This window comes from Streptomyces typhae (assembly GCF_009755605.1).
Classification (GTDB): Bacteria; Actinomycetota; Actinomycetes; order Streptomycetales; family Streptomycetaceae; genus Streptomyces; species Streptomyces typhae.
This window is the reverse complement of record NZ_WPNZ01000011.1, coordinates 1-82082: the sequence shown is the minus strand read 5'-3', so window position 1 is coordinate 82082 and position 82082 is coordinate 1. Positions and strand designations below refer to the sequence as shown.

At 72.3% G+C, this 82082-nt stretch carries 64 protein-coding genes; 39 read left to right on the top strand and 25 right to left on the bottom strand.

Annotated features, from left to right (window positions below):
* Positions 1–310: 310 nt before the first annotated feature.
* From GPA10_RS20800 to GPA10_RS20790, 3 genes are all read right to left on the bottom strand, one after another.
* A complete protein-coding gene (locus GPA10_RS20800) occupies positions 311–1255 on the bottom strand; it encodes a DUF3048 domain-containing protein (protein ID WP_058851414.1) in 945 nt (314 codons plus the stop codon).
* 64 nt (positions 1256–1319) lie between these two features.
* Positions 1320–1595: a twin-arginine translocation signal domain-containing protein gene (locus GPA10_RS20795; protein ID WP_343041158.1), complete on the bottom strand. Its 276-nt coding sequence runs from the start codon at positions 1593–1595 to the stop codon at positions 1320–1322.
* A 123-nt stretch (positions 1596–1718) separates the two neighbouring features.
* Complete coding sequence (locus GPA10_RS20790; protein WP_157166820.1) at positions 1719–2792, bottom strand: ATP-dependent DNA ligase; 1074 nt, start codon at positions 2790–2792, stop codon at positions 1719–1721.
* A gap of 73 nt (positions 2793–2865) precedes the next feature.
* Between GPA10_RS20790 and ligD the strand changes: the two genes are divergently transcribed.
* Complete coding sequence (gene ligD, locus GPA10_RS20785; protein ID WP_157166819.1) at positions 2866–3882, top strand: non-homologous end-joining DNA ligase; 1017 nt, start codon at positions 2866–2868, stop codon at positions 3880–3882.
* Between the two features lie 69 nt (positions 3883–3951).
* Here the strand turns inward: ligD and GPA10_RS20780 are convergent, their stop codons facing one another.
* Both GPA10_RS20780 and GPA10_RS20775 read right to left on the bottom strand, forming a co-directional pair.
* Complete coding sequence (locus GPA10_RS20780) at positions 3952–6168, bottom strand: OmpL47-type beta-barrel domain-containing protein (RefSeq protein WP_246259507.1); 2217 nt, start codon at positions 6166–6168, stop codon at positions 3952–3954.
* 8 nt (positions 6169–6176) lie between these two features.
* Positions 6177–8714, bottom strand: a complete 2538-nt coding sequence (locus GPA10_RS20775) for a ThuA domain-containing protein (protein WP_425505793.1) — start codon at positions 8712–8714, stop codon at positions 6177–6179.
* 244 nt (positions 8715–8958) lie between these two features.
* On the opposite strand from GPA10_RS20775, the gene GPA10_RS20770 reads away from it, so the two are divergent.
* On the top strand, positions 8959–10062 hold the full coding sequence (locus tag GPA10_RS20770; protein ID WP_246259505.1) for a multicopper oxidase domain-containing protein: 1104 nt from the start codon (positions 8959–8961) through the stop codon (positions 10060–10062).
* 136 nt (positions 10063–10198) lie between these two features.
* Here GPA10_RS20770 and lplAB read toward each other — a convergent pair whose 3' ends face one another.
* Positions 10199–11263: a lipoate-protein ligase LplAB gene (gene lplAB / locus GPA10_RS20765; protein WP_157166818.1), complete on the bottom strand. Its 1065-nt coding sequence runs from the start codon at positions 11261–11263 to the stop codon at positions 10199–10201.
* Positions 11264–11379: 116 nt separating this feature from the next.
* Between lplAB and GPA10_RS20760 the strand changes: the two genes are divergently transcribed.
* Positions 11380–12423: a LacI family DNA-binding transcriptional regulator gene (locus GPA10_RS20760; RefSeq protein WP_343041157.1), complete on the top strand. Its 1044-nt coding sequence runs from the start codon at positions 11380–11382 to the stop codon at positions 12421–12423.
* Positions 12424–13414: 991 nt separating this feature from the next.
* Positions 13415–14593 (top strand): acyltransferase family protein, encoded by a 1179-nt coding sequence (locus tag GPA10_RS20755; protein ID WP_157166817.1) that lies wholly within the window; start codon positions 13415–13417, stop codon positions 14591–14593.
* A 45-nt stretch (positions 14594–14638) separates the two neighbouring features.
* Here the strand turns inward: GPA10_RS20755 and GPA10_RS20750 are convergent, their stop codons facing one another.
* Entirely contained in the window at positions 14639–15862 is a 1224-nt protein-coding gene (locus GPA10_RS20750; RefSeq protein ID WP_343041156.1) for a glycoside hydrolase family 64 protein, read from the bottom strand.
* Positions 15863–16173: 311 nt separating this feature from the next.
* Here GPA10_RS20750 and GPA10_RS20745 point away from each other — a divergent pair, with 311 nt between their 5' ends.
* Both GPA10_RS20745 and GPA10_RS20740 read left to right on the top strand, forming a co-directional pair.
* Complete coding sequence (locus GPA10_RS20745) at positions 16174–16962, top strand: VOC family protein (RefSeq protein ID WP_157166816.1); 789 nt, start codon at positions 16174–16176, stop codon at positions 16960–16962.
* Positions 16963–17093: 131 nt separating this feature from the next.
* Complete coding sequence (locus tag GPA10_RS20740) at positions 17094–17345, top strand: WhiB family transcriptional regulator (RefSeq protein ID WP_058851423.1); 252 nt, start codon at positions 17094–17096, stop codon at positions 17343–17345.
* Positions 17346–17365: 20 nt separating this feature from the next.
* On the opposite strand, the gene GPA10_RS20735 is transcribed toward GPA10_RS20740, so the two are convergent.
* The 4 genes from GPA10_RS20735 to GPA10_RS20720 all read right to left on the bottom strand — a co-directional run bounded on the left by GPA10_RS20735 (position 17366) and on the right by GPA10_RS20720 (position 25127).
* Complete coding sequence (locus tag GPA10_RS20735) at positions 17366–19837, bottom strand: hypothetical protein (RefSeq protein WP_343041155.1); 2472 nt, start codon at positions 19835–19837, stop codon at positions 17366–17368.
* A 95-nt stretch (positions 19838–19932) separates the two neighbouring features.
* Positions 19933–20916 carry an acyl-ACP desaturase gene (locus GPA10_RS20730; protein ID WP_343041154.1) on the bottom strand — a complete coding sequence of 328 codons (984 nt, stop codon included), beginning with the start codon at positions 20914–20916 and terminating at the stop codon, positions 19933–19935.
* Positions 20917–21082: 166 nt separating this feature from the next.
* Entirely contained in the window at positions 21083–23476 is a 2394-nt protein-coding gene (locus tag GPA10_RS20725; RefSeq protein ID WP_157166815.1) for an ATP-binding cassette domain-containing protein, read from the bottom strand.
* Between the two features lie 10 nt (positions 23477–23486).
* Positions 23487–25127, bottom strand: a complete 1641-nt coding sequence (locus GPA10_RS20720; RefSeq protein WP_157166814.1) for an ABC-F family ATP-binding cassette domain-containing protein — start codon at positions 25125–25127, stop codon at positions 23487–23489.
* A gap of 486 nt (positions 25128–25613) precedes the next feature.
* Between GPA10_RS20720 and GPA10_RS20715 the strand changes: the two genes are divergently transcribed.
* Positions 25614–26510, top strand: a complete 897-nt coding sequence (locus GPA10_RS20715) for an isocitrate lyase/PEP mutase family protein (protein WP_157166813.1) — start codon at positions 25614–25616, stop codon at positions 26508–26510.
* Positions 26511–26591: 81 nt separating this feature from the next.
* Here GPA10_RS20715 and ssgD read toward each other — a convergent pair whose 3' ends face one another.
* Positions 26592–27008, bottom strand: a complete 417-nt coding sequence (gene ssgD, locus GPA10_RS20710) for a spore wall synthesis regulator SsgD (protein WP_058851427.1) — start codon at positions 27006–27008, stop codon at positions 26592–26594.
* Between the two features lie 470 nt (positions 27009–27478).
* On the opposite strand from ssgD, the gene GPA10_RS20705 reads away from it, so the two are divergent.
* Positions 27479–28549 (top strand): WD40/YVTN/BNR-like repeat-containing protein, encoded by a 1071-nt coding sequence (locus tag GPA10_RS20705; RefSeq protein ID WP_343041153.1) that lies wholly within the window; start codon positions 27479–27481, stop codon positions 28547–28549.
* A gap of 48 nt (positions 28550–28597) precedes the next feature.
* Here the strand turns inward: GPA10_RS20705 and GPA10_RS20700 are convergent, their stop codons facing one another.
* Positions 28598–28897: a YciI family protein gene (locus tag GPA10_RS20700; RefSeq protein WP_058851428.1), complete on the bottom strand. Its 300-nt coding sequence runs from the start codon at positions 28895–28897 to the stop codon at positions 28598–28600.
* A gap of 33 nt (positions 28898–28930) precedes the next feature.
* Here GPA10_RS20700 and nfi point away from each other — a divergent pair, with 33 nt between their 5' ends.
* On the top strand, positions 28931–29641 hold the full coding sequence (nfi, locus tag GPA10_RS20695) for a deoxyribonuclease V (RefSeq protein WP_246259503.1): 711 nt from the start codon (positions 28931–28933) through the stop codon (positions 29639–29641).
* Positions 29642–29975: 334 nt separating this feature from the next.
* Here nfi and GPA10_RS20690 read toward each other — a convergent pair whose 3' ends face one another.
* Positions 29976–31163 carry a saccharopine dehydrogenase family protein gene (locus GPA10_RS20690; protein WP_157166812.1) on the bottom strand — a complete coding sequence of 396 codons (1188 nt, stop codon included), beginning with the start codon at positions 31161–31163 and terminating at the stop codon, positions 29976–29978.
* A gap of 291 nt (positions 31164–31454) precedes the next feature.
* On the opposite strand from GPA10_RS20690, the gene GPA10_RS20685 reads away from it, so the two are divergent.
* From GPA10_RS20685 to GPA10_RS20670, 4 genes are all read left to right on the top strand, one after another.
* Positions 31455–32711: a CaiB/BaiF CoA transferase family protein gene (locus tag GPA10_RS20685; RefSeq protein ID WP_157166811.1), complete on the top strand. Its 1257-nt coding sequence runs from the start codon at positions 31455–31457 to the stop codon at positions 32709–32711.
* 96 nt (positions 32712–32807) lie between these two features.
* On the top strand, positions 32808–33950 hold the full coding sequence (locus GPA10_RS20680) for an acyl-CoA dehydrogenase family protein (protein WP_157166810.1): 1143 nt from the start codon (positions 32808–32810) through the stop codon (positions 33948–33950).
* Positions 33951–34001: 51 nt separating this feature from the next.
* The gene (locus tag GPA10_RS20675; protein WP_058851433.1) at positions 34002–35216 is read left to right on the top strand and encodes an acetyl-CoA C-acetyltransferase; all 1215 of its coding nucleotides are present in this window, start codon (positions 34002–34004) and stop codon (positions 35214–35216) included.
* A 257-nt stretch (positions 35217–35473) separates the two neighbouring features.
* The gene (locus GPA10_RS20670; RefSeq protein ID WP_157166809.1) at positions 35474–37666 is read left to right on the top strand and encodes a 3-hydroxyacyl-CoA dehydrogenase NAD-binding domain-containing protein; all 2193 of its coding nucleotides are present in this window, start codon (positions 35474–35476) and stop codon (positions 37664–37666) included.
* Between the two features lie 108 nt (positions 37667–37774).
* Here GPA10_RS20670 and GPA10_RS20665 read toward each other — a convergent pair whose 3' ends face one another.
* Positions 37775–38542 (bottom strand): MerR family transcriptional regulator, encoded by a 768-nt coding sequence (locus GPA10_RS20665; protein ID WP_157166808.1) that lies wholly within the window; start codon positions 38540–38542, stop codon positions 37775–37777.
* A gap of 144 nt (positions 38543–38686) precedes the next feature.
* Between GPA10_RS20665 and GPA10_RS20660 the strand changes: the two genes are divergently transcribed.
* Together GPA10_RS20660 and GPA10_RS20655 are read left to right on the top strand one after the other, a co-directional pair.
* Complete coding sequence (locus GPA10_RS20660) at positions 38687–40522, top strand: AMP-dependent synthetase/ligase (RefSeq protein WP_157166807.1); 1836 nt, start codon at positions 38687–38689, stop codon at positions 40520–40522.
* A gap of 183 nt (positions 40523–40705) precedes the next feature.
* Complete coding sequence (locus GPA10_RS20655) at positions 40706–42175, top strand: amino acid permease (protein WP_343041152.1); 1470 nt, start codon at positions 40706–40708, stop codon at positions 42173–42175.
* A gap of 77 nt (positions 42176–42252) precedes the next feature.
* On the opposite strand, the gene GPA10_RS20650 is transcribed toward GPA10_RS20655, so the two are convergent.
* Positions 42253–43791 carry a M1 family metallopeptidase gene (locus tag GPA10_RS20650; RefSeq protein WP_343041190.1) on the bottom strand — a complete coding sequence of 513 codons (1539 nt, stop codon included), beginning with the start codon at positions 43789–43791 and terminating at the stop codon, positions 42253–42255.
* A gap of 267 nt (positions 43792–44058) precedes the next feature.
* Between GPA10_RS20650 and GPA10_RS20645 the strand changes: the two genes are divergently transcribed.
* The 3 genes from GPA10_RS20645 to GPA10_RS20635 all read left to right on the top strand — a co-directional run bounded on the left by GPA10_RS20645 (position 44059) and on the right by GPA10_RS20635 (position 49171).
* Positions 44059–46074 (top strand): Xaa-Pro dipeptidyl-peptidase, encoded by a 2016-nt coding sequence (locus tag GPA10_RS20645; protein ID WP_246259501.1) that lies wholly within the window; start codon positions 44059–44061, stop codon positions 46072–46074.
* A complete protein-coding gene (locus GPA10_RS20640) occupies positions 46071–47351 on the top strand; it encodes a M14 family metallopeptidase (protein ID WP_157166805.1) in 1281 nt (426 codons plus the stop codon). The genes GPA10_RS20645 and GPA10_RS20640 overlap by 4 nt, the downstream gene beginning before the upstream one ends.
* An 83-nt stretch (positions 47352–47434) precedes the next feature.
* Positions 47435–49171, top strand: a complete 1737-nt coding sequence (locus GPA10_RS20635) for a BCCT family transporter (RefSeq protein WP_425505792.1) — start codon at positions 47435–47437, stop codon at positions 49169–49171.
* A gap of 320 nt (positions 49172–49491) precedes the next feature.
* Here GPA10_RS20635 and GPA10_RS20630 read toward each other — a convergent pair whose 3' ends face one another.
* Positions 49492–50460, bottom strand: a complete 969-nt coding sequence (locus GPA10_RS20630) for an FAD-dependent oxidoreductase (RefSeq protein ID WP_157166804.1) — start codon at positions 50458–50460, stop codon at positions 49492–49494.
* 66 nt (positions 50461–50526) lie between these two features.
* Here GPA10_RS20630 and GPA10_RS20625 point away from each other — a divergent pair, with 66 nt between their 5' ends.
* Positions 50527–51591 (top strand): oxidoreductase, encoded by a 1065-nt coding sequence (locus GPA10_RS20625; protein ID WP_157166803.1) that lies wholly within the window; start codon positions 50527–50529, stop codon positions 51589–51591.
* 86 nt (positions 51592–51677) lie between these two features.
* Positions 51678–53321, top strand: coding sequence for an ABC-F family ATP-binding cassette domain-containing protein (locus GPA10_RS20620; protein WP_157166802.1), 1644 nt, complete (start codon positions 51678–51680; stop codon positions 53319–53321).
* Positions 53322–53483: 162 nt separating this feature from the next.
* Here the strand turns inward: GPA10_RS20620 and GPA10_RS20615 are convergent, their stop codons facing one another.
* From GPA10_RS20615 to GPA10_RS20610, 3 genes are all read right to left on the bottom strand, one after another.
* Positions 53484–55925 (bottom strand): Tex family protein, encoded by a 2442-nt coding sequence (locus GPA10_RS20615; protein ID WP_343041151.1) that lies wholly within the window; start codon positions 55923–55925, stop codon positions 53484–53486.
* Positions 55926–55992: 67 nt separating this feature from the next.
* Complete coding sequence (locus GPA10_RS42570; RefSeq protein WP_198550445.1) at positions 55993–56136, bottom strand: LPFR motif small protein; 144 nt, start codon at positions 56134–56136, stop codon at positions 55993–55995.
* Between the two features lie 121 nt (positions 56137–56257).
* The gene (locus GPA10_RS20610) at positions 56258–57151 is read right to left on the bottom strand and encodes an SCO6745 family protein (protein WP_058851445.1); all 894 of its coding nucleotides are present in this window, start codon (positions 57149–57151) and stop codon (positions 56258–56260) included.
* A 158-nt stretch (positions 57152–57309) separates the two neighbouring features.
* Between GPA10_RS20610 and GPA10_RS20605 the strand changes: the two genes are divergently transcribed.
* Positions 57310–58287 carry a GlxA family transcriptional regulator gene (locus GPA10_RS20605; protein ID WP_157166801.1) on the top strand — a complete coding sequence of 326 codons (978 nt, stop codon included), beginning with the start codon at positions 57310–57312 and terminating at the stop codon, positions 58285–58287.
* 91 nt (positions 58288–58378) lie between these two features.
* Positions 58379–59029, top strand: coding sequence for a DJ-1/PfpI family protein (locus tag GPA10_RS20600; RefSeq protein ID WP_157166800.1), 651 nt, complete (start codon positions 58379–58381; stop codon positions 59027–59029).
* Here GPA10_RS20600 and GPA10_RS20595 read toward each other — a convergent pair.
* Positions 59026–59793: an enoyl-CoA hydratase/isomerase family protein gene (locus tag GPA10_RS20595; protein ID WP_157166799.1), complete on the bottom strand. Its 768-nt coding sequence runs from the start codon at positions 59791–59793 to the stop codon at positions 59026–59028. The two genes, GPA10_RS20600 and GPA10_RS20595, sit on opposite strands and share 4 nt — an antisense overlap.
* Before the next feature lie 77 nt (positions 59794–59870).
* Between GPA10_RS20595 and GPA10_RS20590 the strand changes: the two genes are divergently transcribed.
* Entirely contained in the window at positions 59871–60527 is a 657-nt protein-coding gene (locus GPA10_RS20590; protein WP_058851479.1) for an HdeD family acid-resistance protein, read from the top strand.
* Between the two features lie 129 nt (positions 60528–60656).
* A complete protein-coding gene (locus GPA10_RS20585; protein WP_058851449.1) occupies positions 60657–61133 on the top strand; it encodes an ATP-binding protein in 477 nt (158 codons plus the stop codon).
* A gap of 36 nt (positions 61134–61169) precedes the next feature.
* Here the strand turns inward: GPA10_RS20585 and idi are convergent, their stop codons facing one another.
* From idi to galE, 4 genes are all read right to left on the bottom strand, one after another.
* Positions 61170–61763: an isopentenyl-diphosphate Delta-isomerase gene (gene idi / locus GPA10_RS20580; RefSeq protein WP_157166798.1), complete on the bottom strand. Its 594-nt coding sequence runs from the start codon at positions 61761–61763 to the stop codon at positions 61170–61172.
* A 124-nt stretch (positions 61764–61887) separates the two neighbouring features.
* Positions 61888–63219 (bottom strand): bifunctional class I SAM-dependent methyltransferase/N-acetyltransferase, encoded by a 1332-nt coding sequence (locus GPA10_RS20575; protein ID WP_157166797.1) that lies wholly within the window; start codon positions 63217–63219, stop codon positions 61888–61890.
* A 214-nt stretch (positions 63220–63433) separates the two neighbouring features.
* Positions 63434–64372 carry a cation diffusion facilitator family transporter gene (locus tag GPA10_RS20570; RefSeq protein WP_058851452.1) on the bottom strand — a complete coding sequence of 313 codons (939 nt, stop codon included), beginning with the start codon at positions 64370–64372 and terminating at the stop codon, positions 63434–63436.
* A 171-nt stretch (positions 64373–64543) separates the two neighbouring features.
* Entirely contained in the window at positions 64544–65524 is a 981-nt protein-coding gene (galE, locus tag GPA10_RS20565; protein WP_157166796.1) for a UDP-glucose 4-epimerase GalE, read from the bottom strand.
* 284 nt (positions 65525–65808) lie between these two features.
* Here galE and GPA10_RS20560 point away from each other — a divergent pair, with 284 nt between their 5' ends.
* The 15 genes from GPA10_RS20560 to GPA10_RS20490 form a co-directional block, all read left to right on the top strand.
* Positions 65809–67800: a DUF5941 domain-containing protein gene (locus tag GPA10_RS20560; protein WP_343041150.1), complete on the top strand. Its 1992-nt coding sequence runs from the start codon at positions 65809–65811 to the stop codon at positions 67798–67800.
* Positions 67797–68534 carry a phosphocholine cytidylyltransferase family protein gene (locus GPA10_RS20555; RefSeq protein ID WP_058851454.1) on the top strand — a complete coding sequence of 246 codons (738 nt, stop codon included), beginning with the start codon at positions 67797–67799 and terminating at the stop codon, positions 68532–68534. Before GPA10_RS20560 ends, GPA10_RS20555 begins: the two co-directional genes overlap by 4 nt.
* Positions 68522–69586 carry an iron-containing alcohol dehydrogenase family protein gene (locus GPA10_RS20550; protein WP_058851455.1) on the top strand — a complete coding sequence of 355 codons (1065 nt, stop codon included), beginning with the start codon at positions 68522–68524 and terminating at the stop codon, positions 69584–69586. Before GPA10_RS20555 ends, GPA10_RS20550 begins: the two co-directional genes overlap by 13 nt.
* Positions 69564–70343, top strand: a complete 780-nt coding sequence (locus GPA10_RS20545) for a CDP-alcohol phosphatidyltransferase family protein (RefSeq protein WP_157166795.1) — start codon at positions 69564–69566, stop codon at positions 70341–70343. The genes GPA10_RS20550 and GPA10_RS20545 overlap by 23 nt, the downstream gene beginning before the upstream one ends.
* A gap of 71 nt (positions 70344–70414) precedes the next feature.
* Entirely contained in the window at positions 70415–71269 is an 855-nt protein-coding gene (locus GPA10_RS20540) for a glycosyltransferase family 2 protein (protein ID WP_058851481.1), read from the top strand.
* 96 nt (positions 71270–71365) lie between these two features.
* Complete coding sequence (locus tag GPA10_RS20535; protein ID WP_058851457.1) at positions 71366–72295, top strand: ABC transporter permease; 930 nt, start codon at positions 71366–71368, stop codon at positions 72293–72295.
* Entirely contained in the window at positions 72288–73082 is a 795-nt protein-coding gene (locus GPA10_RS20530; RefSeq protein ID WP_343041149.1) for an ABC transporter ATP-binding protein, read from the top strand. Before GPA10_RS20535 ends, GPA10_RS20530 begins: the two co-directional genes overlap by 8 nt.
* Before the next feature lie 324 nt (positions 73083–73406).
* Positions 73407–74309, top strand: coding sequence for a squalene synthase HpnC (hpnC, locus tag GPA10_RS20525; RefSeq protein ID WP_157166794.1), 903 nt, complete (start codon positions 73407–73409; stop codon positions 74307–74309).
* Positions 74306–75256, top strand: coding sequence for a presqualene diphosphate synthase HpnD (gene hpnD, locus GPA10_RS20520; protein WP_343041148.1), 951 nt, complete (start codon positions 74306–74308; stop codon positions 75254–75256). The genes hpnC and hpnD overlap by 4 nt, the downstream gene beginning before the upstream one ends.
* A 46-nt stretch (positions 75257–75302) precedes the next feature.
* A complete protein-coding gene (gene hpnE / locus GPA10_RS20515) occupies positions 75303–76772 on the top strand; it encodes a hydroxysqualene dehydroxylase HpnE (protein ID WP_343041188.1) in 1470 nt (489 codons plus the stop codon).
* Positions 76769–77893: a polyprenyl synthetase family protein gene (locus GPA10_RS20510; RefSeq protein ID WP_058851462.1), complete on the top strand. Its 1125-nt coding sequence runs from the start codon at positions 76769–76771 to the stop codon at positions 77891–77893. The genes hpnE and GPA10_RS20510 overlap by 4 nt, the downstream gene beginning before the upstream one ends.
* Positions 77894–77998: 105 nt before the next feature.
* Positions 77999–79993, top strand: coding sequence for a squalene--hopene cyclase (gene shc, locus GPA10_RS20505; RefSeq protein WP_157166793.1), 1995 nt, complete (start codon positions 77999–78001; stop codon positions 79991–79993).
* The gene (locus tag GPA10_RS20500) at positions 79993–80646 is read left to right on the top strand and encodes a phosphorylase family protein (protein WP_157166792.1); all 654 of its coding nucleotides are present in this window, start codon (positions 79993–79995) and stop codon (positions 80644–80646) included. Before shc ends, GPA10_RS20500 begins: the two co-directional genes overlap by 1 nt.
* Before the next feature lie 5 nt (positions 80647–80651).
* Complete coding sequence (gene hpnH / locus GPA10_RS20495) at positions 80652–81674, top strand: adenosyl-hopene transferase HpnH (RefSeq protein WP_058851465.1); 1023 nt, start codon at positions 80652–80654, stop codon at positions 81672–81674.
* A 4-nt stretch (positions 81675–81678) separates the two neighbouring features.
* Positions 81679–82082 (top strand): flavodoxin-dependent (E)-4-hydroxy-3-methylbut-2-enyl-diphosphate synthase (locus GPA10_RS20490; RefSeq protein WP_343041147.1); only part of this gene is annotated, 404 nt, incomplete at its 3' end.

Below are 82082 nucleotides of genomic sequence, written 5' to 3'. Positions count from 1 at the left end.
GGCAGGCCGGGGGCCCCGGGGGGGGCGGGGGGGGCAAGGGGCGGGCTCTTGGGGCCCCCCGCGCCGCAGCCGGTGTACGGGGCGCGCTGAGTCGTTGACGGGGTCCCGGGGCCGGGGGGCACCGTGGACGGCGTCCGGGCTCGCGTCGATCGGCCTGCGATCTCGTCCTCCATCGCCGGACGGGCTCGCGTCGATCCGCCTGCCGTCTCGTCCTCCATCGCCGGACGGGCTCGCGTCGATCCGCCTGCGGCCTCGTCCTCAGTCGCCGGACGGGCTCTCACCACCACTCCCGGCGCGGCGCCCGCACCCCTCACTCCTCCGTGAACACCACCCACACCGGCCCCGGCGCGAACGCCAGCGGCTTGCCCTCGGGCGTGCTGAACCGGGTGCCGCCGCCGGAGGTCCTGCGTTCCCAGCGTGCTTCGTAGGACCGGCCCTCCCGCAGCACCTGGGCCGTGCCCGAGCCCACCGTGCGGGTGAACGGGGAGGGGTTGCCGGAACGGTCGTGGTAGCGGGAGTCCCTGACGGTGACGCGCTGCACCACCACCGTCCCGGCCGTCAGCGCCTTGCCCTGCGGGGTGCGCGCCGTGTCGCCGTCCATCGCGATGTGCCAGCGGCCCTCGTACTCGACCCAGCTGAAGGTGAAGCGGGCCGACGGGAAGGCGACCGTGTGCCGCGTCCTCGGGGTGCCGCCTTCCGGGGGCGGGCCGAACGTGAAACCGGTGCTCTTCAGGCCGCTCGGCTCGGGCCGCACCCCGAGCGCGGCGGGCCGCAGATAGAGGTTGTGCGGGGCGGGCCGGTCGTCGCTGCGGTAGTACGCCTTCTCGGCCTTCCCCTCGGCCGGCAGCGCGCGCACCGGTGACCTGCCGATCAGCGGCAGCAGCTTGTGCTGCGCACCGGAGAACGCGAGCGCCGGGCGGTCGAACTGGCGCAGGAGTTCCAGGTCCGTCTCGCGGGCGCTGCGCACCGGCCCCACGACCGGCGGCAGCCGGCGCGCGTACACCGCCATCAGACGGCTCAGACCGGCCTCGACCTGCTCGGCGTACACGACGTCCGCCGCGTCGAGGCCGGTCTGCGGGCGTGCGGGAACCACATTGTCGATCTTCACGGCGAGCACGCGGCCCTCGGCGCCGCCGTCCGCCCGCTTCTCGTCACGGCCCGCCCCCGTCCGGTCCTGGAGCGTGCAGGCCGGGGCCAGGGCGGCGAGCAGCGCCACCGCCGCCGCCGCGCGCCACTGTCGTCTTCGCGGTGTCATGCGAGGGCTTTACCCCGTACTGGCCGCGCGGCAGTCACGATCGGGAACATCTCACCCCGGCGTCTCACCCCAGATCGAGGGCGTTGGGCAGGCCGAGGCGGTACCGGACGCGGTCGTGGCGCTTGACCGTGAAACCGCGGACCGCCAGCTCGTGGGCGGCGGTCAGCCCGGCCACGCCGCCGCCGAGCACGGCGACCGTCCGCTCGGTCCGCGGCGCCCGGACGGCGGCCGTCGCCGGTGCCGGGAGTGCTCCCAGGCCCAGCGCGGCCGCGCCGCCGGCTGCCGCCGTGCGCCCCACGAAGGCTCTGCGGGTGCTTCCTGCCGTGTGCCTGTGCCCCACGGGCTCTCCCCCTTACCTGTGGTAACTCGGGTGTCGGGGGCGGAGCCTATGGGGAGCTTCGGGGAGTCGGAAGTGGTGCGCTGTCCGTTGGCTCGTTCTCGTCCGCGGGTGGGTGCCCGTCCCTCACGCGGGGGGCGACCCGAACACCGCCCCCAAGTCGTAACTCGCCGGTTCCTCCAGCTGGGCGTACGTACACGACTCAGGCACCCGGTCCGTCCGCCACCGGCGGAACTGCGCCGTGTGCCGGAAGCGCGCCCCGTTCTCCATGTGGTCGTACGCGACCTCGCACACCCGCTCGGGCCGCAGCGGCACCCAGGAGAGGTCCTTCTTGCCGGTCCACCGGCTCACCGCCCCGGGCAGCCGGGCCTCCGCGTGCGCCGCCTCGTCCGTCCACGCGGCCCACGGGTGGGCCGACGGGTCCGCCATGCGCAGCGGTTCGAGCTCCGTCACCAGCTCGGCCCGCCGCTTCATGGAGAACGCGGCGCACACCCCGACGTGCTGCAACGCGCCCGCGTCGGCGTACAGGCCGAGCAGCAGCGAGCCCACCACCGGACCGCTCTTGTGGAAGCGGAAGCCCGCGACCACGCAGTCGGCCGTGCGCTCGTGCTTGATCTTGTACATGAGGCGCTCGTTCGGCCGGTAGGGGAGGTCGAGCGGCTTGGCGATCACCCCGTCGAGCCCGGCGCCCTCGAACTCCTCGAACCACTGCTCGGCCACGTCCCGGTCCAGCGTGGCGGGCGCCAGGTGCACGGGCGCGTCCACACCCTGAAGAGCGCCGGTCAGGAGCCGCCGCCGGTCGCTCAGGGGGACGTCGAGGAGCGGCTCGTCGAAGAGGGCGAGCAGGTCGAACGCGACGAAGGAGGCCGGGGTGCGTTCGGCGAGCGTCCGCACCCGGGACGCCGCCGGATGGATGCGCTCGGTCAGGGCGTCGAAGTCGAGCCGCCCCCCGCGCGCGATCACGATCTCGCCGTCCAGCACGCACCGCTTCGGCAGCCGCTCCCGCAGCGCCGCCACCAGCTCGGGAAAGTACCTGGTCAGCGACTTGCCGCTGCGGCTGCCCAGCTCGATGTCGGCGCCGTCCCTGAAGACGATCGCGCGGAAACCGTCCCACTTCGCCTCGTACTGCATGCCGGGCGGGATGCGCGCCACGGACTTGGCGAGCATGGGCTTCACGGGCGGCGTCACCGGGAGATCCATGGTCCGATTCTCCGGCGGGCCCGTCGTGATTGCCTGATATGCGGCATTTGTCGTACGCGTCTACCGTGGCCGCATGGGTGTGGGTGCGGCGGTCCAGCTGACGGCGGGCGAGCGGACGGTGCGGCTCTCCAGCCCCGACCGCGTGCTGTTCCCCGAGCGCGGCCTCACCAAGCGGGACGTCGCCGAGTACTTCATCGCCGTCGGCGGGGGCATCCTGCGGGCGCTGCGCGACCGGCCCACCACCCTGGAGCGGTACCCCGAGGGCATCGAGGGCGAGCACTTCTACCAGAAGCGGGCGCCGAAGAACCTGCCCGACTGGACCCCGACCGCCACCATCGCCTTCCCCAGCGGCCGCACCGCCGACGAGATGTGCCCCACCGAGGTCGCCGCCGTGGTGTGGGCCGCCCAGTACGGCACGCTCACCTTCCATCCGTGGCCGGTGCGGCGCGGCGACCTCGACCACCCCGACGAGCTGCGGCTCGACCTCGATCCGCAGCCCGGCACGGACTACGCCGACGCCGTCCGCGCCGCCCACGAGCTGCGGGACCTGCTCGACGGGTTCGGTCTTCGCGGATGGCCGAAGACGTCCGGCGGGCGCGGCATCCACGTCTTCGTGCCGATCGAGCCGCGCTGGACGTTCACCGAGGTGCGCAGGGCCGCGATCACCTGCGGCCGGGCCCTTGAGCGGCGGATGCCGGACGCGGTGACGACCGCCTGGTGGAAGGAGGAGCGCGGTGAGCGGATCTTCGTCGACTACAACCAGACCGCCCGCGACCGCACCATCGCCTCGGCCTACTCCGTCCGCGCCCGCCCGCACGCCCCCGTCTCCGCGCCCCTGACCTGGGACGAACTCGACGACGCCGTACCCCGTGACTTCGACGTCGCCACCATGCCCGAGCGGTTCGCCCGGCTCGGCGACGTGCACCGGGACATGGACGAGCACGCCTTCACGCTGGACGCCGTCCTGGAGCAGGCGGACCGCGACGAGCGCGACCACGGGCACGGTGATCTGCCCTATCCGCCCGAGTACCCGAAGATGCCCGGAGAGCCGAAGCGGGTCCAGCCGAGCCGTGCCAGGCACGACGACTGAACCCGCTCCCGTCACCCCGGACGACAGGCGCCTACGGCTCCGCTCCCGTCACCCACGGACGACAGGCGCCTACAGCTCCTTGATGCGGATGTCCCGGTACGACACCACGTCCGTCGTGCCGTGGACCTGGAGGCCGACGTACCCGGACGCGAAGCGGCGGCCGTCCGTGCCGGGGTCGTCGCCGCGCGGCGGCTCGAAGACCCGGCCGCCGGTGTTGTCGAACTCGTTGACCATGACCCCGTTGCGGTGGATCGAGTAGTGCTGGTCGACCACCCGGATCTCGTAGTCGTTCCAGGTGCCCTTGGGGGTCACGCCCGCGCCCGCGAGCCCGACGCGGTCGAAGCCGTAGACCGAACCGGTCTTGTACATGTCGCCGTCAGGACGGTCGAGGACCTGGATCTCGTGGCCGTACTTGATGGCGACCCACTCCGGACGTGACTCCTCCGGGTGGCCGTGGACCTGCGGGAAGCGCACGAAGACACCCGAGTTGGCGTTGCCGTCCGACGGGGCGTCGTCGCGCCACTGGAGCTTCAGCGAGAAGTCCCCGTACTTGCGCCCGGGGAACCACAGCATGCCGAGGCCGCCCTTCGTGGTGCCCGAGGTCATCGTGCCGTCCGCGTTCAGGCCGAACGAACCGCCGCCCACGTGCTGCCACTTGGAGAAGGTCTTCCGCGTGCCGTCGAAGAGGGTGCGGTAGCCCTCGGTCTGGCCCGGCTTGCCGATGCCCGACTCCTTCGCCGCCTTGTTGATCTTGTTGTACTCGCGCTTGTCGATCTCGCCCGCCCTCTTCAGGCGGTCCGTGACCGTCTTCACGTGCTTGAGGAACAGCGCGTGCGACGACCAGTCCTTCTCGTCCTCGATCAACTCGCCGATGCGGCAACGGTTGTCGGTGACCCGGTTCGGGATGCCCGTGTCGACCGTGCCGACGACGACGGTCAGGCGTTCGTCGTACTCCGGACAGTCGGGGCCCGGGACCCCGCCGCCCTCGTCGACCGTGAACGCCACCGACTTCGCGGGCGCGGTGTTGCCCGCCCTGTCGCTCGCCCGGTACGCCACCGTGTGCCGTCCGACGCGGTCGACGACCACCGGCGCGGTGTACGCCACGTACGGGCCGCCGTCCAAGGAGTACTCGACCTTGTCGACGCCCGAGCCCGCGTCGGTCGCGGACACCGTGACCTTGGCGCGGCCGATGTAGGCGCCGTCCGCGTTCTTGTCGCCCTCGACCTTCGCCGACGTCTCGGGCGGCGTCCTGTCCTCGACGGGCGGGTCCACCACGGTGAACTCGACCGTCTTCTCGGCCGCCGCGTTGCCCGCCTTGTCGGTGGCCCGGTAGCGCACCTTGTGGGCGCCCACGGCGTGCACCATGACGGGCGCGGTGTACGCCGTCCACGCGCCGTCGCCGAGCGCGTACTCGACCTTGTTCAGGCCGGAGCCCGCGTCGGACGCCGACACCGTGACCGTCGCCATGCCCAGGTACTGGCCCGAGCCGTTCTGCTCGCCGGTGACCGTCGCCGACGTCTCCGGCGGCGTGCGGTCGTCCGTCGGCGGCGCCACGACCTCGAAGTCGACGGCCTTCTCCGCCGCCACGTTGCCCGCCTTGTCGGTGGCGCGGTAGCGGATCCTGTGCGTGCCGACGGTGTCGACGACCACGGGCGCGGTGTACGGCTGCCACGCGCCGTCCGTTCCGACCGCGTACTCAATTCTGTCCACGCCCGAGCCCTGGTCGGTCGCCGTGACGGAGACCTTCGCCGAACCGACGTACGCGCCCCCGGAGTTGGTCGCGCCCTCGACGTCCGCCTTCGCCTCGGGGGCCGTGGTGTCCTCGCCGCCGCCCTCGGTCACGACCAGGACGCCCTGCATCGAGCCGTGGCCGGGAATGGTGCAGTAGTAGCGGTAGCGGCCCGGGGAAAGGGTCACCTCGGCCGTGTGCTTGCCGCCCTTGTCGTCGGCCGGGTTGGCGAGGATGTTCAGCGGGACGTCGTTGTTGTACTCGGGGTCGGAGACGTCGAACGTCAGCGTGTGCGGCATGCCGGTGGTGTTGCCGGTCGCCTCGCTGTTCTCGAAGACGATCGTCGTGCTGCCCGCGACCGCCGTCGTCGGCGCGGACCTGTACTTGGCGATGTCGTTGTCGGCCGTCCACGTCAGGGTCTGCCGCGCGGTCCTCGGGCCGTCGGGCCGGGCCGTGGCCGCCGAGGTCAGGCCGAGCACCAGGGCCAGCGCCGCGAGCAGCGCGGGCCACAGTCCTCGCGGGCGTGCCCGCGGGGGAGCGGGTCTCATCGGTCGCATGGGTCTCATCACTGCGCCTTCCTGGCCAGGTCGCCCGCGGCCGGGGTCGCGGCCCCGCCCTTGTACGTCACGCGCCACAGCGCCGACTTGGCGTCCGAGGTGAAGAAGCCGCGCCCGTAGTCGAGGACGTACAGCGAGCCGTCCGGCGCGAACTTCCAGTCCATGAGGTTCTTGATGTGGTCGTCGCCCACCGGAACGATCTTGCGGAGGGACTCGGCGTGCACCGGCGGACCGCCCTTGCCGACCGTCTTCGGGTCGGTGAGCACCGCGTGCCGGGGCTGGTCGCCGTCGTAGAAGTCACCGACGAACCACTTGCCGTCCCAGTACGAGGGCCACTTGCCGGCGGACGTGCTCGCCGCGTCGTAGCGGTAGACCGGGCCGTTCATCGTCGCCTGGCCGCCGCCCTTGAGCCACGGCAGGAGCTGCTTGGCCTCCTCGGGCTTGTAGCTGGGGACGCCGTTCGCGTCCCGCGGGTAGTCGACGCCGCCGCCCTGCGGCGAGTACCAGATGGTGTTGGGCTCGGCCGGCGGGATCTTCACCAGGCCGTCGTTGTGGGGCGACTCGTTGCGCAGGTTCTCGCAGTCGTACCAGCCGAGCGGCTTGCTCGGATCGGGGAGATTGCGGTCGCGGTAGGGCTGGTTGTTGCCCATGCAGTACGGCCAGCCGCGGTTGGAGGCGTGGGTGATCGCCGCGAAGGTGTCGTACTTCGCCGGGCCCCAGGTCGTCGACGCCTGTCCGGCGTCCGGGCCGACCCAGCCCGCGTACAGGGTGTCGGTCTTCTTGTCGACGAAGATGCGCGCCGGGTTGCGCACACCCATCACATAGATCTCGCCGCGTGTCTTGCCGCCGCCCTCGTCCTGCTCCTCGCCGGTGAAGAGGTTGCCTTCGGGCAGCGTGTACGTGCCGTCGGGCTCCGGGTGGATGCGCAGGATCTTGCCGTTGAGGTTGTTGGTGTTGCCCGCGGTGCGGCGGGCGTCGGCGAAGGACACGCCCTTGAAGTGGGGTTGGGGGTTGTTGCCGGAGTAGCCGTCGCTGAACCCGGACGAGTTGTTGTCACCCGTGGCGATGTACAGGTTGCCCTTGGAGTCCCAGGACATCCCGCCGCCGGAGTGGCAGCAGCTGTGAATCTGCACCGGCCACTTGAGCAGCACCTTCTCGCTGTCCATCACCAGCTTGTTCGTGGCCTGGTCGAAGGTGAACCGGGAGACATGGCGCTCGGCCATGTGCGTGTCGCGGTTGATGCGCGCGTGCGGCGTGTAGTGGAGATACACCCAGCCGTTCTGCTCGAACCCCGGATCGAGCTCGATGCCGAGCAGGCCCTCCTCGACCTTGATCAGCTCACCGCCGCCGCCCTTGTTGCCGAAGACGGTGAGTGCCCCGGCGAGCGTCGACTTCTTGGTCTTCGGGTCGTAGACGTGGATCTCGCCCCTGCCCTTGCCGACGTCGGGGTTGTTCCAGTCGGTGACGACGGGCTGGGAGGAGTCGGCGCCGCCGCGGCCGATGTGGAAGACCCGGCCGTCGGGCGCCGTGACCAGGCCGTGCGGCTCGCCGATCTGGTCGTTCTGGCCCGGCTTGTTGGGCTGGGTCAGGCGCTCCGCCGTGTAGTTGGCGTTGATGGTGGCCTTGCAGTCGGCGCGGGCGAGCCGCGTCGTCCACAGCAGGGCACCGCGCAGATGGCCGCGGAAGTCGGTCTCGTCGTAGGCGTCCGCCGTGCCGCCCATGCCGGTGTAGAAGGACCGGCCGCCGTCGTAGTCGCGGCACCAGGACACCGGGTGGTCCCAGCCGTTCGCGCCCTCGCCCGGCTTGTATGTCGCCTCGCGCACCCGGGCCACGGTGTGCACGTCACCCGACGGATTCTTCTCCCAGTTCAGCCACTTGTCGGGGCGCTTCCACTCCAGGGGGAGGTCCTTGGTGGCGGGACTCTGCCGGTCGCCGACCTCGACGGTGGCGCGCTGGACCGCCGTCGGACCCGGGTCCCTGGGGCGGGCGCCGATCAGACCGGTGAACCACGAGGAGTACGGTTCCGCGCGGGCCGCGTCGTGCAGGCCGAGGAAGCCGCCCCCGGCCTCCATATAGGCCTCGAGGCCCAGCTCCTGCTCGGCGTCCAGGACGTCGCCGCCACCGGTCACGAAGGTGACGGCGTTGAACCTGCCGAGCTTCTTGGCGTCGGTGAACACCGCCGGGTCGTCGGTGGCCGCCACCGTGAAGCGCTGCTCGGCCGGCCCGGACCTGCCGATCTTCTCGACGGCCGCGATGGCGGCGTCCACGACCGGCGACTCGTCGCCGTCCGCGGCCGAGCCGTAGAACACGAGCACCCGCACGTTCGCGCTCCCCGGCGGAGCCGGAAGAGCGCGCGACATCGTTGTCTTGAAGTCGTCGGACGGTGGTCCGGGGAAGGGGCGTGCGGAGGCTCCCGGACCCGTCAGGACGCCGGTGACGACGGCGCCGGAGAGCAGGGCCGCGGCCCAGGCGCGCCGCCCGGCTCTCTGTCTGGATCTGCCCAACCCGCCGGATGCAACGGGTCGTTGAAGCGGTGTGAGCCGCATGAGTACACCCACCCCTCGTCGGTCACGGCAACAGCGGTCACAGCAACAGCGCCGCTGAAGCTAGACCTCTTTTCGCGGCCCGCCAATAGGTATGACCGCACTTCGTACGAACTTTGTCCTGCCTGTGGATAAACGAGGGCCCGGCCGCTACCGTGTGGCCGGATCCGGTGCCTCGTACGCCCCGGGCGGTCCCGCCCGATTGCGTACGAACGGTCAGTTCCCGTACCCCAGTGGGGAGTTCAGGATGGACAGACGGAGCTTCAACCGGCGGATGCTGGTCGGCGGCGCGGCGGCGGCAGCTGGGGTGACATCGTTGTCGGCCATGGCGCCGGACGCTGTTCCCGCCGAGAAGCCGCCACGGACGGCGCCCGCGGGCGGTGAGGTGCGGCGCATCAAGATGTACGCCGAGAAGCTTCCCGGCGGGCAGCTCGGCTACGGCCTGGAGAAGGGGAAGGCCACCGTCCCCGGGCCGCTGCTCGAACTCAACGAAGGGGACACCCTGCACGTCGAGTTCGAGAACACCACCGACGCCGACGTCAGCCTGCACGTGCACGGCATGGACTACGAGATCTCCAGCGACGGCACGAAGCACACCAGGTCCCAGGTGGCGCCCGGCGGCAAGCGCACCTACACCTGGCGCACCCACGCCCCGGGCCGCCGCAAGGACGGCACCTGGCGGCCCGGCACCGCGGGGTACTGGCACTACCACGACCACGTCGTGGGCACCGACCACGGCACGGTCGGCGTCCGCAAGGGCCTCTACGGCGCGGTGATCGTGCGCCGTGAGGGCGACATCCTGCCCGACCAGACCTGCGTCGTCGTCTTCAACGACATGCTCATCAACAACAGGCCCGCGCACTCGGGCCCGGACTTCGAGGCCACGGTCGGCGACCGGGTCGAGTTCGTGTCGATCACGCACGGCGAGTACTACCACACGTTCCACATCCACGGTCACCGCTGGGCCGACAACCGCACCGGCCTGCTGACCGGGCCCGACGACCCGAGCCAGATCCTCGACGACAAGATCACCGGGCCGGGGGACTCCTTCGGCTTCCAGGTGATCGCGGGCGAGGGCGTCGGCGCGGGGGCGTGGATGTACCACTGCCACGTACAGAGCCACTCCGACATGGGGATGGTGGGCCTGTTCCTGGTGAAGAAGCCGGACGGGACCATTCCCGACTACGAGCCGCATCATCCGCACGCGGGCGCGGAGAGCTCCGCCGGCGGGGCGGAGAACAAGTCCGCCGGTGAGGCCGGTGAGAAGTCCGCCGGTGAGGGCGGCGGGAAGTCCGCGAAGCCGCCGGAGGCGGAACCGGCCGACGGGGGCTCGGGCCATGAGCACCACTGACCGGGGTCCGGCCGTCCCGGGAGGGTGCGAGCGCCCCTGACCGGGTGGGCCCGGTACGCGGGGTGACCCGGTGGGCCCGGCACGCCGGGAGGCTGCGAGTGCCCCTCGTCGAGGCCGGTCTGGCGGTGCGGCGGGGCTACGGCACCCGTGCCGTCCACTCCGGCGCGCCGAACTTCGTTCGGACCAACTCCTCCGCGCGCGCCAGCTCCGCGGCGGTGACCCCGCCGGAGGCGAGGCCGTAGCGGGAGCGGAAGGAGTCGATCATCCGCTCGATGACCGTCTCGCGCGGCAGACCGGTCTGGCGGCGCAGCGGGTCGACGCGCTTCTTGGCACTCTTGGTGCCCTTGTCGGACAGCTTCTCCTTGCCGATGCGGAGCACCTCCAGCATCTTGTCGGCGTCGATGTCGTACGACATCGTCACGTGGTGCAGGACCGCGCCGGGACCGCCGTCCGGGCCGACCATCCGCTTCTGCGCGGCCCCCGCGACCTTGCCGACCTCGGTGGCGATGTCGTTCAGGGGCTGGTACCAGGCCTTGATGCCCATGTCGCCGAGCGCTTCGAGGACCCAGTCGTCCAGATAGGCGTAGCTGTCGGCGAAGGACAGGCCGGAGACGAGCGACTCCGGCACGGCCAGGGAGTAGGTGATGGTGCTGCGCGGCTCGGCGAACATGGCGCCGCCGCCGGAGATGCGCCGCACGACCGTGACGCCGTGCCGGGCGACGCCCTCGGCGTCCACCTCGTTGCGCAGCGACTGGAAGCTGCCGATGATCACGGCGGGGGCGTCCCACTCCCACACACGCAGCGTCGGCGGGCGCCGCCCGGCCGCGACCTCGGCGGTGATCACCTCGTCCAGGGCCATGTGCAGCGCCGGGGACTGCGGCGCGTCATGGATGAGCTGCCAGTCGTAGTCGCTCCAGTCGCCGGCCTGCGCCAGGGCGCGGCGCACCGCGACGGCCACGCTCTCCGTCGTCAGGCCGAACAGGACGGCCGACTCAGGCAGGGCGGCGTCGATCCGGGAGGTCAGGCCTGCCGTGTCCGTGTCGGCGGGGGCACCTTCGAGGGCGTGGTCGATGGCGAGGAGGGCCTCGTCGGGTTCCAGGAAGAAGTCGCCCGACACACGGACGTTCTTCAGGGTCGCGTTCTCGACGTCCAGATCGACGACCACGAGCTTGCCGCCGGGGACCTTGTACTCACCATGCATGAGGCAAAGGTACCGAGTGTCCGGGTGCGGGGCCGCCCACGGCCGCCCCGGGAGCACGCCGGGGCGGCGCGGGCCGGGGCTATCCTGTGCGGCAACCGTCGACGAGGAGTCCCGAGGTGCCCGAGGCAGCATCGCGTCCCACGCTGGAGGCCGTGGCCGCGCGGGCGGGAGTGTCGCGGGCGACCGTCTCCCGCGTGGTGAACGGCGAGGCGGGGGTGCGCGAGGCGCTCGCCGCGAAGGTGCGGCGGGCCGTGCAGGAACTCGGTTACGTTCCCAACCGCGCCGCCCGCAGCCTCGTCACCCGGCGCCACGACGCCGTCGCCGTGGTCATCGCCGAGCCCGAGACCAGGGTCTTCGGAGACCCCTTCTTCGCCCTCCAACTGCGCGGCATCAGCAAGGAACTGACGGCCCGTGACGTGCAGCTCGTGCTGCTCCTGATGGAGGGCAGGGACGACCACGAGCGGGTCGGACGCTATCTCGCGGGCGGCCATGTGGACGGCGCGCTCGTCTTCTCGCTGCACCTGGACGATCCGCTGCCCGGCATCATCCACGGCGCCGGGGTGCCCACGGTGTTCGGCGGCCGCCCCGGCTGGGCGGGCGGCGCGGACAGCGTCCGGTACGTGGACTGCGACAACCGCGGCGGTGCCCACCAGGCCGTACGGCACCTCGTCGGACTCGGCCGCCGACGCCTCGCCCACATCACGGGGCCGCTCGACCAGACGTCCGCCGTCGACCGCCTCGACGGGTACCGGGACCTGGTGCCGGACGCGGGACCCGAACTGGTCGCCGAGGGCGACTTCACCCTGGCCGGGGGCGAGCGCGCCATGCGCCTGCTCCTCGACCGCCGCCCCGACGTCGACGCCGTGTTCGCCGCCAACGACGTGTCGGCGTCCGGGGCCCTGCGCGTGCTGCGCGAAGCGGGGCGGCGGGTGCCGCAGGACGTGGCGGTCGTCGGCTTCGACGACATGCTGCCCGTCGCGGAGCAGGCGGAGCCGTCCCTGACGACGGTACGGCAGGAGATCGAGGGCATGGGGCGGCTGATGGCGGCGATGCTGCTCCGCGGGCACGGCCGCGTCCGGGACGCGGCCGCGGGCGCGGGCGAGGCGGGGCCCGACCGCGTGGTCCTGCCCACCGCGCTCGTCCGCCGGGAGTCCGCCTGACGGCGTTCGTCCGCCGGGGGGCCGCCCGCCGGGCTTGTCCGCCGTGAGTCCGCCTGAGGGTGTGCGTGCGCCGGGGGTCGGCGTGGCGGTGTTCGTGCGCCGTGAGTCCGTCTGACGGTGTGTGTGCGCCGGGGGTCGGCGTGGCGGTGTTCGTCCGCCGGGTTCCGCCCACTGGGTTTGTCCGCCGTGAGTCCGCCTGAGGGTGTGCGTGCGCCGGGGGTCGGCGGGGCGGTGTTCGTGCGCCGTGAGTCCGTCTGACGGTGTGTGTGCGCCAGGGGTCGGCGTGGCGGTGTTCGTCCGCCGGGTTCCGCCCACTGGGCTTGTCCGCCGTGAGTCTGTCTGACGGTGTGCGTGCGCCGGGGGTCCGCCTGACGCTGTTCGTCCGCCGCGAGTCCGCTTGGCGGCGTTCGCCCGCCAGGTTCCGCCCACCGGGCTTGTCCGCCGTGAGTCCGTCTGACGCTGTGCGTCCGCCGCGAGTCCGCCCGACGCCGTCCGTCCGCCGGGGGTCCGCGTGGCGGTGTTCGTCCGCCGGGAGTGCGCCCGCCGGGAGTCCGCCTGGCGCCGCGCGCGCCGGGGGCCTGCCTGGCGGTGTTCGTCCGCCGGGAGCCCGCGCGGCGGCGTTCGCCCCTCGCGGGTGCGCCCGCCGTGCTCGCCCCGGGGAGTCCGTCTGTCGGCGCGCGTGCACCGGGAGCCGTCCGGCCGCTTTCTCTCGCCGAAGGCGTCCACCCGCACGCGCGGTGGCCGTGCCGGCCGTCCTATTCCCGGCGTGGTGCATTCCGGATTCTCCTTCGACCCGCTTGCGAACTCGCTGTTCAAGTCGCTTGCGTGACGAAAACATCCTCCGCTTCCTTTCGGGCCCGTACTGTCGGCGGTACACGGCAGCAGTGCATGGCCAGTGAAATCTTGCGGCCCGGGAACCTCAACCGTCAGCCTCTATGCACCACTTGGCTGCTCGGAAGCCGGCGGTTCGGAAGCAAGCGGAGGGTTCCCCATGAGCAACGACGTCTTACGTCCCCAACTGTCCAGACTGCCGTCCCTCAGCGGGATGCGATTCATCGCGGCGCTCCCCGTATTCGCTTTCCACGCGACCTCGGGCATGAATTTCCTGCGGGGCGACACCGGTGATTTCTTCGCCGACATCTTCAAGGACACCGGCACGCCGAGCGTGAGCTTCTTCTTCATTCTGAGCGGCTTCATATTGACCTGGTCGGCACGGCCGCGCGACACGGTGCCCGGCTTCTGGCGGCGCCGCCTGGTCAAGGTCTATCCGAACCATCTGGTCGCCTTCGCGGCCGCCGCCGTGATCATGCTGATCGCCTCCGACCCGATCGAGGCGAAGAAGTTCTTCACCAGCCTCTTCCTCGTCCAGTCCTGGGTGCCGGAGATCCTCGTACCGACCGGGATGAACCCGGTGGCCTGGTCGCTGTCGTGCGAGGTGTTCTTCTACCTGAGCTTCCCGCTGCTGCTGCCCCTGGTGCGGCGCCTCACGACGCGCGCCCTGTGGGCGGCGGGCGCGGTCCTGCTCGCCGTTCCCTGGGCCGTCGCCCTGGTCGCCCAGCACACCGTCGACGGCGTGCCCGTCGTGCCCGGCGAGGCCCTCGCGTACGAGCAGATCTGGCTCGTCTACTTCTTCCCGCTGACCCGCCTGGCGGAGTTCGTGCTCGGCATCGTCGTGGCGCGCCTCGTCCTCGGCGGCTCGGTGCCACGGGTGGGCCTCGTCCCGGCCGCGCTGTTCGCGGTGGGCGGCTTCGTGCTCAACGCGCACGTGCCGTACCTGTACAGCCTCGGCGGCACGGCCGCCTTCTGGGTGGTGCCGCTGATCGTGGCGGGCGCGACGGCCGATGTGCGCGGGACCCGCTCGGCGATGCGCGGCCGGGTGATGGTGCGGCTCGGCGAGCTGTCGTTCGCCTTCTACCTGGTGCACACGCTGTTCCTGATGTCGGCGCAGCGGTGGCTGGTGCAGGACCTGTCGGCGGGCGCCGCGCTCGCCGCGCTCTTCGGGTGTCTGGCGGCGAGCCTCGCCGTGTCGTACGCCATGTTCCGTTGGGTGGAGGCGCCGCTGGTGCGCAGGTTCGGCAGCGTCGCGCGCCCGTGGCGGAACCCGCGGGAGGAGCCGCCCGCGGCCACCGTGCCCGCGCCCCTCGCGGGCGCGACGGACACGAAGGACTAGCCGCGACGGAGCACGCCCCGGCCCGAGGAGGGCCGGGGCGCCGGTCTACGACCCCACCGTCACCGTGAAGCGGCGCGGGTTGCCGTCGTGGGCCGCGCCCGACACGTCCGGCTGGCCGTCGGGACGTACGTCGTCGTACGGGAAGGCGTACCCGATGGGCGAGTTGGCGTGCACGACGCGCGCCCAGTGGTTGGTGACGCCGCGGTAGTAGTCCCCGGCCGAGGTGCCGTTCGGCTGGGAGGGGTGGGTCAGCATGATGCTGCGGTTGAAGCCGGCGGCGAGCCGGGCCAGCAGGCCCTTCTTGTCGTCGGAGTCGTTCGGGTTGTTGGTGAACGGGCCGTGGTTGCAGGTGAAGATGTCCTTCGACGAGGGCTTGGCGAAGGTGTGGCCGCCCTGGAAGGTGAGGGTGTCGCCGGAGACCCGGCCGACGCGCACGCCCCGGCCGCCCTGGAGGTCGATCCGCAGGTCGGTCGTGCGGTACTTGTCCCAGACCTGGTCGACGTAGCTCTTGAAGAGGTCGCGGAAGGGCATCTCGGCGGGGCGGTCGAAGTAGGGGGCCATGAGGTTCTGCGGCGAGATCACCCGCAGCACCCCGCTGTCGCCCCTGATCACCAGCTTGTCCCAGGGCTGCCCGTCCCGGCCCGCCTGCGCCACCAGGTCGGCCGCGATCTTCTCGACCGCCCCGCCCGGCAGCGGTGCCACGGTGTGCACGGCGTCGCCCGCCAGGGTGAGGCCGATGGGCAGCGCGGTCACCAGGTCGACATAGCTGATGTTCGCGAACAGCTGGGTACTGTTGAAGGTGAACTCGCAGAACGACCACCTGCGGCCGTAGTTCGGGTCCGCCTTGGTGGCGAAGGCCGGTTCGACCAGGGCCGGGCCCGGGTTGAGGAAGAAGTCCAGCTTGTCGTCGCGGACGAAGTACACCCGGGCGCCGTACATCTGCGGGAGTGTGAGCACCTTGGGTGCGGAGCCCGCCGCCCCGAGCGGAATGGCGCAGTCCACCGGCAGCGGCGTCTGCGGGGCCGACGGCGACTCGGGGCGGTAGACACCGCCGTCGGGCTTGAGCAGCACCCAGCGCCCTGTGCCGTTCTCGTGGCCGGTGACGTACGCGCGGACCTGGCCCGGCAGCGACTTGTTCACCAGGGCCAGTTCGCAGGTGGCGGGGGCGGCGGCCGCCTGGGGGCCGGGAGCGCTGCCCCAGGCGGGGTGGGTGAGGGCGCCCGCGGCGACGGCGGCGGACGACGTCAGGAACACTCTGCGCGATATCACGAGATGTCTCTCCTGGCTGCGAGGTGGGGGGAGTGCGGCCCGGGTGCGCGGTGGTGCGTCGACGTGCCCCCACTGTCGTGGCGCGGAAAACACGGCGTCAAGAGGTGTGACTGAGAGCGCTCTCAGAATCTTCTCCGAGTTCACAAGATGACGGCGCCCGGCTGCGGAGGGTGACGGCGGTGGCCGCCCACCCGGGCGGTGCGCCCCCTCGGGGCCGACCCGGAGCCGGTGCGGCTGCCGAGTGTCAGTGGCCGGTGCCAGACTCGGCAGTGACGGACGAGTGAGCGCCACACACGACGAAGGAGTCGATCATGCTCAGTACTCTCCCTGTCACCGGAGCCCCGATCTGGGCCGACCTCGGCACGACGGACCCGAAGGGCGCCGCCGCCTTCTACCGCTCCCTGTTCGGCTGGGACTTCGAGCAGGGCGGTGAGGAGGTCGGCGGGTACGGCACGTTCCGGCTCGACGGCAGGGCCGTCGCCGGCGGGATGGCGGTCACACCCGACATGGGCGCCCCGTCCTGGTCGCTGTACTTCCGCACGCCGGACGCCGACGCCACCGCCAAACAGGTCGAGCAGGCCGGCGGCAGCACCACCTGGGAGCCGGTCGGCATCCTCGACCTCGGCCGGATGGCGGGCTTCACGGACGCGGCGGGGGTGGCCTTCTCGGTGTGGCAGCCGGGCGAGCACAAGGGCTTCGAAGCGGTGAACGAACCCGGCGCGCTGATCTGGACCGAGCTGTACACCCCGGACATCGAGGCGGGCGCCGCGTTCTACGGCGCCGTGTTCGGCTGGCGGACCCTCACCCAGCCCTTCGAGGACGGTTCGTACACCATGGTGTATCCCGGCGAGGGCACCGAGGAGGACATGTTCGGCGGTCTGTGGCCGCTGGCCGAGGACCCGGCCGAGCAGGAGGCCGGCGCCTACTGGCTGCCGTACTTCCAGGTCGACGACATCGACGCGGTGGTGGAGCGGGCGCGCGCGGCCGGGGGCGCGGTCCGGGCCGCGCGCATGGACCTCGCGGGGGTCGGCGCCTTCGCCAAGCTCGCCGACCCCCACGGCGCCCGGTTCGCGCTGATGCAGCCGGAGCCGCCGCAGTGAGGACACCGGGGCCGGGGGCCGCTCCCGAGGCGGGCCCCGGCCATGTGGCCCGACCGGGCCCAGATGTCCTGGCGCGCCTCGTTGAGCGAACGTTGATCCGTTGTTTCGCGCAGTCGCGCAGGATCACCGTCATGCACTTCGACACCACTGCGACCGAGCCCGAACCCGCCTGGCGGGAGCAGGCGCTGTGTGCGCAGACCGGACCCGACTTCTTCTTCCCCGAGCCCGGAAGCTCGGTGCGAGAGGCCAAGCGGATCTGCCGTCTGTGCGACATGCGCCCGGCCTGCCTGGCGTACGCCATCGACAACGACGAACGGTTCGGGGTCTGGGGCGGACTCTCGGAGAAGGAACGGCAGAGCCTGCGGCGGGAACGCGCGGCCTGAGCGGACCCGCCGCGGCCCGCTCAGGCGTAGTCCACCTCGAACCGCCGGGTACCCGCGGGCAGGTGCACGTCGTCGCCGGCCACCGGCACCTGGCGGCCGTCCGCCGACACCGCGCGCACGGTGCCGAACCGGCACGGGTAGACGTACCGCACCTGCTCCGGGGCCCCGGTGATGTCCACGCTCACCCTGCGGGCCGCCGCGTCGTGCGCGAGCCGGTAGCCGAAGGGTGCTCCGAACAGCGTGGGCGCCGAGTCCACGGCGACCGTCTCGCCGTCCGGAACCCAGTGCGGGCGGACGCCCGGCGCGATGTACAGATGCGGATCACGGTCCTCGTCGGCCTCGAAGAACAGGATGTCGCGGAGCAGCAGGAGATACTCCGCGGCGGCCCAGCCGTGCGGGATGTCCCCCATGTACCAGTGCCTGCCGGGGACTTCGGCGAAGCCGGACGCGACGGGGAACGCGTGCTGCTCGTTCCACGCGCCGAGCGCCACCGCCCGGTCGTCGACGCGCGGCTGGGAGGCGGCCACGGTCCAGCCGAGCAGCGCGTCCATCCGGGCGGCGTTCCCGGCGAGCAGGTAGGCGTGCGCCAACTGCAGGGTCAGATAGGGTCCGTACGCGTTCCAGGCGGCTTCGTGCCGGAAGCCGCCCGTCACGAACCGCGCGTACATGGTGTCCAGGGTCCAGCGGGCCGCCCGGTCGATGTCGTCGCCCAGCTTGCTCCCCATGTGCAGACGCAGCGGATGGAAGTACGCAGCCGCGCCGATCATCGTCGAGTCGCGGCGGCCGACGTCGGCGGGCCCGGTCGGGATGTACGTCTCCCACTCGCCGCGCCGCCGCTGCTCGTCGAGGACCCAGCGGATCGACGCGGCCGTGGCCTGCCTCAGGTCGTCGAACGCCCCCCACAGCTCCCGCGTCTGCGGAGTGCCGAGGCGTTCGGACAGGCGCGCCGCCTCGTACAGTCCCGCGATGCCCCACAGGTCGTCCCAGTAGTGCGGCTTGTCGCGCTCGCCGAGGTGCTCCGCGCTCCAGCCGCTGTGCAGCAGGCCGTAGCCGTCGCGGTTGTCGCGCAGCCAGCGGGCGCCGTCGATGACGTAGGGGGTGTAGAGCTTCGCGCCGAACGCGGCGGCGCGGCCCGCCGTGCGGTCGAACCTGCCGATCGCCCACAGGGCCTGGCCGTTGCTGTCCCACTCGTGGTCGTCGCGCTCGTGCGGGCCGCCGTAGAAGCCGTACTCGGCGCACGGCCCGATCCGGCCCGTGCCGCGGTTGAAGCGCAGCGGGTAGTGCGTGCCCAACTGGTGCTCCGCTAGGGCTGCGTCCCCCACCAGGGAACACGCGGTCGCCTCCACCGAGGAGTCCCGGATCCAGAACGAGTCGTACACCGTCGGCCCCGGGTGGATCTCGCCGTGGTCGGAGAGGACGAGCAACTGCCCGCGTGCCTGCCGGAACAGGTCCGCCAGATGCGCCACGGGATCGGGCAGCGCGGGCTGCACGCCCTGCCCGAGGAGCTTCGCCGCCCAGAACCTGCCGTGGTCCTCCTCGAGTTCGGTGGCGGGCGTGGCGCGGATCTCGGCCAGGTCGGCGGAGCCGCTGTAGAGGTCCACCGGGAGCCGCACGTCGACCTCGAACACCGCGCCGTCCGCGAGCCGGAACGGCCAGCCGAACGCCGCGCTGCACAGCCCCGCCACCTGGTCCTGCGCCTGGAGAGCCGCGTTCAGCTTGCCGCCCACGGCGAGGTCGTGGAACGGGCTGCGGGCCAGATACGCCGCCGGGTCCGAGGAGAAGTCCGGGTTGCCGTACACGCCGTAGTGCTCGGGCGGCGTGTCGAACAGCGGGCCCCAGCCGCTGTTGGTCTCCACGCGGGCCTCGTCGGGCAGATAGCGCAGGAACGTCAGCCTGCGGTCGGTGGCGCCCGCGTCGCGGCGGTCGTGCCGCTGGAAGCCGGTCGGTCCCGCGGGCAGCACCGCCGCGCACAGCCAGCCCTCGCGTGCGGGGCCGCCGGGTCCTGTGACGCGCAGCCGGGTCACCGTGAGGTCCCGCTGCCGCGCGCCGACCGGTACCGCGAAGGTCCGCTGCGTGAACCCCAGGCCGTCCACGGCACGGAACGCCGTCTCGATCACCGGGAGGTGCGGCGCCTGGACGCGCTGGCCGACGGTGCCGCACCGTGTGAGCTGCGGCACGCTCACGGTGCCCGACGCCGGGTCGTACAGGAAGAACGCCAGACAGTACTTGTCGTAGACCGGCTCGATCTCCCCGGCCTGTCCGATCAGCGACTCCTGGCGGTGGTCCTTGACGCCCACCATGTGCCAGTAGCGGTACAGGGCGTTCGAGGAGAAGGCGGCCTCCTTCGACTCGTACGTGCCCGCGTCGAAGTCGTCGCTCCAGCGCCGGAAGGCGGCCTGCGCCCACCAGGGCACCGGGTACGGCACCCGGGCCCGGTCCGCCCAGCTGCGCCACATGACCTCGTAGAACATCCACTCATGGGTCCGTGCCACGTCCGTGCACCCCCTGGGGTCGACGGCTTGTGTGCTCGTCTGCCCAACATGGCACCGGGGGGTCGCACCGTAAATCGCACGCGGCGCGCGCCTGCTCAGGCGCGGGTCGCGCCCCGGGCCGCGGCGCGGGCCTTGCGGGCCGCGAGGCGCTCGTCGAACTTCGCGGCCTCCGCGTCCAGGCCGCCCATGAAGAAGCCCAGCTCCTCCTGGGCCTTCGCGCCCTCGGGGCCGAGGCCGGGGACCTCCATGACCTTGAGGAAGCGGAGGACGGGCTGAAGCACGTCGTCGTGGTGGATGCGCAGGTTGTAGACCTCGCCGATCGCCATCTGCGCGGCGGCGCGCTCGAACCCGGGAATGCCGTGGCCCGGCATGCGGAAGTTGACGACGACGTCACGGACGGCGCACATCGTGAGGTCGGGGGCGAGTTCGAAGGCGGCCCGCAGCAGGTTCCGGTAGAAGACCATGTGCAGGTTCTCGTCGGTCGCGATGCGCGCCAGCATCCGGTCGCAGACGGGGTCCCCGGACTGGTGGCCGGTGTTGCGGTGGGAGATGCGGGTGGCGAGCTCCTGGAAGGCCACGTACGCCACCGAGTGCAGCATCGAGTGCCGGTTGTCGGACTCGAAGCCCTCGCTCATGTGCGCCATCCGGAACCGCTCCAGCTCGTCGGGGTCCACGGCCCGCGAGGCGAGGAGGTAGTCGCGCATGACGATGCCGTGGCGGCCCTCCTCCGCCGTCCAGCGGTGCACCCAGGTGCCCCAGGCGCCGTCGCGGCCGAAGAGCGAGGCGATCTCGTGGTGGTAGCTCGGCAGGTTGTCCTCGGTGAGCAGGTTCACCACGAGGGCGACGCGGCCGATGTCCGTGACCGGCGACTGCTTCTTCTCCCAGGCCTCGCCGTCCTCGAAGATGCCGGGGAAGTTCCGGGCGTCGGAGAACGGCACGTACTCGTGCGGCATCCAGTCCTTGGCCACCCCCAGGTGCCGGTTGAGCTCCTTCTCGACCACTTCTTCCAGGGCGTACAGGAGCCGGGCGTCGGTCCAGGTGTCGCTCGGGCTGCCGAGGTGGGGAGAAGTGATCGTCACGGGGTCTCCTGGGGACGGGAGGGGGAGGGGAGCGGCGGCCGGGGGATTCCGGGCGCCGCGAGCGGTTTGTACCTACGGCATCGTAGGTTACGTTCCCGTAGGTTAAGCCCTCCGTAAAGGCACCCCCAAACCGGGGGGCGATGTTCCGCCGCAACCGGAGGGCTCCCTACCGCCCTGCCGGGTACCCCACCGAGCCGCGCAGATGTTCCGCGGTGAACGATCCGCGGGCGGCGAGCAGCTCCCGCGGGGTGCCCTCGAAGACGACCTGCCCGCCGTGCTTGCCGCCGTCGGGCCCGAGGTCGATCACCCAGTCGGCGTGCTTGACGACCTCCAGGTCGTGTTCCACGACGAGCACGGTGTTGCCGGCGTCGACGAGCCGGTCGAGCAGGGCGAGCAGCCCGTCGACGTCGGCCATGTGCAGGCCGGTCGTCGGCTCGTCCAGGATGTAGACGGCGCCCGTCCGGTGCAGCCGCGTGGCCAGCTTGACGCGCTGGCGCTCACCGCCGGAGAGCGTCGACAGGGGCTGCCCGAGGGTGAGGTAGGTCAGCCCCACGTTGCGCAGGGCGTCGAGCCTGCGGCGCACCGCGGTGTCGGGGAAGTCCGCGAAGAAGGCGATCGCCTGCTCGGCGGTCATGTCCAGGACGTCGGCGACGGAGCGGCCGCCGACGGTCAGACGGAGCACCTCGTCCTTGAAGCGCCGTCCCGCGCACGCCTCGCAGGTCGTCGTCACCGGGTCCATGAACGCCAGGTCGCTGTAGATGATCCCGCGCCCCTGGCAGCTCTCGCACGCGCCCCGGGAGTTGAAGCTGAACAGGCCGGGCTCGGTCCCCGTGTGCCGGGCGAAGAGTCCGCGCACCCGGTCCATGATCCCCAGATAGGTCGCCGGGGTCGACCGCCCCGAGATGCCGATCGACGACTGGTCGACGACCACGGCGTCGGGGTGCTGCTCGACGAAGGACCGGGACACCAGGGTGCTCTTGCCGGAGCCCGCGACGCCGGTGACGGCCGTGAGCACACCGGCGGGCACCCGCACGCTGACGTTCCGCAGGTTGTGCAGATCGGCGTCCTTGATCCACATGTCTCCCGTCCGCTCGCGCGGGCGGTCCTTGACGCCGCGGGCACGGCGCAGACAGCGGCCGGTGAGGGTGTCGGCGTCCCGCAGCCCCCGCGGGGTGCCCTCGAAGACCACGAGGCCGCCGTCGGTGCCCGCGGCGGGCCCCATGTCGACGACGTGGTCGGCGAGGGCGATCACGTCCGGGTCGTGCTCGACGACAAGCACGGTGTTGCCCTTGTCGCGCAGGCGGAGCAGCAGGTCGCCGAGGCGGCCCACGTCGCGCGGGTGCAGCCCGACGCTGGGCTCGTCGAAGATGTACGTCATGCCGGTGAGGCTGGAGCCGAGGTGGCGCACCATCTTCAGGCGCTGCCCCTCGCCGCCGGACAGCGTGGACGTCTCCCGGTCGAGGCTGAGATAGCCGAGCCCGATGGCCTCGACACGTTCCAGGGCGGCCACGGCGGCCCCGGCGACGGGCCCCGCCACCGGGTCGTCGATCCGGCCGAGCACGGCGATCAGGTCGGTGACCTCCATGCGCGCGCAGTCGGCGATGGACAGGCCCTCGACGCGGGTGGCGAGCGCGGCGGGGTTGAGGCGGGCGCCGTCGCAGGCCGGGCAGCGGTCCTCCACCAGGAACGACTGCACGAGGTCCCGGGTGCGCTGGGCGAGCGCCGACAGGTCGCGGTTGAGGTAGAGCCGCTCGAAGCGGTCGGCGAGGCCCTCGTAGTCGATGTCGCGGCTGCCGCCGGTGTTGTCGACGCTGACCTTGCGTTTCCTGGCGCCGCGCCCGTCGCCCCGCAGCAGGAACCGCCGCTCCGCCGCGGTGAACTCGCCGACGGGCTTGTGCGTGTCGAGGTCGGTGGTGTGGGTGTACGTCTGGCCCTGCCAGGTCCCGACGGCGAACGGCGGGAACAGGATCGCGCCGTCCGCCAAGGACCTGGCCGGGTCGAGGATGCGGTCGTAGTCGGGCCGCACGGTGCGGCCGATGCCGTCGCACCGCGGGCACATGCCGCTCGGGTCGTTGAAGGAGTACGCGGTGGCCCCGCCCGCGCTCGGGGTGCCGTGCCGCGAGAAGAGGACCCGGATCACCGAGTGGATGTCGGTCATGGTGCCGACGGTGGAGCGGGAGTGGCCGCCGATCGGCCGCTGGTCGACGACGATCGCGGGCGCGAGGTCCTCGATGGCGTCCGCGTGCGGCCGCTCGTACTTCGGCAGCCGGTTGCGGACGAACCAGGTGAACGTCTCGTTCAGCTGCCGCTGCGACTCCACGGCGATCGTGTCGAAGACGACCGACGACTTTCCCGAGCCCGAGACCCCGGTGAAGACCGTCAGACGGCCCTTCGGGATGCGCAGGTCCACCTCCTTCAGATTGTTCTCGCGAGCTCCGGTGAGCGTGATGTGCTGGTGGTCGTACAGGGAATTCCGCTGGTCGGACGAAGGATCCCGGTGGTCGGACGAGGAATCCCGGTGGTCGGACAAGGAGTCCCGTGCCTGGCTGACGTCTCGCATGCGTCCGACGCTAGGCGGGATACCCGACAGCTTCTGTCGGGTTTTTCACCTCCTTGAGCTCCTCGTCGAGCAGGAGCCAGCGTGTGATCCCGAGGGACTCCAGGAACGGCAGGTCGTGGCTGGCGACGAGCAGCGCGCCCTGGTAGCTCTCCAGGGCGCTCGCCAGCTGCCGGACGCTCGCCATGTCCAGGTTGTTCGTCGGCTCGTCGAGCATGAGGAGCTGCGGTGCGGGCTCGGCGAGGAGCAGCGCTGCGAGGGTGGCCCGGAAGCGTTCGCCGCCGGACAGGGTGCCGGCGAGCTGGTCGGCCTTCGCGCCCTTGAACAGGAACCGGGCCAGGCGCGCCCGGATCCTGTTGTTGGTGGCGTCCGGCGCGAACCGGACGACGTTCTCGACGACGCTGAGTCCGTCGTCGAGCACGTCGAGGCGCTGCGGCAGGAACCGCAGCGGCACATGCGCCTGCGCCTCGCCGGACCGCGCCTCCAACTGCCCGCCGATGGTGCGGAGCAGCGTGGTCTTGCCCGCGCCGTTGCGGCCGACGAGGGCGATCCGCTCGGGGCCGCGTACCTCGAAGCCGCCCTTCAGCCTCGCCCCGTAACGGAGCCGCAGGTCGAGGAGCGTCAGGACGGTACGGCCCGGCGGTACGGCGGTGTACGGCAGGTCGACGCGGATGTCGTCGTCGTCGCGCACCGCTTCCACGGCGTCGTCCAGGCGGTCCTTGGCCTCGGCCAGTTTCTCCTCGTGCAGGATGCGGTGCTTGCCCGCGGACTCCTGGGCGGCGCGTTTGCGGTTGCCCATGATGACCTTCGGCTCCCGCTTCTGGTCCCACATCTTCTGGCCGTACCGCTTGCGGCGGGCCAGTTTGACCTGGGCGTCGCAGAGTTCGCGTTTCTGCTTGCGCAGATCCGCCTCCGCGACCCGCACCATGCGTTCGGCGGCCTCCTGCTCGACGGTGAGGGCCTCCTCGTACGCGCTGAAGTTCCCGCCGTACCAGTGCACTTCGCCGTCGCGCAGGTCGGCGATCTGGTCCACGCGGTCCAGGAGCTCCCGGTCGTGGCTGACCACGACGAGGACCCCGGACCACGCGTCGACGGCCGCGTACAGGCGGCGGCGCGCGTGCAGGTCGAGGTTGTTGGTGGGCTCGTCGAGCAGCAGGACGCCGGGCCCGCGCAGGAGCAGCGCGGCCAGGCGCAGCAGCACCGACTCGCCGCCGGACACCTCGCCGGTGGTCCGGTCGAGCCCGATGTGGCCGAGGCCGAGCTGGGCGAGGGTCGCCGTGGCGCGCTCCTCGACGTCCCAGTCGTCGCCGACGGCCGCGAAGTGCTCCTCGCTCGCGTCGCCCGCCTCGATGGCGTGCAGCGCGGCGCGCCGCCCGGCGATGCCGAGGACCTCGTCGACGCGCAGCGCGGTGTCGAGGGTGGCGTCCTGCGGCAGGTACCCGACGTCGCCCGCGGTGCGGACGGCGCCTTCGCCCGGCGTCAGTTCACCGGCGACGAGTTTCAGGAGCGTCGACTTGCCCGATCCGTTGCGGCCGATGAGGCCGGTCCTGCCGGGGCCGAACGCCGCCTGGAACCCGTCGAGGACGGCTGTCCCGTCCGGCCAGGCGAAGGAGAGGGCGGTGCAGGTGATGGACGTGGTGACGGGATGTGACATACGGGCCTCGCGGTTGCTTGCTGGAGCGTGGGTGTCGGGCAAACGCGTAAGGACACCGCGGCAACCGGGGGCCTGGGAGTGCGGGGAAGGCCCGGTGCCGGAACGGACGGCTCGTACGCCGAGGTCGCACGCGACGTGCACAGCGAGGGCGTCGTGAACGGACGGATGGTGTTCACGGGTGGCTGTGCGACGCGGTGTCCCAAGACCTCAGACGAGCAACGTCCTTCTCCGATCGACGGCAACAGAAGCGTTGTCCAACGTAGGGAGGGCGCCGGGAGCGTGTCAACGGAATATCGCGGCCCGAGGGCGGGCCGCCGACGGGCCGCGGGCGGCCCCGCCGACGGTCTGCGGATGAGCCTGCCCACGGTTCGCGGACGAGCCGCCGGTGGTCCGTGGGCGGCTCTCACGGGCCGCCTCTCGGCGGCCGTACGGCGATGTCGGATTCTCGCCAGACCGGGGTGCGCGGGGCCTGCTTGAGTGCTGCGTATGACGAACCAGAACGACACCGCGACGGCGACCGCGGTCGTCGCCGCCGCTTCCGCCCACGCTTCCGCGTCCACTTCCGTATCCGCATCCGCCTTCCGTGCCCTGCACACCCCCGGAACCCCGCTCGTCCTGCCCAACGCCTGGGACGTCGCGAGTGCCCGCGTCGTCCGGGCGGCGGGAGCGCGGGCCGTCGCCACCACCAGCGCGGGGCTCGCCTGGGCCCTGGGCACCGCCGACGGCGACCGGCTCACCCGCGACCGGGCGGTCGCCGCGGTCGCCGCGATCGTGGACGCCGTCGACGTGCCGGTGACCGCCGACATCGAGAGCGGTTACGCGCCGGACGCGGCGGGCGTGGCGGACACGGTGCGGGCCGTTCTCGACGCGGGCGCCGTCGGCGTCAACATCGAGGACGCCCGGCACGGGGCGGGCGAGCCCCTGCGGCCCCTCGCGGAGCAGTCCGAGCGCATCGCGGCAGCCCGCAAGGCCGCTGACGCGGCGGGTGTGGAACTGTTCGTGAACGCGCGTGTCGACACGTATCTGCGGGGCGTGGGCGAGGGCCCGGACGCGCGGCTCGCGCTCACCCTGGAGCGGGCCGCGGCGTATCTCGCCGCGGGGGCGGACGGCGTCTTCGTGCCCGGCGCGGTCGACACGGCGACGGTCGCGGCGCTGGTCGAGGGGATCGACGGGCCGGTGAACGTGATGGCGGGTCCGGGCGCGCCGCCGGTCGCGGACCTGGCCGGGCTCGGCGTCGCGCGTGTCAGCGTCGGCTCCGGCATCGCACAGGCGGCTCACGCGCTGGTCCGCAGGGCGGCGACGGAGCTGCTCGCCGAGGGGACGTACGGAGCGCTCGCGGACGGCCTCGACTACGGCGAGCTGAACGAGCTGTTCGGCGGCTGACGGGGCTCCTGCGGCAGCGCGAGTCCTGCGTCAGCGCGAGTCCTGCGTCAGCGCGCGTCCCGCGTCAGCGCGCGTCCCGCATCAGCACGCGTCCCGCATCAGCTCGGCCAGGTCCTGGTCCAGGTCCACATGCCGGTGCTCCTGCCCGACCGGCACCAGGGCGGTCGTGCGGTGCAGGAAGCGGCGCAGGTCGCCGGTGCGGATGTGGACGATGGCGGTGCCCTCGGGGGCGTGGAACTCCAGGACCGTGCGGTCGTACCCGTAGGGGCGCACCCGTACGTCGCCGTTGCCCGACGCCGTCTCCACGCCCTGCGCGAGCAACTCCCGGGCGAACGTCCAGAAGACCTCGACGCCCTCCAGGGTCGCCGGGGCGGGGAAGCTCATCCGGACGGCGAACGGGTCGCGCCGGTCGTAGTGGAGCGTGGCGGGGATGGTGGGCATCCGGGGCGCGGCGGCGACCAGGCGGGCCTCAACGGCTTGCTCGATGACAGTGGACAACGCCTGCTCCCTCAACTCTGACGGCTGGACGACCGGGGTGCGCACGACCGGGGTCGGGCACTTGAATAGACGTCGGAATCAGAAGATCCGTGCACGCGAGGACCCCTCCGAAGCGAGTGACGTCTGTCACCGCGACATGCCGCACGTGCCACGGGCCCCGGTTCCGCCGTCTGGACGAGGCCCCGGGGGTGGGTTAGCTTCGCCCCGCCACGAGAGGCATGGGGCAGGCGGACCGGGAGGGGCGTGCGATGCGTGCGACACGGGCGATACGTGCGATACGGGCGACACAGTCGATACGTACGAGGAGAACGAGGAAAACGAGGAGAACACGGCGCGGGGTGTGGGCGGGTCTCGGCGCCGCGGCGCTGACGCTGACGTCGATCGCGGCGGTCCCGGCGGCCTCGGCGGCCCCGGGGGTGCCTGCGGCTCCGGGGGTGCCTGCGGCTCCGGGGGTGCCTGCGGCTCCGGGGGTGCCTGCGGCTCCGGGGGTTCCTGCGGCTCCGGGGGTTCCTGCGGCCTCCACGCTCCCCGCCGGGGACGGTGCCGGGGACGGCGCCCGCGCCTCCGCGCCCTCCTGGTCGCTCAAGCCCACCGGCACCGACGCCCGCTTCCGGGGCCTCGCGGCCGTCAGCAGGAGCACCGCATGGGCGGCCGGGTCGAAGGGCACCGTGCTCCGCACCACCGACGGCGGCGCGAGCTGGCGTGATGTGTCACCGCCCGGCGCGGGCGCTCTCGAGTTCCGGGACGTCGAGGCGTTCGACGGCCGCCGCGCCGTGGTCCTGGCGATCGGTGAGGGCGACGCGTCCCGCGTCCTGCGCACCACCGACGGCGGCGCGACCTGGACCGAATCCTTCCGCAACGCCGACCCCAGGGCGTTCTACGACTGCATGACGTTCTTCGACCGGCGGCACGGCCTGGCGATGAGCGACCCGGTGGACGGCAGATACCGCATCCTGTCGACCGCGGACGGCGGCCGCTCCTGGCGGGTCCTGCCCGACAAGGGCATGCCCGCCGCGCAGCAGGGCGAGAGCGCGTTCGCGGCGAGCGGCCAGTGCCTGGTGAGTTCGGGCCCGCGCGACGTGTGGCTCGCGACGGGCGGCGCGGCCCGCGCCCGCGTGCTGCACTCGGCGGACCGGGGCCGGACGTGGACCGTCACCGACGCGCCGATCCCGGGCGGCGACCCGGCCCGCGGCGTCTTCGGCCTCGCTTTCCGCGACCGCGCCCACGGCATCGCGGTCGGCGGCGACTACCGCGCCGGCGAGCAGTCGCCGCGGGCGTCCGCGCTGACCCGTGACGGCGGCCGGACCTGGCAGCCCTCCGCGCGGCCCGCTCCGGCCTACCGCTCGGGCGTCGCCTGGTTCCCGTACTCCCGCGACACGGCCCTCGCGGTCGGCCCCACCGGAACGGACGTCACGACGGACAGCGGCCGCACCTGGCGCACCGTGGACGGCGGCTCGTACGACACCGTGGACTGCGCCCGGGACCTCGGCTGCTGGGCGGCGGGGGAGAAGGGGCGCGTGGCGCGCCTGGAACGGGGCTGAGCACGGCACCCGGGCGGGGCCCCTCCCCGCAGGGCGGGCCCCGCACCTTCAGGAGGGCAACTCCTGCCGGTAGGAGGAGAGTTCGGGCGCGGTCTTCGTCGCGAAGAACTCGGTCACGCGATACGTGCACACGCCCCCGACGGCGAACGGGTCGCTCGCGGCGAGCCGCTCGATGTCCGCTCGGCTGTCGCCCACCGCGAGGATCACACCGCCGTCGCGCGGGTTCTTGCGCCCCGAGGCGATGAAGACGCCGGCCGCGTACTGCGCGTCCAGCCAGGCGACATGCTCGGTGAGCAGGGCGTCGACGCGGTCGACCGATGCGGTGTAGGTCAGCTCCATGACAAACATGATCGTGAGGCTACCGCGTAGGGTCGGCACATCATGAACACGTCCACCGCCGCGGCGATCCCGCCCCTGCCCCCCGACTGGCCCGCCGACGTGGCGGCGGCCCGTGCCGTCCAGGACTCCCTGCGGGCGCGGGTCGTGCTCGACGAGGCGGGGCCCGCGCCGGGCGGCGGCCGGGTGGCGGGTGTGGACGTGGCGTACGACGACGAGCGCGACGTGGTCGCCGCGGCGGTCGTCGTCCTCGACGCCGCGAGCCTGGACGTCGTCGAGGAGGCCACCGCGGTCGGCCGGGTCGCCTTCCCCTACGTGCCGGGCCTGTTGGCGTTCCGCGAGGTGCCCGCGGTCCTCGCCGCCCTGGGCGCGCTCGACACCGATCCGGGGCTCGTCGTGTGCGACGGCTACGGCGTCGCGCATCCGCGCCGGTTCGGTCTCGCCAGCCACCTCGGCGTGCTCACCGGGCTGCCCACGATCGGGGTCGCCAAGAACCCGTTCACGTTCTCCCACGAGGCGCCGGGCGACGCGCGCGGCAGCGCGACGCCGCTGCTCGACGGCGCGGAGGAGGTCGGCAGCGCGCTGCGCACCCGCGCGGGCGTCAAGCCGGTGTTCGTCTCCGTGGGCCACCGCGTGACCCTCGCCGCCGCCCGCGCCCACACCCTGCACCTCACCCCGCGCTACCGCCTGCCGGAGACCACCCGCAGGGCCGACGCGCTGTGCCGGGCGGCGCTGCGGGAGGCCACCACCGCCTGAGGACGCCGCGGTAGGTCACCGCCGTCCGAGGGCGTCGCGAGGGCCACCACCGTCTGAGGGCGCCGCGGTAGGTCACCGCCGTCCGAGGGCGCCGCGAGGGCAACCACCGTCTGAGGGCGCCGCGGTAGGTCACCGCCGCCCGAGGGCGCCGCGAGGGCCACCACCGCCTGAGGACGCCGCGGGAGGCCACCACCACCTGACGTCCCCGGAACGCGGCACCAGGGCACGGCGCGGCCCCGACACCCGCGTCCGTGCCCCCGACACCCGCGTCCGTGCCCCGGGCACCCGCGTCCGTGACCCGGGCACCCGCAGTACCTCCGCCGCCCGAGGGCGGTCAGCGCACCGCCGCCACCCGGAACCCCATCCCCGCGTCCATCAGCCGCGCGGTCAGCGCGTCGCCCATCGCCACCACCGGGGTCACCTGACCCGCCACCGCGGGCAGGTCGTCCAGGGCCAGGGACATGGCGGCCTCCGCCAGGATCTTCGCGGTCTCGTCGTACCCGGGGTCGCCGCCCCACACCTCGGTGTAGACCCGGCGGCCGCCGCCCTCCCCGACGAACCGCACCGAGAACCGGCTGGCGGCCCGCCGCGCCGCGTCGGGTCCCGCGCCGGGCTTGAGCAGGCCCGACAGACGGCGGCGCACCGGCGGGATTTGGGCCGCGGCGAACAGGGCGGTCACGCCCGCGACGCCGCCGAGCGCGACGGGCAGCGTCTGTACGGCGGCGTAGTGGCGGTAGCGGAAGTCGGGCCCGTACCGGGGCAGCGCCCGCGCCGAACGCTGCACGATCTGCGGGTCGATGGTCGGCAGCGGCAGCGCCCAGGCGCCGACCTCCCCGGCGTAGCGCGGGGCGCTCGGCGGGGCGTACGCCTTGCGGTCCACGAGCCGGGGCTCGCACCGGCTCCGTTCGCGGGCGGCGGCGAACATCTGCGGCCCGCGGGCGAACTGCTGGAGCGCGGAGGCGAACGTGCCGCCGGAGAACCGGGCCTTGACGCTGACGAAACCGTCGACGCGCAGCGGCACGTCCTGCGGCAGCTGCCGCACCGTGAAGTACGCGCCCAGGTCGTGCGGAACCGAGTCGAAGCCACATGCGTGCACCAGGCGCGCGCCGGTCTCCCGCGCGCGGGCGTCGTGCTGCACGTACATCAGGTCCACGAACTCCGGCTCGCCGGTCAGGTCCGCGTAGTCGGTGCCTGCCTCCGCGCACGCGGCCACCAGATCCCGCCCGTGGGTCAGGTACGGGCCGACGGTGCTCGCCATCACACGGGTGCCGGCGGCCAGTTCGCGCAGCGACGCGGGATCGGCCGCGTCCGCCTGCACCACGGGCAGTTCGGCACACCCCGGACGGTCCTCCGCGAGGCGCTCGCGCAGCCGTCGGAGCTTGTCCGCGTCGCGCCCCGCGATCGCCCAGCGGAGCGTGTCGGGTGCGTGCTCGCAGAGATAGGCGGCGGTCAACGCCCCCACGAAACTCGTCGCTCCGAAGAGCACGATGTCGTACGGACGGTCCTGGTCTTGACTGCTCATGGCACCTCTCCGTCGTTGCTCGGCCGTGGCTCAGCCGTGTCTCAGCCGTGGCTCAGCCGTGTGTCCCGCGCCGTTGCCGGTGGCCGAGGCTAGCGTGACGGGAGCGGGGCGTGGCACGACGGCGCTCGCGCGGGGCGGGCGGAGCGCCCGCGCTCCGCTCCCGTGGAGCCCCCGCGTGACCGGCGCCACTCCCACGGGCTAAGCGCTTGCTCGCCAGGGGCTTGTGCGGAGTGGAACACGTTCTTAGCATCACTGGTGTTACATCGGTTGTGTCACAGCGCTGGGGGCTCAATGGCAGTGCCGGACAGAGGCGTTCACGGTCCGCTGACGGGTGTGCGCGTGGTGGAGCTCGCGGGCATCGGGCCCGGCCCCTTCGCCGCGATGCTGCTCGCCGACCTCGGCGCCGACGTCGTGCGCGTGGACCGCCCCGGCGGCCCGGGGCTCGCGATCGATCCCGCCTACGACGTCACCAACCGCAACAAGCGCAGCGTCGTCGTCGACATGAAGGCCCCCGGCGGCGCGGAGCGCGTCCTGGACCTGGCCGCCCGCGCGGACGTGCTGGTCGAGGGCTACCGCCCCGGGGTCGCCGAGCGGCTCGGTGTCGGCCCCGAGGCCTGCCACGCCCGCAATCCCGCGCTCGTCTACGGCCGCATGACCGGCTGGGGACAGGAGGGGCCGCTCGCCGCACGCGCAGGACACGACATCTCCTACATCGCCCTCACCGGCACACTCGGCATGATCGGCAACCCCGGGGAGCCGCCCGCCGTCCCGGCGAACCTCGTCGGCGACTACGCGGGCGGCTCGCTGTACCTGGTCGTCGGCGTCCTCGCCGCCCTGCACCACGCGCGCGCCACCGGCACCGGCCAGGTCGTGGACGCCGCGATCGTGGACGGCGCCGCGCATCTGGCGTCGATGATCCACGGCATGGTGGCGGCGGGCGGCTGGCAGGACCGCAGGGGGGCCAACCTCCTGGACGGCGGCTGCCCGTTCTACGGCACCTATGAGACCGCGGACGGCGCCCACATGGCCGTCGGCGCCCTGGAGCAGCGGTTCTACGACGAGTTCACCGAGCTGATCGGCCTGCGCGACCTCGCGCCCGCACGCGGCGACATCGCCCGCTGGGGCGAGTTGCGCGAGGCCGTGGCCGCGCGTTTCCGCACCCGGACGCGGGCGGAGTGGACGGCGCTCTTCGAGGGCACCGACGCGTGCGTGGCGCCGGTCCTGTCGCTGCGCGAGGCCCCGGACCACCCGCACCTCGCCGCCCGCGGCACGTTCACCGACCACGGCGGCATCACCCAGCCCGCGCCCGCCCCCCGCTTCTCCGCGACACCCACCGCCGTCCGCGGCGGTCCCGCGCGGCCCGGCGCCGACACGGCGGAGGTGGCCCGCGACTGGGACGTGCCGGACCTGGCCGCCACCGCCCCGGCCCCGGGCCCCGCTCCTGCCCCCGCTTCCGCCCCCGCTCCTGCTCCCGCTTCCGCCCCCGCTCCTGCCCCCGCTCCCGGGGAAGCGACTCCCTCCCGGGCCCCTTCCCAGGAAGGCCCCTGAGGGAGGCACGATGCCGAACGACGCCCCGGTCGGACCCGAGCCGGCCGAGCCCGCAGAAACCGTCGAGGGCCGGCTCCAGGCCCGAGGAGGCCACACATGGAACGACAGATCTTCACCCCCGAGCACGACGCCTTCCGGGAGACCGTCCGCACCTTCCTCGCCAAGGAGGTGGCGCCGCACTACGAGCAGTGGGAGAAGGACGGCGTCGTCTCCCGCGAGGCCTGGCTCGCGGCGGGCCGGCAAGGGCTCCTCGGCCTCGCCGTGCCCGAGGAGTACGGGGGCGGCGGCAACGACGACTTCCGCTACGCCGCCGTCCTCGCCGAGGAGTTCACGCGTGCGGGCGCCGCGGGCCTGGCCGTCGGCCTGCACAACGACATCGTCGGCCCCTATCTGACGGGCCTCGCCACCGACGAGCAGAAGCGCCGCTGGCTGCCCGGCTTCTGCACCGGCGGGACCATCACGGCCATCGCCATGACCGAACCGGGCGCGGGCTCCGACCTCCAGGGCATCCGCACCACGGCTACCGACCGGGGCGACCACTGGCTCCTCAACGGCTCCAAGACGTTCATCTCCAACGGCATCCTCGCCGACCTCGTGGTCGTGGTCGCCCGGACCACACCCGAAGGGGGCGCGCACGGCCTGTCGCTGCTCGTCGTCGAGCGCGGCGCGCCCGGTTTCGAGCGGGGCCGCAACCTCGACAAGATCGGCCAGAAGGCCCAGGACACCGCCGAGCTGTTCTTCAACGACGTACGCGTGCCGAAGGAGAACCTGCTCGGCGAGCTCAACGGCGCCTTCGTGCACCTGATGACGAACCTCGCGCAGGAGCGCATGGGCATCGCCGTCGCCGGGATCGCCGCCGCCGAGCACCTCCTGGAGATCACCACGGCGTACGTCAAGGAGCGCGAGGCCTTCGGACGCCCCCTGGCCAAGCTCCAGCACATCCGCTTCGAGATCGCGGAGATGGCCACCGAGTGCGCGGTCACCAGGTCGTTCCTCGACCGGTGCATAGCCGACCACTCCGACGGGGAACTCGACGCGGTGCACGCCTCCATGGCCAAGTGGTGGGCCACCGAACTGCAGAAGCGCGTCGCGGACCGCTGTCTGCAACTGCACGGCGGCTACGGCTACATGAGCGAGTACCGCGTGGCCAAGGCCTTCACCGACGGCCGTATCCAGACCATCTACGGCGGCACCACCGAGATCATGAAGGAGATCATCGGCCGTTCCCTCCTCGGCTGACCTCCCGCCCCTGCGACCCCGACCCCTCCCTCATTCCCGAAAGGCTCTGGCGTGACCACCGAAGCGTACGTGTACGACGCGATCCGCACCCCGCGCGGACGCGGCAAGGCGAACGGTGCCCTGCACGGCACCAAGCCGATCGACCTCGTCGTCGGTCTCATCCACGAGATCAGGGCCCGTTTCCCGGACCTCGACCCGGCCGCCGTCGACGACATCGTGCTCGGTGTGGTCGGTCCCGTGGGCGACCAGGGCTCGGACATCGCGCGCATCGCGGCCGTCGCCGCCGGGCTGCCGGACACCGTCGCGGGCGTCCAGGAGAACCGCTTCTGTGCCTCGGGCCTCGAAGCGGTCAACATGGCCGCCATGAAGGTCCGCTCGGGCTGGGAGGACCTCGTCCTCGCCGGTGGCGTCGAGTCCATGTCACGGGTGCCGATGGCCTCCGACGGCGGCGCCTGGTTCGCCGACCCGATGACGAACTGGGACACGAACTTCGCACCGCAGGGCATCGGCGCCGACCTGATCGCCACGATCGGGGGCTACAGCAGGCGCGACGTCGACGAGTACGCGGCCCTGTCCCAGGAGCGGGCCGCCACCGCCTGGAAGGAGGGCCGCTTCGAGCGGTCCGTCGTCCCGGTCAGGGACCGCAGCGGCCTCACCGTCCTCGACCACGACGAACACCTGCGCCCCGGCACCACCGCCGACTCCCTCGCCAGGCTGAAGCCGTCCTTCAAGGACATCGGCGACCTGGGCGGGTTCGACGCGGTCGCGCTGCAGAAGTACCACTGGATCGAGGAGATCGACCACGTCCACCACGCGGGCAACTCCTCCGGCATCGTCGACGGCGCCGCGCTCGTCGCCGTCGGCTCCAAGGAGGTCGGCGAGCGGTACGGCCTGACCCCGCGCGCCCGCATCGTCTCCGCGGCCGTCTCCGGGTCCGAGCCGCTCATCATGCTCACCGGTCCCGCGCCCGCCACCCGCAAGGCCCTCGCCAAGGCCGGCCTCGGCATCGACGACATCGACCTGGTCGAGATCAACGAGGCCTTCGCGGCGGTCGTCCTGCGCTTCGTCGAGGACATGGGCCTGTCCCTGGACAAGGTCAACGTCAACGGCGGCGCGATCGCGCTGGGGCATCCCCTCGGCGCGACCGGGGCGATGATCCTGGGCACGCTCGTCGACGAACTGGAGCGACGCGACCTCCGGTACGGGCTCGCCACCCTGTGCGTGGGCGGGGGCATGGGCATCGCCACGATCGTGGAGCGGCTCTAGGGCTTCGCCGTACGGGGGTGGGTGCGTTGCCTGCTGCGGCTGCCTTGTGGTTGCGCGCGCAGTTCCCCGCGCCCCTGGGGCAGCGGCTCCGCCGCGCCCCTATGAAGGCGCGCGCAGCGCAGCCTTCAGGGGCGCGAGGACCTGCGCGACCAGCCCCCACCGACGGCCAGTCGGCAACGATCCGCAACCACCCACCCCAGCTCCGCCCCCCCCCCAAGGCCCCCGGCCCGCCACAGCTTCCTCACGGAGACACCGACATGACCAAGAGCACCACCATCCGCTGGGAACAGGACGACACCGGCGTCGTCACCCTCGTCCTGGACGACCCGAACCAGTCCGCGAACACCATGAACCAGGCGTTCAAGGACTCCATCGCCGCGATCGCCGACCGCGCCGAAGCCGCCGTCCAGGCGGACAAGGACGCGATCCGCGGCTTCATCTACACCTCCGCCAAGAAGACCTTCTTCGCGGGCGGCGACCTCAAGGAAATGATCCAGGTCGGCCCGGAGAACGCCCGGCAGGCCTTCGAGGCGGGCACCGCCATCAAGAACTCGCTGCGCCGCATCGAAACCCTGGGCAAGCCCGTCGTCGCCGCCCTCAACGGCGCCGCGCTCGGCGGCGGTTACGAGATCGCGCTCGCCAGCCACCACCGGGTCGCCCTCGACGCGCCGGGATCGAAGATCGGCCTGCCCGAGGTCACCCTCGGCCTGCTGCCCGCGGGCGGCGGCGTCACCCGCACCGTACGCCTCATGGGCATCGCCGACGCCCTCCTGAAGGTGCTGCTCCAGGGCACCCAGTACTCCCCGCGGCGGGCCCTGGAGAACGGCCTCGTGCACGAGGTGGCGGCCACCGCGGAGGAGATGCTGGGCAAGGCCCGCGCCTTCATCGACGCCCACCCCGAGTCCCAGCAGCCCTGGGACGTGCCCGGCTACCGCATCCCCGGCGGTACCCCGGCGAACCCCAAGTTCGCCGCCAACCTGCCCGCGTTCCCCGCGAACCTGAAGAAGCAGCTCGCGGGCGCCCCCTACCCGGCGCCGCGCAACATCCTCGCCGCCGCCGTCGAGGGCTCCCAGGTCGACTTCGAGACCGCCCTGACCATCGAGGCCCGGTACTTCACCGAGCTGGTCACGGGCCAGGTCGCCAAGAACATGATCCAGGCGTTCTTCTTCGACCTCCAGGCCGTCAACTCCGGCGCCAACCGCCCCAAGGGCGTGGAGCCGGGGACCGTCCGCAAGGTCGCCGTGCTCGGCGCCGGGATGATGGGCGCGGGCATCGCCTACTCCTGCGCCCGCGCCGGCATCGACGTCGTCCTCAAGGACGTCTCCGCCGAAGCCGCGGCCAAGGGCAAGGGCTACTCGGAGAAGCTGTGCGCCAAGGCCGTCTCCCGGGGCCGCACCACCCAGGAGAAGGCCGACGCGCTGCTCGCCCGCATCACGCCGACCGCCGACCCGCAGGACCTCGCGGGCTGCGACGCCGTCATCGAGGCGGTCTTCGAGGACACCGCGCTCAAGCACAAGGTGTTCCAGGAGATCCAGGACGTCGTCGCGCCGGACGCGCTGCTGTGCTCCAACACCTCGACGCTGCCCATCTCCCAGCTCGCCGAAGGCGTCGCCCGGCCCGTCGACTTCATCGGCCTGCACTTCTTCTCGCCCGTCGACAAGATGCCGCTCGTCGAGATCATCAAGGGCGAGCGCACCGGCGAGGAGGCACTCGCCCGCGCCTTCGACCTCGTACGCCAGATCAACAAGACGCCCATCGTCGTCAACGACTCGCGAGGCTTCTTCACCTCGCGCGTCATCGGCCACTTCATCAACGAGGGCGTGGCCATGGTCGGTGAGGGCATCGAGCCCGCGTCGATCGAGCAGGCCGCGGCCCAGGCCGGCTATCCGGCGAAGGTCCTGTCCCTGATGGACGAGCTGACGCTCACGCTGCCCCGCAAGATCCGCAACGAGTCCAGGCGGGCGGTCGAGGAGGCCGGCGGCACCTGGGTCACGCACCCCGCGGAGTCCGTCATCGACCGCCTGGTCGACGAGTTCGACCGCACCGGGCGCAGCGGCGGCAAGGGCTTCTACGACTACGCCGATGACGGCAGGCGGGCGGGCCTGTGGCCGGGCCTGCGGGAGCACTTCACCCGGCAGGGGCACAGCATCCCCTTCGAGGACATGAAGGAGCGGATGCTCTTCTCCGAGGCGCTCGACACCGTGCGCCTCCTCGAGGAAGGCGTCCTGACGTCGGTGGCCGACGCCAACATCGGCTCCGTCTTCGGCATCGGCTTCCCGGGCTGGACGGGCGGCGTGCTCCAGTACATCAACGGCTACGGGGACGGCGCCGGTCTGCCCGCGTTCGTGGCCCGCGCGCGGGAGCTCGCCGAGCGCTACGGCGAGCGGTTCACGCCGCCCGCGCTGCTCGTGCGGAAGGCGGAGCGGGGCGAGCGGTTCAGCGACGCCTGACCGTCGCCTGCCATCTGCCGCCCGCCGTCTGCCGCCTGCGGCGCGGGGCGTGCGGCGCACGGGGTGTGGAGTGCGGGGGAGTGGCCCGGGTCTGCCCGAGCCACTCCCTCAGCTCTCGGTGAGCCACTCCTTGAGCTCTTCCTTGAGCGACCGCTGGAACGCCGTGACGAGGGCCTGCACCACCATCGGCTGCATGTGCGCGGAGAGCGACCGCATCGCCGCCACGTGCTCGGGGTCGGACTCGCCCTCCCGGCAGGAGTCCGACACCTCGTCGCGGAACAGCCGCGACAGCTCGTGCGCCGCCGAGCGCGCGTGGTCCATCAGGACGGTCCGCGAGGCCAGGATCGTCTCGTGCGCGATGGGCACGCCGAGCAACTGCACGCCGAGGCGCAGGAGGCCGGTGTCCACCCGTAGCCGGTCGGCGCCCTCGTCACGGTCGTCGGCCCCGTCACGGGTGGCGACCACCCCCATCGCCGCGAGCCGCTCCACGTCCGCGTCCGACAGGGCACGGCCCGCCCGGCGCTCAAGCTCCGCACGGGACATGTCCTCCGGCGCGTCCGGCGCCCACGAGGCCACCACCGCACGGTGGATGGCGAGGTCGTGCGCGCTCAGACCGGGCGGCAACTGCTCCAGATAGCGCTCGATCGCGGCGAGCGTCATCCCCTGGTGCTGCAACTCCTCGATGAGGGCGAGACGCGAGAGGTGCCCGGGGCCGTAGCGGCCCACGCGGCGCGGTCCGATCACCGGTGGGGGCAGCAGCCCCTTCGTGCCGTAGAAGCGGATCGTGCGCACCGTGACGCCCGCGCGCGCCGCCAGCTCGTCGACCGTGTACGTCGACTCCTCCGCGTACGTGGACTCCTCCGCGTCCGTCGTCATGGCGGCGCGCCACCCCCTTCGCCGTTGCTCCGCCGTGCATCAATGCGGTGCAACAGTATTGCTGTGCCACCACTGTTGTGAAAGTCTCCGGGCCAGTCACGCCACGTAGCGAATGGCGAACCGACGGTGCCAGGAGGCGGTTTCATGACCTCGATCCTGCGACTTCCCGGGGACCCGGACGACATCACCTTCCCCGCCCTGCTGCTCCGCAACGCCGAGGACCATCCGGACCTGCCCGCGCTGTCCTGGCGCGAGGACGACGGCCCGACGACGACGCGCACCTGGAGCGAGGTGCGCCGCGAGGTCGCGGCGCTCGCCACCGGGTTCACGGCGCTCGGCGTCCGGCGCGGCGAGCACGTCCTGATGATGATGACCAACCGCCCCGAGCACTGGCTGTGCGACGTCGCCCTGGTCCACGTGGGCGCCGTCCCCGTCACCGTGTACAACACGTCGGCACCCGGCCAGATCGCGCACATCGCCCGGCACAGCCGGGCCCGGTTCGCGATCGTGGAGGGCGCGCGGGAGCTGCCGCGCTGGGAGCCCCTCCTCAAGGGCACGGGCGAGGCGAGCGCGCGCCTGGAGCGGCTGGTCGTCGTCGACCCGGACGCCGCCGGGCCGCACCGCACCTACGGCTCCCTGCTCGCGAGCGGCGCCCGGCTCCTCGACCCGGACGCCTTCGAGAAGGCATGGCGCGCGTGCGCGGCCACCGACCCGCTGACCGTCGTCTACACCTCGGGCACCACCGGCGACCCCAAGGGCGTGCGCGTGACGCACCGTGACGTCGTCGGCAACGGCGTCGCCCTCGACGCGGCCATCGAGTTCCCGGGCCGGGCGGAACACCTCTGCTACCTGCCGTTCGCGCACATCGCCGAGCGCATGCTCGGCATCTATCTGCCGCTGCTGCGCGCCTCCCCCGTCCACCTGTGCCGGGACCCGGGGCAGGTGGCGGCTCTCGCGCGCGAGCTGCGGCTCCGTGAGTTCTTCGGGGTGCCCCGCGTCTGGGAGAAGCTCGCCGCGGGGGTGCGGGCCGCGCTCGCCGGGCTGCCCGAGGACCGCCGCCGTGCGGTCGAGGCGGCGAACGACGTCGCCCGCGCGCACGTGGACTGCCGCGAGCGCGGCGAGGAGCCGTCCGCGGACCTCGCGGCGGCCTACCGGGAGGCCAAGGAGAAGGTGCTAGACCCGGTCCTGGCCCTCGCCGGTTTCGACCGGATGCAGTGGACGGCGAGCGCGGCGGCGCCGATGCCGGTGGACGTGGCCCGGTTCTGGGCCGGTTTCGGCCTGGTGGTCATGGACGCCTGGGGGCTGACCGAGACGACGGGTGTGGTCACCGCCAACGGGCCCGGGGCCTTCCGGCTCGGCTCGGTGGGCAAGCCCCTGGCGGGCATGGAGGTACGGGTCGCCGACGACGGCGAGATCATGGTGCGCGGGCCCTTCGTGTGCGACGGCTATCTGCGGGCCGACGGCGGCGTCGACGCCCTGGTGGACGCGGACGGCTGGTTCGCGACCGGTGACGTGGGGCGGCTCGACGACGACGGCTTCCTGTGGATCACCGACCGCAAGAAGGAGATCATCGTGACGTCCACGGGCAAGAACGTGGCGCCCGCCCTCGTCGAGAACGCCCTCAAGGAGCATCCGCTCGTCGGCCAGGCCCTCGTGCACGGCGACGGCCGCTCCTATCTGGTGGCGCTGCTCGTCCTCGACCAGGAGATGGCCCCGGCGTGGGCGGCGGCCCGCGGCATCGACGCCCCGGGTGGCGCCGCCGCCGGCCTCGTGGACCACCCCGCCGTGCGGGAGGAGATCGCCCGTGCCGTCGAGGCGGCCAACGCGCGCCTCAACCGCACCGAGCAGATCAAGCGGTACCGGCTCCTCGCGGAGGAGTGGGGCCCCGAGACCGGGGAGCTGACGCCGTCCCTGAAACTGCGCCGCAGGGTGATCAGGGACAGGTACCAGGACGTGATCGAGGGCCTCTACACCGCATGACACGCGGCTGTACAGAGGGCGCCCACCATGTGAGAAGTGCCGCTATGTGATCTGTGCCACCGCATCCGGAGGGTCCTCCGGGGGAAGGTGTCGCGTTGGTCCGCCCACGTCAGGGGTGTGGCGGGCCCGCAGCACATCCGGACCCCGGAACCTCTTCCGGGCACCACAGAGTGGATCTTCCACGTGAGCAACGACGCCGTAGACACGGCTGCGGACGCCCGCACTGCGTCTCAGGGGGCCCAGGCGGCCCAGGCCGCCCCCGCGGACGCGGGCGACGCCGGTTACAGCAAGGACCTCAAGGCCCGCCACGTCAACATGATCGCAATCGGTGGCGCGATCGGCACCGGACTGTTCCTCGGGGCGGGTGGCCGCCTCCACTCGGCGGGTCCCGCGCTCGCCGTCGCGTACCTCGTGTGCGGCATCGTCGCCTTCTTCGTGGTCCGTGCCCTCGGCGAGATGGTCCTGTACCGGCCCTCGTCCGGCTCCTTCGTGAGTTACGCCCGTGAGTTCCTGGGCGAGAAGGGCGCCTACGTCGCCGGCTGGATGTACTTCCTCAACTGGTCGACCACCTGCATCGCCGACATCACGGCCATCGCGCTCTACACGCACTACTGGAGCTTCTTCACCGACATCCCGCAGTGGGTGCTCGCCCTCGCCGCGCTCGCCGTGGTCCTCGCCGTGAACCTGATCTCCGTGAAGTGGTTCGGCGAGATGGAGTTCTGGTTCGCGATCATCAAGGTCGCGGCGCTCGTGGCCTTCATGTTCATCGGCATCTTCCTGGTCTCCACCCAGCACGACGTGGGCGGCGAGAAGCCGGGCCTGAACATGATCACCGACCACGGCGGCTTCCTGCCGAACGGCCTGATGCCGGTCGTGATCGTGCTCCAGGGCGTCGTCTTCGCGTACGCGTCCCTCGAACTGGTCGGTGTCGCCGCGGGCGAGACCAAGGACCCGCAGAAGGTCGTCCCGCGCGCGGTGAACTCGATCATGTGGCGCGTGGGCGTGTTCTACGTCGGCTCGGTCGTGCTGCTCGCGCTGCTGCTCCCCGGTTCGGTGTACTCCGCCGACGAGAGCCCCTTCGTCACCGTGCTCTCCAAGATCGGCGTCTCCGGCGCGGGCGACGTCATGAACTTCGTCGTCCTCACGGCGGCCATGTCCTCGCTGAACTCCGGCCTGTACTCCACCGGCCGCATCCTGCGCTCCATGGCCATGGCGGGCTCGGCGCCCAAGTTCACCGCGAGGATGAACCGCAACCAGGTGCCCTACGGCGGCATCCTGCTCACCGCGTCGGTGGGTGTCCTCGGCGTCGCCCTCAACCGCGTCGTGCCGGACAAGGCGTTCGAGATCGTCCTGAACGTGGCCTCGCTCGGCATCATCGGCACCTGGATCAGCATCATGGTGTGCCACCTGGCCTTCGTCCGCAGAGCCAAGGAGGGTCACCTCACCAGGCCGGACTTCCGCCTCCCCGGCAGCGGCGTCACGCAGTACGTCACCATCGCCTTCCTGCTCGCCGTGCTCGTCCTGATGTGGAAGGACGCCGAGGTGGGCCGCAAGACGCTCTTCCTCATCCCGCTCGTGGCGGCGGGCCTGACCGCCGGCTGGTACGCGATCCGCCGCAAGCAGGACCGCGAAGCGGCCGGCCTCACCAAGTAGCTCTCCGCCGGCGGAGCCAGTGGGGCGGTACCCCGGGGTACCGCCCCACTGGCGTGTCCGGGGGCCGACGGCAACCGTCAGTGGCGGTCGCGGCCCGACCCGTGCTCACCGGCGTGCTCGTGGTCGTGCACCGTGTTCGTCGCGGCGATCTTCTTCCACGACTTCGGCTTCACCGGCGCGGCCTTCCCCGCGGCACGGGCCACCCCGGCGTCCCGCGCGGCCGGCGCCCCCGGCTTGCCCACCTGGTACAGCCAGGTGTCGAAGAGGCCCGACAGCGGCTTGCCGCTGACCTTCTCCGCGTACGAGACGAAGTCCCGCACCGTGGCGTTGCCGTACGCCCGCTCCTGCGGCCAGCCCTTGAGGATCTTGAAGAAGGACTTGTCGCCGATCTCGTTGCGCAGCGCCTGGAGGGCGAGGGCGCCCCGGTCGTACACGGCGATGTGGAACTGGTTGTCCGGACCCGGGTCGCCCGGCTTGACCTGCCAGAAGGGGGAGTCCGCGGCGTTCTGGGCGTACACGTAGTCGGCGAGCTCCTGGGCCGTGCCCTCGCCCTCCTTCTCGGACCACAGCCACTGGCTGTAGCGGGCGAAGCCCTCGTTGACCCAGATGTCCTTCCAGCCGTCGACGGAGACGCTGTCGCCGTACCACTGGTGGGCCAGCTCGTGCACCACGATGGAGACGTTCGAGCCGTTGGCGAAGGCCCGCTGCCCGTAGAACGGCCGCGTCTGGGTCTCCAGGGCGTAGCTCGCGGGGACGTTCGGGACATAACCGCCGAGCGCGTTGAAGGGGTACTTGCCGAACACCTCCTCCAGCCACTCCGCGACCTCGGTGGTCCGCTCGATGCTGGCGCGCGCCGCGCCCGCGTTGTCGCCGAGGTCCTTGCTGTACGCGTTGAGGACGGGAAGCCCGTTCTCCGTCTTGTCCGTGGTGATGTCGAATTTGCCCACGGCGAGCGTCGCCAGATAGGTGGCCTGCGGCTTGTTGGAACGCCAGTTGTAGCGGGTCCAGCCCAGCTTGGAGGACTGCGACTGGAGCACGCCGTTGGAGATGGCCTGCGTACCGTCGGGCACGGACACCGACACGTCGTACGTCGCCTTGTCGCGCGGGTGGTCGTTGCCCGGGAACCACCAGGCCGACGACTCCGGCTCCTGGGCCGCGACGCCGCCGTCGGGCGTACGCTGCCACGCGGTGAAGCCGTGGATCTTCACCTCGGACGGCTTGCCCGCGTACTTCACGACGACCGACAGGGAACTGCCCTTGGTCAGGCCCGCCTTCGGGGTCACCTCGAGCTCCTGCTCGCCGGTCCTGGCGAACGCGGCCTTCTTGCCGTTCACCCGGACCTCGCTGACCTTCAGGCCGAAGTCCAGGTTGAAGCGCGACAGGTTCTGTGTGGCGGTGGCCTGGAGCGTGGCCGTGCCCTCCAACAGGTCCGTCTTCGGCTGGTACTTCAGCCGCAGGTCGTAGTGCGAGACGTCGTAGCCGCCGTTGCCTGCGTCCGGGTAATAGGGGTCGCCGGCGCCCGGAGCCCCGGGGGAGAAGTCGGCGGCCGATGCCGGGATCGCCAGCAGGACGAGCGAGGCCGCGAGCGCGCCCGGGGCGATGAGTCTGCGGTGCACGGATATCTCCAAGTCATCATGAGATGCGGTCGATTGCGCCAGGACGCGGCGCGGCGGCCCCCGGGGTGCGGGGCCGCCGTCCCTGCCCGACGCGGTACGTCACGATGTCGTCGACCCTATTGAGCACCGTCGCCCCTGGCCATGTCCATGGCCGCATATGTCACACGATCGCCATTCGGCCGACATGTGCGACCTTGCCCCACACACCTTTCACCGGCACGTACGGCCCTCTTTCCGGCAGGAGTTGACGCGTGTACCTTCCGCGCCATGCCGATACGCGCGCGACGCACACGCCCGAAGACCCCGCTGAGCACAGCGATGTGGAGAACCCTCCTGACGTCGGCGCTCGCCGCCCTGCTCGCCACCCTCCTGGCGCCGGGCGGCGCCGCCCACTCCGCGCCGCGCACCCCCGGCGCCGAGAACCCGGCCGTCCGGGCCGGGGAGAGCAGACCCGTCTACTCCTACACGGACGCGATACGCGAGTCCGTGTGGGTCGACATCCGGATCGACGGCGACGCGGACGGACGTACCGACCGCGTCGCCGTCGACATAGTCCGGCCCCGCGAACCCGCGGCCAAGGGCCGGAAGATACCCGTGATCATGGACGCGAGTCCGTACTACTCCTGCTGCGGACGCGGCAACGAGAGCCAGAAGAAGACGTACGACGCCGACGGCGACCCCGTGCAGTTCCCCCTGTACTACGACAACTACTTCGTGCCCCGCGGCTACGGCTACGTCGCCGTCGACTTCGCGGGCACCAACCGCTCCGACGGCTGCGTCGACATCGGCGGCCGCTCCGACGTGCGGTCCGCGAAGGCCGTCGTCGACTGGCTGAACGGCCGCGCCCGCGGCTACACCACCCGCACCGGCGACCAGCGCGCCGACGCCGGATGGACCGACGGCCGCACCGGGATGATCGGCAAGAGCTACGACGGCACCGTCGCCAACGGCGTCGCCGCAACCGGCGTGAAGGGCCTGAAGACGATCGTGCCGATCGGCGCCATCTCCTCCTGGTACGACTACTACTTCGCCAAGGGCGCCCCGCTGTACAACGGCGGCCCCGACCGACTCGCCCGCGGCGTCGAGAGCCCCGAAGCCGCCGCCCGCTGCGAGCACGTCAAGCAGCAGCTCGTCGCCGGGGCGCCCCGCAGCGGCGACTGGACCCCGCTGTGGACCGAACGCGACCACGTGCCCGACGCCCGCAAGGTGAAGGCCAGCGTCTTCCTCGTACACGGCCTTCAGGACCTGAACGTGCGCACCAAGCACTTCGGGCAGTGGTGGGACGCCCTCGCCGACGCCGGTGTGCAGCGGAAGATCTGGCTCAGCCAGGCCGGGCACGTCGACCCCTTCGACTTCCGGCGCGCCGAGTGGGTGCGTACCCTGCACCGCTGGTTCGACCACGAACTGCTCGGCCTGAGGAACGGCGTCGACCGGGAGCCGATGGCCGACATCGAGCGCGCCCCCGACCGCTGGACCACCGACCGCACCTGGCCGCCCCGCAACACCGCCACCACCGCGCTGCGCCCCGCCAAGGGCACCGTGCCCGGCGTCGGCGCCCTCGGCACGCGCCCCGGCAAGGGCACCGAGACCTTCACCGACGACCGGCGGCTCGGCGAGGCCGACTGGGCCTCGGCGATCGACACCGCCACCCCCGCGAAGAACGGCTTCACCACCCGGCCGCTCGCCCGTGACCTGCGGGTCTCCGGCTCCTCACAGGTACGGGTCACCGTCACGCCGACGACGCCCACGGCCCATCTGACGGCCGTGCTCGCCGACATCGGCCCCGGCACCATCCGTGACTACACCCACGACGACGAAGGCATCGACACGCTGCCCGAACGCTCCTGCTGGGGCGCGAGCACCCCCGGCGACAGCGCCTGCTTCAAGAACACCCGGGCCAGGACCGCCGACGTCGACTACACCGTCTTCAGCCGCGGCTGGGCCGACCTCGGCAACCACGCGTCCGACCTGCACGGCGAGCCGCTGACCCCCGGCAAGCCCTACACCATCACCCTGGACCTGGCCGCGACCGACCACGTCGTCCCCAAGGGCCACCGGCTCGCACTGATCGTCGGCGGCACCGACAGGAACCTCATCGTGGCCCCCGCCGACACCCCGACCCTCACCGTCGACCTCGCCCGTACCGTCGCCCGCGTGCCGCTCGTCGGCGGCGCCAAGGCGCTGGCCACCGCCCCGCACGCCGTCGTACCGCGCGAGTCCCGGCTCGACGGTGTCGCACCGCCCCGCCGGATCACCCCCGTACCTGGAGGCCGCACCTCATGACCCTCCGCATCCGCACCCTGGCCCTGAGCGGTGTCTGCGCGGTCCTCGCCGTGCCGCTGCTCACGGCCCCCGCACAGGCGTCCCCCGCCCCGCCGCGCACCGGCTTCGAGGAGAGCGACGGGGCGCGCTGGACGAGTCAGGCCGAGGAGCAGCAGCTCCTGAGAACGGTCGACAAGGCCACCGACCGCGTCTCGCTGTCCCGCATCGGCACCACGAAGCAGGACCGTCCGGTGCAGCTCGTACGCATCGGGGAGCGCCGCACCGCGAGCACCGTGCTCCTCGTGTGCAGCCAGCACGGCGACGAGCCGTCCGGCCGCGAGGCCTGCCTGACCACCGTCCGGGACCTGGCCTACGCCAAGGACGAGGAGACCCGGCGGTTCCTGTCCCGCACCACCCTGCTCGTCGTGCCCACCGCCAACCCCGACGGCCGGGCGGCGAACACCCGCGGCAACTCCGACGGCGTCGACATCAACCGCGACCACATCGCCCTCAAGACCGCCGAGGGCCGGGCCATGGCCGCCGTCATCCGCGACCACCAGCCGGACGCCGTCTACGACCTGCACGAGTACGGCGCCACACCCAAGTACTACGACAAGGACCTCTTCGACCTCTGGCCGCGCAACCTCAACACGCACAGTGCACTGCACCGCGAGGCCAAAGCCCTCTCACTCGACTACGTGCGCCCCGCCGCCGAGGCCGACGGGTACACCACCGGCACCTACGGCATCTGGACCGACCCGGTCACCGGGGAGCCCGTCAAGCAGGTCGCGGGCGACGGCCAGGAACGCATCCTGCGCAACGCCTCCGGCCTCAAGCACGCCGCGGGCCTCCTCATCGAGAGCCGCGTCGACCCCCTCACCGACGCGGAGAAGAAGGACGAGGCGCTCAACAACCGCCGCCGCGTCCACTCACAACTGTCCGCACTCGACGGCCTCTTCTCGTACGCCGAGAGCCACCGTTGGCGCCTGGAGGCGGCGAGCACCGCGTCCCGGCTCGCCGGACTGCGCGACCGGGGCCCGGTGTACCTCGGCGGCGCGGACAACGATCCGGCCGAACCCGGCGAGATCATCGCGGACCCGGCGTGCGCCTACCGGCTCACATCGGAACAGTTCGCCGACGTCAAGGATGAACTCGGCCTCCACGGCGTTACCGTGAAGCGGGACGACGGGGGCGTGCTGGTGCCGCTGCGGCAGCCCGCACGCGCGCTCGTCCCGCTGCTCCTGGACGAACGCGCGTCCTATCACCTCGTCATCGGGCAGCCCGACACCGACTGTTGAGGCATCGGAGCGCACGTCACTTGTGGTAGGGGGTAGCGGAGAAGAACACCATCACGATCGACAACTCCGCGAAAGGTGCACTTGTGACCCAGGAATCACAGCAAGCGGACGCCGGAGGGGGCCCGCCGGTCACGGCGGGCCACTCCGGCCGACCGCAGACCGACCGGGTGGTCTTCGGTGTCACCGCCGTGCTCACCCTGGCCTTCGTGGTCTGGGGTGCCGTCGCCACGGACACCCTCGAAGACGTCTCGTCCGACATGCTCGAAGGGCTCATCCACAACGGTGGCTGGGCCTTCATGCTGGCGGCCTCCGGCTTCGTGGTCTTCGCCCTGTGGCTCGCCATGAGCCGGTACGGCAAGATCACGCTCGGCAAGGAGGGCGAGGAGCCCGAGTTCCGCACGGTGTCCTGGGTCGCGATGATGTTCAGCGCCGGTATGGGCATCGGCCTGATGTTCTACGGAGTGAGCGAGCCGCTCGCCCACTTCACGACGCCGCCGCCCGGCACCGACCCCGCGGACAAGGCGGCCGCCATGGAGACCTCCATGGCGACCACCCTGTTCCACTGGACCCTGCACCCCTGGGCCATCTACGCGGTCGTCGGTCTCGCCATCGCCTACAGCACCTTCCGGCGCAACCGGCGGCAGACCATCAGCTCCGTCTTCGTGCCGCTCATCGGCGAGAAGCACGCCCACGGGGCGTGGGGCCGGGTCATCGACATCATCGCCATCTTCGCCACGCTCTTCGGCTCCGCCGCCTCGCTGGGTCTCGGCGCGCTGCAGATCGGCAGTGGCTTCGAGGAGCTCGACTGGATGGAGAAGGCGGGCACCGGACTGCTGGTGACCATCATCGCCGTCCTCACCGTGGCGTTCGTGGCGTCCGCGGTCTCCGGCGTCGAGAAGGGCATCCAGTGGCTGTCGAACATCAACATGGTGCTCGCCCTGCTGCTCGTCGTCTTCGTCTTCATCGCGGGCCCGACCGTCATCGTGCTCGACATGCTGCCCACCTCGATCGGCGCCTACCTCAACGACCTGCCGCAGCTCGTCGGGCGCACGGAGGCCTCAAGCGGTGAGGGCGTCTCGGACTGGCTGGGCAGCTGGACGGTGTTCTACTGGGCGTGGTGGATCTCCTGGACGCCCTTCGTCGGCATGTTCATCGCCCGCATCAGCCGGGGGCGTACGATCCGTCAGTTCGTCGGCGGTGTGATCCTGGTGCCCAGCACGGTCAGCCTGATCTGGTTCGCCGTCTTCGGCAGCAGCGCGATGAAGGTCAAGGAGGGCGGCGGCCTCAAGGGCGACACCACGCCCGAGGCGCAGCTGTTCGGCCTGCTGAACGAGTACCCGATCGCGACGGCCACGAGCCTCCTCGTGATGATCCTCGTCGGCATCTTCTTCGTGTCCGGCGCCGACGCCGCGTCGATCGTCATGGGCACGCTCTCCCAGAAGGGCTCGCTCGAACCCGGCCGTCTCGTGGTGATCTTCTGGGGTGTGGTGACCGGTGCGGTCGCCGCCATCATGCTCCTGATCGGCGACGGGGAGGACAACGCCCTCACGGGCCTTCAGAACCTCACGATCCTGGTGGCGGCACCCTTCACCCTGGTGATGATCGGTATGTGTGTGGCCCTGATGCGGGACCTGCGGCACGACCCGCTGATCGTCCGCGGCGAACATGGCACGGAGGCCATCGAGAAGGCGGTCATCGCCGGTCACGAGCAGTACGGGGTGGGGGAGTTCGAGATCCAGATCGGCCCCGCCGAGAACGGCGAGGAGGGGGATTCCGGGGCGGAATCCCCCTCGGAGAAGCGGCCTGATCCGGCTCGCTGAGCCTTGGCCCCCGCGCGGGGGCGGTCCTTGATCGCGGTCCTCGGCCCTCGGTCCCGGTTCTGTGCCGGGCCGGGGGCCGGGGCCGTTCGCGCCTCCGGCGGTGCCGTGCGGTGCCTTGCGGTGCCGCCGGTGCGGTGACGTCGGCGTTCCGGGCTGGTTCGGCACCGCCGGGGCGCGTCGTTGTCGTTGCTCGCCGTCGCGGCGGAGAAGAGACCCGGCTTCGCCGGGGGGTGTGCCCGTGCTTCGCCGGGGGGGGCGCCCGTGTTTCGTCGGGGTGTGCCCGTGTTTCGTCGGGTCGGCTCGTTCCGCGTGGCCGGTGGTCAGGGAGCGGGCCGGTTCTCCACCAGGTCGGCCGCCGCTCGGGCGCAGCCCCAGGCCACCGTCACCCCGGCGCCGCCGTGGCCGTAGTTGTGGACCAGGGCGCCGTCCGCGCCCCGGGGCTCGCGTTCCAGACGGACCGCCGGGCGCGACGGGCGCAGGCCCACCCGGTGGCCGAGGACGCGGGCCGACGCGATCTCGGGGCGGACCCGGGCGCACCGCTCGACGATGGCCCGCGCCACCGCCGGGTCCGGCTCCAGGGACCAGTCGCCGTCGTCGGCCGTGCCGCCGAGGACGAGGCGTCCGGGCTGCGGCAGGATGTACGTCGTCGCCGACGACGCCGGATCCGCGGCCGTGTACCACGTACGCAGTCCCGGGTTCTCCACGAGCACGAGCTGCCCCCGCACCGGACGCACCGAGTCGTCGGGCACCAGGCCGCGGGCGCCGAGACCGGAGCAGTTGACGACGTCCGGCGCCTGCGCGAGTGCCTCGTCGAGACGGTGCGCGGTCCGCTGCTCGACCGCGCCCCCCGCCGCACGCAGCCGCTCCCGCAGCCACACCAGGTGCGCCGGCATGTCGATGAGCGGCAACCGCGCCCACAGGCCGGGGCCCGCGCACTCCTCGGCGGTCGCCGCGCGCAGCCCCGACACCCGCGCCGCCCACGGACCGAGCCCGTCCAGGCTGGTGTCGGCGTGTACGCCGTCGACCATGCGTACGCCCGTGCGCTCCGGGTCGGCCGCCAGTTTCTCGTACACCGCGAGGGACCGCAGCGACCAGTCGCCCACCTGTTCCTCGGGCTCGATCCGGTACGGCCACCACAGGCCGCCCGCGACGGCCGACGTGGTGTGCTCGGCGGCCTCCCGCGCCCACACCCGGACGCGGCGGCCGCGCTCCGCGAGTTCCACGGCGGTGGTGAGCCCGATGACCCCACCGCCCACAACGATCACATCTGTCCTGCCGGTCCCACCCATCCCGAAAACGTAGCGGAATGTGTGCACGCGTGCGCAGACCCCCCGACGGGTGGGGATACTCACAGCATGTCTGCCGCGTACGCGTCCTTCGGCCTGGCACCGGCGATGCGCGCCGGTGGCGTGCTCGCAGGCGGGGACTACCAAGTCCACCGCGACTTCGTCGACTTCATCGTGAACGGCCGCCCGCTGCTCTTCCAGCTCGCCGACCTGGACGCCGTGTCCCCGCTCGCGGCCGACGTCCCGCCCGCGATCTTCACCACGCATGTGCGCCGGCTGCTCCTGGAGGCCGACGCCCCGCTGCTCGACGGACGGTACGTGATCTACGGCTGCCCGGAGTGCGAGGGCCTGGAGTGCGGTGCTGTCACGGCCGTCATCGAGCGGGGCGGCCAGAGTGGCGACGCCGCCGACGCCGACGCCGACGCCGACGCCGACGCCGCCGACGACTACGTGTGGCGCGACTTCGCCTGGCAGACGTCCGACCACGCCGACCTGGCCCTGAACGGCTACCACGGCATAGGCCCGTTCCGCTTCCGCGGCGCCGAGTACCGCGCGCAGCTCGGACGGCTCCTGGACGGGGACGGGATCGGCGGCGGGCCGCGCCGGGTGCTGCTCATCGGGGCGCGGGTGGCGCTGCTCGCCAAGCTCGCCGCCGCCCTGCGGACGATCGGCGTCGGCGCGGAGATCGCGGCGGACGCCGCCGGTGTCCCGGCGGAGGAGCTGCGGACGTACGGGGCGGTCGCGTTCGGGCACGCCGTGCCGCAGCGGACGCGGGACGAGGTGCGGGCCGCCTTCGAGGGCGCGGGCGCCGACATCGTCTGCGTCGAGGGACGCGTACCCGTGGTCCCGCTGCTCGTCGCCCAGATCGAGCAGGCCCTCGACCGCGGACCCGCGGAGCATCGGCGCCTCACGCGGCTCGAAGTGGCCGGGGACGCCGTCGTCGCCGAGGTCACCTCCGCCTGCCGGGTGCGGCTGACCGCCTACCGGCTCGACCGGCTCCGCCGCACCCGCGTCCACGAAGTCCTCGACGAGGTCCTGCCGCCGGGGGAGCACCGCTTCCGGCTGCCGGGGAAGGCCCGCCACGTGGTGGCGCGGACCCCGGACAGCGTGCGGGTCGCGGTGCCGCGGGCCTGAGGGACGGAACCGGACCGGTTCGGCGTGCCTCGGCCCCGGTCCCTGCGGCCGGGCGCAGGCGCGGTGCGGCTAGGCTCGGGGGCCTGATGAACGCCACCCTTGTCGCGAAGCACCTCGCCGCCGGTCACGGCGACCGCACCCTCTTCGAGGGCCTGGACCTCGTCGTCGCCCCGGGCGACGTCATCGGCCTCGTGGGCGCCAACGGCGCCGGGAAGTCCACCCTGCTGCGCCTCCTCGCGGGCCTGGACACCCCGGAGTCCGGCCGGTTGAGCCTGTCGCCCCCGACGGCCTCGGTCGGCCATCTGCCGCAGGAGCCCGACCGCAGGCCGGGCGAGACGATCCACGCCTTCCTGGCCCGCCGCACCGGCGTCGCCGCCGCGCAGACCGCCATGGACGAGGCCACCGAACTCCTGGTCGCGGGCGCCCCCGGTGCCGACGACGCCTACGCCCACAGCCTGGAGCGCTGGCTCGCCCTCGGCGGCGCCGACCTCGACGAACGCGCCGGGGAAGTGGCCGAGTCGCTCGGCCTCGACGTGTGCCTCGACCGTCCGATGACGGCGCTCTCCGGCGGCCAGGCGGCCCGCGCGGGCCTCGCCTCGCTGCTCCTGTCCCGCTACGACGTGTTCCTGCTCGACGAACCGACCAACGACCTCGACCTCGCGGGCCTGGAGCGCTTGGAGTCCTTCGTCCGCGGACTGCGCGCGGGCACCGTCGTCGTGAGCCACGACCGCGAGTTCCTGGCCCGCACGGTCACCAAGGTCCTCGAACTCGACCTGGCCCAGCAGCAGATCAACCTGTACGGCGGCGGCTACGAGGCGTACCTGGAGGAGCGCGAGGTCGCCCGCAGGCACGCCCGCGACGAGTACGAGGAGTACGCCGACAAGCGCGCCGCCCTCCAGGACCGGGCCCAGATGCAGCGGACCTGGATGGACAAGGGCGTCAAGAACGCCCGCCGCAAGGCCACCGACAGCGACAAGATCGGCCGTAAGTTCCGCAGCGAGGCCAGTGAGAAGCAAGCCGCGAAGGCGCGCCAGACGCAGCGCATGATCGAGCGCCTCGACGTCGTCGAGGAGCCCCGCAAGGAGTGGGAGCTGCGCATGGAGATCGCCGCGGCGCCGCGCTCCGGCGCCGTCGTGGCCACCCTGCGCGAAGCCGTCGTGCGCCGGGGCGCGTTCACCCTCGGCCCGGTGGGCCTGCAGATCGACTGGGCCGACCGGGTCGCCATCACCGGCGCCAACGGCTCGGGCAAGTCGACCCTCCTGGCCGCCCTGCTCGGGCGGGTCCCCGTGGACGAGGGGCACGCCGCTCTCGGCTCGGGCGTCGTCGTGGGCGAGGTCGACCAGGCCCGCGCCCTGTTCCACGGCGCCGAGTCGCTGCTCGACGCGTTCCGCGCGGCCGTGCCGGAGACCGACCCGGCGGAGGTCCGCACGCTCCTCGCCAAGTTCGGCCTCAAGGCCGACCACGTGCTGCGGCCCGCGGGGACCCTGTCCCCGGGCGAACGCACCCGCGCCGCGCTCGCCCTGCTCCAGGGCCGGGGCGTGAACCTCCTGGTCCTCGACGAGCCGACGAACCACCTGGACCTGCCCGCCATCGAGCAACTGGAGTCGGCCCTCGACTCCTACCCGGGCACGCTGCTGCTGGTCACCCACGACCGCCGCATGCTCGACGCCGTCCGTGTGAACCGCCGCCTGGAGATGACCGCGGGCACACTGACGGAGCCTTCCCGCTGACCCCGTCCTGACGACCACCACCCGCAGGCCCGGTACGCGGGGCCTCCCGCCCGCGACGTCCTGTCCACGACGGCGCCGTGCGGGCGCACACGGTGCGGGGCAGCCGCCTTCGCGGCTGTCCCGCACCGTGCGTCACGGTGTGTCCCGGTCGGCGGCTCCCGCTCAGCGGCGCCCGGGGTCCACCAGGCCCGCGCGCCGCAGCGCCTCGGCCATCGCGTCGTTCGCGGGCGGCGGGCCCTGCCGCTGGGGCCTGCCACCGCCCCGGCCACCCTGGTCGCGGCCACCGCCGGCACCCTGCTCCCGGCCGCCCCCGCGGCCCCCGCGGGGACCACGCTGCTGCGGCGGACGCCCGCCGCCACCCCGCTCCTTACGGCCGCCCCCGCCCGCGGAGTCCCGCGCGGCCTCGTCGTCGAGGCGCAGGGTCAGGGAGATGCGCTTGCGCGGGACGTCGACGTCGAGGACCTTCACCTTGACGATGTCGCCCGGCTTGACCACGTCGCGCGGGTCCTTGACGAACGTCTTGGACATCGCCGACACGTGCACGAGGCCGTCCTGGTGGACGCCGACGTCGACGAAGGCACCGAACGCGGCGACGTTCGTGACGACGCCTTCGAGGACCATGCCCGGCGCGAGATCGGAGATCTTCTCGACGCCGTCCTTGAAGACCGCCGTCTTGAAGGCGGGCCGCGGGTCGCGCCCCGGCTTCTCCAGCTCCTTGAGGATGTCCGTGACCGTGGGCAGACCGAAGAGGTCGTCCACGAAGTCGGCGGCCTTCAGCGACCGCAGCGTCGCGGTGTCGCCGATCAGCGCGCCGACGTCGCCGCCCGCGGTCCCCGCCATCCGCCGCACCACCGGATAGGCCTCCGGGTGCACACTGGAGGCGTCGAGGGGGTCGTCGCCGCCGCGGATGCGCAGGAAGCCCGCACACTGCTCGTACGCCTTGGGGCCGAGCCGGGGCACGTCCTTGAGGCCCTTGCGGCTCTTGAAGGGGCCGTTGGCGTCGCGGTGCGCCACGATGTTCTCGGCGAGGCCGGAGCCGATGCCGGACACGCGGGCGAGCAGCGGCGCGGAGGCCGTGTTCACGTCCACGCCCACGCCGTTCACACAGTCCTCGACGACCGCGTCGAGGGAGCGGGACAGCTTCACCTCCGACAGGTCGTGCTGGTACTGACCCACGCCGATGGACTTCGGGTCGATCTTCACCAGCTCGGCGAGCGGGTCCTGGAGCCGACGCGCGATGGACACGGCGCCGCGCAGCGACACATCGAGGTCCGGCAGCTCCTGCGAGGCGAACGCGGACGCCGAATACACCGAGGCACCGGCCTCCGAGACCATCACCTTCGTGAGCTTCAGCTCCGGGTGCCGGGCGATGAGGTCGGCGGCGAGCTTGTCGGTCTCGCGGGACGCCGTGCCGTTGCCGATCGCGATCAGGTCGACGCTGTGCTGCTCGGCGAGGCGGGCCAGGGTGGCGAGCGACTGGTCCCACTTGTTCGCCGGGACGTGCGGGTGGACGGTATCCGTCGCCACGACCTTGCCGGTGGCGTCCACGACGGCGACCTTCACGCCCGTACGGAAGCCGGGGTCGAGGCCCAGCGTGGCGCGCGTGCCCGCGGGCGCGGCGAGCAGCAGGTCGCGCAGGTTCGCCGCGAACACCCGCACCGCCTCGTCCTCCGCGGCCGTCCGCAGCCGCAGCCGCAGGTCGATGCCGAGGTGCACCAGGATGCGGGTCCGCCAGGCCCAGCGCACCGTGTCGCCGAGCCACTTGTCGGCGGGGCGGCCGCGGTCGGCGACCCCGAAGCGCTGCGCGATCGAGCTCTCGTACGAGGACGGGACGGCCGGGACCGCCGGGGCACCCGGGGCGGCGGGCTGCTCCTCCGGTTCGAGTACCAGGTCGAGCACGTCCTCCTTCTCGCCGCGCAGCAGGGCGAGGACGCGGTGCGAGGGAAGCTCCGTGAAGGGCTCGGCGAAGTCGAAGTAGTCGGCGAACTTGGCGCCCGCCTCCTCCTTGCCCTCTCGCACCTTGGCGGCCAGGCGCCCGCGCACCCACATGCGCTCACGGAGCTCGCCGATGAGGTCGGCGTCCTCCGAGAACCGCTCGGTGAGGATGGCGCGGGCACCGTCCAGGGCGGCCTGCGGGTCGGCGACGCCCTTGCCGGCGTCGACGAACGCCGCCGCGGCCGCCGCGGGCTCCACCGTCGGGTCGCCGAGCAGCCCGTCGGCGAGCGGCTCCAGGCCCGCCTCACGGGCGATCTGCGCCTTGGTCCGCCGCTTGGGCTTGAACGGCAGATAGATGTCCTCCAGGCGGGCCTTCGTGTCGGCCTCGCGGATGCGGGCCTCCAGCTCGTCGGTGAGCTTGCCTTGCTCGCGCACCGATTCGAGGACGGCGCTCCGCCGCTCCTCCAGTTCCCGCAGATAGCGCAGCCGTTCCTCGAGCGTGCGCAGCTGCGCGTCGTCGAGCATCTCGGTCGCTTCCTTGCGGTAGCGCGCGATGAAGGGCACCGTCGACCCGCCGTCGAGCAGGTCCACGGCGGCCTTCACCTGCCGCTCCCGTACGCCGAGCTCCTCGGCGATCCTGCCTTCGATGGACGCTGGAGTGGTCGTCACGTTCCGGTACCGCCTTCTCACTGAGGTTGCCGCCCAATTGTGGCAGGTGGCACCGACAGTGAGGCAGTCAGACCCGGCGCGCCCGGCCCGACCTGCCACCGGAGCGCGACGCTCCGCCGAACAGCCGGGCCAGCGCCCGGAAAGGCAGCGTGACCACGGTGGCGATGGCACCAGCGATCTGTCGCAGCACGTCCGCGATCGCACGGAACACGAGGTTCTCCCTTCGTCTCCCCGACCCCTTCCACGGAACCTCTTCCACGGAGAACTGTTCGAGGTCGCGAGGACACCCGGGTACCCCGCGCACCGGCGGGCATGCTCACGCCGCCGCGGCGTCAGGCCTTGCCGAGCAGATCCCCGGGGAACGCCCCGGCCCGCACGACCGCGCCGGCGAACGCGGATCCCAGCTCGGTGAGCCGCTCCACGCCGGCCGCGCCGAGGTGCTCGTAGGGGGCGCGGTCCAGGCGGTCGGTCTGCTCCTCGATCCGCTGCCGCAGCGCGACACCCGCCTCGGTCAACTCGCCCGCCGCGTCCAGGATTCCGCGTCCGCGCAGCCGGTCGAGGGCGGCGTCCCAGTCCTCGGGGGACCAGCCGCGCGTGGCCAGGTTCCACTTGGGCGTCATGCTCCTGCCCGTCGCGGTGTGGCTCGCGAGTGCCTCCACGGCGTCGAGTTCCGCGTCCAGGAGCGCGACCAGGTGGCCGTCGCCCCGGTGTTCGCGCAGCAGCGTCGCCGCGTGCCAGTAGGCGAGGTGGGGCTCCCGCGGCACCGGCAGGGCGGCATGCGCGGCGTACAGCGGGCGGCCGCCCGGCGAGCAGGCCTCGGCGGCCCGCAGGGCGAGCCCGGCCGCCTCCGTCATCTCCGGCGAGGAGACCGCGTCCTCGCCGAGGAGGCGGCGCAGCGTGGAGTCGACGGCGCGCAGCCGGGCGGCGAGCACGTCCTCGGGCGTCGCGGTGCGCCACACCTCGGGCACGAACCGCGCGACGACCTCCGGCTTGTAGTTGTAGAACGCCGCGGTGATCACGCCCGCGCCCACGGCCCCCATCGCCGCTCCCCGGATCGCGAAGTTGACGGCCTTGGGGTGTGTGATGCCGAGCGCGGCCAGCTCGCGGCCCGGGTCGGGAGCGAAGTAGTGCGTCGTGTGGATGGTGTTGAGCACACCGTGGCAGCGCCGCCCCGCGCGCGGGGGCAGGGCCGCGGCGGCCGGTGCGGGCGTGGTCGAAGAGGTCATGCCCTCACGTTACCGACTGGTTGGTATGAGGTGAAGCCCCGACCGGAGCGGAGCCGCACCGCCGTGGCGGGAACGCCGGAGCGGAGCCGTCCCGCCGTGGCAGGAAAGGTGGGGAGCTCGTCATTGCGGACGTCCGGGCCCGCCCGAAGAATCGAGACATGGAGCAGCGAACCGTACTGGTCGTCCTCTTCGAGGGCGTGCAGAGCCTCGACGTCACGGGGCCCCTGGAGGTCTTCACCGGCGCGAGCCAGTGGCACGGCGACGCCAAGCCCTACCGCGTCGTCACGGCGTCCATGGACGGTGCCCCGGTCCGGACGTCGAGCGGGCTCGCGCTGTCCCCCGACACCTCCCTGACCGAGGCGGCCGCACGCTCCTGGCACACCCTGCTCGTGCCGGGCGGCGCCGGCACCCGGGCGCAGGACGCCGATCTGGTGGCCTGGCTCCGGGCGAACGCCCCGCGCGCCCGCCGCCTGGTGTCCGTCTGCACCGGCTCGATCCTGCTCGCCCGCGCCGGACTCCTCGACGGCCGCCGCGCGACGACGCACTGGGCGTACTGCGACACGCTCGCCCGCAACCACCCGGACGTCGAGGTGGACCCGGATCCCATCTACGTACGCGACGGCCATGTCGCGACCTCCGCCGGGGTGACGGCGGGCATCGACCTGGCGCTCGCCCTCGTCGAGGAGGACCTCGGCCGCGACACCGCCCTGACCGTGGCGCGCTTCCTGGTGGTCTTCCTGCGCCGCCCCGGGAACCAGGCGCAGTTCAGCGCGCAGCTCTCGGCCCAGACGGCGCGGAGCGAGCCGCTGCGCGAGGTCCAGCGGTGGATCAGCGAGAACCCCGCGGGCGACCTGAGTGTGGAGTCCCTCGCGGCGCGCGCCCGGCTCTCGCCCCGGCACTTCGCCCGCTCCTTCCACGCGGAGACGGGCACGACGCCCGGCAAGTACGTCGACCGGGTCCGCGTCGAGCAGGCGCGACGGCTCCTGGAGGACACCTCCGGCGGCGTCGAGGAGGTCTCGCGCGCCTGCGGCTACGGCACCCCGGAGGCGATGCGCCGCGCCTTCCTGAAGGCGCTCGGCACGACACCGGCCGAGTACCGCCGCCGCTTCCACAGCTCCCTGACCACGGCTCCCTGACGACGGCTCCCTGGCCTCGGCTTCCTGACCACGGCTCCCTGAGCCCTCCTTTCCGACCGCGCACCACCGACCGCACGCCTCGGGAGAACGCATGCAGATCGCTATCGCCCTGTACGACCGCTTCACCGCGCTCGACGCCATCGGCCCCTACCAGACGCTCGGGGGCATCCCGGGCGCCGAGGTGGTCTTCGTGGCCGGGCGGACGGGCCCGGTGCCCGACGACGCCGGGCAGCTCGCCCTCGTCGCGGGCAGGACCTTCGACGAGGTGCCGCACCCGGACATCGTGGTGGTCCCCGGCGGCCCCGACCAGCGCGACCAGATGGAGAACGAGCCGCTGCTCGACTGGCTGCGTGCCGTCGACGCGACCACCACGTGGACCACGTCCGTGTGCACGGGCTCCCTGGCGCTCGCCGCCGCCGGACTCCTGACGGGCCGCGAGGCGACCTCGCACTGGCTGGCCCTGGAGGTGCTCGACGGGCTCGGCGTGCGCTCCACGGGGCAGCGCGTGGTCTTCGACGGCAAGTACGTCACGGCGGCCGGTGTCTCCTCCGGCATCGACATGGGCCTCGCCCTCGTCGGCAGGATCGCGGGCGACGAGCGCGCCCAGTCCGTCCAGCTCCTGATCGAGTACGACCCGCAGCCGCCGTACGACGCGGGGTCGCCGGAGAAGGCACCGGCCCACCTCGTGGAGATGTGGCGGCGCGAAACCGGCCTGGCGGCGGGAGCCCCCGCCGGGAGCTAGCGCGGCGGCGCCCAGCCGAACCGCGGCTGTCTGCGCTCCAGGAAGGCGGCGACCCCCTCTGCGGTGTCGCCGCTGCCGCGCATCTGCTCCGCCCAGTACGCCTCCCGCGCGCCCCCGGCGCCGGTGCCCGCGGCGGCGTCCGCGAACTCCTTCGCCGCGGCCTGCGTGAGCAGCGAGCGGGAGGCGAGGACCCGGGTGAACTCCTTCACGCGTGCGTCGAGTTCACCGGCGGGCAGCACCTCGTCCACCAGGCCCGTGCGCAGCGCCCGCCGCGCGTCGACGGGCTCGCCCGAGAACAGCAGGTACTTGGCGGTGGCGGGGCCCACCAGGGCCACCAGGCGGCGCGTGGTCGACGCCGGGTAGACGATGCCGAGCTTCGCCGGGGTGATGGCGAAGGCGGCGTCCTCGTCGGCGAACCGCAGGTCGCAGGCGGCGGCGAGCTGACAGCCGCCGCCCACGCAGTACCCCCGCACCGCCGCGAGCGTCGGCTTCGGGAACGCCGCCAGGGCCTCCTCCGCCCGCCCGGCGAGCTCCTGGGCGCGGCCCGGCTCCGTGCGCAGCGAGGAGATGTCCGCGCCCGCGCAGAAGGTGTCCCCGGCGCCGGTCAGGACCAGGGCCCGCACGGCCGGGTCGGCGGCGAGGGCCGCGAGCAGCGGCGGCAGCGCGCCCCACATGCCGGCCGTCATGGCGTTGCGCTTGGCCGGATGGTCGATGACGACGGTGGCGACGCCGTCCGCGACGGTCTGCCTCAGCTGCGGCTCCATGCGCCGGATGCTATCCGCACCCCTCGAACGTACGATCAAGAAGGGGCGGCTTCGCACGGACGGAGACGCACATGGTCATGGGCCGTACACACAAGCAGGCCGGTGCCGAGGGCCCCGGCCCCACGGACCGGGGCACTCGGCTGCGGCGCAGCTTCGCCCTCCTCACGCTGCTCGGCGCGATCCTCGTCGTCGGCGGCCTCGTCGGACTCGTGTACGCGGGGGTCGCGACGCTCACCTCGATGCTGCTGTTCGGATGGCTGCTCCTGGTGGGCGGCGTCGTGGCGCTGCTGCACGCGGTGCAGTCCCGCGGCTCGAACTTCTTCTGGCTCGGCGTGGTGGTGGCCGCGCTGAACCTCGCGGCGGGCGTCGTCGTCATCCGCAGGCCCGACGTGGCCGCGGAGGCCCTGACGATGTTCGCGGCGCTGCTCTTCCTCACCGGCGGGGTGTTCCGGCTCGTCGGCAGCCTGGTGGTGCGGGGGCCGCAGATGGCCGTGACCCTGCTCCAGGGCGCGTTCGGGGTGCTGCTCGGCGTCCTGGTGCTCGGCGGCTGGCCGAGCAGCAGCCAGTACGTCATCGGCACCTTCTTCTCCCTCGCCCTGCTCTTCGACGGGCTCGGCCTCATCGCCACGGGCATCGGCGGCCGGCGGCTGATCAGCATGGTCAGCCGTGAAGCCGTACAACCTGAAGAACCCTGGAAGGCAGCAGAAGAGGGCCAGGAGCAGTCGCGCAACTGACGGCGTCATGCGGGCGCGATCAAATCACGTCGATAGTGGCTGACTTCTGGTCAGTAGCGCGGTACGGACCAGTGCGTTCCCAACACTCGACGTGTGGTGACAATCGAGCGCGAGGGCGGGGACCGGGCAATGGGGAACGACGGGAGAGGGCCGGACCCGCTCCCAAGGGGCGGCGGACGCGTGCCGTACGAGGGCGTGTGGCGGTTCACCGCCCCCGCCGTCGACGCGTCGGTGCCCCAGGCACGGCACGCGGTGCGCGATCTGCTCGCGCGCCAGGGCGTGCCGGCGCCGGACGAGCTCGTGCAGGGACTGCTGCTCATCGTCTCCGAGCTCGTCACCAACGCGGTGCGGCACGCGGCGCTGCTCTCCCCGACGCTCGCCGTGGAGGTCGCTGTGGGCGCGGAGTGGGTGCGGGTGTCCGTGGAGGACAATCATCCCTACCGCCCCACGGCGCTGTTCGCCGACCACGGCCAGACCGGCGGCCGCGGGCTGCTCCTGGTCCGTGAGATCGCCCAGGAGGCGGGCGGCACGTGCGACGTCGAGCACACGGCCGGCGGGGGCAAGGTCATCTGGGCGGCCCTGCCCCTGAAACCGGACGGGACCTGAGCGACCCGGGCGCGGGCGCGGGTCCCGGCGGCGGCGCTACCAGCCCGCGCCGGGGCCCGTCAGCTCCTTGATCGCGGGCCGCGCCGCGTCCAGGACCGTCATGAACCACGCGGAGAACGTGCCCCGCGCATGCCGCTCCGCCAGCTCCGCGGCCGTGACGAACGCCGTGTCTCCCACTTCGGAGGAGTCCGGGCGCAGCTCGGCCTGCACCATCCCCACGAACAGGTGGTTGAACTCCTGCTCCACCAGGCCCGAGTCCGGGTCCGGGTGGTTGTAGCGCACGGTGCCCGCCTCGGCGAGCAGCGACGGCGAGACGCCGAGTTCCTCGAAGGTGCGCCGGGCGGCGGCGGCGAACGGCGCCTCGCCCGGGTAGGGGTGGCCGCAGCAGGTGTTGGACCAGACACCGGGGGAGTGGTACTTGCCGAGGGCCCGCTGCTGGAGCAGGAGCCGGCCCTGCTCGTCGAAGAGGAAGACGGAGAACGCCCGGTGCAGCTGCCCTGGCGCCTGGTGGGCGGCGAGCTTCTCCGCCGTACCGATCGTCCTGCCGTCCTCGTCGACGAGTTCCAGCAGGATTGTCTCTCCGGTGCCGTTCGGCGAGCTGTTCGCCGCGGTGGCAGGTGTGATCGGCATACCCATCCTTCGCTTCGGTCTCGGATCCTCAAGTCTGCCGTACGACACCGGCACTCCCCGCACTCCGGGAGCCCCGCATGTCCCGTCCCCGACGCCGGGAACGGGCACGCGGACGCCCTCGCGATCAGACCCCGAAGGCCGCCGGATACGTGATCGTGCCCCGCGGCACCGGCGTGGAACCGTCAGTTCCAGGCGTCCCGTCCAGCACGAGCGCCATCAGGGCCGCGTCCGGGACCTCGAAACTTGGCCGGATCCCGTAACCCGACGCCGGGGTGAAACCGAACCGCGGATAGTAGTCCGGGTGCCCGAGCACCAGGACCAGTTGCTCGCCACGGGCGCGCGCGGCGTGCAGCACGGCGCGCACGACGGCCGTACCGGCGCCCGTCGCCTGATGCGCCGGGTGCACGGCCACCGGCGCCAGACAGAGCGCCGGAACGCCGTCCACATGGCAGCGCGTGAGCAGGGCGTGCGCCACGACGTCCGCGCCGGTCGCGCCGGTCACGCCGGTCACCTCGGCCTCGGCCGGGTCGGTCGCGCGGGGCGCCTCGGCGACGTACGACAGGCCCTCAAGCCAGGCGTCCGGATCCTCGCGGAGCGCGTCGACCAGGTCGGCCTCCGCGACGGTCGGGAACGCGGCGGCGTTCACGGCGCGCACGGCCGCCCGGTCGGCACCGGACGCCGCCTCGGGCCGGGTGAGCCAGGCGCCGTCCGCGGGGCGCAGGACGTAGCCGGTGTACCCGTACTCCGTGCCGTGCTCCCGCCGCATGGCGAGCTCGGCGCGGGTGGCTGCGAGGGCCTCGGCCATGCCGGGCGCCCCGGGGTCGGCCGCGTCGGCACGGTCGCCGAGCGGGCCGTAGTACTCCTGCCAGTCGGACTCCGGCTGGGAGACGGTGCCGAGCACCGCGTACCCGGCGGCGAAGGCCGCGCGGGTGTTGCGCTCCGCGGTGCGCAGCGGATAGTGCGCGTCCCAGAAGGCGCGCGCCTCGGCGGACGGGTCGTCGCCCGTCCACTCGCACTCGGTGAGGACGAGCGTCCCGCCCGGGGCGAGCAGCCGCCGCCAGGAGCCGAGCGCGGTGTCGAAGCCGATGCTGTACGCGGAGCTCTCCGCCCAGATCAGGTCGAACGACCCGTCCGGCCAGGGCAGGTCGCCCATGTCCGCGCGGACGGTGTGCACCGAGTCCGCGAGGCCGCGGGCCCGTGCGGCGGCGCGCAGTTCGGCGAGGAACGGCTCGTGCAGGTCGACGGCCGTCACGTCGGCGCCCGCCTCGGCGGCGAGCAGCAGCGCGGAGCGGCCGGGACCACAGCCCAGGTCGAGCACGCGCGGACGGGCGGGCAGCTCACCGGCGAGGGCGAGCAGCGCGCGAGTGGTGGCGTCGGAGCCGGGGCCCTGTCGCGGCAGGCCGTGGTGCAGGGCGAAGAAGGCGTCGGTGATCACGCTGGTGGATTGCTGAGTCAACGGAGGAAACCCTTTGCGAAGGGGGCCCGGCCGCTGCGTACGGAAGGTCAGCCGTGGGCCCCGGTGGTGGGGACGAACATGTCGCCGCGCATGGCAGCGTCAGCCACGACAGTCATCAACCCACCTCCGTACATGTGTCCTCGAAGATCGCCGACAAGTCTACCCCAGGAGCGGGGCCGCCCCACTGGCGGAGCCCCCGCCGTCGGCGGAGCCGTCAGTGGCAGAGCCGCGGTTCGTGCTCCGCGTGGCCGGCCGGCTCCAGCTGGAACGTGCAGTGTTCGACGTCGAAGTGGTCGCCGACGCAGTTCTGCAATTCGTGCAGCATCTTCTCGTGCCCGATGGCGGTGAGCGTCTCGGAGCTCACGACGACGTGCGCGGAGAGCACCGGCATCCCCGAGGTGATCGTCCAGGCGTGCAGGTCGTGCACGTCCCGCACCCCGGGCAGGGCCAGCATGTGGGCGCGCACCTCGGCCATGTCGACGCCCTTGGGCGCGGACTCCAGGAGCACGTTCAGGGTCTCCCGCAGCAGCTTCCAGGTACGCGGGACGATCATGAGGCCGATGACGACGGAGGCGATGGGGTCCGCCGTCTGCCAGCCCGTCGTCAGGATGACGGCGGCCGACACGAGAACCGCGACGGAGCCGAGCGCGTCCGCGAGGACCTCCAGGAACGCGCCGCGTACGTTCAGGCTGTCCTTCTGGCCGCGCATCAGGAGCGTGAGCGACACCAGGTTCGCGGCGAGGCCGATGAGACCGAAGACGATGGTCGGGCCGCCCTGGGTCTCGGCCGGGGTGACGAAGCGCTGGACCGCCTCGTACAGGACGTACCCGCCGACGCCGAACAGCAGCAGGCAGTTGGCGAGCGCGGCCAGGATCTCGGCGCGCGCGAGGCCGTAGGTACGGTTCTCGCTCGGCGGGCGGTTCGCGAAGTGGATGGCGAGCAGGGCCATGCCGAGGCCGAGGGCGTCCGTCGCCATGTGCGTCGCATCCGCGATCAGCGCGAGCGAGTCCGCGACGATGCCGCCGACGATCTCCACCACCATGACGGTGAGCGTGATGGTCAGCGCGATCCGCAACCGGCCCTTGTAGGCCGCCGCGGCCGTGCCCTTCACGGGCGGTGCGTGGCTGTGGCCGTGACCGTTCCCTGCCCCCATGAGGCGCTCCTCCGTGGTTCGTCCGATGGCGTCCTGGTGCTGGCCGCGATCACCAGTGAACTACGGGTGGGGGGTATGTGCAACACGCTCCTGAGAACCGTTGTCATCTGCTCTGACCTGCATAAATGGCGTGCAGGTCAGAGCCGGGCAGTACTGCGGCGGACGCGTGTGTCAGCCGCGCGCGGCCTCCGGGTGGCGCAGGCACCAGCCCGCCCACGCGGACGCCACCATCTCCTCGACACCGCGCCGGGCGGTGAACCCGAGCTCCTTGGCGGCGAGGCCCGCGTCAGCGACCGCGCGCGGCGCGTCCCCCGCGCGACGCGGCTCGACGACAGGGGCGCGCCGGTCCCCGGTGACGTCCGCGATCACGGCGAGCAGTTCGCGTACGGAAACTCCGATGCCACGGCCGATGTTCACCGTCAGGTCGGTGCCGGGCCCGGCGGTCCTGCGGGCCGCCGCGAGATGGGCCTCGGCGAGATCGCTGACGTGGATGTAGTCGCGTACGCAGGTGCCGTCGGGTGTGGGGTGGTCGGTGCCGAAGACGCGCGGGGCGTCGTCGCGGGTGAGGCGGTCGAAGACCATCGGGATCACGTTGAAGACCCCGGTGTCCGCTAGCTCGGGCCGTTCGGCGCCCGCCACGTTGAAGTACCGCAGACAGGTCGTGGTGATCCCGTGGGCCCGCCCGGCAGCCCGGACCAGCCACTCGCCCGCCAGCTTCGTCTCCCCGTACGGGCTGACGGGCGCGCAGGGCGTGTCCTCGGTCACCAGGTCGACAGCGGGCGGATTGCCGTACACGGCCGCCGACGAGGAGAAGACGAACCGTCCGACCCCCGCGTCCACCACCTCCTGGAGCAGCGTCGCGAGGCCCCCGACGTTCTCCCGGTAGTAGCGCAGCGGCTGCTCCACGGACTCCCCGACCTGCTTGCGGGCCGCGAGATGCACCACACCCGTCACGGCGTGCCCGGCGAGCACCGAGCGCACCAGGTCCCCGTCGAGCGAAGTGCCCCGTACCAGCGGAATGTCCGCGGGCAGCCGGCCGGGCACCCCGGACGAGACGTCGTCGAGGACGACCACCCGCTCCCCGGCCCCGGCCATGACCCGCGCCACATGCGCCCCGATATATCCCGCTCCACCTGTGATCAGCCATGTCATGGGCGTCCACCTTAGGTGGGCTTGGGAGGGTGTGGGCCCCGCGGTTTGTGGCCGCGGGCTGCTTTCGACCATGATGATCGAAGTGGCCGGGACCCCGCAGACCGTGCTGATCGGGGGGTGAACGGGCGGTGAACGCCTGCTTCCATTCATCCGATAGCCTCTGCCGACATGCCGCCCGGCCGCCCCGCGGCCGGAGCGCCCCCGTCACGCACGTGCCCGCGCGAGCCGCGCCGGGAATCAAGGAGTGAGTTCGTCTGTCGACCGCCATCCTCACCGGCCTGCCGGTGCCCGGTTCGCCGCTCGAAGGCGATCTGCGGTCCCTGGGTTTCGACGTGCGGACCGCCCCCGGAACGGCGTCCGCCGACGACCTCGAGACCCTGCTGCGCGACCTGCCCGCGGGTGAGCGCGTCGCCGTCGTCGACCACCGTTTCGTCGGCCACGTCCACGCCCTGCGGCTCGGCCTGACCGACCCGCGCTTCCCCGTCGCCGCCGTCCCCGGCGCGATGACGGCGCAGTCCGGGGCGCGCGGGGAGCTGATCCGCGCCCTGCGCGCGGCGGCCGGTGCGGCCGGTGCCGTCCCGACGGGCGGTACGGTCGCGCCCGTCGCAGGCGACGCGCCCGCCGCAGGCGACGCCCTGCCCGGCCGGATTCCGGCCGCCGGTGCCGCCGGTGCCGCGGATCCCGACCGGATCGCCGCCGGTGCCGCGGTTCCCGACCGGATCGCCGCCGGTGCCGCGGTTCCCGACCTGAGCGTCGCCGGTGCCGCGATCCCCGACCGGATCGCCGCCGCAGGCGACGCCCTGCCCGACCGGATCGCCGCCGCCCTGAAGGCCGCGGGCACCGACGTGCACCGGCCCGAGCTCGGCACCCTCGTCGCGACCGTCGCCGACGACCCGCAGACCCGCAACACCGCCCGCCAGGCCGTCGCCGCCGTCGACGACGAGGCCGTACGCCTGCGCGGCGCCGTGAAGGCCCGCGACGGCTTCTTCACGACGTACTGCGTCAGCCCCTACTCGCGCCACCTCGCCCGCTGGAGCGCACGGCGCGGCCTCACCCCGAACCAGGTCACCACGGCCTCGCTGCTCACCGCCCTGATCGCGGCGGGCTGCGCGGCCACGGGCACCCGCGGCGGCTTCGTCGCCGCCGGGCTGCTGCTCCTCTTCTCCTTCGTCCTCGACTGCACGGACGGCCAGCTCGCCCGCTACTCGCTCCAGTACTCCACGCTCGGCGCCTGGCTGGACGCGACCTTCGACCGCGCCAAGGAGTACGCGTACTACGCGGGCCTCGCGCTCGGCGCCGCCCGCGGCGGCGACGACGTATGGGCGCTCGCCCTCGGCGCCATGGTCCTCCAGACCTGCCGGCACGTCGTGGACTTCTCCTTCAACGAGGCGAACGCCGACAGCACCGCGACCGGCAACACCAGCCCCACCGCCGCCCTCTCCGACAAGCTCGACAGCGTCGGGTGGACGGTCTGGCTGCGCCGCATGATCGTGCTGCCCATCGGTGAGCGCTGGGCCCTGATCGCCGTGCTCACCGCCCTGACCACGCCCCGTGTCACGCTGGTCGTGCTGCTCGTCGGCTGCGCCCTCGCCGCCTGCTACACCACCGCGGGCCGCGTCCTGCGCTCGCTGACCCGCAAGGCCGCCCGCACCGACCGCGCCGCGCGAGCGCTCGGCGACCTCGCCGACAACGGCCCCCTCGGGTCCGCCTTCGCCGCCCTGCGGCCCCGGCTCGCGCTGCCCGCGCCCGCCCTCGCCCTCGTCGGCGGCGCCGCGGTGGTCGGCACGGCGCTCCTCACCTCCTACGGCAGCCCGTGGGTGGTCGTCGGCGCCGTGATCCACGTCATCACTTCGGGGCTTGCGCTCGCCCGCCCGCTCAAGGGCGCCCTGGACTGGCTGGTTCCGCCGTTCTTCCGCGTGGCCGAATACAGCACCGTTCTGGTACTGGCGGCCAAAGCCGACGTGAACGGCTGCCTTCCCGCGGCTTTCGGCCTGGTGGCCGCGGTCGCCTACCATCACTACGACACGGTGTACCGCATCAAGGGCGGCACCGGCGCGCCCCCGCGCTGGCTGGTGCGGACGATCGGCGGCCAAGAAGGCAGGACCCTGGTGGTCGCGCTGGCCGCCGCCCTGCTGCACGACACGGATCTCACCGTCGCGCTCACGGCACTCGCCGTGGCCGTGGCACTCGTGGTGCTCGTCGAGAGCATCCACTTCTGGGTGACCGCTCACAAGCGTGGCGCACCCGCCGTACACGATGAAGGAGAAACCGCATGATCGGCCTCGTCCTCGCGGCAGGCGCCGGACGGCGTCTGCGTCCGTACACGGACACCCTGCCCAAGGCCCTGGTGCCCGTCGACGGGGACACCACCATCCTCGACCTGACGCTCGGCAACTTCGCCGAGATCGGTCTCACCGAGGTCGCGATCATCGTCGGTTACAAGAAGGAGGCCGTCTACGACCGCAAGGCGGCCCTGGAGGCGAAGTACGGCCTCAAGCTGACCCTCATCGACAACGACAAGGCCGAGGAGTGGAACAACGCCTACTCCCTGTGGTGCGGGCGTGACGCCATCAAGCACGACGTGATCCTCGCCAACGGCGACACCGTGCACCCGGTCTCCGTCGAGAAGACGCTGCTCGCCGCCCGCGGCAACGGCCAGAGGATCATCCTCGCCCTCGACACGGTGAAGCAGCTCGCCGACGAGGAGATGAAGGTCGTCGTGGACGCCGACCAGGGCGTCCAGAAGATCACCAAGCTGATGGACCCGGCGACGGCCACCGGTGAGTACATCGGTGTCACCCTCATCGAGGGCTCCGCCGCCGACGAGCTCGCCGACGCCCTGAGGACCACCTTCGAGCGCGACCCCGACCTCTACTACGAGGACGGCTACCAGGAGCTCGTCAACCGCGGCTTCAAGGTCGACGTGGCCCCCATCGGCGACGTCAAGTGGGTCGAGATCGACAACCACGACGACCTGGCCAAGGGGCGGGAGATCGCGTGCCAGTACTGACGAGGCTCATCCCCTCGCCGGTCGTCGTGGACATCCGGCCGGGGGCGTTGAACGACCTGGCCGGGGTCCTCGCCGACCAGCGGATCTGCTCGTCGACCGGCAAGCTCGCAATCGCCATCAGCGGCGGCTCCGGCGCGGTCCTGCGCGAGCGGCTCTCGCCCTCGCTGCCGAACGCCCAGTGGTTCGAGGTGGGCGGCGGCACGCTCGACGACGCCATCGAGCTCGCCGACGCCATGAAGAAGGGCCGCTACGACGCGGTCGTGGGCCTCGGCGGCGGCAAGATCATCGACTGCGCCAAGTTCGCCGCGGCGCGCGTCGGCCTGCCGCTGGTCGCCGTCGCGACGAACCTGTCGCACGACGGCCTGTGCTCGCCGGTCGCCACCCTCGACAACGACGCGGGCCGCGGCTCGTACGGCGTGCCGAACCCGATCGCGGTCGTCATCGACCTCGACGTCATCCGCGAGGCCCCGGTCCGCTTCGTCCGCTCCGGCATCGGCGACGCGCTGTCCAACATCTCCGCGATCCGCGACTGGGAGCTCGCCGCCCGCGAGCGCGGCGAGGACATCGACGGCCTCGCCGCCGCGATGGCGCGCCAGGCCGGCGAGGCGGTCCTGCGCCACCCCGGCGGCGTCGGCGACGACGGCTTCCTCCAGGTGCTCGCCGAGGGCCTGGTCCTGACCGGCATCGCGATGTCCGTCTCGGGCGACTCGCGCCCCGCGTCGGGCGCCTGCCACGAGATCAACCACGCCTTCGACCTGCTCTTCCCCAAGCGCGCGGCGAGCCACGGCGAGCAGTGCGGCCTCGGCGCCGCCTTCGCCATGCATCTGCGCGGCGCCCGCGAGGAGTCGGCGTACATGGCCGAGGTCCTGCGCCGCCACGGCCTGCCCGTGCTCCCCGAGGAGATCGGCTTCACCGTGGACGAGTTCGTCCAGGTCGTCGCGTACGCCCCGCAGACCCGTCCGGGCCGCTACACGATCCTCGAGCACCTCAATCTGAACACCGACCAGATCAAGGACGCATACGCCGACTATGCCAAGGCCATCGGTAGCTGAACTCCGGCCCGTCGTTCACCCCGCGGGAGTGAAGGACCGGCGCAGCGGTGAGCACTGGGCGGGACGCCTGTACATGCGAGAGATCTCGCTGCGCTGCGACCGCTACCTGGTGAACACCAGGATCACGCCCAATCAGCTGACCTACCTGATGACCGTCGCGGGCGTCCTCGCGGCCCCGGCTCTCCTGGTGCCGGGCGTCTGGGGCGCCGTGCTCGGCGTCGTCGCGGTCCAGCTCTACCTGCTGCTCGACTGCGTCGACGGCGAGATCGCCCGCTGGCGCAAGCAGTACTCGCTGGGCGGTGTCTACCTGGACCGGGTCGGCGCCTATCTGTGCGACGCCGCGGTCCTCGTGGGCTTCGGTCTGCGCGCCGCCGACCTCTGGGGCTCGGGTCGGATCGACTGGCTGTGGGCCTTCCTCGGCACCCTCGCCGCCCTCGGCGCCATCCTGATCAAGGCGGAGACCGACCTCGTCGGCGTGGCCCGGCACCAGCAGGGCCTGGCCCCCGTCAAGGAGTCGGCGTCCGAGCCGCGCGCCGCGGGCATGGCGCTGGCCCGCAAGGCCGCCGCCGCGCTGAAGTTCCACCGCCTGATCCTCGGCATCGAGGCGTCGCTGCTCATCCTGGTCCTCGCGATCGTGGACTCGGTCCGGGGCGACCTGTTCTTCTCCCGGCTCGGCGTCGCCGTCCTCGCGGGCATCGCGCTCCTTCAGACCCTGCTCCACCTCGTGTCCATCCTCGTGTCGAGCAGGCTGAAGTGAGGACGCCGAGCCCGTCCGGCACACCGGGGAGGGCGGGCGCGCCGCGATCGGTCGGCGCGGTCGTCATCACCATGGGCAACCGCCCGCAGGAACTGCGCGCCCTCCTCGACTCGGTCGCCAAGCAGGACGGCGACCGGGTCGAGGTGGTCGTCGTCGGCAACGGCGCCCCCGTGCCCGATGTCCCCGAGGGCGTGCGCACCATCGAACTGCCCGAGAACCTGGGCATCCCCGGCGGGCGCAACGTCGGCATCGAGGCCTTCCGGCGCGACGGCGCCGACGGCTGCACCGTGGACGTCCTGCTCTTCCTCGACGACGACGGACTGCTCGCCCACACCGACACCGCCGAGCTGTGCCGCGAGGCCTTCGCGGCGGACCCGGAACTCGGGATCATCTCCTTCCGCATCGCCGACCCGGACACCGGCGCCACCCAGCGCCGCCACGTCCCGCGCCTGCGCGCCTCCGACCCGATGCGGTCCTCGCGCGTGACGACCTTCCTCGGCGGCGCCAACGCCGTCCGCACCGAGGTCCTCGACGAGGTCGGCGGCCTGCCCGACGCCTTCTTCTACGCGCACGAGGAGACCGACCTCGCCTGGCGCGCCCTGGACGCGGGCTGGATGATCGACTACCGCGCCGACATGGTGCTCCTCCACCCCACGACGGCCCCCTCGCGGCACGCCGTCTACCACCGCATGGTGGCCCGCAACCGCGTGTGGCTCGCCCGCCGCAACCTGCCCGCCGCCCTGGTGCCGGTCTACCTCGGCGTGTGGCTCCTGCTCACCCTCGCCCGGCGCCCCTCGCGGCCCGCCCTGAAGGCCTGGTTCGGCGGTTTCAAGGAGGGCTGGACCAGCCCGTGCGGGCCCCGCAGCCCCATGAAGTGGCGTACGGTGTGGCGCCTGACACGACTGGGCCGACCTCCTGTCATCTGACAAGCTCTGGTCTGAGAACATTCGGGCCGTATCCCGGTCCCTGGCCCCTCGCCTACGCCCGACCGGCCGCGCATCTGAAGACGAAAGTTTCCCCTCGTGAGTGAGACAACGCAGGACGGTGGAGTCGCGGTGACCGCGCCACCGTCGCCCGACGACGGGCTGCCCCCCGCGGAGCTTGCGGCCAAGTACGGCCTGTCCGTCAGCGGCGCCCGTCCCGGTCTTTTCGAGTACGTCAGCCAGCTCTGGGGCCGGCGCCACTTCATCCTCGCCTTCTCCCAGGCCAAGCTCACCGCCCAGTACAGCCAGGCCAAGCTCGGCCAGCTCTGGCAGGTGGCGACGCCGCTGCTCAACGCGCTCGTCTACTTCCTCATCTTCGGCCTGATCCTCAAGGCCGACCGGGGCATGTCCCGTGAGGTCTACATCCCGTTCCTGGTGACCGGTGTCTTCGTCTTCACCTTCACGCAGAGCTCGGTGATGGCGGGTGTACGGGCCATCTCGGGCAACCTCGGACTGGTGCGCGCCCTGCACTTCCCGCGTGCCTCGCTGCCCGTCTCCTTCTCGCTCCAGCAGCTCCAGCAGCTCCTGTTCTCGATGGTCGTGCTGTTCGTGGTGGCGATCGGCTTCGGCAGCTACCCGCGTCTGTCGTGGCTGCTCATCCTGCCGGTGCTCGCGCTCCAGTTCCTCTTCAACACCGGGCTCGCGATGATCATGGCGCGGCTCGGCAGCAAGACCCCGGACCTCGCCCAGCTGATGCCGTTCGTGATGCGCACCTGGATGTACGCGTCGGGCGTGATGTTCTCCATCCCGGTGATGCTCAAGGACCACCCGGACTGGATCGGCGACGTCCTCCAGTGGAACCCGGCCGCCATCTACATGGACCTGATGCGGTTCGCGCTCATCGACGGCTACGGCTCCGAGAACCTGCCGCCGCACGTCTGGGCGGTCGCGGCCGGCTGGGCGGTGCTCGTGGCGGTGGGCGGATTCGTGTACTTCTGGAAGGCGGAGGAGAGGTACGGCCGTGGCTGACGACAAGAACGCAGGGACCGGCGACCGGACGCACGTCCCCACGGTCATCGCGGACGAGCTGCACATCGTCTACCGCGTGAACGGCGCGAAGACGGGCAAGGGCAGCGCCACCTCCGCCCTGAGCCGCATCCTCAAGCGCGGCGAGGAGCGCGGTGTCCGCAAGGTGCACGCCGTGCGCGGGGTCAGCTTCACCTCCTACCGCGGCGAGGCGATCGGCCTGATCGGTTCGAACGGCTCCGGCAAGTCCACGCTCCTGCGGGCCATCGCGGGCCTGCTCCCCGCCGAGCGGGGCAAGGTCTACACCGACGGCCAGCCCTCGCTGCTCGGTGTGAACGCGGCCCTGATGAACGACCTGACCGGTGAGCGCAACGTGATCCTCGGCGGCCTGGCCATGGGCATGAGCCGGGAGCAGATCAGGGCCCGCTACCAGGACATCGTCGACTTCTCCGGAATCAACGAGAAGGGCGACTTCATCACCCTGCCGATGCGCACGTACTCCTCCGGCATGGCCGCCCGCCTGCGCTTCTCCATCGCGGCGGCCAAGGACCACGACGTCCTGATGATCGACGAGGCGCTCGCCACGGGCGACCGCAAGTTCCAGAAGCGCTCCGAGGCCCGCATCCGTGAGCTGCGCAAGGAGGCCGGCACGGTCTTCCTGGTCAGCCACAACAACAAGTCGATCCGTGACACCTGCGACCGGGTGCTCTGGCTGGAGCGGGGCGAGCTGCGGATGGACGGACCGACCGACGAGGTCATCAAGGAGTACGAGAAGTTCACCGGAAGGTAGCAGGCCGTACCGGCCGAACGGAGCAGGGCCCCGCCCGGGACACCCGGGCGGGGCCCTGCTCCGTCCTGAGGCCTCAAAAACCCCTCGCGTCACGGGAGTTCGGGGAAGATGGAAGCCAATCGGTGCGTTGTTGTGATGCGCGAAACACCCCGACGACTCGGCGTGCGTTGTACAACGTAAGCTGTACCGGTGCTGATTAGCGGCAAGTGGGGAGATTTCGCGCGGCACCGGGGTGGGGTCCATCGTCCGCCGAGCGGGGGCAGGGCGGCGTGTCCGAAATAGGATGTTTTGGGTCAGCAGTGTAGAACGGGAGATGTGACGGCAATGGCTACGGACGATCTCCGGCTCCGCGATGCGTCCGCCGTCCTCGACAAAGCCGCGGACGAGAACTTTCCCGTGGCCCCCTTCTTCCTCCCGCGCGCCTGGCGCGAGGACCTCATGGCCGTGTACGGCTACGCCCGTCTCGTCGACGACATCGGCGACGCCGACCTGGACCGGGGCGGCGCGCACGCCCGCTACCTCGGTGCCGACCCGGCCGCCGCGGATGACCCGCTCACCCTCCTCGACGCCTTCGAGCGCGACCTGGAGAAGGTCTTCACCGCAGGTCAGGAGCCCGGCCACCCGCTCCTCCAGGCCTTGGTGCCCACCGTGCGCCGACGCGGTCTGACCCCGGAGCCCTTCCTCGGCCTGATCGCGGCCAACCGCCAGGACCAGCTCGTCAAGCGGTACGAGACCTACGACGACCTGGTGGCCTACTGCGAGCTGTCCGCGAATCCCGTGGGCCGCCTTGTCCTCGCCGTCACCGGCACCGCGACCCCCGAGCGCGTGCGCCTGTCCGACGCCGTGTGCACCGCGCTGCAGATCGTGGAGCACCTCCAGGACGTGCGCGAGGACCTCGCGCGCGACCGCGTCTACCTCCCCGCCGAGGACATGCAGCGCTTCCATGTCCAGGAACGGGATCTGGCCGCTCCCACAGCAGGCGCATCGGTGCGCGCACTGGTTGCATATGAAGCGGAACGCGCCCACCGCCTCCTGAATGAAGGCACCCCCCTGGTGGGTAGCGTCCACGGCAGGCTGAAGCTGCTGCTTGCCGGGTTCGTGGCAGGGGGAAGGGCGACCGTCGCGGCGATCGTCGCCTCCGGATACGACGTACTGACAAGGCCGCCGAAGCCCACGAAGCCGCGTTTGCTGCGCGAGGTGGGAGCGGTTCTGCGAGGAAAGGGGTGAGCCGGACCGTGGAGTCAGAACCTCGCGTGTCCGCGCCGGTACTCGCCGCATACAGCTATTGCGAGACCGTCACGGGGCAGCAGGCGCGCAATTTCGCGTACGGCATCAGGCTGCTGCCGACGCCCAAGCGGCGGGCGATGTCCGCGCTCTACGCGTTCTCCCGGCGCGTGGACGACATCGGCGACGGAAGCCTCGCGCCGGAGGTGAAGCAGGCCCGGCTCGACGACACCCGGGCCCTGCTGACCCGGGTGCGCGACGGCGGCGTGGCGGAGGACGACACCGACCCCGTCGCGGTGGCGCTCAGCCATGCGGCCGGGCACTTCCCCATCCCGCTCGGCGGCCTCGACGAGCTGATCGACGGCGTCCTGATGGACGTGCGCGGCGAGACGTACGAGACCTGGGAGGACCTGAAGGCCTACTGCCGCTGTGTGGCGGGCGCCATCGGGCGGCTCTCCCTCGGCGTCTTCGGCACCGAACCCGGCGCGCTGAACGCGGAGCGCGCCCCCGAGTACGCGGACACGCTCGGGCTCGCGCTGCAACTCACCAACATCCTCCGCGACGTGCGCGAGGACGCCCTGGAGGGGCGCACCTACCTCCCCGCCGACGATCTCGCCAAGTTCGGCTGCGCCGAGGGGTTCGCCAGGGCCGAACCGCCGGCCGGGTCGGACTTCGCGGGTCTCGTGCACTTCGAAGTCCGCCGCGCGCGGGCCCTGTTCGCCGAGGGGTACCGCCTCCTCCCGATGCTCGACCGGCGCAGCGGTGCCTGTGTGGCGGCGATGGCGGGCATCTACCGCAGGCTGCTCGACCGCATCGAACGGGAACCGGAAGCGGTCCTCCGCGGCCGTGTTTCGCTGCCGGGACGCGAGAAGGCGTACGTCGCCGTGCGCGGTCTGTCCGGGCTCGACGCGCGCAGCGTCTCCCGGGGGACCGTCAGGAGGCGTACGTGATGCGCATTCCCGGTGAAGCCCCAGCGGGGACGGCGTGTCGCGCCAAGTGGCGGGCAACCCTCCGCATGGCCTCGGCGTCCCAGACTGCAACCGCCGAAAGGGAAAACGCATGAGGCAGCACGACAGCCGCTCCGCGGGGGAGGCCGACGGCACCGGTGAACGCGCGTCCGCCGTCGTCGTGGGCGGCGGCCTCGCGGGCGTCACCTCCGCCCTCGCCCTCGCCGACGCGGGCGTCGAGGTTACGCTGCTGGAAGGGCGCCCGCGCCTCGGCGGCCTCGCCTTCTCCTTCCAGCGCGGCGAACTGACCGTCGACAACGGCCAGCACGTCTATCTGCGCTGCTGCACGGCCTACCGGTGGTTCCTCGACCGCGTCGAGGGCGCCCACCTGGCACCGCTCCAGGACCGCCTCGACGTCCCCGTGCTCGACGCCGGCCGGCACCGCCTCGGACGGCTGCGCCGCACCGCGCTGCCCGTGCCGCTGCACCTGGCCGCGAGCCTCGCCACCTATCCGCATCTGTCGCTCGCCGAACGCGCCGCCGTCGGGCGCGCGGCGCTCGCCCTCAAGGGACTCGACCCGGCCGACCCGGCGCTCGACAACCAGGACTTCGGGAGCTGGCTGGCCGCCCACGGTCAGTCCGAGCGCGCCATCGAGGCGCTGTGGGACCTCGTCGGGGTCGCCACCCTCAACGCCGTCGCCGGCGATGCCTCGCTCGGGCTCGCCGCGATGGTGTTCAAGACCGGACTGCTCTCCGAGCCGGGTGCCGCCGACATCGGCTGGGCGCGGGTGCCCCTCGGTGACCTGCACGACGGGCTCGCGCGCAAGGCGCTCGACTCGGCGGGTGTGCGTACCGAACTGCGAACACGTGTCACCTCCCTCTCCCGTCAGGAGAACGGAAGATGGCGCGTGGAGGTTCCCGGCGAGAGCGTCGAGGCGGACTGCGTGGTGCTCGCGGTGCCGCAGGCGGAGGCGCACGACCTGCTCCCCGACGGTGCCATCGACGACCCCGACCGGCTGCTCGCCATCGACACGGCGCCGATCCTCAACGTCCACGTCGTGTACGACAGGAAGGTACTCAAGCAGCCCTTCTTCGCCGCGCTCGGCACGCCCGTGCAGTGGGTCTTCGACCGGACCGAGGCCTCGGGGCTGCGCACCGGCCAGTACCTCGCGCTGTCGCAGTCCGCGGCCCAGGCGGAGATCGACGCGCCCGTGGCGGCGCTCAGAGAGCGCTATCTGCCGGAGCTCGAGCGCCTGCTGCCCGCCGCGCACGGCGCACAGGTGCTTGATTTCTTCGTGACCCGGGAGCGTACGGCCACCTTCGCGCCGACGCCGGGCGTCGGGCGCCTGCGCCCGGGTGCGCACACCCACGCGCCCGGCCTCCACCTGGCGGGCGCGTGGACCGCCACCGGCTGGCCCGCGACGATGGAAGGCGCTGTACGCAGCGGAATCACCGCGGCGCGGGCCATTCTGACCGCCCTCGACCGCCCTCATGACCATCTCTTCGAGGAGGCGGCGTGACGCTCGACCTGCTGGGGCCCTCGCCCCACGAACCCCGCACCGGAATCAGAGGAGAGACCGTGCCGACTGTGCCCTCGGCCGAACCGGCCGCCGTGGACGTGACTGCGCTCCTTGAGCGCGGCCGGACACTGGCCACCCCGGTGCTGCGGTCCGCGGTGGACCGTCTCGCGCCGCCCATGGACACCGTCGCCGCCTACCACTTCGGCTGGATCGACGCCGACGGCAACCCGGCCGTCGGTGACGGGGGCAAGGCCGTGCGCCCGGCGCTCGCCCTGCTGTCCGCGGAGGCCGCGGGCGCGACCCCGGAGACCGGCGTGCCCGGCGCGGTCGCCGTCGAGCTGGTGCACAACTTCTCGCTCCTGCACGACGACCTGATGGACGGCGACGAGCAGCGCCGCCACCGCGACACCGTCTGGAAGGTGCACGGGCCCGCCCAGGCGATCCTCGTCGGTGACGCCCTGTTCGCCCTCGCCAACGAGATCCTCCTGGAACTCGGCACCGTCGAGGCGGGCCGGGCGACGCGCCGTCTGACCACCGCGACCCGCGCCCTCATCGACGGCCAGGCGCAGGACATCTCCTACGAGCACCGCGAGCGGGTCACCGTCGAGGAGTGCCTGGAGATGGAGGGCAACAAGACCGGCGCCCTGCTCGCCTGCGCGGTCTCCATCGGCGCGGTGCTCGGCGGCGCCGACGACGCCACCGCCGACACCCTGGAGCGGTACGGCTACCACCTCGGACTCGCCTTCCAGGCCGTCGACGACCTGCTCGGCATCTGGGGCGACCCGGAGGCCACCGGCAAGCAGACGTGGAGCGATCTGCGCCAGCGCAAGAAGTCCCTGCCGGTGGTCGCCGCCCTCGCCGCGGGCGGCCCGGCCTCCGAACGGCTCGGCGAGCTGCTCGCCGCCGACGCCAAGAGCAACGACTTCGACAGCTTCTCCGAGGCGGAGTTCGCCGCGCGGGCCGCCCTCATCGAGGAGGCGGGCGGCCGCGAGTGGACCGCCGAGGAGGCGCGGCGGCAGCACGCCGTCGCCATCGAGGCGCTGGACGAGGTCCAGATGCCGGACCAGGTGCGGGCGCAGCTCAGCGCGCTCGCCGACTTCGTCGTCGTACGGAAGAGATGATCCCTATCGGCCCCAACTGACTCGCAGTCGCCGGCCGGTGTCCCTCCAGGGCCCCGGCCGACGGCGGACCCGGCAGACAAGAAGCACTGCGGAGAAGGGGAAGCCATGACAGCGACGACCGACGGAAGCACCGGAGCGGTGACGCCCCGGGCGGCCTCGGCCACCGGAACGACCGACACCACCCCCGCGGCGATCGGGGCGCCGGACGCCGCGGCCCGCGCCATACGACGGTCCACCGAATTCCTGTTGTCCCGCCAGGACGCCCAGGGATGGTGGAAAGGCGATCTGGCCACCAATGTGACCATGGACGCCGAGGACCTGTTGCTCCGTCAGTTCCTGGGCGTCCAGGACGAGACGACGAACCGCGCCGCCGGGCTCTTCATCCGCGGCGAACAGCGCGCCGACGGCACCTGGGCCAGCTTCCACGGCGGACCCGGCGAGCTCTCCGTCACCATCGAGGCGTATGTCGCGCTGCGCCTCGCGGGAGACGCACCCGACGAGCCGCACATGGCGAGGGCGTCCGCCTGGATCAGAGAGCAGGGCGGCGTCGCGTCCGCCCGCGTCTTCACCCGCATCTGGCTGGCCCTCTTCGGCTGGTGGAAGTGGGACGACCTGCCCGAACTGCCGCCCGAGCTGCTCTATTTCCCCAAGTGGTTCCCGCTCAACATCTATGACTTCGGGTGCTGGGCACGGCAGACGATAGTGCCGCTCACCATTGTCTCGGCCAAGCGCCCGGTGCGTCCCGCGCCCTTCCCGCTGGACGAGCTGCACGCCGATCCGCGGTTCCCCAACCCGACCAAACCGCTGGCGCCGGTGGCGAGTTGGGACGGGGTCTTCCAGCGCCTCGACAAGGCGCTGCACCTCTATCACAAGATCGCGCCGCGCGGTGTGCGCCGGGCCGCCATGAACTCCGCGGCCCGCTGGATCATCGAGCGGCAGGAGAACGACGGCTGCTGGGGCGGCATCCAGCCGCCCGCCGTGTACTCCGTCATCGCCCTGCACCTGCTCGGCTACGACCTCGACCACCCGGTGCTCAAGGCGGGCCTCGAATCCCTCGACCGGTTCGCGGTGTGGCGCGAGGACGGCGCCCGCATGATCGAGGCCTGCCAGTCGCCGGTGTGGGACACCTGCCTCGCGACGATCGCGCTCGCCGACGCCGGGGTGCCCGCCGACCATCCGCAGCTCGTGAAGGCCGCGGACTGGATGCTGGGCGAGCAGATCGTGCGGCCCGGCGACTGGTCGGTGCGCAGGCCGGGCCTGACGCCCGGGGGCTGGGCCTTCGAATTCCACAACGACAACTACCCCGACATCGACGACACCGCCGAGGTCGTCCTCGCGCTGCGCCGGGTCGAGCACCCGGACCGGGCGCGCATGGAGCACGCCATCGCGCGCGGAGTGCGCTGGAACCTCGGCATGCAGTCGAAGAACGGCGCCTGGGCCGCCTTCGACGTCGACAACACCAGCCCCTTCCCCAACCGCCTGCCGTTCTGCGACTTCGGCGAGGTCATCGACCCGCCCTCCGCCGACGTCACCGCGCACGTGGTGGAGATGGCGGCGTACGAGGGCCTGGCCGACGACCCGCGCACCCGGCGCGGCGTCGAGTGGCTGCTCGCCGAACAGGAGGCGTTCGGAGGCTGGTTCGGACGCTGGGGCGTCAACTACGTCTACGGCACCGGGTCGGTGCTGCCCGCCCTCACGGCCGTCGGGATGCCCGGCTCGCACCCGGCGATCCGGCGCGCGGTCGCCTGGCTCGAGTCGGTGCAGAACGACGACGGCGGCTGGGGCGAGGACCTGCGCTCCTACCGCGAGGAGCGGTGGATCGGCCACGGCGCCTCCACGGCGTCCCAGACCGCCTGGGCGCTGATCGGCCTGCTCGCGGCGGGGGAGCGGGACTCCACGGCGGTGGAGCGCGGCGTGCGGTGGCTCGCTCGGACCCAGCGGGACGACGGCTCCTGGGACGAGCCGTACTTCACCGGCACCGGCTTCCCCTGGGACTTCTCCATCAACTACCACCTCTACCGGCAGGTCTTCCCGCTGACGGCGCTCGGCCGGTACGTCAACGGAGAGCCGTTCGCCGGTGTCTCCGGCAAGGGGAGCTGATGCCCCCGGCCCCGGCCCGGCCGCCGGGCCCCGCACCTCTCCTCGTCGCCTGTGCGCTCGGCATCGAGCGCCTCGCCCTGCGCACCGGCGACCGGGGCGGCGCGGGCGGCCCCATGACCGTGCTGCGGACGGGCATGGGACCGCGGGCCGCCGAGCGCGCCGTCACCAAGGCGCTCGGCACGCCCGCCCTGCACGACGCCGCCGTCGTGGCCACCGGCTTCTGCGCCGGTCTCGCGCCCGGCATGCACCCCGGCGACCTGGTCGTCGCCGAGGAGACCCGGTACGAAGGCGGTCGCACCCCCTGCGTGGGCACGCCGACCCTGGTGCGGGAGCTGGGGCGCGCGCTGCCCCACCGCACGGTGCACACCGGGCCGCTCACCGGTTCCGACCACGTCGTCCGCGGCCACGAGCGCGCCGCGCTGTTCGCCACCGGCGCGATCGCGGTGGACATGGAGTCCGCCGTCACGCTGCGCAGCGCCATGGCGGCCGGTGCCCGGCCGGTTGCGGCCGTCCGGGTGGTCGTGGACGCCCCACAGCACGAACTCGTACGGATCGGCACGGTGCGCGGTGGAATATCGGCCTTCCGCGTACTCCGTGCCGTGCTTCCCGCTTTCTTCGAATGGCACCGTTCTTCGCTGCTCCCCCGGAGGTGAGCCAGATGGCCATGCCGCTGCGTCAGTCCATCAAGGTCGCGACGTACCTGATGGAACAGAAGCTCCGCAAGCGGGACAAGTTCCCGCTGATCGTCGAGTTGGAACCGCTTTTCGCTTGCAATTTGAAGTGCGAGGGCTGTGGCAAGATCCAGCACCCGGCCGGTGTGCTCAAGCAGCGCATGCCGGTGGCGCAGGCCGTGGGCGCCGTTCTCGAATCGGGCGCGCCGATGGTGTCCATCGCCGGTGGCGAGCCGCTGATGCACCCTCAGATCGATGAGATCGTGCGGCAGTTGGTGGCGAAGAAGAAGTACGTTTTCCTTTGCACCAATGCCATGTTGCTGCGCAAGAAGATGGACAAGTTCCGGCCCTCTCCCTATTTTGCGTTCGCCGTCCACATCGACGGGATGCGGGAGCGGCACGACGAGTCGGTGGCGAAGGAGGGAGTGTTCGACGAGGCGGTCGAGGCCATCAAGGAGGCCAAGCGGCGCGGCTTCCGGGTCACCACCAATTCGACGTTCTTCAACACCGACACCCCGCAGACGATCATCGAGGTCCTGAACTTCCTCAATGACGAACTCCAGGTCGACGAGATGATGCTGTCGCCCGCCTACGCCTACGAGAAGGCGCCCGACCAGGAGCACTTCCTGGGCGTGGAGCAGACTCGCGAACTGTTCAAGAAGACCTTCGCCGGCGGCAACCGGCGGCGCTGGCGGCTGAACCACTCGCCGCTGTTCCTCGACTTCCTGGAGGGCAAGGTCGACTTCCAGTGCACGGCGTGGGCGATCCCCAACTACTCGCTCTTCGGCTGGCAGCGCCCCTGCTATCTGATGAGCGACGGCTACGTCCCGACGTACCGGGAACTGATCGAGAAGACCGACTGGTCCAAGTACGGCCGCGGCAAGGACGACCGGTGCGCCAACTGCATGGCGCACTGCGGCTACGAGCCCACGGCCGTGCTCGCCACCATGGGCTCCCTCAAGGAGTCCCTGCGGGCCATGCGCGAGACCGTCGCCGGCAACCGCGGGTGACGTCGTGAGTGGGGGAACGCCCGTCGCCCTGGGCCTCCCGGAGCTGCCGGTCCGGCCGGTCGCCGAGCGCAGGATCGCTCGGCGCATCGAGGTCGGGCCGGTGGCGATCGGGGGCGGCGCGCCGGTGTCGGTGCAGTCGATGACGACGACGCGTACGTCGGACATCGGGGCGACGTTGCAGCAGATCGCGGAGTTGACGGCGTCGGGTTGTCAGATCGTGCGGGTGGCGTGTCCGACGCAGGACGACGCGGACGCGTTGGCGACGATCGCGCGGAAGTCGCAGATTCCAGTGATCGCGGATATTCACTTCCAGCCGAAGTATGTGTTCGCGGCGATCGAGGCGGGGTGTGCGGCGGTCCGGGTGAATCCGGGGAACATCAAGCAGTTCGACGACAAGGTCAGGGAGAT

What these genes read in the sequence shown, in the direction of transcription:
- GPA10_RS20600 (WP_157166800.1), top strand. Translation starts at nt 58,379, where the DNA reads ATGCAGATCGCTATCGCCCTGTACGACCGCTTCACCGCGCTCGACGCC.
- GPA10_RS20740 (WP_058851423.1), top strand. Translation starts at nt 17,094, where the DNA reads ATGCACTTCGACACCACTGCGACCGAGCCCGAACCCGCCTGGCGGGAG.
- GPA10_RS20585 (WP_058851449.1), top strand. Translation starts at nt 60,657, where the DNA reads ATGGGGAACGACGGGAGAGGGCCGGACCCGCTCCCAAGGGGCGGCGGA.
- nfi (WP_246259503.1), top strand. Translation starts at nt 28,931, where the DNA reads ATGAACACGTCCACCGCCGCGGCGATCCCGCCCCTGCCCCCCGACTGG.
- GPA10_RS20680 (WP_157166810.1), top strand. Translation starts at nt 32,808, where the DNA reads ATGGAACGACAGATCTTCACCCCCGAGCACGACGCCTTCCGGGAGACC.
- GPA10_RS20715 (WP_157166813.1), top strand. Translation starts at nt 25,614, where the DNA reads ATGACGAACCAGAACGACACCGCGACGGCGACCGCGGTCGTCGCCGCC.
- GPA10_RS20755 (WP_157166817.1), top strand. Translation starts at nt 13,415, where the DNA reads ATGAGCAACGACGTCTTACGTCCCCAACTGTCCAGACTGCCGTCCCTC.
- GPA10_RS20770 (WP_246259505.1), top strand. Translation starts at nt 8,959, where the DNA reads ATGGACAGACGGAGCTTCAACCGGCGGATGCTGGTCGGCGGCGCGGCG.
- GPA10_RS20725 (WP_157166815.1), bottom strand. Translation starts at nt 23,476, where the DNA reads ATGCGAGACGTCAGCCAGGCACGGGACTCCTTGTCCGACCACCGGGAT.
- GPA10_RS20720 (WP_157166814.1), bottom strand. Translation starts at nt 25,127, where the DNA reads ATGTCACATCCCGTCACCACGTCCATCACCTGCACCGCCCTCTCCTTC.
- idi (WP_157166798.1), bottom strand. Translation starts at nt 61,763, where the DNA reads ATGCCGATCACACCTGCCACCGCGGCGAACAGCTCGCCGAACGGCACC.
- lplAB (WP_157166818.1), bottom strand. Translation starts at nt 11,263, where the DNA reads ATGCATGGTGAGTACAAGGTCCCCGGCGGCAAGCTCGTGGTCGTCGAT.
- GPA10_RS20700 (WP_058851428.1), bottom strand. Translation starts at nt 28,897, where the DNA reads ATGTTTGTCATGGAGCTGACCTACACCGCATCGGTCGACCGCGTCGAC.
- GPA10_RS20645 (WP_246259501.1), top strand. Translation starts at nt 44,059, where the DNA reads ATGCCGATACGCGCGCGACGCACACGCCCGAAGACCCCGCTGAGCACA.
- GPA10_RS20630 (WP_157166804.1), bottom strand. Translation starts at nt 50,460, where the DNA reads ATGGGTGGGACCGGCAGGACAGATGTGATCGTTGTGGGCGGTGGGGTC.
- ligD (WP_157166819.1), top strand. Translation starts at nt 2,866, where the DNA reads ATGGGTGTGGGTGCGGCGGTCCAGCTGACGGCGGGCGAGCGGACGGTG.
- GPA10_RS20540 (WP_058851481.1), top strand. Translation starts at nt 70,415, where the DNA reads ATGGGCAACCGCCCGCAGGAACTGCGCGCCCTCCTCGACTCGGTCGCC.
- GPA10_RS20665 (WP_157166808.1), bottom strand. Translation starts at nt 38,542, where the DNA reads ATGACGACGGACGCGGAGGAGTCCACGTACGCGGAGGAGTCGACGTAC.
- hpnC (WP_157166794.1), top strand. Translation starts at nt 73,407, where the DNA reads ATGGCTACGGACGATCTCCGGCTCCGCGATGCGTCCGCCGTCCTCGAC.
- GPA10_RS20660 (WP_157166807.1), top strand. Translation starts at nt 38,687, where the DNA reads ATGACCTCGATCCTGCGACTTCCCGGGGACCCGGACGACATCACCTTC.
- hpnH (WP_058851465.1), top strand. Translation starts at nt 80,652, where the DNA reads ATGGCCATGCCGCTGCGTCAGTCCATCAAGGTCGCGACGTACCTGATG.
- GPA10_RS20590 (WP_058851479.1), top strand. Translation starts at nt 59,871, where the DNA reads ATGGGCCGTACACACAAGCAGGCCGGTGCCGAGGGCCCCGGCCCCACG.
- GPA10_RS20555 (WP_058851454.1), top strand. Translation starts at nt 67,797, where the DNA reads ATGATCGGCCTCGTCCTCGCGGCAGGCGCCGGACGGCGTCTGCGTCCG.
- shc (WP_157166793.1), top strand. Translation starts at nt 77,999, where the DNA reads ATGACAGCGACGACCGACGGAAGCACCGGAGCGGTGACGCCCCGGGCG.
- GPA10_RS20605 (WP_157166801.1), top strand. Translation starts at nt 57,310, where the DNA reads ATGGAGCAGCGAACCGTACTGGTCGTCCTCTTCGAGGGCGTGCAGAGC.
- GPA10_RS20620 (WP_157166802.1), top strand. Translation starts at nt 51,678, where the DNA reads ATGAACGCCACCCTTGTCGCGAAGCACCTCGCCGCCGGTCACGGCGAC.
- GPA10_RS20775 (WP_425505793.1), bottom strand. Translation starts at nt 8,714, where the DNA reads ATGCGGCTCACACCGCTTCAACGACCCGTTGCATCCGGCGGGTTGGGC.
- GPA10_RS20780 (WP_246259507.1), bottom strand. Translation starts at nt 6,168, where the DNA reads ATGCGACCGATGAGACCCGCTCCCCCGCGGGCACGCCCGCGAGGACTG.
- GPA10_RS20545 (WP_157166795.1), top strand. Translation starts at nt 69,564, where the DNA reads ATGCCAAGGCCATCGGTAGCTGAACTCCGGCCCGTCGTTCACCCCGCG.
- GPA10_RS20790 (WP_157166820.1), bottom strand. Translation starts at nt 2,792, where the DNA reads ATGGATCTCCCGGTGACGCCGCCCGTGAAGCCCATGCTCGCCAAGTCC.
- GPA10_RS20595 (WP_157166799.1), bottom strand. Translation starts at nt 59,793, where the DNA reads ATGGAGCCGCAGCTGAGGCAGACCGTCGCGGACGGCGTCGCCACCGTC.
- GPA10_RS20745 (WP_157166816.1), top strand. Translation starts at nt 16,174, where the DNA reads ATGCTCAGTACTCTCCCTGTCACCGGAGCCCCGATCTGGGCCGACCTC.
- GPA10_RS20610 (WP_058851445.1), bottom strand. Translation starts at nt 57,151, where the DNA reads ATGACCTCTTCGACCACGCCCGCACCGGCCGCCGCGGCCCTGCCCCCG.
- GPA10_RS20670 (WP_157166809.1), top strand. Translation starts at nt 35,474, where the DNA reads ATGACCAAGAGCACCACCATCCGCTGGGAACAGGACGACACCGGCGTC.
- GPA10_RS20685 (WP_157166811.1), top strand. Translation starts at nt 31,455, where the DNA reads ATGGCAGTGCCGGACAGAGGCGTTCACGGTCCGCTGACGGGTGTGCGC.
- GPA10_RS20800 (WP_058851414.1), bottom strand. Translation starts at nt 1,255, where the DNA reads ATGACACCGCGAAGACGACAGTGGCGCGCGGCGGCGGCGGTGGCGCTG.
- GPA10_RS20625 (WP_157166803.1), top strand. Translation starts at nt 50,527, where the DNA reads ATGTCTGCCGCGTACGCGTCCTTCGGCCTGGCACCGGCGATGCGCGCC.
- GPA10_RS20500 (WP_157166792.1), top strand. Translation starts at nt 79,993, where the DNA reads ATGCCCCCGGCCCCGGCCCGGCCGCCGGGCCCCGCACCTCTCCTCGTC.
- GPA10_RS20690 (WP_157166812.1), bottom strand. Translation starts at nt 31,163, where the DNA reads ATGAGCAGTCAAGACCAGGACCGTCCGTACGACATCGTGCTCTTCGGA.
- galE (WP_157166796.1), bottom strand. Translation starts at nt 65,524, where the DNA reads ATGACATGGCTGATCACAGGTGGAGCGGGATATATCGGGGCGCATGTG.
- GPA10_RS20570 (WP_058851452.1), bottom strand. Translation starts at nt 64,372, where the DNA reads ATGGGGGCAGGGAACGGTCACGGCCACAGCCACGCACCGCCCGTGAAG.
- GPA10_RS20640 (WP_157166805.1), top strand. Translation starts at nt 46,071, where the DNA reads ATGACCCTCCGCATCCGCACCCTGGCCCTGAGCGGTGTCTGCGCGGTC.